Source organism: Mycobacterium sp. NGS64 (assembly GCF_059812245.1).
In genome coordinates this window covers 1-113,218 of record NZ_JCALCI010000001.1, presented here as the reverse complement: position 1 = coordinate 113,218, position 113,218 = coordinate 1, and the positions used below count along the sequence as shown (strand labels likewise).

General features: G+C 68.7%; 104 protein-coding genes, 3 tRNA genes and 1 pseudogene (1 of these 108 cut by a window edge). 34 read left to right on the top strand and 74 right to left on the bottom strand.

The features are described 5' to 3' along the window. From rplP to AC5Y4S_RS00495, 10 genes are all read right to left on the bottom strand, one after another. Positions 1-42 carry the 5' portion of a 50S ribosomal protein L16 gene (gene rplP, locus AC5Y4S_RS00540; RefSeq protein ID WP_067012938.1) on the bottom strand. The gene continues 375 nt to the left of window position 1, outside the view, so the window shows 42 of its 417 coding nt (coding positions 1-42); the start codon lies at positions 40-42; the stop codon falls past the left edge of the window. A gap of 3 nt (positions 43-45) precedes the next feature. Further along, the gene (gene rpsC, locus AC5Y4S_RS00535) at positions 46-882 is read right to left on the bottom strand and encodes a 30S ribosomal protein S3 (RefSeq protein ID WP_068129310.1); all 837 of its coding nucleotides are present in this window, start codon (positions 880-882) and stop codon (positions 46-48) included. After that, a complete protein-coding gene (gene rplV / locus AC5Y4S_RS00530; RefSeq protein WP_068104443.1) occupies positions 882-1,439 on the bottom strand; it encodes a 50S ribosomal protein L22 in 558 nt (185 codons plus the stop codon). The genes rpsC and rplV overlap by 1 nt, the downstream gene beginning before the upstream one ends. Next, positions 1,436-1,717, bottom strand: coding sequence for a 30S ribosomal protein S19 (gene rpsS, locus AC5Y4S_RS00525; protein ID WP_025738376.1), 282 nt, complete (start codon positions 1,715-1,717; stop codon positions 1,436-1,438). The genes rplV and rpsS overlap by 4 nt, the downstream gene beginning before the upstream one ends. Before the next feature lie 15 nt (positions 1,718-1,732). After that, entirely contained in the window at positions 1,733-2,575 is an 843-nt protein-coding gene (gene rplB / locus AC5Y4S_RS00520; RefSeq protein ID WP_085190746.1) for a 50S ribosomal protein L2, read from the bottom strand. Between the two features lie 16 nt (positions 2,576-2,591). Next, on the bottom strand, positions 2,592-2,894 hold the full coding sequence (gene rplW, locus AC5Y4S_RS00515) for a 50S ribosomal protein L23 (protein ID WP_067159533.1): 303 nt from the start codon (positions 2,892-2,894) through the stop codon (positions 2,592-2,594). After that, complete coding sequence (gene rplD / locus AC5Y4S_RS00510) at positions 2,894-3,547, bottom strand: 50S ribosomal protein L4 (protein WP_500029173.1); 654 nt, start codon at positions 3,545-3,547, stop codon at positions 2,894-2,896. The genes rplW and rplD overlap by 1 nt, the downstream gene beginning before the upstream one ends. Next, positions 3,547-4,221 carry a 50S ribosomal protein L3 gene (rplC, locus tag AC5Y4S_RS00505; RefSeq protein WP_068185933.1) on the bottom strand — a complete coding sequence of 225 codons (675 nt, stop codon included), beginning with the start codon at positions 4,219-4,221 and terminating at the stop codon, positions 3,547-3,549. The genes rplD and rplC overlap by 1 nt, the downstream gene beginning before the upstream one ends. A 14-nt stretch (positions 4,222-4,235) precedes the next feature. Next, a complete protein-coding gene (gene rpsJ, locus AC5Y4S_RS00500) occupies positions 4,236-4,541 on the bottom strand; it encodes a 30S ribosomal protein S10 (RefSeq protein WP_003873519.1) in 306 nt (101 codons plus the stop codon). 333 nt (positions 4,542-4,874) lie between these two features. Then, positions 4,875-5,486: a TetR/AcrR family transcriptional regulator gene (locus AC5Y4S_RS00495; protein ID WP_500029172.1), complete on the bottom strand. Its 612-nt coding sequence runs from the start codon at positions 5,484-5,486 to the stop codon at positions 4,875-4,877. A 146-nt stretch (positions 5,487-5,632) separates the two neighbouring features. On the opposite strand from AC5Y4S_RS00495, the gene AC5Y4S_RS00490 reads away from it, so the two are divergent. From AC5Y4S_RS00490 to AC5Y4S_RS00480, 3 genes are all read left to right on the top strand, one after another. Further along, positions 5,633-7,246 (top strand): MFS transporter, encoded by a 1,614-nt coding sequence (locus tag AC5Y4S_RS00490; protein WP_500029171.1) that lies wholly within the window; start codon positions 5,633-5,635, stop codon positions 7,244-7,246. Between the two features lie 549 nt (positions 7,247-7,795). Continuing rightward, positions 7,796-8,662: a PE family protein gene (locus AC5Y4S_RS00485; protein ID WP_500029170.1), complete on the top strand. Its 867-nt coding sequence runs from the start codon at positions 7,796-7,798 to the stop codon at positions 8,660-8,662. Positions 8,663-8,799: 137 nt separating this feature from the next. Then, positions 8,800-10,185 carry a PE family protein gene (locus tag AC5Y4S_RS00480; protein ID WP_500029169.1) on the top strand — a complete coding sequence of 462 codons (1,386 nt, stop codon included), beginning with the start codon at positions 8,800-8,802 and terminating at the stop codon, positions 10,183-10,185. Between the two features lie 11 nt (positions 10,186-10,196). Here the strand turns inward: AC5Y4S_RS00480 and mftG are convergent, their stop codons facing one another. The 7 genes from mftG to mftA form a co-directional block, all read right to left on the bottom strand. Further along, the gene (gene mftG / locus AC5Y4S_RS00475; RefSeq protein WP_500029168.1) at positions 10,197-11,618 is read right to left on the bottom strand and encodes a mycofactocin dehydrogenase MftG; all 1,422 of its coding nucleotides are present in this window, start codon (positions 11,616-11,618) and stop codon (positions 10,197-10,199) included. A gap of 15 nt (positions 11,619-11,633) precedes the next feature. Then, entirely contained in the window at positions 11,634-13,046 is a 1,413-nt protein-coding gene (gene mftF, locus AC5Y4S_RS00470) for a mycofactocin biosynthesis glycosyltransferase MftF (RefSeq protein WP_500029167.1), read from the bottom strand. Further along, positions 13,043-13,774, bottom strand: coding sequence for a mycofactocin biosynthesis peptidyl-dipeptidase MftE (gene mftE, locus AC5Y4S_RS00465; protein WP_500029166.1), 732 nt, complete (start codon positions 13,772-13,774; stop codon positions 13,043-13,045). Before mftE ends, mftF begins: the two co-directional genes overlap by 4 nt. 217 nt (positions 13,775-13,991) lie before the next feature. Beyond that, the gene (gene mftD / locus AC5Y4S_RS00460) at positions 13,992-15,173 is read right to left on the bottom strand and encodes a pre-mycofactocin synthase MftD (protein WP_500029165.1); all 1,182 of its coding nucleotides are present in this window, start codon (positions 15,171-15,173) and stop codon (positions 13,992-13,994) included. 2 nt (positions 15,174-15,175) lie between these two features. Further along, positions 15,176-16,342: a mycofactocin radical SAM maturase gene (mftC, locus tag AC5Y4S_RS00455; RefSeq protein WP_500029164.1), complete on the bottom strand. Its 1,167-nt coding sequence runs from the start codon at positions 16,340-16,342 to the stop codon at positions 15,176-15,178. Beyond that, positions 16,339-16,611 carry a mycofactocin biosynthesis chaperone MftB gene (mftB, locus tag AC5Y4S_RS00450; protein WP_500029163.1) on the bottom strand — a complete coding sequence of 91 codons (273 nt, stop codon included), beginning with the start codon at positions 16,609-16,611 and terminating at the stop codon, positions 16,339-16,341. The genes mftC and mftB overlap by 4 nt, the downstream gene beginning before the upstream one ends. 5 nt (positions 16,612-16,616) lie before the next feature. Further along, positions 16,617-16,706, bottom strand: coding sequence for a mycofactocin precursor MftA (gene mftA, locus AC5Y4S_RS00445; protein WP_500029162.1), 90 nt, complete (start codon positions 16,704-16,706; stop codon positions 16,617-16,619). 90 nt (positions 16,707-16,796) lie between these two features. On the opposite strand from mftA, the gene mftR reads away from it, so the two are divergent. Together mftR and AC5Y4S_RS00435 are read left to right on the top strand one after the other, a co-directional pair. Continuing rightward, positions 16,797-17,390 carry a mycofactocin system transcriptional regulator MftR gene (mftR, locus tag AC5Y4S_RS00440; protein WP_085190764.1) on the top strand — a complete coding sequence of 198 codons (594 nt, stop codon included), beginning with the start codon at positions 16,797-16,799 and terminating at the stop codon, positions 17,388-17,390. After that, complete coding sequence (locus tag AC5Y4S_RS00435; RefSeq protein WP_500029161.1) at positions 17,387-18,451, top strand: DUF2332 domain-containing protein; 1,065 nt, start codon at positions 17,387-17,389, stop codon at positions 18,449-18,451. Before mftR ends, AC5Y4S_RS00435 begins: the two co-directional genes overlap by 4 nt. Before the next feature lie 91 nt (positions 18,452-18,542). On the opposite strand, the gene AC5Y4S_RS00430 is transcribed toward AC5Y4S_RS00435, so the two are convergent. The 10 genes from AC5Y4S_RS00430 to AC5Y4S_RS00385 form a co-directional block, all read right to left on the bottom strand. Then, the gene (locus tag AC5Y4S_RS00430; protein ID WP_500031993.1) at positions 18,543-19,541 is read right to left on the bottom strand and encodes a D-2-hydroxyacid dehydrogenase family protein; all 999 of its coding nucleotides are present in this window, start codon (positions 19,539-19,541) and stop codon (positions 18,543-18,545) included. Beyond that, positions 19,538-20,710, bottom strand: coding sequence for an NAD(P)/FAD-dependent oxidoreductase (locus AC5Y4S_RS00425; protein ID WP_500029160.1), 1,173 nt, complete (start codon positions 20,708-20,710; stop codon positions 19,538-19,540). Before AC5Y4S_RS00425 ends, AC5Y4S_RS00430 begins: the two co-directional genes overlap by 4 nt. A 25-nt stretch (positions 20,711-20,735) precedes the next feature. Then, positions 20,736-21,563, bottom strand: a complete 828-nt coding sequence (locus tag AC5Y4S_RS00420; protein WP_068187607.1) for a mycofactocin-coupled SDR family oxidoreductase — start codon at positions 21,561-21,563, stop codon at positions 20,736-20,738. A 49-nt stretch (positions 21,564-21,612) separates the two neighbouring features. Further along, a complete protein-coding gene (locus AC5Y4S_RS00415; protein ID WP_500029159.1) occupies positions 21,613-22,443 on the bottom strand; it encodes an SHOCT domain-containing protein in 831 nt (276 codons plus the stop codon). Between the two features lie 79 nt (positions 22,444-22,522). Beyond that, positions 22,523-23,323: a PE family protein gene (locus AC5Y4S_RS00410; RefSeq protein ID WP_500029158.1), complete on the bottom strand. Its 801-nt coding sequence runs from the start codon at positions 23,321-23,323 to the stop codon at positions 22,523-22,525. 179 nt (positions 23,324-23,502) lie between these two features. Beyond that, positions 23,503-24,693 carry an elongation factor Tu gene (gene tuf / locus AC5Y4S_RS00405; protein ID WP_066934798.1) on the bottom strand — a complete coding sequence of 397 codons (1,191 nt, stop codon included), beginning with the start codon at positions 24,691-24,693 and terminating at the stop codon, positions 23,503-23,505. Positions 24,694-24,848: 155 nt separating this feature from the next. After that, positions 24,849-26,954, bottom strand: coding sequence for an elongation factor G (gene fusA / locus AC5Y4S_RS00400; RefSeq protein WP_500029157.1), 2,106 nt, complete (start codon positions 26,952-26,954; stop codon positions 24,849-24,851). Positions 26,955-27,053: 99 nt separating this feature from the next. Further along, positions 27,054-27,524: a 30S ribosomal protein S7 gene (rpsG, locus tag AC5Y4S_RS00395; RefSeq protein WP_067012878.1), complete on the bottom strand. Its 471-nt coding sequence runs from the start codon at positions 27,522-27,524 to the stop codon at positions 27,054-27,056. Further along, positions 27,524-27,898, bottom strand: coding sequence for a 30S ribosomal protein S12 (gene rpsL, locus AC5Y4S_RS00390; RefSeq protein WP_003879423.1), 375 nt, complete (start codon positions 27,896-27,898; stop codon positions 27,524-27,526). Before rpsL ends, rpsG begins: the two co-directional genes overlap by 1 nt. Before the next feature lie 418 nt (positions 27,899-28,316). After that, complete coding sequence (locus AC5Y4S_RS00385) at positions 28,317-28,970, bottom strand: TetR/AcrR family transcriptional regulator (protein WP_500029156.1); 654 nt, start codon at positions 28,968-28,970, stop codon at positions 28,317-28,319. A gap of 114 nt (positions 28,971-29,084) precedes the next feature. Between AC5Y4S_RS00385 and AC5Y4S_RS00380 the strand changes: the two genes are divergently transcribed. Both AC5Y4S_RS00380 and AC5Y4S_RS00375 read left to right on the top strand, forming a co-directional pair. Next, positions 29,085-29,450: a DUF3060 domain-containing protein gene (locus AC5Y4S_RS00380; protein WP_085190785.1), complete on the top strand. Its 366-nt coding sequence runs from the start codon at positions 29,085-29,087 to the stop codon at positions 29,448-29,450. A 34-nt stretch (positions 29,451-29,484) separates the two neighbouring features. Next, the gene (locus AC5Y4S_RS00375; RefSeq protein ID WP_500029155.1) at positions 29,485-29,967 is read left to right on the top strand and encodes a DUF3060 domain-containing protein; all 483 of its coding nucleotides are present in this window, start codon (positions 29,485-29,487) and stop codon (positions 29,965-29,967) included. Positions 29,968-29,977: 10 nt separating this feature from the next. Here AC5Y4S_RS00375 and AC5Y4S_RS00370 read toward each other — a convergent pair whose 3' ends face one another. The 10 genes from AC5Y4S_RS00370 to AC5Y4S_RS00325 form a co-directional block, all read right to left on the bottom strand. After that, on the bottom strand, positions 29,978-30,745 hold the full coding sequence (locus AC5Y4S_RS00370) for a crotonase/enoyl-CoA hydratase family protein (protein ID WP_500029154.1): 768 nt from the start codon (positions 30,743-30,745) through the stop codon (positions 29,978-29,980). Beyond that, entirely contained in the window at positions 30,742-31,464 is a 723-nt protein-coding gene (locus AC5Y4S_RS00365) for a PaaX family transcriptional regulator C-terminal domain-containing protein (RefSeq protein WP_500029153.1), read from the bottom strand. The genes AC5Y4S_RS00370 and AC5Y4S_RS00365 overlap by 4 nt, the downstream gene beginning before the upstream one ends. Before the next feature lie 4 nt (positions 31,465-31,468). Further along, positions 31,469-32,407, bottom strand: coding sequence for a crotonase/enoyl-CoA hydratase family protein (locus tag AC5Y4S_RS00360; protein ID WP_500029152.1), 939 nt, complete (start codon positions 32,405-32,407; stop codon positions 31,469-31,471). A gap of 8 nt (positions 32,408-32,415) precedes the next feature. Further along, positions 32,416-34,044, bottom strand: a complete 1,629-nt coding sequence (locus AC5Y4S_RS00355; RefSeq protein WP_500029151.1) for an acyl-CoA dehydrogenase family protein — start codon at positions 34,042-34,044, stop codon at positions 32,416-32,418. Positions 34,045-34,090: 46 nt separating this feature from the next. Continuing rightward, on the bottom strand, positions 34,091-34,927 hold the full coding sequence (locus AC5Y4S_RS00350; protein WP_500029150.1) for an extracellular catalytic domain type 1 short-chain-length polyhydroxyalkanoate depolymerase: 837 nt from the start codon (positions 34,925-34,927) through the stop codon (positions 34,091-34,093). Positions 34,928-34,938: 11 nt separating this feature from the next. Next, positions 34,939-35,694 (bottom strand): deoxyribonuclease IV, encoded by a 756-nt coding sequence (locus AC5Y4S_RS00345; RefSeq protein WP_068104604.1) that lies wholly within the window; start codon positions 35,692-35,694, stop codon positions 34,939-34,941. Between the two features lie 133 nt (positions 35,695-35,827). Then, positions 35,828-39,775, bottom strand: a complete 3,948-nt coding sequence (locus AC5Y4S_RS00340) for a DNA-directed RNA polymerase subunit beta' (protein WP_068177345.1) — start codon at positions 39,773-39,775, stop codon at positions 35,828-35,830. Positions 39,776-39,832: 57 nt separating this feature from the next. Continuing rightward, positions 39,833-43,357 (bottom strand): DNA-directed RNA polymerase subunit beta, encoded by a 3,525-nt coding sequence (rpoB, locus tag AC5Y4S_RS00335; protein WP_500029149.1) that lies wholly within the window; start codon positions 43,355-43,357, stop codon positions 39,833-39,835. 383 nt (positions 43,358-43,740) lie between these two features. Further along, the gene (locus AC5Y4S_RS00330) at positions 43,741-44,754 is read right to left on the bottom strand and encodes an ABC transporter ATP-binding protein (protein WP_500029148.1); all 1,014 of its coding nucleotides are present in this window, start codon (positions 44,752-44,754) and stop codon (positions 43,741-43,743) included. 160 nt (positions 44,755-44,914) lie between these two features. Continuing rightward, positions 44,915-46,396, bottom strand: coding sequence for a carotenoid oxygenase family protein (locus tag AC5Y4S_RS00325; RefSeq protein ID WP_500029147.1), 1,482 nt, complete (start codon positions 46,394-46,396; stop codon positions 44,915-44,917). 71 nt (positions 46,397-46,467) lie between these two features. Between AC5Y4S_RS00325 and AC5Y4S_RS00320 the strand changes: the two genes are divergently transcribed. Further along, positions 46,468-47,160, top strand: a complete 693-nt coding sequence (locus tag AC5Y4S_RS00320; RefSeq protein ID WP_500029146.1) for a TetR/AcrR family transcriptional regulator — start codon at positions 46,468-46,470, stop codon at positions 47,158-47,160. Between the two features lie 50 nt (positions 47,161-47,210). Here the strand turns inward: AC5Y4S_RS00320 and rplL are convergent, their stop codons facing one another. From rplL to AC5Y4S_RS00290, 6 genes are all read right to left on the bottom strand, one after another. Further along, positions 47,211-47,606, bottom strand: a complete 396-nt coding sequence (gene rplL, locus AC5Y4S_RS00315; RefSeq protein ID WP_068133400.1) for a 50S ribosomal protein L7/L12 — start codon at positions 47,604-47,606, stop codon at positions 47,211-47,213. Between the two features lie 42 nt (positions 47,607-47,648). Beyond that, positions 47,649-48,290: a 50S ribosomal protein L10 gene (gene rplJ / locus AC5Y4S_RS00310; RefSeq protein ID WP_500029145.1), complete on the bottom strand. Its 642-nt coding sequence runs from the start codon at positions 48,288-48,290 to the stop codon at positions 47,649-47,651. Positions 48,291-48,534: 244 nt separating this feature from the next. Beyond that, positions 48,535-49,449: an ROK family protein gene (locus AC5Y4S_RS00305; RefSeq protein WP_500029144.1), complete on the bottom strand. Its 915-nt coding sequence runs from the start codon at positions 49,447-49,449 to the stop codon at positions 48,535-48,537. Further along, positions 49,449-50,066 carry a DUF7158 domain-containing protein gene (locus AC5Y4S_RS00300; protein ID WP_500029143.1) on the bottom strand — a complete coding sequence of 206 codons (618 nt, stop codon included), beginning with the start codon at positions 50,064-50,066 and terminating at the stop codon, positions 49,449-49,451. The genes AC5Y4S_RS00305 and AC5Y4S_RS00300 overlap by 1 nt, the downstream gene beginning before the upstream one ends. Then, positions 50,063-54,223: a glycoside hydrolase family 38 N-terminal domain-containing protein gene (locus AC5Y4S_RS00295; protein WP_500029142.1), complete on the bottom strand. Its 4,161-nt coding sequence runs from the start codon at positions 54,221-54,223 to the stop codon at positions 50,063-50,065. Before AC5Y4S_RS00295 ends, AC5Y4S_RS00300 begins: the two co-directional genes overlap by 4 nt. A gap of 9 nt (positions 54,224-54,232) precedes the next feature. Beyond that, positions 54,233-55,192 (bottom strand): helix-turn-helix transcriptional regulator, encoded by a 960-nt coding sequence (locus AC5Y4S_RS00290; RefSeq protein WP_500029141.1) that lies wholly within the window; start codon positions 55,190-55,192, stop codon positions 54,233-54,235. Positions 55,193-55,254: 62 nt separating this feature from the next. On the opposite strand from AC5Y4S_RS00290, the gene AC5Y4S_RS00285 reads away from it, so the two are divergent. From AC5Y4S_RS00285 to AC5Y4S_RS00235, 11 genes are all read left to right on the top strand, one after another. Further along, the gene (locus AC5Y4S_RS00285; protein ID WP_500029140.1) at positions 55,255-55,785 is read left to right on the top strand and encodes a DinB family protein; all 531 of its coding nucleotides are present in this window, start codon (positions 55,255-55,257) and stop codon (positions 55,783-55,785) included. A gap of 1 nt (position 55,786) precedes the next feature. Continuing rightward, positions 55,787-56,377, top strand: a complete 591-nt coding sequence (locus tag AC5Y4S_RS00280; RefSeq protein ID WP_500029139.1) for a DinB family protein — start codon at positions 55,787-55,789, stop codon at positions 56,375-56,377. Further along, a complete protein-coding gene (locus AC5Y4S_RS00275; protein ID WP_500029138.1) occupies positions 56,353-57,300 on the top strand; it encodes an alpha/beta fold hydrolase in 948 nt (315 codons plus the stop codon). Before AC5Y4S_RS00280 ends, AC5Y4S_RS00275 begins: the two co-directional genes overlap by 25 nt. A gap of 52 nt (positions 57,301-57,352) precedes the next feature. Further along, positions 57,353-58,699, top strand: coding sequence for an ABC1 kinase family protein (locus tag AC5Y4S_RS00270; RefSeq protein WP_500029137.1), 1,347 nt, complete (start codon positions 57,353-57,355; stop codon positions 58,697-58,699). A gap of 11 nt (positions 58,700-58,710) precedes the next feature. After that, positions 58,711-59,628 (top strand): alpha/beta fold hydrolase, encoded by a 918-nt coding sequence (locus tag AC5Y4S_RS00265; protein WP_500029136.1) that lies wholly within the window; start codon positions 58,711-58,713, stop codon positions 59,626-59,628. A 92-nt stretch (positions 59,629-59,720) separates the two neighbouring features. Beyond that, complete coding sequence (locus AC5Y4S_RS00260; protein ID WP_500029135.1) at positions 59,721-60,581, top strand: cyclopropane mycolic acid synthase family methyltransferase; 861 nt, start codon at positions 59,721-59,723, stop codon at positions 60,579-60,581. Between the two features lie 36 nt (positions 60,582-60,617). After that, positions 60,618-61,481 carry a cyclopropane mycolic acid synthase MmaA2 gene (gene mmaA2 / locus AC5Y4S_RS00255; RefSeq protein ID WP_068104630.1) on the top strand — a complete coding sequence of 288 codons (864 nt, stop codon included), beginning with the start codon at positions 60,618-60,620 and terminating at the stop codon, positions 61,479-61,481. 117 nt (positions 61,482-61,598) lie between these two features. Further along, the gene (gene mmaA3 / locus AC5Y4S_RS00250) at positions 61,599-62,480 is read left to right on the top strand and encodes a methoxy mycolic acid synthase MmaA3 (RefSeq protein ID WP_500031991.1); all 882 of its coding nucleotides are present in this window, start codon (positions 61,599-61,601) and stop codon (positions 62,478-62,480) included. Between the two features lie 87 nt (positions 62,481-62,567). Continuing rightward, positions 62,568-63,461: a hydroxymycolate synthase MmaA4 gene (mmaA4, locus tag AC5Y4S_RS00245; protein ID WP_500029134.1), complete on the top strand. Its 894-nt coding sequence runs from the start codon at positions 62,568-62,570 to the stop codon at positions 63,459-63,461. 97 nt (positions 63,462-63,558) lie between these two features. Further along, the gene (locus AC5Y4S_RS00240) at positions 63,559-64,257 is read left to right on the top strand and encodes a YciI family protein (RefSeq protein WP_500029133.1); all 699 of its coding nucleotides are present in this window, start codon (positions 63,559-63,561) and stop codon (positions 64,255-64,257) included. A gap of 8 nt (positions 64,258-64,265) precedes the next feature. Next, complete coding sequence (locus AC5Y4S_RS00235) at positions 64,266-65,483, top strand: RNA polymerase sigma factor (protein ID WP_500029132.1); 1,218 nt, start codon at positions 64,266-64,268, stop codon at positions 65,481-65,483. 90 nt (positions 65,484-65,573) lie between these two features. On the opposite strand, the gene AC5Y4S_RS00230 is transcribed toward AC5Y4S_RS00235, so the two are convergent. From AC5Y4S_RS00230 to AC5Y4S_RS00170, 13 genes are all read right to left on the bottom strand, one after another. Next, positions 65,574-66,044: an SRPBCC family protein gene (locus AC5Y4S_RS00230; protein WP_500029131.1), complete on the bottom strand. Its 471-nt coding sequence runs from the start codon at positions 66,042-66,044 to the stop codon at positions 65,574-65,576. A 53-nt stretch (positions 66,045-66,097) separates the two neighbouring features. Beyond that, complete coding sequence (rplA, locus tag AC5Y4S_RS00225) at positions 66,098-66,805, bottom strand: 50S ribosomal protein L1 (protein ID WP_068177375.1); 708 nt, start codon at positions 66,803-66,805, stop codon at positions 66,098-66,100. 122 nt (positions 66,806-66,927) lie between these two features. After that, complete coding sequence (gene rplK / locus AC5Y4S_RS00220) at positions 66,928-67,356, bottom strand: 50S ribosomal protein L11 (RefSeq protein WP_066907205.1); 429 nt, start codon at positions 67,354-67,356, stop codon at positions 66,928-66,930. Positions 67,357-67,400: 44 nt separating this feature from the next. Continuing rightward, positions 67,401-68,186 (bottom strand): transcription termination/antitermination protein NusG, encoded by a 786-nt coding sequence (gene nusG / locus AC5Y4S_RS00215; protein WP_500029129.1) that lies wholly within the window; start codon positions 68,184-68,186, stop codon positions 67,401-67,403. Between the two features lie 28 nt (positions 68,187-68,214). Further along, positions 68,215-68,670 (bottom strand): preprotein translocase subunit SecE, encoded by a 456-nt coding sequence (secE, locus tag AC5Y4S_RS00210; protein ID WP_500029128.1) that lies wholly within the window; start codon positions 68,668-68,670, stop codon positions 68,215-68,217. 98 nt (positions 68,671-68,768) lie between these two features. Further along, positions 68,769-68,841: transfer RNA gene (locus AC5Y4S_RS00205), tRNA-Trp, on the bottom strand. Between the two features lie 144 nt (positions 68,842-68,985). Next, entirely contained in the window at positions 68,986-69,486 is a 501-nt protein-coding gene (hadC, locus tag AC5Y4S_RS00200) for a (3R)-hydroxyacyl-ACP dehydratase subunit HadC (RefSeq protein ID WP_500029127.1), read from the bottom strand. A gap of 3 nt (positions 69,487-69,489) precedes the next feature. Beyond that, positions 69,490-69,918, bottom strand: coding sequence for a (3R)-hydroxyacyl-ACP dehydratase subunit HadB (gene hadB / locus AC5Y4S_RS00195; protein ID WP_500029125.1), 429 nt, complete (start codon positions 69,916-69,918; stop codon positions 69,490-69,492). After that, a complete protein-coding gene (hadA, locus tag AC5Y4S_RS00190; RefSeq protein WP_500029123.1) occupies positions 69,905-70,384 on the bottom strand; it encodes a (3R)-hydroxyacyl-ACP dehydratase subunit HadA in 480 nt (159 codons plus the stop codon). The genes hadB and hadA overlap by 14 nt, the downstream gene beginning before the upstream one ends. A 43-nt stretch (positions 70,385-70,427) precedes the next feature. Next, a complete protein-coding gene (gene rpmG / locus AC5Y4S_RS00185; RefSeq protein WP_007167776.1) occupies positions 70,428-70,595 on the bottom strand; it encodes a 50S ribosomal protein L33 in 168 nt (55 codons plus the stop codon). A 50-nt stretch (positions 70,596-70,645) separates the two neighbouring features. Beyond that, positions 70,646-70,719: transfer RNA gene (locus tag AC5Y4S_RS00180), tRNA-Met, on the bottom strand. Positions 70,720-70,772: 53 nt separating this feature from the next. After that, positions 70,773-70,845: transfer RNA gene (locus tag AC5Y4S_RS00175), tRNA-Thr, on the bottom strand. A 127-nt stretch (positions 70,846-70,972) separates the two neighbouring features. Then, positions 70,973-71,176, bottom strand: a complete 204-nt coding sequence (locus tag AC5Y4S_RS00170) for a type II toxin-antitoxin system VapB family antitoxin (RefSeq protein WP_068104650.1) — start codon at positions 71,174-71,176, stop codon at positions 70,973-70,975. Between the two features lie 71 nt (positions 71,177-71,247). Between AC5Y4S_RS00170 and AC5Y4S_RS00165 the strand changes: the two genes are divergently transcribed. The 3 genes from AC5Y4S_RS00165 (at position 71,248) to AC5Y4S_RS00155 (ending at position 73,609) form a co-directional block, all read left to right on the top strand. Next, positions 71,248-71,961 carry an MBL fold metallo-hydrolase gene (locus AC5Y4S_RS00165; protein WP_068133460.1) on the top strand — a complete coding sequence of 238 codons (714 nt, stop codon included), beginning with the start codon at positions 71,248-71,250 and terminating at the stop codon, positions 71,959-71,961. A gap of 97 nt (positions 71,962-72,058) precedes the next feature. Further along, the gene (locus tag AC5Y4S_RS00160; RefSeq protein ID WP_500029118.1) at positions 72,059-72,892 is read left to right on the top strand and encodes a DUF8453 domain-containing protein; all 834 of its coding nucleotides are present in this window, start codon (positions 72,059-72,061) and stop codon (positions 72,890-72,892) included. Positions 72,893-72,913: 21 nt separating this feature from the next. After that, the gene (locus AC5Y4S_RS00155; protein ID WP_500029116.1) at positions 72,914-73,609 is read left to right on the top strand and encodes a crotonase/enoyl-CoA hydratase family protein; all 696 of its coding nucleotides are present in this window, start codon (positions 72,914-72,916) and stop codon (positions 73,607-73,609) included. Positions 73,610-73,737: 128 nt separating this feature from the next. Here AC5Y4S_RS00155 and cynS read toward each other — a convergent pair whose 3' ends face one another. The 3 genes from cynS to AC5Y4S_RS00140 form a co-directional block, all read right to left on the bottom strand. Then, complete coding sequence (gene cynS, locus AC5Y4S_RS00150; protein WP_500029115.1) at positions 73,738-74,193, bottom strand: cyanase; 456 nt, start codon at positions 74,191-74,193, stop codon at positions 73,738-73,740. Between the two features lie 121 nt (positions 74,194-74,314). After that, positions 74,315-75,064: a class I SAM-dependent methyltransferase gene (locus AC5Y4S_RS00145; RefSeq protein ID WP_500029113.1), complete on the bottom strand. Its 750-nt coding sequence runs from the start codon at positions 75,062-75,064 to the stop codon at positions 74,315-74,317. 28 nt (positions 75,065-75,092) lie between these two features. Continuing rightward, the gene (locus AC5Y4S_RS00140) at positions 75,093-75,608 is read right to left on the bottom strand and encodes a nitroreductase family protein (protein ID WP_500031989.1); all 516 of its coding nucleotides are present in this window, start codon (positions 75,606-75,608) and stop codon (positions 75,093-75,095) included. Between the two features lie 72 nt (positions 75,609-75,680). Here AC5Y4S_RS00140 and recC point away from each other — a divergent pair, with 72 nt between their 5' ends. Genes recC through recD form a run of 3 tightly spaced genes read left to right on the top strand, consistent with a single transcriptional unit; the run spans position 75,681 to position 83,989 of the window. After that, positions 75,681-78,968 carry an exodeoxyribonuclease V subunit gamma gene (gene recC, locus AC5Y4S_RS00135; RefSeq protein WP_500029111.1) on the top strand — a complete coding sequence of 1,096 codons (3,288 nt, stop codon included), beginning with the start codon at positions 75,681-75,683 and terminating at the stop codon, positions 78,966-78,968. Then, positions 78,969-82,280, top strand: coding sequence for an exodeoxyribonuclease V subunit beta (gene recB / locus AC5Y4S_RS00130; protein ID WP_500029110.1), 3,312 nt, complete (start codon positions 78,969-78,971; stop codon positions 82,278-82,280). It begins immediately after the preceding gene. Next, positions 82,265-83,989 carry an exodeoxyribonuclease V subunit alpha gene (gene recD / locus AC5Y4S_RS00125; RefSeq protein WP_500029109.1) on the top strand — a complete coding sequence of 575 codons (1,725 nt, stop codon included), beginning with the start codon at positions 82,265-82,267 and terminating at the stop codon, positions 83,987-83,989. Before recB ends, recD begins: the two co-directional genes overlap by 16 nt. 18 nt (positions 83,990-84,007) lie before the next feature. Here recD and AC5Y4S_RS00120 read toward each other — a convergent pair whose 3' ends face one another. Genes AC5Y4S_RS00120 through AC5Y4S_RS00110 form a run of 3 tightly spaced genes read right to left on the bottom strand, consistent with a single transcriptional unit; the run spans position 84,008 to position 85,669 of the window. Continuing rightward, entirely contained in the window at positions 84,008-84,409 is a 402-nt protein-coding gene (locus AC5Y4S_RS00120; RefSeq protein ID WP_500029108.1) for a TA system VapC family ribonuclease toxin, read from the bottom strand. Next, positions 84,406-84,633, bottom strand: coding sequence for an antitoxin (locus AC5Y4S_RS00115; RefSeq protein ID WP_500029107.1), 228 nt, complete (start codon positions 84,631-84,633; stop codon positions 84,406-84,408). The genes AC5Y4S_RS00120 and AC5Y4S_RS00115 overlap by 4 nt, the downstream gene beginning before the upstream one ends. Before the next feature lie 46 nt (positions 84,634-84,679). Then, the gene (locus tag AC5Y4S_RS00110) at positions 84,680-85,669 is read right to left on the bottom strand and encodes a hypothetical protein (RefSeq protein ID WP_500029106.1); all 990 of its coding nucleotides are present in this window, start codon (positions 85,667-85,669) and stop codon (positions 84,680-84,682) included. 123 nt (positions 85,670-85,792) lie between these two features. On the opposite strand from AC5Y4S_RS00110, the gene AC5Y4S_RS00105 reads away from it, so the two are divergent. Then, positions 85,793-86,500, top strand: a complete 708-nt coding sequence (locus tag AC5Y4S_RS00105; protein ID WP_500029103.1) for a TVP38/TMEM64 family protein — start codon at positions 85,793-85,795, stop codon at positions 86,498-86,500. 69 nt (positions 86,501-86,569) lie between these two features. Here AC5Y4S_RS00105 and AC5Y4S_RS00100 read toward each other — a convergent pair whose 3' ends face one another. Together AC5Y4S_RS00100 and AC5Y4S_RS00095 are read right to left on the bottom strand one after the other, a co-directional pair. Continuing rightward, a complete protein-coding gene (locus tag AC5Y4S_RS00100) occupies positions 86,570-87,511 on the bottom strand; it encodes a class I SAM-dependent methyltransferase (RefSeq protein WP_500029101.1) in 942 nt (313 codons plus the stop codon). Between the two features lie 2 nt (positions 87,512-87,513). Further along, the gene (locus tag AC5Y4S_RS00095) at positions 87,514-88,464 is read right to left on the bottom strand and encodes a class I SAM-dependent methyltransferase (protein ID WP_500029099.1); all 951 of its coding nucleotides are present in this window, start codon (positions 88,462-88,464) and stop codon (positions 87,514-87,516) included. Positions 88,465-88,594: 130 nt separating this feature from the next. Here AC5Y4S_RS00095 and AC5Y4S_RS00090 point away from each other — a divergent pair, with 130 nt between their 5' ends. Further along, positions 88,595-90,982 (top strand): flippase-like domain-containing protein, encoded by a 2,388-nt coding sequence (locus AC5Y4S_RS00090; RefSeq protein ID WP_500029098.1) that lies wholly within the window; start codon positions 88,595-88,597, stop codon positions 90,980-90,982. Between the two features lie 6 nt (positions 90,983-90,988). Here the strand turns inward: AC5Y4S_RS00090 and AC5Y4S_RS00085 are convergent, their stop codons facing one another. Further along, positions 90,989-93,619, bottom strand: coding sequence for a GH92 family glycosyl hydrolase (locus AC5Y4S_RS00085; RefSeq protein WP_500029096.1), 2,631 nt, complete (start codon positions 93,617-93,619; stop codon positions 90,989-90,991). 155 nt (positions 93,620-93,774) lie between these two features. Here AC5Y4S_RS00085 and lpqN point away from each other — a divergent pair, with 155 nt between their 5' ends. Together lpqN and AC5Y4S_RS00075 are read left to right on the top strand one after the other, a co-directional pair. After that, on the top strand, positions 93,775-94,449 hold the full coding sequence (gene lpqN / locus AC5Y4S_RS00080; RefSeq protein WP_500029093.1) for an envelope biogenesis lipoprotein LpqN: 675 nt from the start codon (positions 93,775-93,777) through the stop codon (positions 94,447-94,449). Between the two features lie 77 nt (positions 94,450-94,526). Next, a complete protein-coding gene (locus AC5Y4S_RS00075) occupies positions 94,527-95,012 on the top strand; it encodes a hypothetical protein (protein ID WP_500029091.1) in 486 nt (161 codons plus the stop codon). On the opposite strand, the gene AC5Y4S_RS00070 is transcribed toward AC5Y4S_RS00075, so the two are convergent. The 4 genes from AC5Y4S_RS00070 to galT form a co-directional block, all read right to left on the bottom strand. Next, positions 94,996-95,676 (bottom strand): PAS and ANTAR domain-containing protein, encoded by a 681-nt coding sequence (locus tag AC5Y4S_RS00070; protein WP_500029090.1) that lies wholly within the window; start codon positions 95,674-95,676, stop codon positions 94,996-94,998. The two genes, AC5Y4S_RS00075 and AC5Y4S_RS00070, sit on opposite strands and share 17 nt — an antisense overlap. 351 nt (positions 95,677-96,027) lie before the next feature. Next, positions 96,028-96,789, bottom strand: coding sequence for an enoyl-CoA hydratase (locus tag AC5Y4S_RS00065; RefSeq protein ID WP_500029089.1), 762 nt, complete (start codon positions 96,787-96,789; stop codon positions 96,028-96,030). Then, positions 96,786-97,883, bottom strand: a complete 1,098-nt coding sequence (locus tag AC5Y4S_RS00060; protein WP_500029088.1) for a galactokinase — start codon at positions 97,881-97,883, stop codon at positions 96,786-96,788. Before AC5Y4S_RS00060 ends, AC5Y4S_RS00065 begins: the two co-directional genes overlap by 4 nt. Continuing rightward, complete coding sequence (galT, locus tag AC5Y4S_RS00055; RefSeq protein ID WP_500029087.1) at positions 97,880-99,040, bottom strand: galactose-1-phosphate uridylyltransferase; 1,161 nt, start codon at positions 99,038-99,040, stop codon at positions 97,880-97,882. Before galT ends, AC5Y4S_RS00060 begins: the two co-directional genes overlap by 4 nt. Before the next feature lie 67 nt (positions 99,041-99,107). Between galT and AC5Y4S_RS00050 the strand changes: the two genes are divergently transcribed. Continuing rightward, positions 99,108-101,249, top strand: coding sequence for an FUSC family protein (locus AC5Y4S_RS00050; RefSeq protein ID WP_500029085.1), 2,142 nt, complete (start codon positions 99,108-99,110; stop codon positions 101,247-101,249). On the opposite strand, the gene AC5Y4S_RS00045 is transcribed toward AC5Y4S_RS00050, so the two are convergent. Together AC5Y4S_RS00045 and AC5Y4S_RS00040 are read right to left on the bottom strand one after the other, a co-directional pair. Next, the gene (locus AC5Y4S_RS00045; RefSeq protein WP_500029083.1) at positions 101,195-101,575 is read right to left on the bottom strand and encodes a hypothetical protein; all 381 of its coding nucleotides are present in this window, start codon (positions 101,573-101,575) and stop codon (positions 101,195-101,197) included. The genes AC5Y4S_RS00050 and AC5Y4S_RS00045 overlap by 55 nt on opposite strands. A gap of 64 nt (positions 101,576-101,639) precedes the next feature. Next, positions 101,640-101,993, bottom strand: coding sequence for a hypothetical protein (locus AC5Y4S_RS00040; RefSeq protein WP_500029081.1), 354 nt, complete (start codon positions 101,991-101,993; stop codon positions 101,640-101,642). Between the two features lie 107 nt (positions 101,994-102,100). Between AC5Y4S_RS00040 and AC5Y4S_RS00035 the strand changes: the two genes are divergently transcribed. The 3 genes and pseudogenes from AC5Y4S_RS00035 (at position 102,101) to AC5Y4S_RS00025 (ending at position 105,587) form a co-directional block, all read left to right on the top strand. After that, positions 102,101-102,997, top strand: coding sequence for an NYN domain-containing protein (locus tag AC5Y4S_RS00035; RefSeq protein ID WP_500029080.1), 897 nt, complete (start codon positions 102,101-102,103; stop codon positions 102,995-102,997). A 23-nt stretch (positions 102,998-103,020) separates the two neighbouring features. Then, positions 103,021-104,223, top strand: a complete 1,203-nt coding sequence (locus AC5Y4S_RS00030; RefSeq protein ID WP_500029078.1) for an MFS transporter — start codon at positions 103,021-103,023, stop codon at positions 104,221-104,223. 133 nt (positions 104,224-104,356) lie between these two features. Beyond that, positions 104,357-105,587, top strand: a pseudogene (locus AC5Y4S_RS00025) (cytochrome P450). 75 nt (positions 105,588-105,662) lie between these two features. Here the strand turns inward: AC5Y4S_RS00025 and AC5Y4S_RS00020 are convergent. Further along, a complete protein-coding gene (locus tag AC5Y4S_RS00020) occupies positions 105,663-107,102 on the bottom strand; it encodes an amidase (protein ID WP_500029076.1) in 1,440 nt (479 codons plus the stop codon). Next, positions 107,099-110,419 (bottom strand): LuxR family transcriptional regulator, encoded by a 3,321-nt coding sequence (locus AC5Y4S_RS00015; protein ID WP_500031987.1) that lies wholly within the window; start codon positions 110,417-110,419, stop codon positions 107,099-107,101. The genes AC5Y4S_RS00020 and AC5Y4S_RS00015 overlap by 4 nt, the downstream gene beginning before the upstream one ends. A gap of 165 nt (positions 110,420-110,584) precedes the next feature. Here AC5Y4S_RS00015 and AC5Y4S_RS00010 point away from each other — a divergent pair, with 165 nt between their 5' ends. Then, positions 110,585-111,925 carry a hypothetical protein gene (locus AC5Y4S_RS00010; protein ID WP_500029075.1) on the top strand — a complete coding sequence of 447 codons (1,341 nt, stop codon included), beginning with the start codon at positions 110,585-110,587 and terminating at the stop codon, positions 111,923-111,925. Position 111,926: 1 nt separating this feature from the next. On the opposite strand, the gene AC5Y4S_RS00005 is transcribed toward AC5Y4S_RS00010, so the two are convergent. Next, positions 111,927-112,958 (bottom strand): fused (3R)-hydroxyacyl-ACP dehydratase subunits HadA/HadB, encoded by a 1,032-nt coding sequence (locus tag AC5Y4S_RS00005; RefSeq protein ID WP_500029074.1) that lies wholly within the window; start codon positions 112,956-112,958, stop codon positions 111,927-111,929. Positions 112,959-113,218: the final 260 nt, after the last annotated feature.

Below are 113,218 nucleotides of genomic sequence, written 5' to 3'. Positions count from 1 at the left end.
GTGGTGTTGCTTGCGGTGCTTAACCTTGCGGGGAATCAACATGATTCAGCTCTCCGTACTCTGCGGTTCGGGGGCCGGCGCGGCCTCGACCGGGGCCGCCGCGGCTTGATCCTCGGCACCCGCGGCCCGGCCGGCCTCGGTGCTGGTCGCCGTGGTGCCCGACGCCCCGCTGCGCCGCGGACGCGTGCCCGACGGCCGCTCACGACGGGGACGGTCGGCGCCCGCCGGTGCGGCGGCGGTCAATTCGCGCTTGCCGCCGACGATGTCGCCCTTGTAGATCCACACCTTCACGCCGATGCGGCCGAAGGTGGTCTTGGCCTCGTACAGGCCGTAGTCGATGTCGGCGCGCAGCGTGTGCAGCGGCACCCGACCCTCGCGGTAGAACTCCGAGCGGCTCATCTCCGCGCCGCCGAGGCGGCCGGAGCACTGCACGCGGATGCCCTTGACGTTCGGTTGCCGCATCGCCGACTGGATGGCCTTGCGCATCGCGCGGCGGAACGCCACCCGGTTGCTCAGCTGCTCCGCGACGCCCTGCGCCACCAATTGTGCTTGCGATTCGGGGTTTTTGACCTCGAGGATGTTCAGCTGGACCTGCTTGCCGGTCAGCTTCTCCAGGTCGGCCCGGATCCGGTCGGCCTCGGTGCCGCGGCGGCCGATGACGATCCCGGGGCGCGCGGTGTGGATGTCGACGCGGACCCGGTCGCGGGTCCGCTCGATCTCGACGTCGGCGATGCCGGCGCGCTCCAGGCCGGTGGACAGCAGCCGGCGGATCGCCACGTCTTCCTTGACGTAGTCGGCGTACTGCTTGTCGGCGTACCAGCGGGACTTCCAGTCCGTGGTGATGCCGAGCCGGAAGCCATGCGGATTGATCTTCTGGCCCACTAGTCTGAGCCTCCCTTCGTTTCCGAAGCCTCAGAAGTAGTAGGGGTTTGAGCCTTTTTGGCCGGAGCTTTCTTGGCGGCCGGCGCCTTCTTGGCGGGAGCCTTCTTGGCCGGGGCCTTCTTCGCCGGCGCCTTCGCGGCCGCCTTGCTGGCCTCGGCGCGACGGGCCCGGGTGGACTTCGCCGAACGCTCGCCGGAGGCCGGCCGGCTTTCCACCACGACCGTGATGTGGCTGGTGCGCCGGCGAATCCGGAAAGCGCGGCCCTGGGCGCGCGGACGGATGCGCTTGGCGGTCGGGCCCTCGTCGGCGTACACGGTGGCGACCACCAGCGTGGCGGGGTCCAGGCCGTTGTTGTTCTGCGCGTTGGCCGCGGCGCTGGCGATCACCTTGGCCACCGGCTCGCTGGCGGCCTGCGGCGCCCAGCGCAGGATGTCGAGCGCGTCTTCCACCGACTTGCCACGCACCAGGTCGATCACCCGGCGCGCCTTGGTCGGCGACACCCGCACGAACCGTGCCTTGGCGACGGCCGACGGATATTCAGTCGTCGTGGTGCTCATCGGCGCTTGGCCTTTCGGTCGTCCTTGATGTGGCCCTTGAAGGTGCGCGTCGGGGCGAACTCGCCCAGCTTGTGGCCCACCATCGCCTCGGTGACGAACACCGGGACGTGCTTGCGCCCGTCGTGCACGGCGAAGGTGTGGCCGATGAAGTCAGGGATGATCGTCGAACGACGCGACCAGGTCTTGATGACCTGCTTGCTGTTCTTCTCGTTCTGCACGTCCACCTTCTTGAGCAGGTGGTCGTCGACGAACGGTCCCTTTTTCAGGCTGCGAGGCATGTCTTGCTACTCCTGTTACCGCGAGTGCTTCTTGCCGGTACGCCGGCGTCGGACAATGAGCTTGTTGCTCTGCTTGTTCGGATGACGGGTACGGCCCTCGGGCTTGCCCCACGGGCTGACCGGGTGGCGCCCGCCGGAGGTCTTACCCTCACCGCCGCCGTGCGGGTGGTCGACCGGGTTCATCACGACACCACGGACGGACGGGCGCTTGCCCTTCCACCGCATCCGACCGGCCTTGCCCCAGTTGATGTTTGCCTGCTCGGCGTTGCCCACCTCGCCGACCGTGGCGCGGCAGCGCACGTCGACGCGGCGGATCTCGCCGCTGGGCATGCGCAGCGACGCGTAGCTGCCCTCCTTGCCGAGCAGCTGGATGCTCGACCCGGCCGAGCGCGCGAGCTTGGCGCCGCCGCCCGGGCGCAGCTCCACGGCGTGCACCAAGGTACCGGCCGGGATGTTGCGCAGCGGCAGGTTGTTGCCGGGCTTGATGTCGGCGTTGGGGCCCGACTCCACCACGTCGCCCTGCGAGAGCCCAAGCGGGGCAATGATGTAGCGCTTCTCGCCGTCCAGGAAGTGCAGCAGCGCGATGTTGGCCGTGCGGTTCGGGTCGTACTCGATGTGCGCGACCTTCGCGTTGACGCCGTCCTTGTCGTTACGACGGAAGTCGATCACCCGGTAGGCGCGCTTGTGGCCACCACCCTTGTGGCGGGTGGTGATCCGGCCGTGCGCGTTGCGGCCGCCGTGACCGTGCAGCGGGCGCACCAACGACTTCTCCGGCTCCGAACGCGTGATCTCGGCGAAGTCGGACACGCTGGCGCCGCGGCGACCCGGGGTCGTCGGCTTGTACTTACGAATTGCCATGTCTCATCAGTTCTTTCTAGCTCGGTGCGCCGAAGAGGTCGATCGGCTTGCTGCCCGGGGCCAGGGTGACGATGGCGCGCTTGGTGCCCTTGCGCTTGCCGTAACCGGTCCGGGTGCGCTTGCGCTTGCCCTGCCGGTTCGCGGTGTTCACCGACGCGACCTTGACGGAGAAGATCTTCTCGATGGCGATCTTGATCTGCGTCTTGTTCGAGTCGGGGTGCACCACGAACGTGTACACGTTCTCGTCCAGCAGCGAATAGGACTTCTCGGAGATGACCGGCGCCAGGATGATGTCGCGGGGGTCAGCGATGGTCGCCATCAGGCCGAAACCTCCTCGGCAGAGCTGGTGTTGGCGGAAATGTAGGCGTTGAGGGCCTCGACGCTGAACACCACGTCATCGGAGCGCAGCACGTCGTAGGTGTTGAGCTGGTCGGGCGCCAGCACATGCACGCCGGGCAGGTTGCGCACGCTCTTCGCACCGGTCTCGTCGGCGCGGCCGATGACCAGCAGCAGCCGCTTGCGATCGGACAACGTGTCCAGAAATGCCTTGGCGCTCTTGGTCGACGGGGTCTGGCCCGCGACCAACTCGGTGATCGCGTGGATTCGTCCGTTGCGCGCGCGGTCGGACAGCGCCCCGCGCAACGCCGCGGCGATCATCTTCTTGGGCGTCCGTTGGCTGTAGTCGCGCGGCTTCGGGCCGTGCACCGTGCCACCGCCGGTGAACTGCGGGGCCCGTGTCGAACCCTGCCGGGCGCGTCCGGTGCCCTTCTGCCGGTAGGGCTTACGGCCACCGCCGCTCACCTCGCCACGCGTCTTGGTCGAGTGCGTGCCCTGGCGGGCGGCGGCCCGTTGCGCGGTGACCACCTGGTGCATCAGCGCGATGTTGGCCGGGGCGTCGAACAATTCGGCGGGCAGCTCGACGGAGCCGTCGACCTTGCCGTCCGGCGTCTTGACGTCAATCTTGAGTGCCATCAGTTCTCACCTCGTTTGATCGCGCTGCGAACCATCACGAGTCCGCCGGTGCGGCCGGGGACCGCACCCTTGATCAACAGCACGCCGTTCTCGGCATCGACCTTGTGCACCAACAGGTTCTGCACGGTCACCCGGTCGTTGCCCATCCGGCCGGCCATCCGGGTGCCCTTGAAGACCCGGGCGGGCGTGGCGCAGCCGCCGATGGAACCCGGCCGGCGGTGCACCGCCTGGGCGCCGTGGCTGGCGCCCTGGCCGCGGAAGCCGTGCCGCTTCATGGTGCCGGCGAAGCCCTTGCCCTTGGAGGTGCCGGTCACGTCGACGTAGGCGCCGTCGGCGAAGATCTCCGCCGTCAGCTCCTGGCCGACCTCGTATTCGGCTGCGGCGTCGGGGTTGTCCAGCCGCAGCTCGGCCAGGAAGCGGCGCGGGTTGACGCCCGCCGCCGTGTACTGACCGGTGACCGGCTTGTTGACCTTGCGCGGGCTGATCTCGCCGTACGCCAGCTGCACGGCGCTGTAGCCGTCGCGCTCCGGCGTGCGGATGCGGGTCACCACGTTGGGACCGGCCTTGACCACCGTCACCGGCACGACCCGGTTGTTCTCGTCGAACACCTGCGTCATGCCCAGCTTGGTACCCAGAAGGCCCCGCCTCTGGGCGGGATTGCTCTGTCGTGCCATGAGTCGTCGATCTCCTACTGGATGTTGACGTCGACACTGGCCGGAAGGTCGATGCGCATCAGCGCGTCGACCGTCTTCGGCGTCGGATCGAGGATGTCAATCAACCGCTTGTGCGTGCGCATCTCGAAGTGCTCCCGCGAGTCCTTGTACTTGTGCGGAGAGCGGATGACGCAATACACGTTCTTCTCGGTCGGCAGCGGCACCGGCCCTACGACGCTGGCACCCGTGCGGACGACGGTCTCGACGATCTTGCGCGCCGATGCGTCGATGGCCTCATGGTCGTAGGCCTTAAGCCTGATGCGGATCTTCTGTCCCGCCACGCTTTCTCCTACCCTCACTCCTCTTAAAGCCCGTGTCCCGGGCTGGTGCCCCCGGCGCGCGGATCGGCGGCCCAACCTTGGGCCGGTCGAGCGTCGCGCCGGATACTGCGCCGCTGTTTACCTGTCGTGGTCCACCGGCCCCCGCGGTCGGGCGTGTCACCCTTACGCAGCCTCGTGCGCGGCCGAAATTGGTCGCATTCCGAGGTTGGGACCGGACGCGCCCGGTTGGGCGCTGGTCGTATGCCCGGCCAGGCAGAACCCGGCGCAAGGCAACCTGAACAGTATGCCTCAGATCATGGGTTTGGCCAAATCCCGGGCAAACCTCGCCGGGACTCAGGCACCCGCCGATTCGGTGGTCGCCGCGTCGGCCCTTTGCTGGGCCCGTTGCACGTGCAGGAAACCGTCGACGGCGGCTCGCGCACACTCGCGATAGTCGAAGTCGGGCAGGGTCGACAGGCGTCCCAGCATCAGCGGGCCGATCAGCAGCGCGATGGCGCGCGACCGGTCGACCTCGCCCAGTTCGGCGGCGGCCTCAGGGCTGTCGAAAACCGCGTCGAACGGGGCGGCGTACTGCTGCGCGATGCGCTCCCGCAGCGTGCAAATCGACGCGCTGTCCGCGGTGCCGGCCTGGTGGGGTTCCGGCAACTTGTCCAGGTCGCGGCCCAGCGAGAGCCACGACATGGCCGTCAGCAGGGCCGGCGCCTGCGCCACGGTTTCGGCATGGGCCAGCACCAACCCGATCAGGCGATCGCGCAGCGAGCCGTCGGCCGGCGGCATCGGCGGCGGCGGTATCAGGCTGTTGAATGCCGCTGCCAGCAAATCATTTCCGCTCGGGAAGTGGCGATACAGGGTCGCCCTCGCTACATTGGCGCTACGAGTGACCGCATCGACGGTCACCGCGCTGGGACCCCCCGAACGCAGCAGCGCAGCGGCGGCCTCGAGCAAACGGGCCCTGGACCGCGCTGGACGGGGGTCGGTACTTCCGCCGGTAATTGTGAGCTACCTCCCGGTTTGGGACCAAGACTCTCGGTCTACCTACAAGACCAAGAGTCTCGAAAATCTCGCTACGCCCCCGTTAGGAGGCGCTTCATATGGCCGAAACGCTGGTACGGCCTGATCAGCGTACTGATGTAACGCGCATCGGGGGTAGTCCCCGCGCCCGAACTTGGACGCTGGCCGTCGCCTGCATGGGCGTCGGGCTGGTCGTCGCGTCGATGACGGCGCTGAACACCGCGCTGGGCGACCTTGCGGTCGCCACCTCGGCGACACAGTCGCAGCTGACCTGGGTCGTCGACGGCTACACGGTGGCGCTGGCCTGCTTGCTGCTGCCCGCCGGGGCGATCGGTGACCGCTACGGCCGGCGGGGTGCGCTGCTCGTCGGTTTGGTCATCTTCGCCCTCGGGTCTGCGGCGCCGGCTCTGTTGCACAGCCCGCTGCAGATCATCGCGGGACGGGCGGTCGCCGGCGTCGGCGCCGCCTTCGTGATGCCCGCGACGCTGTCGCTGCTGACGGTGGCCTACCCGAAGGAGGACCGCATCAAGGCCGTCGGGATCTGGGCCGGGACGGCCGGTTCCGGCGGGGTGCTGGGCATGTTCGGATCCGGCCTGCTGCTGCGCTTTTGGGACTGGCACGCGATCTTCTGGTCGTTGGGCGTCGCGGGCCTGGCGATCTTCGCGCTGGCATGCACCGTCGCGTCATCGCGGGAAGCCAACGCGCCCCGGATCGATTCGATGGGCGCGGTGCTGATCGGCGCGGCCGTCGCGATCGCGGTGGCCGCGATCCTGGAGGCGCCCGACCGCGGCTGGAGCGATCCCCTGATCTGGGGCGGGCTGCTCGCCGGGGCGATCATCGCGGCCGTGTTCGGCGTCGTCGAATTCCGGACAAGCCATCCCCTGCTCGACGTGCGACTGTTCGGCGACCCGAGCTTCGCCACCGGCGTGGCGACGATCGTCGTCCTGTTCGGCGCCACGTTCGGTTTCTTCTACCTGGGCATGCAGTACGTGCAGCAGATCATGGGCTACTCCCCGCTGATGACGGCGGTGGCGTTCGGGCCGTTCATGGTGCCGCTGGGCATTTTCTCGGCGCTGTCGTTTTGGTATGTGCCGAAGTTCGGGCTGCGGCTGGTGCTATTCGTGGGCACGTTGACGATGGCGGTCGGCTTTCTGTGCATGCAGACGCTCGACCTGCATTCGAGTTTTCTCGGCATGGCGTGGCCGACGCTGATCCTGAGCACCGGCATCGGATTCTGCACCGCGCCTACGACTTCGGCGATCATGGGCGCGGTCCCGGACGAAAAGCAGGGGGTCGCGTCCGCGGTCAACGACACGTCGCGCGAGATGGGCGGCGCCCTGGGGATCGCCGTGGCCGGCTCGATACTGGCCGGCCGCTACTCCCACGAGCTGGCGCCCAGGTTGGCGGGGTTCCCGGCCCCGGTGCGCGGCCCTGCGACCGACTCGCTCGCCAAGGCGGTCGAGGTGGCCGAAAAGCTGGGGCCGCAAGGTGGCCAGCTGGCCGAGGTCAGCAAAGCGGCGTTCATGACGGCGATGCACGCCTCGACGACGGTCCTGGCCGTGATCGTCACCATCGCCGCGGTCCTGATCGGCCTGTGGGCTCCCGGGCGCGACGGGCGGCAGCTGAAGGTCGTGCGCCGGCTCTTCGCCGGGGCGCGCCCCGGCGTCGGGCGGCATCGAGAACCGTCCCGCTGACGCCCAATGTCGCTGCCGGAGAACCACACCGGCTGACCGGTGGTCGTTGATCGGAGCCACCCCGACCTGAATTTTTCTCCGCCGTCAAACCGGGCCGGCTCAGATACTTGCGAACGTCCGCTCGTCGTGGTATTTGAAAATATATATCGACAGGTGCAGGTCATCTCGCGGGTTGAGGTGAGTGTGGTGTTGATGGGTATCGACTCGTTCAGCAAACAGGCATCCAAACCGCGCGCGGATCGCGGATCGCTGAAGGGAGGTGATATTCGACATCGGGACGTCGTGCCGTCCACGAACATTGCGACGCAGAGTTCGCGCCTGACGGGAAGTCAGCCGCGCGCCCGCCACTTGTCGTGGCCATCTACGTGGGCAGCATGAATGTCACCGCATTTTCGGGGCGGGTCACGCTGCGGCGTGGCCCGCCCCAACTGAATGCATGGTGAAGATCCGCCGAAAACGCCTCGGGAGACCCCGGGTGGACGATAGTGTGCGCTGAAGCGGTGTCCGTGATGGGGAGGCGGACGACGTCGAGACAGGCGGGGGAGCCGAATGTCGTATGTGTTCGCAGCGCCCGAGTATGTGGCCAATGCCGCAATGGATTTGGCCAACATCGGTTCGGCGATCAGCGACGCGAACTCGGCCGCTTTGGGCCCGGTATCCAGCGTGATGCCCGCGGGCGCCGACGAGGTGTCGGCCGGCATCGCGAGCCTGTTCGACGCGCACGCCCAGGTCTATCAGGCACTCAGCGCCGCGGCGCAGGCCTTCCACACCCAGTTCGTCCAGCTGATGAGCGCCGGCGCCGAGCAGTACGCCCTCACCGAGGCGGCGAACGCGTCACCCCTGCAAACCGTCCAGAACATGGTGACGGGCAATGTCCCCGGCCAGGCGCTGTCGAGCGCGCAACCGCTGGCGAGCACCGCGACCTCGGCAGGTTCCGCGGCGGCGGGGGTGCCCGCGGCAGCGGCGGGCGTCTCCGGTGGCGCGGCGCCGGCGGCGCCGGCAGCCCCCGTGGCGACGGCGGTCACGCCGGCCGCCGCGGTCACGCCGACTCCCGCGGCGCCCGTTGCGCTGGCGCCGACCGGCACGCCACTCGCGGCGGCGCCGGTGGCCGCGCCGCTTGCACCGGCCGGCGCGCCGGCCGCCGCCGTGCCGGCGGACGTCGCCGCTCCGGCGCCCGTTAGCGCGCCGGTGGCGGCGGCGCCGGTGGAAGCAGCGCCGGTCGAAGCGCCCGCGTTCTCTCCGGCGACGGCGGCACCGGCGCTGCCGATCGGTACGCCGTTGACGGCGGCGCCCGCGACGACACCGAACTATTCCCCCGCGACACCCGCCTACTCCCCGGCTTCCGCGGCCGGCTCTCATGAGGAGCAACCCGCGGCGATGGGCGCGCCGGTCGAGATGCAGCCTTACTCGGCCTGATTCGCCGACCCCCGCCCGGAGCCGCCGGCTATCTGGCGAAAACGCCATGACGCCGTTGCGGCAGGGCTAACATCGGCCCCAACAAAGTCAAAACCAACCTCGAGGCGACCCGCCGGGCCGAGTTGGGAGCACACCAAATGACTTTTCTGATTGCGGCACCGGACGTGATGCAAGCGGCCACAAGGGATTTGGCCGGGATCGGCGCTGCGCTAAGCGAGGCCAACAAAGCGGCGGCGGGCGCCACCACCGAAGTCCTCGCGGCGGGAACGGACGAGGTGTCGGTCGCCATCGCGTCGGTGTTCGGGTCCCATGCCGTGCAATACCAGGGCTTGAGCGCCCAGGCGGCAGCGTTCCATCAACAATTCGTGCAATTGATGGGTGGCGGCGCGTCTCAGTACGCCCTCGCCGAGGCCGCCAGCGCCACCCCGCTGCAGATCATCGAGCAAGACATCCTCAATGTGATCAACGCACCCAGCCAATTGCTGACGGGTCGCCCACTGATCGGCAACGGCGCCAACGGGAAGCCGAACACTGGGGCCAACGGCGCAGATGGTGGCTGGCTCTATGGCAACGGCGGGAATGGCGGGTACGGCGCGATCGGCGGAAAAGGCGGCAACGGCGGTGCCGGCGGCTTCTTCGGCGGAGCCGGCGGGGCCGGCGGGGCCGGCGGCCAAGGGGCCACGGGAGGAAACGGCGGGGCCGGCGGATTCTTCGGTGGCGTCGGAGGAGCCGGCGGAGCCGGCGGCATCGGAGGCGCGGGTAGCGGCGGGGCGGGCGGCAACGGCGGCGCGAGCGGGCTGTTCGCCGTCGGCGGGGTCGGCGGGCAGGGCGGCGCAGCAGCAGTAGGTGGTGTCGGCGGTGCCGGCGGTCAGGGCGGGGCGGGCGGATTCCTGGCAGCCGGAGGGGCCGGCGGCGTCGGCGGCCTGGGCGCCTCTGGCGGCGGGAACGGCGGCAGCGGCGGGGTCGGCGGCTTGTTCGGCGCCGGTGGGGCCGGAGGCACGGGAGGCTTCGGCACCGCAAATATCGGCGGAACCGGCGGAACCGGCGGAGCAGGCGGGATTTGGGCGGCCGGCGGCGCGGGCGGCGGCGGTGGCGCCGGACTGCAGGGCGGCGCTGGTGGAGCCGGCGGCAATGGCGGCATCATCGGCGGGGACGGCGGCGCGGGCGGCGCGGGCGGATTGGTCAATGGTGCCTTTACCGGTGGTCAAGGTGGCGCCGGCGGGACTGCCGGTTTCCTGGTTGGCAACGGCGGAGCCGGCGGAGCCGGCGGAGATGGCCAGGTCGGCGGCCACGGCGGTGCCGGCGGCAAGGCGGCGCTGATCGGCGATGGCGGTTCAGGTGGCAACGGTGGCTTCGGCTTCACCGCCGATGGCGCCGGCGGCAACGGGGGCGACGCCCAGCTGGTCGGGTTTGGCGGCAACGGCGGCAACGGTTTCATCGTTGGTGGCACCAATCCGCCGGGCACCGGCGGCCAAGGCGGATTGTTGATCGGCGAACCCGGACCGGACGGTCTGGCCTTCTGACCACTCGCGATTTACACAACGAATTCCGCGGCCCGGCGGCCGATCATCACGGTGGTCGCGTACGGTCCGCGGCTGGGGATCGCGGGCAAGATGGAACCGTCTACCACCCAAAGGTTTTCGATGCCGTAGACCCGGCAATGCGGATCGACGACGGCGCCCATCGGCGCCGTCCCGCACAGGTGTTGCGACGTCGACCACACCGGTGACCCGACGGACGTTGCGGTACCGGCCAATTCGCGGGCCAGTTCGCTGCCCCCGCGCAGCGCGGCGACGTCGTCGGGCTCGCTGTCATAGCGGTGCTCGATGTGCGGCGGCACGTCGGGATCCGGTGAGACCAGCGTGATGCGTCCGCGGGCCCGCGGCCGCATCAGCGCCACGCCGATGTGCGGCCAGTCGGGGTGTCCGGCGGTGCCGTCGCCGGTCATCGCTACGAATCCGCCCGTGTACGGCCGGATCTCGATCCCGTCGTCGGTGCTCAGCACGACCTCCACCACGGGCCGCCCTGGCGCCACGGCCCAGTTCGTCGGCAACACCCATTCGGGGTGGTCGCTGCACGCCGTCGCGACCGGCAGCGGCGCCACCACCGGGACGCCCGCGGCGCGCAGCATTGCTTCGTCGCCGATGCCGGAAAGCATCAGCAGGTGCGCCGATTCAATCGCGCCGGCGCACAACACTATTCGATCGGCGGAAATCGTCGCCCGGCCTTGCGGGCCGATCACGTCGACGCCCACCACCGTGGCGCCCGCGAAACGCAGTCGCACCGCGCGGGTCCGCTCCAGCAACGTCAGGTTGGGCCGCCCGAGCGCCGGCAGCAGGTACGCGGCACCCGATCCGGTGCGCACGCCGTCGACGATATTGAGCGGGACCGCCCCCAGCCCCGAAACCAGTTCCGGCCCAGCATCGTTGAGATCGTCGATCCACCCAAACCCGGCGCGCTCCGCCTCCGCGATGAAAGCTTCCGTGGTACCGGTCATTTCGCGGGTTCGCCGCACCGGGATCGGCCCGGCCCGGCCGTGCGCGGGGCCGTCGAAATCGAGGTCGGTCTCGATGGCGCGGAAGTGCTCGAGCACATCCGACCATGCCCAGCCGGGCACCCCGGCGCGGTCGAAGTCGCGCGGCAGCGCACGACAGAAGTACCCGCCGTTGATCGCACCCGAACCGCCGACGGTGGCGCCGCGCACGATCGGCAGCTTCAGGGCGTGCCGATCGGTCAGCGTGGTCAGGTAGCGCCGGGCCAGCGGGCTGCCGACCCCGATCGGCAGTTGCAACCCGTTGGCGGCCAGCGCCAGCAACTCCGGGTCGGCCAGCGCGGGGCCGGCCTCTAGCACGGTGATGGTGCGGGCGGGATCGGCGGAAAGGCGTTCGGCGACAACCGAACCAGCGCTGCCGGCGCCGACGATCAGCACATCGCTGTGCGGGGCGGCTGCGGTCAACGGGCGTCGAAACCGCTATGTGCGAATCTGCGGCTTGAGCGCCCGCACGTTGCGTTCGCGGGCCACACCCCACCACAGCCCGAGGCCGTAGGCCAGGTCGTCGACGCGCTTGAGCAACAGGTAGGTCAGCAGCCCGATGGGTTCGGCCTCGTCGCCGGTGGCGTCCCGGCGGCGCAGCCAGTCCACCACGCCGTCCATGACGGCGGCCACCAGCACGACGCGTCTGCAGTGGCGCGACAGGATCGCCGCGACCAGGGCCAGCGGCCAGTAGTGCCGGCACAGGGCCGACGCCAGCTGCAGCGCCGCCGACCACAGGCCGCGGGTCGCGATCGTCAGGACGTCCACGAGCGAGGTCTCGGCGCCGCGCATCGCCTTGGCGATCCGCCGGCCGGTCACCAGGGCGACGACGATCGAGGCGAGCTGGCTGAGGCTCGTCCCCAGCGCCACCAGGATCCAGGCCATCAGCGCCCAGCCGGAGATCACCACCGGGGCCGTCTTGTCCGGGTGACGCACCGACAGCGGGGCCGCCGAGCCGCCGTAAAAGGCCTTGCGCGCGAGCCAATCCCGTAACTCGGTGCGGTGATCGTGGGCGACCTGGGCGATCGGCTCGTAGCGAAGCCGCGCGCCCGCCTCGATCAGCCGCCAGCACAGGTCGACGTCCTCGCCGGACTGCATCGTCTCGTCGAAGCCGCCGACGTCACGGATGGCCGAGCGGCGGCAGATGATCGCCGCGCTGGGAACGTAGGACACCGTGCTGTGGGGCAGCACCGGGGCCTCGCGTTCCCCGAGGTCCAGCGACGAGTGCACCGCCTCGTAGCGGGCGACCACGTTCTCGCTGTGCGACAGGCCGACGATGCGCGGCGCGACCAGGGCGACCGTCGGATCGCAGAAGTGACCGAGCAGGGCCTCGAGCCAGCCGCGGCGCGGCGTCACGTCGGAGTCGAGAAACGCCACGAAGTCAGTCGTGCAGGCGGCCAGCCCGGTGTTGCGCGCCGCGGCCGGACCCCTGCTGTGGGGGTGGCGCAGCACCTCGACGTCGCAGTGCGCGCCGATGAAGTCCTCCGGCTCGATCGGCGGGAACGAACCGTCGTCGACCACGATGACGCGCAATCCGCGCAGACAGCTGACCAGGTGACGCACCCCGGAAACGTTGTCCCGCACCGGAATTACCACGGTCACGTCGCGGTGCGACGGGCCGCCGGCGGGGCGCGGGTGCGCCACGGTGGCGTCGAGCAGGGTGCGGGCCAGTTGGGCGCTGACGTCGTCGCGGACCTTCAGCCGGCCGTCGGAAAGCATGTTCTGGGCGGCGGGGGCCAACTTCAGCAGGCGCGTCGGCGAGCCACCCAGCAGGGCGGAACCGTCGCCGAGCACCCGCACGCGGCGGTCGACCTGGACGGCGAACCCGTCCGGCAATCGCGTTGCCGTCATGTCAGCTTCCCGTCGCGCCCGGGCGACCACCGGGCGACCCGACGGACGCAGTCGTCGACCATCTCGCAGAAGATCCGCTTGCCCTCGGCGGCCGTCGCGGTGGTGGGGTCCCCCAGCACCCCGACCCGGCTGACCGCCGCGACGCCCCCGCGGCGCATCGACGGGAGCAAGTCCGCCAACGGCGCCCGGTTGCCGCTGAGCCACCGGTCGGTCAGCACGTCGGCCGGCGAGATGTGGAGCAACACCGATGTTTCGGTATGGCCGGCGTGGGCGTCGCCGCCGGCGGCGACGCAGGGGCACCAGGCGGCGTCTCGGCCCTCGGCCCGCAGCGCGCTCACCGCGCCGCGCAAAGCGCCGACATTGCCGCCGTGACCGTTGACAAACACGAGCCGCGGGGCCCAGCAAGCCGCTGACCTGCCGTACTCCACCAGCAGCGTCGTCAGGGCCTCGGTGCCGATCGAGATCGTTCCGGCGAAGTCTTGGTGCTCGCCGCTGGCGCCATAGGCGATGGCCGGCGCGACCAACCAACCCTGTTCCAGGCGGGCCCTGGCCGCCCGCGCGACCGCCGTCGCGATCTGGGTATCGGTGTCCAGCGGGAGGTGCGGACCGTGTTGTTCGGTCGATCCCACCGGGACCATTAATGACGGCGAGGTGCCGAATAGCTGGCTCGACGCCATCGTTGCTAATTCGCCGAGTACGGGCACTGGCTGATGGTAGGACGAATTCACCTGGCGTGCACCAATTGTTGACCCTACAAAATTATTTTTTTCTGGGCTGTTCACCAAGCGGTCGAATTTGATGGCTCGTTCGTCACGGTTGCCTCGCAAGTACCACAATTTTCGCCGCCGCCGATTCACGCTAGAGGGCCATTTCGCGCTGTTGGTGAAAACGGCCCATGCTCAATCCCGGGCAAGAGGCCCGACATACCCAAATTTAGGCCCAGATTTAGGCGGGCGGTACCCCGAGCGCCCGCGCAAAGCCGTCCGGCACCAAGAGGTCGTCCGGGGTGAGGTCGTGAACCGAGGAGCGCCCCAGGCCCATCAGCGCCGAGTCGATGCCGCCGCGCAAGATGTCGAGGACGTTCTCCACACCGGCCTGCCCGCCGGCCGCGAGGCCCCACAGGTACGCGCGGCCGATCATCACCGCCCGCGCCCCGAGCGCCACCGCCTTGACGACGTCGCTGCCGCGGCGGATGCCGCCGTCGAGCAGCACCTCGACCTGGTCCCCGACCGCCGCGACCACCGCGGGCAGGGCGCGGATCGACGCCGGGGTGCCGTCGATGTTGTTGCCGCCGTGATTCGACACCGAGATCGCCGAAACACCCACGTCCACAGCCCTTTTCGCGTCGTCGACGCGCATCACGCCCTTGAGCATGAACGGTCCGCCCCACAGCTCGCGCAGCCAGGCGATGTCGTCCCAGGTCGGCGGCGGGGTGCCCATCCATTCGCCGTACGCGGCGAAGAAGGGCGGGCCGGGCTCGCCGCGGCGCGCCTGGTTCGGCACCCGCAGGTTCGGGGGGCGCAGCGTCTTGCCGTACTTCCACAACCAGCGGGGCTTGAAGACCGCCTCCGGAGACTGGCGCAGGATGGTGCGCAGGTTCATCTCTTCGGGGATCTTCGGACTGCCCCAGTCGCGCCCGTGCGAGAACGACCAGTCGGTGGTGACGATCAGGCCGACTGCACCGGCCTGGCGCGCGCGTTCCACGCGCTCGGCGATGGCGTCGCGGCCGCCGAGCCAGTACACCTGGAAGAACAATTTGGGGTTGGCGGCGATGACCTCTTCGATCGGTTTACTGGCGAAGGAGGAAAGCCCCATCGCCGTTCCCCGCGCCGCCGCCGCCCGTGCGACGGCCACCTCGCCGTCCGGGTCGACCGCCTGGACGCCGGTCGGCGAAATGACCACCGGCAACGAAATATCCTGCCCCATAACGGTAGTCGATTGGTCGCGCTTTTCCGGGGCGCCGACGACGTGGGGCGCGAATCCGAGTTCGCTGAACGCTTCGACGTTGCCTGCGACGGTGATACCCTTTTCACTGCCCGCAAGCAGCGCCGAATAAACCGATTTCGGAAGCCGCCGCTTCGCGCGCTGCTGGGCGATGGCGACCGTTTCGAACCATTGGTCGGCCATGGCTAGACGGGGCTTTCGTTGCAGAGCCGCGCGGGGGGTCGCGAGAGTTTCAGGAGCACCGGCCCACTCGTCTTCCGGGAATGGTCGGCGCGGGGCCGCGGGGTGCTGCGGTCGCGGGCCAGGGCCTGCTCGCTATGGCCTTGCACGCATTCGGGATCGGGCCCGTCCATCGGCAGGCCGGTGAAGAACTTGGCCGCCATGCATCCGCCCCGGCAGCTGTCGTAGTGCCCGCAGCTGCCGCACGCCCCGGCCGACTGCGGTTCGCGCAGCTCACGAAACAGCGGTGCGTTCTTCCAGACGTTGTCAAATCCCCCGTCGGACAGGATGTTTCCGGCCAGGAAGCGGTCGTGGATGGCGAACGGGCAGGCGTAGACGTCGCCCACCGGGTCGATCAGGCACACGACCCGCCCGGCGCCGCACATGTTCAATCCGGCCAGGGCGCCGGAGGAGCCGAGCGGGGCGAGGTGGAAGAAGGAATCGCCGGTGAGCACCCGCTCCCCCTTGGCGACCAGCCAGTCGTAGAGCTGGACCTGCTGGGCGGCGGTGGGGTGCAGCTCTTCCCACACGTCCGCGCCCCGGCCCGACGGCCGCAGCCGGGTGATCCGCAGGGTGGCTCCGTAACGGCTTGCCAGCGCGGCGAATTCGTCGAGTTGGTCGACGTTGTGCCGGGTCACGACGACGGAGATCTTCGCGTCTTTGAAGCCTGCACTGGCCAGGTTCTCCAGCGCGCGCACCGCCATCGCGAACGAGCCCGCGCCGCGCACGGCGTCGTTGACCTCCGCGGTGGCGCCGTCGAGCGAGATCTGGACGTCGACGTAGTCGCTGGCCGCCAGGCGTGCCGCGACCTGCGGGGTGATCCGGACGCCGTTGGTCGAGAACTTCACGCCGACGTGGTGTGCGGTCGCATAGTCGACCAGCTCCCAGAAGTCCGGCCGCACGGTGGGTTCGCCGCCGCCGATGTTGACGTAGAACACCTGCATGCGTTCCAGCTCGTCGATGATGTCCATGCACTGGCGGGTGGACAACTCCCGCGGATCCCGTTTGCCCGACGAGGACAGGCAGTGCACGCACGCCAGGTTGCACGCGTACGTCAGCTCCCACGTCAGGCAGATCGGGGCGTCCAGGCCGCGCTCGAACTGTTCGATGAGCCGCGGAACAGCGACACTCATTCGGCCTCCTTGGCTACCAGCATGTTTGACTCCGCCAGCACACCCAGCGCGTGCAGGTACGGCCCCTGCCCCGGGTCGTCCACGCCGGCGGCACGGCAGGCCGACCGGACGTCGGGATGGTCGGCCAGCGACCTCACCACCGTGAGGATGGTGCGGTTCTTCAGGAAGGACAGCTTGCGGGTGCCGAAGTGGTACAGCAGCGCGCCGAACGGCTCCGGCCGAACCGCCACCTGCGGGTGCAACCGCCAGCCGCGGTCGGGATCGAACACGCGGATCAGTAGACCCCGCACATCCCGTCGATGGACACCTCTTCCACGAGGGTCTCGGTGATGAGCTCGGTCTCGGTCTCGTTTTCGTGCTCCATGGAACTTTTCCTCCCGTTGGGACTCGACAAGGATGGATCGTTCTGGACACAATATGGCATCGAGTGCCGCAATGGAAGGGCGGGTCTGACATGCCGCAGCCGCGGGTGGGCCGGCGCCGCTCGACGACACCGGGGCACATCACCGACGTCGCCCTCGAGTTGTTCGCGGCCCGGGGATTCGACGAGGTGAGCGTCGACGACGTCGCGCACGCGGCCGGCATCGCCCGCCGCACGCTGTTTCGCTATTACGCCTCCAAGAACGCGATCCTCTGGGGCGATTTCGACGCCCACCTCGCGCACCTGCGGGAGCTGCTCGACAACGTCGACCCGCGGGTGCCCCTCGACGAGGCGTTGCGCGGGGCGCTGTTGGCGTTCAACACCTTCGACGAGTGCGAGACGGTCCGGCACCGCCAGCGCATGCGGGTCATCCTGGAAACCGCTGAGCTGCAAGCGTATTCGATGACGATGTACGCCGGCTGGCGCGAGGTGATGGCGGGCTTCGTGGCCCACCGATTGGGCGTCAAGACCACCGACCCGCTGCCGCAGACCGTCGCCTGGACCATGCTCGGGGTCGCGCTGAGCGCCTACGAGCACTGGCTCTCCGACGAATCCGTCCCGCTGCCCACCGCGCTCGGCAACGCGTTCGACGTCGTCGGCGCGGGGCTGGAACGGCTGGACCGATGAGCGGGGGCGTCGAGCACCTGCTGCACATGCTGCGCTCGCAGGGCCGGTTCTGTGCGGGCTCCGGCTCCCCGATGTACGGGGAGCTCTTCGAGTTGGTGGCCGGCGACGTCGAGGCGGGCGGCGTCTTCGCGACCGTCCTGTCCGGCCACGAGGACGCGCCCTCGCGCCACGCGGTGCCGCTGCGGCTGCTCGGCGGGCTGCACCGGTTGGTGCTCGACGGGCGGGCGCCGCAATTGCGCCGCTGGTATCCCAGCACCGGCGGCGCCTGGGACGCGGCGAGCGCGTGGCCCGAAATCCTGCGCACCGCGGCGGAGAACACCGACGCGTTACGCACCGCGCTCCATCAGCCGCCGCAGACCAACGAGGTGGGCCGGTCCGCCGCGCTGATAGGCGGACTTCTGCGGCTCAATCGCGAATTCGATTTACCGATAAGGCTTTTCGAGATCGGATCGAGCGCGGGCCTGAACATGCGCGCCGACCACTACCAGTACCGCTACGGATCCGGTCTCAGGGGCGGCCGATGGGGGCCGGCCGACTCGCCGGTCACCATCGACGACGCCTGGCGCGGCGCCCTGCCGCCGGACGGCGCCCTGCGCATCGTCGAGCGAAACGGCTACGACATCGCGCCCATCGACGTCACCGGCGCCGAGGGGGAAGTGACCGCGTTGAGCTACGTCTGGCCCGACCAGGACGCCCGGTTGCGCCGGCTGCGCGGCGCCATCGCCGTCGCCCGGACCGTTCCGGCGGCCCTCGAGCGCCGGACGGCGGCCGAGGCGGTGGCCGGACTGACCCTCGCCGCCGGCGCGCTGACCGTGCTGTGGCATTCGATCACCTGGCAGTACCTGTCCGACGACGAGCGCGCCGCAGTCCGCGCCGGGATCGAGGCGCTCGGTGGGCGGGCCGACGCCCGGTCGCCGTTCGCGCACCTGACGCTGGAGCCGGCGCGCGACGGGCCGGGCACGCCGATCCGGTTTCTGGTGCGGGCCCGCAGCTGGCCCGGCGGCGAGCCGGCCGTCCTCGCCGAATGCCATCCGCACGGCCCGCCGGTGAATTGGCAATAGTTTTTTTCTCCTCCGCCCCGGTACTCGCCGAGCCGGCCCGCCAGCCGTACGGCGTGTCCGCCGAATGCGCCGACGATCAGGGGGCCCGGTTCTACCTCGGCGAGTTCTGAGCGTCGGGGTTGGCGATCCGGACGGGCGCCCCGTCCAGCCAGGCGACGACGGCCTCGATGGTGTCCGCGTAGAAGGCGCCGAGCATTTCGCGGGTGACGTACCCGAGGTGGGGGGACAGCGTCACGTTCGCCAGCGCCCGCAGCGGATGGTCGGGCGGCGGCGGTTCGGTGTCGTAGACGTCGAGCCCGGCCCCGGCGATGCGGCCGGTTCGCAGCGCGTCGATCAGCGCGGCCTCGTCCACGATCGGGCCGCGCGAGGTGTTGATCAGATAGGCATGCGGCTTCATCAGGGCCAGCTCGGGCCGGCCGACCAGCCCGCGGGTGCGTTCGGAGAGCACCAGGTGGATCGAGACCACGTCGGCCTCGGCGAACAGGGCCGCCTTCTCGACCCGGCGGGCACCGGCCGCCGCGGCGGCCTCCTCAGTGAGGTTCTGGCTCCACGCAATCACTTGCATGCCAAACACTTTCGCGTATTCAGCCATGCGCTTGCCGGTCCGGCCCAGGCCGAGCAGCCCAAGCGTCTTGCCGGACAACGTCATCCCGGTTGTCGACTGCCATCCCCCGTCGCGCATCCGCCGATGCTCCTCGGCCAGATTGCGCACCGTCGCGATCAGTAGCCCCCAGGCCAGTTCGGGGGTCGCGTCGCGAACCGCGGCGAACCGCGGGTTGGCGAAGTCCGAGTGGGCGACCAGCACGCCGCGTTCGGTGGCCGCGGCCATATCGAGGTTGGGCAGGCTCCTGCCCACGATGGTGATCAGCTTGAGGTTCGGCAGCCGCTCGATGAGTGTGCGCGGCAATGCCATCCGCTCGCGCATGGTGCAGATCACGTCAAAGGGCCGCAACGCGTCGGCAGCCTCGGCCTCGGACAGGTGACGGTCGAAAACCGTTACGTCCGAACGGGTCCGCACCGGCGACCAGTCGGCGAGGTCGAGCGCCACGCCCGCGTAGTCGTCGAGTATCGCGACCTTGGGAAGCGTCAGCCCAGCACCTCGCCGATGGGCGCGGCGGCGGCGATCTTGGCGCGGACCTTCATGACCTTGCCGGGCATCCCGCCACCGACCACCCCGACCAGCACCCCGTCCCGCTCGTAATACGCCAGGAACTTGCGCCCGTCGTCCTCGACGAGGTGCACGGTGTCGGTGGCCTCGGGCTCCCCCAGGCACTGGATCTTGACGTCGTACTGGTCGCTCCAGAAATACGGCACCACCACGGCCGACGGCACGTCCTGCCCGAGCATCGCGGGCACCACCACCCGGGCCTGGTCGGCGACGTTGCTCCAATGTTCCACGCGCGCTTGGTGTCCCGTCGTATCGCGCCAGGAGGCGACGTCGCCGAGCGCCCACACGTTCGGCGCGCTGGTGCGTCCGGCCTCGTCGCAGATGACCCCGTTATCGACGTCGACACCGCTGCCCTCGAGCCATTCGGTCGCCGGTCGCGAGCCGATGCCGACCACTACGAGGTCGGCGGCGAGCTCCGCCCCGTCGGTCAGCACCACGGTGTCCACGTGCCCGTCGCCGCGCACCTCCGCCACCCCGAGGCCGAGCCGGACGTCGACGCCCTCGTCGCGATGCAGCCGCGCCACCAGCTGCCCGATCTGCTCGCCGAGTATCGCGGCCAGTGGCGTCGGCTGGGGCTCGACCAGCACCACGTCCACGCCCAGGCTGCGCAGGCTGGCCGCCACCTCGCAGCCGATGAAACCGGCGCCGACGACGACGGCGCGCTGCGCCTCGGACGCGTGCTCGCGCAACGCCATGCTCTCGTCGAACGAGCGCAGCACCCGGATCCCGTCCAGGTCGGGAAACGCCGGGATGCGCCGCGGCACCAGTCCGGTTGCGATGACGAGTTCGTCGTAGCCGAGCGCCGTCCCGTCGGCCAGCGTCACCGTCTGCTTGACCGTGTCCAGCGCGGTGGCGGCCGACCCCAGCCGCAGCGTGATGTCCTTCTCGTCGTACCACTCGCGCGGTTTGAGGGCCACGTCGTCGACCTCTTTGCGCAGCACCTCCTTGGACAGGGGCGGGCGGTCGTAGGGCAGGTGCACCTCGTCGCTGACGATCGTGATCCGGCCGGCGTATTCGGACCGGCGCAGTTGCTCGGCCGTGCGGGCCGCGGCCAATCCGCCGCCGACGATCACGATGCCTTTTTCAGTCACGTGGTGTTCATACCACGATGCCCGGTCAGTACTTCAATGCGCCCTTGTCGACGGGGACCTGGGTGCCCGACAGCGTGCCCGACCCGTCGCCGGCCAACCAGACGACGACGTCGGACACCTCGTCGGGCGTCATGAATCCCTTGTACTGCATCGGCATTGGCGGGAAGCTGTGCACGTAACGGGGGTGCTTGGCAAAGATTTCCATCATCGCCTCGGGCTCGATCATCGGGGTTTCGACCGAATAGGGGTGGATGGAGTTGACCCGGATGCCGTATTCGCCGAGCTCGATCGCCAGGGTGTTGGTCAGGCCCGTGAGCCCGAATTTGCTGGCGGCGTAGTGGCCGTTGCCGGGCGTGGCCTTCAGGCCCGCCGCCGAGCTGACGACGACGATGGAACCGCCGTTGCCGGCCTCGATCATCGCCGGGATCGCCGCGCGCAGGGTGCGCCAGGTGCCGGTCAGGTTGATCCCGATCACGGTGTCCCACTGCTCGTCGGTGAGCTCCCAGACCCGGCCCCAGCCCAGCACCCCGGCGTTGGCGACCAGGACGTCGAGCCGGCCGAATTGTTCGACGCCGTCGGCGACGAGTTGCCGCAGCGCCGCGTCGTCCCGGATGTCGACCTCCCGGGCCAGCACTTTGCGGCCCTCGGCTTCGACCAGGCGGACGGTCTCGCTGAGATCCTCGGGCGTCGCCGGCGTGTAACTCAGGGTGTCCGAGGCCCGCGCGCAGATGTCGAGCGCGATGATGTCCGCGCCTTCGCGGGCAAGCCGCACCGCGTGCGACCGTCCCTGCGCCCGGGCGGCCCCGGTAACGAACGCCACCCGTCCTTGCAGTGATCCAACCTGTGCAGCCACGAGGACAGGCTAGCAGCGGAACTGAAACGTGTTCTAGTGCGGCTCCGGTTCAGATTTCCGAGATGATCTGGGCCCGCCGGCTGTTGTACTCCTGGTCGGTCAGCGCGCCGCTGGCGCGAAGCGTCTCCAGCTCTTGGAGCCGCTGGGCGATCGACGGTTGCGCGGGCGTCCCGGCCGGCACGGGACCGCCGGCCGCCGCGGGCTGGGGTGCCGGCGCCTGCTGTGCGGCCGCGCGGCGCACCACCGCCTGGATCTGCTGGCGCACCACCGGATTCGACCGGAGGTCGCCCGCCTGGTTCAGCGGGATGTTGTTGGCCTTGAGGATCTGCAGGATCTCCATCAGCGGGCCGGCCTGCCCGCTGAGGTCGTAGGTCCGGTTGTCCTCGGTCAGGGTGAACTGCGCGGGCACCAGCCCGTTGACCAAAGCGCTTCGCTCCCAGTCGATGCGGTATTCCTGGGTGGTGGGGTTGACCAGCACCACCACCTTGCGGGCGTTGAGGTTGCCGAGCCGGGTGAGGTGGGCGATGACCCGGTCCTCGCTGTCGAACGGCAGGAACCCGGGCCCGGAAATGTGCAGGTGCACCTTGACCACCTGCTGATTGTTGATCCACGTCCCGGTCTCGGTGAGCCCGGTGATCTGGGCGAGCGCCAGCACGCCGCTCTGCTCGAGCTCGGCGTTCTTGGCGGACGACTTCGCCCCGAAGTTGGCCAGCGCGATCGCTATCACCACGTCGGCGACGGTGATCAGCAGGCCGACGTAGAGCATCCAGGCCAGCAGGTCGCCGAACCCCATGGTGAAGTAGACGACCAAAAAGATCGGCCCGACCAGGCCGCCGCACAGCAAAACGATCAACTGTGCTTTCAGGTAGCGCGCCAACACGTGTCTCTCCTCGTCTCGCTGGGAAGTCCGTGTCAGATTAACGCCGTCGCCAGCGGGACGCTCGCAAAGCGAGGGCCGGTCACTCCTCGGCGGGTTCGGACGACCCGGCCGGCGCGGGAGAGTACGCCGGTGTGCCGGGTCGGGCGGCCGCGGCGGGGGCGGCGGATCCCGGCGTCGGCAGGCCCGCCAGGGGGGTGACCGCCGGGGCGGACGCCACGGGGGTTTCGCCGATGCCGAGGTCTTCGGCGGCGGCGGTCTCGACGGCACCGCCAGACTCGGCCAACGCGCCGCTGCCACCGGTCGCGGGAACGGCGCCGAGGTTCTGGCCGGCGACCAGGCTGCCCGTGAGGCCGGCCCCGCCGGGACTGAACGTTCCGCCGGTTCCGGCAGCCGCCGCGGCGGGATCGGCGCCGACGCTGCTGATCAGCTGCCCGGCCGCGCCGCTACCCCCGGCACCGAATGCGCCGGGTCCGACACCGGCGGCCGCCGCCGGGGACCCGCTGGCGCCGGTGGCGGCCTGGATGGCCACCCCCGCCGCCTGGGCGGGCGCACTGAGCGCGCTCGTCGCCCCTTGCTCGAGGGTCTGCAGCGGCGACGCGTTGGTGGCCTCGGCGAGCGCATATTGCACCCCGCCGCTGCTCATGAGTTCGACGAACTGCTGGTGGAACAGCGCCGCCTGGGCGCTGAGCGCCTGATAGACCTCCGCGTGGGCGCCGAACAGCGCGGCTATGCTCGCCGACACCTCGTCGGCGCCGGCGGCCAGGACCCCCGACGTGGGGCCCGACGCGGCCACGTTGGCGGAGCTGATGGTCGAACCGATGTTCGCCAGGTCGGATGCCGCCGCTGCCAGGTATTCGGGCGTCGCGAAGACGAACGACATCCGAACCTCCAGGGCAGGCCGCTCAACAAGGGCAATCGCCGGTCATTAGACACGGACGCAATAGGCTAAATCTATATTAACCCGCGCGGCCCGCCTCCAGTTTCGGCAATTGCGAGGGCCCGGAAAGCGCGAAACCCGGGCGTCCCGTGAGGGGAGCCCGGGCTTCGCGCGAACGAGATTTACTTGATGATCTTGACGACCCGGCCGGCGCCGACGGTGCGGCCACCCTCACGGATCGCGAACCGCAGGCCCTCGTCCATGGCGACGGGCTGGATCAGCTTCACCGAGATGTTGGTGTTGTCACCGGGCATCACCATCTCGGTGCCCTCCGGCAGCGTCACCACACCGGTCACGTCGGTGGTGCGGAAGTAGAACTGCGGACGGTAGTTGTTGAAGAACGGCGTGTGCCGGCCGCCCTCGTCCTTGCTCAAGATGTAGACCTGGCCCTCGAACTCGGTGTGCGGCGTGGTGGTGCCGGGCTTGGTCACGACCTGGCCGCGCTCGACGTCCTCACGCTTGATGCCACGCAGCAGCAGCCCGACGTTGTCGCCGGCCTGGCCCTGGTCGAGCAGCTTGCGGAACATCTCCACACCGGTGACGGTCGTCTTGGTGCTGGTCGGGCGAATGCCGACGATCTCGACTTCCTCGTTCACGTTGATGACGCCGCGCTCCACACGACCGGTGACCACGGTGCCGCGGCCGGTGATGGTGAAGACGTCCTCGACGGGCATCAGGAACGGCTTGTCGGTCTCGCGGACCGGGTCCGGAATCGACTCGTCGACCGCGTCCATGAGCTCCTCGACGGACGAAACCCACTTGGCGTCACCCTCGAGCGCCTTGAGCGCGGAAACCCGCACGACGGGGGCGTCCTCGTCGAACTCCTGGGCGGCCAGCAGTTCGCGGACCTCCAGCTCGACGAGCTCGAGCAGCTCCTCGTCGTCGACGGCGTCGGCCTTGTTCAGCGCGACCAGGATGTAGGGCACGCCGACCTGACGGGCGAGCAGCACGTGCTCACGCGTCTGCGGCATCGGGCCGTCGGTCGCGGCGACCACCAGGATCGCGCCGTCCATCTGGGCGGCGCCGGTGATCATGTTCTTGATGTAGTCGGCGTGGCCCGGGGCGTCGACGTGCGCGTAGTGACGCTTGTCGGTCTGGTACTCGACGTGCGCGATGTTGATGGTGATACCGCGCTGGCGCTCCTCGGGGGCGTTGTCGATCTGGTCGAACGCCTTCGACTCGTTCAGGTCCGGGTACTTGTCGTGCAGGACCTTGGTGATAGCCGCGGTCAGGGTCGTCTTGCCGTGGTCAACGTGACCAATGGTCCCGATGTTGACGTGGGGCTTGGTCCGCTGGAACTTCGCCTTCGCCACTGTTATGTCCTCCGACTTGTTGGTGCTTTGTTAAGCAGTGTTGATTTTTTGGGTTTCGGCCGCGGTGTTAACCGGGCCAGCTTACTTGTACGCGCTAAAGCTGATTGCTCGGCTCCTCACTCGTGAGCTTCGCTCACTCGCCGTCGCCTTCGACCTCACTGGCCCGTCGCCTTCGCGATGATCTCCTTCGACACGTTCGCCGGAACCTCGGCGTACGAGTCGAACACCATGGAGTAGTTCGCCCGGCCTTGAGTCTTGGACCGCAGGTCGCCGACGTAGCCGAACATCTCCGACAGCGGCACGTGCGCCTTCACGACGCGCGCACCCGCCCGCTCCTCCATGGCCTGGATCTGGCCACGGCGGGAGTTCAGGTCGCCGATCACGTCGCCCATGTAGTCCTCGGGCGTGGTGACCTCGACGGCCATGATCGGTTCCAGAATCACCGGCTGCGCTTGCGCGGCAGCCTTTTTCAGCACCTGCGAGCCGGCGATCTTGAACGCCATTTCCGACGAGTCGACCTCGTGGAAGGCGCCGTCAAGCAGGGTGACCTTGAGGTTCACCAGCGGATAGCCGGCCAGCACGCCGTACTGCATGGCGTCCTGCGCGCCGGCGTCCACCGACGGGATGTACTCGCGCGGGATGCGCCCACCGGTGACCTTGTTCTCGAACTCGTACGTGGCACCGTCTTCGCCGTGGAACGGTTCGAGGTTGATCAGCACCTTCGCGAACTGGCCCGAGCCGCCGGTCTGCTTCTTGTGGGTGTACTCGACCTTCTCCGCCACGCGGCGGATGGTCTCCTTGTACGCCACCTGCGGCTTTCCGACGTTGGCCTCGACCTTGAACTCGCGGCGCATGCGGTCCACGAGGATGTCCAGGTGCAGCTCGCCCATGCCGCCGATCACGGTCTGGCCGGTCTCGACGTCCTGGTGCACCTTGAAGGTCGGGTCCTCCTCGGCGAGCTTCTGGATCGACAGGGAGAGCTTCTCCTGGTCGCTCTTGGTCTTCGGCTCGATGGCCACCTCGATCACCGGGTCGGGGAAGGTCATCGACTCCAGCACGATCTGATGGTTCGGGTCGCTCAGGGTGTCGCCGGTGGTGGTGTCCTTCAGCCCGATCACGGCATAGATGTGGCCGGCCGAGGCGGTCTCCACCGGGTTCTCCTTGTTGGAGTGCATCTGGAACAGCTTGCCCAGCCGCTCCTTCTTGCCCTTGGTGGCGTTGATGACCTGGCTGCCGGAATCGACCTTGCCCGAGTACACCCGGACGTAGGTCAGCTTGCCGAAGAACGGGTGCGTGGCGACCTTGAACGCCAGCGCCGAGAAGGGCTCGTCGGTCGACGGGTTGCGCACGACCTCCTCGTCCTCGTTGCCCGGCGCGTGCCCGACGGCCGGCGGCACGTCCAGCGGCGAGGGCAGGTAGTCGATCACGGCGTCGAGCATGGGCTGCACGCCCTTGTTCTTGAACGCGCTGCCGCACAGCACCAGGTAGGCCTCGGAGCTGATCGTGAGCTTGCGCAGCGCGGCCTTGATCTCCGCGACCGACAGCTCCTCTCCGCCGAGGTACTTCTCCAGCAGCGCCTCGTCGGTCTCGGCGACCGCCTCGAGCAGCTTGGTGCGGTACTCGTCGGCCTTCTCCGCCAGGTCGGCCGGGATGTCGATGGTGTCGTAGGTCTCGCCGAGCTTGGTCTCGCCGCGCCACACCTTGGCCTTCATCTCGACCAGGTCGACGACGCCCTCGAAGTCACCCTCCGAGCCGACGGGCAGCTGGATCGGAATGACGTTGGCGCCCAGCCGCTCCTCCATGGTGCGCACGGAGAAGTAGAAGTCGGCGCCGATCTTGTCCATCTTGTTGACGAAGCAGATGCGGGGGACGTCGTACTTGTCGGCCTGCCGCCAGACCTGCTCGGACTGCGGCTCGACGCCCTCCTTGCCGTCGAAGACGGCGACGGCACCGTCGAGCACGCGCAGGCTGCGCTCGACCTCGACGGTGAAATCGACGTGGCCGGGCGTGTCGATGATGTTGATCTGGTTGCCGTTCCAGAAGCAGGTGGTTGCCGCGGAGGTAATGGTGATCCCCCGCTCCTGCTCCTGCTCCATCCAGTCCATGGTGGCGGCGCCGTCGTGCACCTCACCGATCTTGTAGCTGATGCCGGTGTAGTAGAGGATGCGCTCCGTCGTCGTCGTCTTGCCGGCGTCGATGTGCGCCATGATGCCGATGTTGCGGACCTTGGTGAGGTCGGTCAGCACGTCCTTCTGTGCCACAGAAGTCTTCCCACTCTTTCGATTGCTTGGTTGCTGTCTAGTTGCGCCCGGCGACTCTGCCGAATGTCGCCGCCTCCGCGGCTCCGCGCGCGGTGCCCTCTACCAGCGATAGTGCGCGAAGGCGCGGTTGGCCTCGGCCATCTTGTGCGTGTCCTCACGCCGCTTGACGGAGGCCCCGAGGCCGTTGCTGGCATCCAGGAGTTCGTTTGCCAGCCGCTCGATCATGGTCTTCTCCCGGCGTTGCCGCGAGAAGCTGACAAGCCAGCGCAGCGCCAGCGTGGTCGACCGGTCGGGACGCACCTCGACGGGCACCTGATAGGTCGCACCACCGACGCGGCGGCTGCGCACCTCCAGGGCGGGCTTGACGTTGTCGAGAGCACGCTTGAGCGTGATCACGGGGTCGGTGCCTGTCTTTTCCCGCGCTTGCTCGAGCGCTCCATAAACAATGCGCTCGGCGAGCGATTTCTTCCCCTTGAGCAGAACTTTGTTGACCAGCTGGGTGACCAGCTGCGACCCGTAGACCGGGTCGTTGACCAACGGACGCTTGGGCGCGGGCCCCTTGCGCGGCATCAGCTCTTCTCCTTCTTGGCGCCGTAGCGGCTACGAGCCTGCTTGCGGTTCTTGACGCCCTGGGTGTCGAGCGAACCGCGGATTATCTTGTACCGAACACCGGGCAGGTCCTTAACCCGGCCACCACGCACCAGCACCATGGAGTGCTCCTGCAGGTTGTGCCCCTCGCCGGGGATGTACGCCGTGACCTCGACCTGACTCGTCAGCTTGACGCGCGCGACCTTCCGAAGCGCCGAGTTCGGCTTCTTCGGGGTGGTGGTGTACACGCGGGTGCATACGCCACGGCGCTGCGGGCTGCCCTTCAGAGCCGCGGTCTTGACCTTTCCGATCTTGTCCCGACGACCCTTGCGGACCAGCTGCTGAATGGTTGGCATCTAGGAGGCTTTCTGTGTTGAAGTGTGCGTTCTGGCTCAGCTTTTAAGTCTGTGTACTGCAGTTTTGTCCGGCCTCGGACTAACTCGTGTACCCCGCGGCCGGGTGTGTCGCAAGCGCTCAGCACGGAGTTCGATCCGATGCGTCGTGGACATGCGAATTAGCCCGGCATCCGCTTCCTTACGTCAGGCGCCGTAAGCCGCCAGGCACGAGCTACCACAATACCCGCCGCCGGTCTCGCAGGTCAAAGCGGCCGTGGCGATCGCAAGCGCGGCGTAGCCGGGCGCCGCGGGTCGCCACCATCGGGGCCCGTGGCGATCGCAAGCGCGGCGTAGCCGGGCGCCGCGGGTCGCCACCATCGGGGCCCGTGGCGATCGCAAGCGCGGCGTAGCCGGGCGCCGCGGGTCGCCACCATCGGGCTCAGTCCGGTGCGGCCCGCTGGTGCGCGGAGCGCCTTTCCAGCGCCTCCAAACCCCGAGCCAGCCGCAACACCATATCGGAGAACAGGGCGTCGGTGTCGATGTCGTCCATGACACCGGTCATTTCCAGCAACACGAAGCCATGCATCGCGGACCAGAACTCCAGCGCGGCGTGGAACGCCTCGACGCCGTCCAGACCGTAGGACGCCAGCACGGCGATCACCGGCGCGGCGGCGCCCCTGGTGGCGGCCGCGTACTCGGGGTCGTCACCGCCCAGCGGCATCCGGGTGAAGGCCGAGTACCGACCGGGGTGGTGATGCGCGTAGCTGCGGTAGGCGGCCGCCATGACGAGCACCGCGTCGTCGCGGGCGCGCCCCTCCCCGACCCGGTTCAGCATCGTGATGATGTCGTCGATGACCCGGATCCGCACCGCCCGGCGCAGGTCCTCCAGGCTGTCCACGTGGTTGTACAGCGACGGCCCCTTGGTGCCCAGCTGCGTGGCCAGCGCGTTGATGGTCAGCGAGTCCCAGCCCTCCCGGTCCAGGAAGGTCAGCGCGCCGTCGACGATGCCGTCGCGGCTCAGTTTCGCCGGGCGGGACCCCGACTTCCCGGCGCGCTGGCGCCCAGCCGCCGCCGGCGGTTCCGGAGCTGCCATGCGATCGCCCTTCGATTGATCCCGGGTGGGTTAACTAATGACTCTAGTTGACGGCGGCCGGGAAACTCGTAGGCTCATTCGAGCGGATTCACCCGTGTTAAAAGGGGGCGTGCAGTGAACTGGACAACCGTCGCCGGGCCGCTGGTCACCTGCGCCGTCATCGTCGCCGTCCCCGCGCCGGCCGCGGACGCCAAGAACGGCGACACGCACGTCACCGGGCAGGGCGTCGACCAGACGCTGGACTGCAACGACGCCACTCTGATCGTCAACGGCACCGGGAACACCGTCAACGCCAAGGGAAACTGCTGGGCCGTCACGGTGATGGGGTCGGGCAACACCGTCATCGCGGACTCGGTCACCCACGACATCACCGTGTACGGATACGACGAGACCGTCTTCTACCACGGCGGCACGCCCATCCTGTGGGATCGCGGACGCGAACTGGGCATGACCAACCGGCTCCAGCAGGTGCCGGGCTGAGGCACGGCACATTCAACTCCGGAATCGAGGATCAATGCGTGACCACATCACCGACCGCTCGTCCAGGCTGGCCGCGTTGGCCCTCGCGCCGGCCGCCGCGGCCTTAGTGCTGGCGGCCTGCAGCTCGACGGCCAATCCGCCCGGCGGCACCACGGCGACCACGACGAAGAGCTCCGCCACCACGACGAGCGGAGCCGCGGCGCCGACGAGCTCGGGCGGGGCGAGCACGACCGCCTCCGTCGAGATCGGGAACTCGTTGAACTACGGGTCGATGGGGACCACGGCGACGCTTGACTGCGCGAACGGCAAGTCGCTCAACGTCGGTGGCTCCAACAACACGCTGACCGTCACCGGCACCTGTGTGACGGTGACCATCGGCGGTGCCAACAACAAGATCACGATCGACAAGGTCGACACGCGCATCAGCGTGGTGGGGTTGAACAACACCGTCACCTACAAGGACGGCGAGCCCAAGGTCGACAACCTCGGCTCGGGCAACACGATCAGCAAGGGCTAGGGCTGCCACGCTAATTCGCCGCCGCGCCGTGGCGCCCGGCCCCCGCGGCGAACCTCCCGGCCCCTTCCGCCGCCTCCGCGGCGACGCGCGCGATGCTGGCGAATTCGAAATCGATCGCCTCCGATTCCGGCCTGCCCCACTGCGCCAGCGCCGAGAGCCGATCCGACCGCAGGCACTGTTGCGGCAGGGCCGCGAGCTGAGCCGCCAGTTCCTCGGCCGCTTGTCGCGCTTGGCCTTTGGGCACGACGCGGTTGGCCAGCCCAATGGCCAGCGCCTCGTCGGCCTGGACGCCGCGACCGGTGAGGATCATGTCCATGGCGCGGCTCTGCCCGATGAGCCGGGGCAGCCGCACGGTGCCGCCGTCGATCAGCGGGACTCCCCAGCGCCGGCAGAACACGCCGAACACGGCGTCCTCCTCGGCGACCCGCAGGTCGCACCACAGGGCCAGCTCCAGGCCGCCGGCGACGGCGTAGCCGCTCACCGCGGCGATCACCGGCTTGGACAGCACCATCCGCGTCGGCCCCATCGGCCCGGGGCCGGTGCGGTGCACGGCGTTGGCGTCGGGCGTGCCGAAGGACTTCAAATCGGCTCCGGCGCAAAAGGTTCCGCCGTCGCCCCACAGCACAGCCACCGATGCGGCGTCATCGCGGTCGAACTCCTCGAACGCGGCGAAGAGCGCCGCCGCGGTGGGGCCGTTGACGGCGTTGCGCGCCGCCGGCCGATCGAGGATGACCGTGGTCACCGGACCGTTTCGCTCGATACGCACCAGGTCGCTCATTTCGCCTCCACTAGTCGGGGTAGGTTGCGTCGCTGCGCCAGCTCGGTGGCGAAGTCGTGGTAAGCGTCGCGCAGCCGGTCGCCGGGCCAATCGGCGGGCAGCAGTTCGGCCGGCAACATCGGATCGGTGAGCAGGTGACGCACGATTGCCGCGGCCGCCAGGAACCGGCCTGGAATGTCCGACGCGGTCGCCATCTCACCGAGCAGCCGATGGCCGGTTTCGGCCCACCCGGGCAGGTCCCACAGCTCGCCGGCCAGCTCGGCGGGCGCGTCGTCGCGGGCCCGCAGCGTCCGCACCCGGGCCGCGGCATCCGGGTCCAGCTCCGAGCGCAGGTTGTCGGGCCGCATCCAGACGCCTTCGCGGAGCTCGCCAAAGCGGTTGTCGTGCATGGCGGTTCGCAACGCCGCCCGGGTGCGGGCGTCGCCGCCCACGCTGGTCACGATCAGCACCAGCCAGTCCCCGCGCCACGGCCGGGTTTGGGGGCGCATGGCATCGTCCTGCCGGCGTTGGCGCGCCAGCAATCGATCCGAGAGCCGGTAGCCGTCGGCGGACCGGATCAGGTCGCCCGCGCCGACCATGCGGGTCAGCGCCACCCGAAGCGCGGTCTCCTTGATGCCGAAATCGGCAGTGAGACCGATCAATTCGCCGGCCGTGGCGCACGCGGGGTGGGCGCCGAGCAGCACGCTGAGCACCACCGACCGGGCCGTCATGTCCGGCATGGCCCTACACCTGTGACGCGCGGCGGCCGTGGTCGCCGAAGGGCTCGTCGCGATGCCGAACCGCCTCGCGGAAGCCGTGCTCGACCGCATCGGCCACGAAGGCGTGCCCCTCGGGGGTGTGCCGCGCTACCCCGTCGAACACCGTGCTGACCATCCTGCTGGTGGCCACCCCCTGCTGCAGCAGAACCGAATTGAGCGCGAGCTTGACCATGATCAACTGGTTGACGGGCACGGCGGCGATCCGTTCGACCAGCCGCTCGGTCCGCTCGTCGAGGTCCTCGGGGTCCGGGGCCTCCACCGCCAGGCCCCACTCGGCGGCCTGCGCGCCGGTGATGCAATCGCCGGTGAGCAGCAGGCGTTTCGCGCGCTGGTCGCCGAGCCGGTGGGCCCACAGACCGGCCGCCGGGACGCCCCACACCCGGGTCGGCGGGTAACCGATCTTGGCGTCGGCAGCGGCGATCACCTGGTCGGCGTGCAGCGCGATGTCGGTGCCGCCGGCCACGCAGTACCCGTGAATCTTGACCACCGTCGGCTTGTCGGCGTGCATCAGGCTGGAGAACCCGCGCACGAAGCGGCTCATCATCTGGTAGTCGATCATCGGGTCCCACGGCTGATTCGGCAGGTGGTTGATGCCCTGGGTTTTCCCGTCCAGCACGGTGCCCTGATAGGCGCCGGTCCCCCCGGCCGACCCGGTGCGATCGGCGTAGGCGGACAGGTCGAAGCCCGCGCAGAAGCCCTCGCCGCGCCCCGACACGAGGATGACGTGGACGCCCGGGTCGAGGTCGGCGCGCTCCACCAACGCCGAAAGCTCCAGCGGGGTGTCCGCGACGATCGCGTTGCCCTTTTCCGGCCGGTTGAAGGTGATGCGCGCGACCCGATCGGTGACCTCGTAGGTCATCGTCTTGAGGTTGTCGAAGTCCACGGGCCTGATCGCGTGAGTCATCTTGTGGCTCAGCCCTTTACCAGGGAGCGCTCCAAGATGGGGGCCAGGTCTAGCCCGGCCGGCATCGTGCCGAATGCGCCGCCCCACCGGCCGTCGAGCCGGGTGGCCAGGAACGCCTCGGCGACGGCCGGGTGCCCGTGCCGCACCAGCAGCGAACCCTGCAGCGCCAGGCAGATGTCCTCGGCGACCTTGCGGGCGCGGTAGGCGATGTTGTCCAGGTCGGCTAGGTGCTGCCGCAGCTTTTCGACGTGGCCGTCCAGCCGGCGATCCTGACCCGCGGTTTTGCCCAGCTCGCCGAACAGGACCTCGACGCACTCGGGGCGAGTTGCCATGGCGCGCAACGTATCCAGCGCACTGACGTTGCCCGAGCCCTCCCAGATGCCCATCAGCGGCGCCTCGCGGAACAGTCGCGGCATGCCGGAGTCCTCGACGTAGCCGTTTCCGCCCAGGCATTCCAGCGCCTCGGCGGCGTGCGGGGTGGCGCGCTTGCACACCCAGTACTTGCTGGCGGCCAGGCCGATCCGGCGCAGCAGCGCCTCCGTCGCGTCGCCCCGGATCGCGTTGTCGGTGGCGCCGGCCATCCGCATCGCGACGATCGTGGCGGCCTCGGCCTCGACGGCCAGGTCGGCCAGCACGTTGCGCATCAACGGCTGGTCGATCAGGTAGGCGCCGAACGCCTTTCGGTGCTGGGCGTGATGGATGGCGCGAGTCAGGCCGGTGCGCATGCTGGTGGCAGAGCCGAGCGTGCAGTCCAGCCGGGTCAGGTTGACCATCTCGATGATGGTGGGGACGCCGCGGCCCTCTTCACCCACCAGCCACGCGACCGCGCCGTCGTACTCCACCTCGCTGGAGGCGTTGGCATGGTTGCCGAGCTTGTCCTTGAGCCGCTGCAGGAACATTCGGTTGCGCGTGCCGTCGGGGAGGATCCGCGGCAGCAGGAAGCAGGACAGCCCGCCCGGGGCCTGCGCCAGCACCAGGAAGATGTCGCACATGGGCGCCGAGGTGAACCACTTGTGGCCGGTCAGGCTGTAGCTGCCGTCTCCGTTCGGGGTCGCCTGGGTGGTGCCCGCGCGCACGTCGGAGCCGCCCTGCTTCTCGGTCATCGACATGCCCGCGGTGATGCCGGCCTTCGTGGTGGCCAGCTTCAGCTCGGGGTCGTACTCGCGACTGGTCAGCAACGGCTCGTAAACGGCCGCCAGCTCGGGGTTGTAGCGCAGGGCCGGGACGACGGCGTACGTCATAGAGACGGGGCAGGTGTGTCCGGGCTCGACGTTCCAGACCGACATCTTGGCGGCGCGCACCACGTGCGCGCCCGGGCGCGCGTCCGCCCAGGGCGCCGCGTGGATGCCGTGGCCGATCGCCGCGCGCATCAGCTCGTGATAGGCCGGGTCGTACTCGATCTCGTCGATGCGGTGCCCGTACTGGTCGTGGGTGTGCAGCACCGGCCGGTTGCGGTCGGCGAGCTCGCCCCACCGCTGCGCCTCGCGGCTGCCGGCGAGCGCCCCGAGCTCGTTCACCTCTTCGGCGCCCCACTGCCCGCCCTCGCGGATCAACGCCTCGACAAGAACGGCGGAGGTGGCCGGGTTGTAGTTCTCCAGGGGCGGAACCTGGTTGGTCACGACATGGGTATCAGGCATGCACTCATGTTACATTTTTCCGACAGTCGCACAAGAGCTGTAATGATCAGCGCGGGTGCGCCGCGAAGAATTGCCACAGCGTCTGGGTCGCGAACGGCGGCCACTCGTGGCCGCCGCCGTCGACGGTGACGAGGACGACGCCACGGTTTTCCGCGCACGACGCCGCCGAGGTGGTGACGGGGCCGCTGGTGGTCGCGGTCGCGGCGCCGCATTGGTCGAGGTTGCGCCAGAACGCATTGACGTCGGGCACCGACGGGCCGTTGATGACGCTGAAGCCCTGCCCGCCGGCGTACGGGACGAGCCGATCGGCCGTGCCGTGAATGTGGACGACCGATGTCGGACGCGGGCTGCGGCACGCGTTCAACTGGGTGCCGGCGACCGGGCCGATCGCCGCGAAGATGTCGGTGGTGCACGCCAGCGTGAAGGACATGATGGCGCCGTTGCTCATGCCGGTGGCGTACACCTTGGCGTGGTCGATGCCGACGTTGCGGGCGATGTCGGCGACGGCCGCGCTGATGAAGGCGACGTCGTCGACGCCTTCCCGTCCCGGCCGGCCGCAGCAACCCTCCCCGTCGACGTTCCAGGCCCGGTCGAACCCATCCGGATAAGCGACGACGAATTTGGCCGAATCGGCTAAACGGTCCCAGTCGTAACCCCTTTCGGCCTGCGCGGCGCTGCCGGAATAGCCGTGCATGACGACCACCAGTGCGGCCGACGCGGGCGCCCCCGCGGGCTTGTAGAGCCGATAGTCGCGATCGTGGCCGCCCACGTTGAGGTGGTGCAGGCTGGTGCCGGTGACGAAGCCCGACGGGAGCTCGCGCCACGGCGCGCAACCGGCGACCAGCAGGACCACGCCGAGAAGCGCCGTGAGCCGACCGCGCATGGGCCCGCGGATCAGCCGCCGGTGTTTTCCCGCAGGAACGCGATGTCGTCCTTGCGGCCCTCGTCGGCGGTCTCGCAGATCACCGGCGCGTCGGCGGCCTTGACCACCGCGACCAGCAGGTCGGGGTCGATCTGACCGGTGCCGAAGTTGGCGTGCCGGTCGGCGCCCGAGCCCGCGGCGTCGCGCGAGTCGTTGCAGTGCACCAGGTCGATGCGGCCCGTCAGCGCCTTGATCCGGTCGACCGCGTCGATTAGCTCCTCACCCGCGGCCCACGCGTGGCAGGTGTCCAGGCAGAAGCCGATCCCCTTGTCCCCGATGTGATCCCACAACCTGCCGATGGTGTCGAAATAGCGGGCCATCGCGTGGTCGCCGCCGGCGGTGTTCTCCAGGTACACCTGCACATCGGATTCGAGATAGTCCAGCGCCTTGACCCAGCGCTCGAACCCGGCCTCCATGTCGTCGTCGTCGGCGTGGCCGCCGTGCACGATCACCGCCGTCGCGCCGATCTCCGCGGCCGCGTCGCAGGTGTCCTGCAGGATCTTGCGCGACGGGATACGGATGCGGTTGTTGGCCGAGGCCACGTTGATGAGATACGGCGCGTGGACGTACAGCGGGATGGTCGACGCCTTCAGCGCCTCGGCGTCGTCGCGCGGCTTGGGCTTCTTCCAGCTCTGCGGGTTGCCGAGGAAGAACTGCACCGCATCGGCGCCGTCGGCCTGCGCGGCAGCCAGGGGATCGTCGGAGTGGACGTGCGAACCGATGAGCACGAGGGCCAGTGTAGTGAGGGGCGCCGACGCGAGCGTCACGCCAGTGCAACGTTGGGTCGCGATCGCCACGCTGGCGCGACGCTCGGCAACGAAAAAGCCCCGGGCATACAGCCCGGGGCTTTTCGTTCGTCGACTAGCGGTAGTCGGAATACCCGTAGTCGTCCAGCGGAACCGCGGCTCCGGTGGCCTGGCCGAAGTCCGGGCTGTAGTAGTGATCCTCGTACGACGGGATCGTGTACGCCGCGGCCCGGGCCTCCTCGGTCGGCTGCACCTGGATGTTGCGGTAGCGGTTGATGCCGGTACCGGCCGGGATCAGCTTTCCGATGATCACGTTCTCCTTCAGACCGTTGAGCTTGTCGCTGCGGCAGTTGATCGCCGCATCGGTCAGCACTCGGGTGGTCTCCTGGAACGACGCCGCGGACAGCCACGAGTCCGTGGCGAGGCTCGCCTTCGTGATGCCCATCAGCACCGGACGGCCGGCGGCGGGCTCGCCGCCCTCGGCCACCACCCGGCGGTTCTCCGCCTCGAACTCCGCGCGGTCGATCAGCGAGCCGGGCAGGAACTCCGTCGAGCCCGAGTCGATGATGGTGACGCGGCGCAGCATCTGGCGAACGATCACCTCGATGTGCTTGTCGTGGATCGACACACCCTGGGCGCGGTAGACCTCCTGGACCTCGCGGACCAGGTGGATCTGCACCTCGCGCGGGCCCTGCACGCGCAACACCTCGTGCGGGTCGGCCGAGCCCTCCATCAGCTGCTGGCCCACCTCGACGTGGTCGCCGTCGGACAGCACTCCCTCGGACCCGTCCTCGTGCTTGTACACACGCAGCCGCTGCCGCTTGGAGAGCTTGTCGTAGACGACCTCCTCGCCGCCGTCGTCGGGAACGATGGTGATCTTGTAGAACCGCTCACCGTCCTCGAGGCGCACCCGGCCGGTGACGTCGGCGATCGGCGCCTTGCCGCGCGGCACGCGGGCCTCGAACAGCTCCTGAACCCGGGGCAGACCGCCGGTGATGTCCTCACCGACACCACCCTGGTGGAAGGTCCGCATCGTCAGCTGGGTGCCGGGCTCACCGATGGACTGCGCCGCGACGATGCCGACGGCCTCGCCGATGTCGACCAGCTTGCCGGTGGCCATCGAGCGCCCGTAGCACGTCGCGCAGACGCCGGTGCCGGTGGTGCAGGTGAGCACCGAGCGCACCTTGACCTGCGTGATGCCGGCCGCCAGCAGCGCGTCGATCTCCGGGTCACCCAGGTCCTCGCCACGCGCGACGACGACGTTGCCCTTCTCGTCGACCGCGTCGGTGCCCAAAGTCCGCGCGTACGCCGAGGTTTCGATGTACGGATCGCGGATCAGCGTGCCGTCGGGCTGACGCTCGGCCAGCTCGACGACGATGCCGCGCTCGGTCTCGCAGTCGTGCTCGCGGACGATGACGTCCTGGCTCACGTCCACCAGACGACGGGTCAGGTACCCGGAGTCGGCGGTACGCAACGCGGTGTCCGCCAAGCCCTTTCGAGCGCCGTGCGTGTTGATGAAGTACTCCAGCACCGTCAGGCCCTCACGGAACGAGGACTTGACCGGACGCGGGATGAACTCACCCTTCGGGTTGGTCACCAGGCCCTTCATGCCGGCCAGCGTTCGGGTCTGGGTGAAGTTACCCGTGGCGCCCGAGTCGACGATCGTGATGATCGGGTTGTCGGCCGGGTAGTGCTCGCGCAGCGCCTGACCGACCTCGTCGGTGGCTTCCTTCCAGATCTCCACCAGCGCCTCGTTGCGCTCGTCGTGGTTCAAAGCACCACGCTGGAACTGCTTTTCGACCTTGTCGGCGCGCTCCTCGTACTGGTCGAGGATCTCCTTCTTGCGCGGCGGGACCAGCACGTCGGCCATCGAGACCGTGACACCGCTGCGGGTCGCCCAGTAGAACCCGGCGTCCTTGAGCTTGTCCACGGTCTGCGCGACCACGATCATCGGGTAGCGCTCGGCCAGGTCGTTGATGATCGCGGCCTGCACCTTCTTGTGCATCTGCTTGTTCACGAACGGGTAGGCCACCGGCAGCAGCTCGTTGAACAGCACCCGGCCCAGCGTGGTCTCGGCCATCCAGGAGTCGCCCGGCTGCCAGCCGTTGGGGAACAGCTCCGCTTCGATCTCGGCGGGCGGGCGCAGCTGGGTCAGCCGCACCTTGATCTTGGCCCGCACCGAGAGCACACCGCGGTCCGACGCCATGATCGCCTCCGCGGGCGAGGAGTACACCCCGACCTCCGGCTGGTCCTTGGCGGCCGGTGAGTATTCGCCGGTGTCGCCGTCGACCTCGGTGGTCAGGTAGTACAGCCCGGTCACCATGTCCAGTCGGGGCATGGCCAACGGGCGACCGGAAGCCGGCGACAGGATGTTGTTCGAGGACAGCATCAGGATGCGGGCCTCGGCCTGCGCCTCCGCGGAAAGCGGCAGGTGCACCGCCATCTGGTCACCGTCGAAGTCGGCGTTGAACGCCTCACACACCAGCGGGTGCAGCTGAATCGCCTTGCCCTCCACCAGCATCGGCTCGAAGGCCTGGATGCCCAACCGGTGCAGGGTGGGCGCGCGGTTCAGCAGCACCGGGTGCTCGGCGATGACCTCTTCGAGCACGTCCCACACCTGGGGACGCTGCCGCTCGACCATCCGCTTGGCGCTCTTGATGTTCTGCGCGTGGTTGAGGTCGACGAGCCGCTTCATCACGAACGGCTTGAACAGCTCCAGCGCCATCAGCTTGGGCAGGCCGCACTGGTGCAGCTTGAGCTGCGGGCCGACCACGATGACCGAACGGCCGGAGTAGTCGACACGCTTACCGAGCAGGTTCTGGCGGAACCGGCCCTGCTTGCCCTTCAGCAGATCCGACAGCGACTTCAGCGGACGGTTGCCCGGCCCGGTGACCGGGCGGCCGCGGCGGCCGTTGTCGAACAGCGCGTCCACGGACTCCTGCAGCATCCGCTTCTCGTTGTTGACGATGATCTCGGGCGCGCCGAGGTCGATCAGCCTCTTGAGGCGGTTGTTGCGGTTGATCACCCGGCGGTACAGGTCGTTGAGGTCGCTGGTGGCGAACCGGCCACCGTCGAGTTGGACCATGGGGCGCAGCTCCGGCGGGATCACCGGCACCGCGTCGAGCACCATGCCCATCGGCGAGTTGCCCGACTGCTGGAAGGCGGCGACCACCTTGAGGCGCTTGAGGGCGCGAAGCTTCTTCTGCCCCTTGCCGTTTCGGATGACGTCACGCAGCGAGTCGGCCTCGGCGTCGATGTCGAAGTTCTCGATCAGCTTCTGGATCGACTCCGCGCCCATCGCACCGGTGAAGTACTCGCCGTAGCGGTCGACGAGCTCGCGGTAGAGGTTCTCGTCGACGATCAGCTGCTTGGGGGCCAGCTTGGTGAAGGTGTTCCAGATGTCCTCCAGCCGGTCCAGCTCACGCTGGGCGCGGTCGCGGATCTGGCGCATCTCGCGCTCGCCGCCGTCGCGAACCTTGCGTCGCGCGTCGGCCTTGGCGCCCTCGGCCTCCAGCTCGGCCAGGTCCGCCTCGAGCTTTTGCGCACGCGCCTCGAGTTCGGCGTCGCGCTGGTCCTCAACTCCCTTGCGCTCCACCATCATTTCGGCCTCGAGCGTGGACAGCTCGTTGTGGCGCATCTCGTCGTCGACGGACGTGATCACGTACGCGGCGAAGTAGATGATCTTCTCGAGGTCCTTCGGCGCCAGGTCGAGCAGGTAGCCCAGGCGCGACGGCACACCCTTGAAGTACCAGATGTGCGTGACGGGCGCCGCCAGCTCGATGTGGCCCATCCGCTCGCGGCGCACCTTGGCGCGCGTCACCTCGACGCCGCAGCGCTCACAGATGATGCCCTTGAAGCGGACGCGCTTGTACTTGCCGCAGTAGCACTCCCAGTCCCGAGTCGGTCCGAAGATCTTCTCGCAGAACAGGCCGTCCTTCTCCGGCTTCAGCGTGCGGTAGTTGATCGTCTCCGGCTTTTTGACCTCGCCGTAAGACCATTGCCTGATGTCCTCCGCGGTGGCCAGGCCGATACGGAGTTCATCGAAGAAGTTGACGTCGAGCACGTAACTCCCTTTCCCCTTGCGGGTTTAGATACCTAAAAGTAATAACTGCCAGGTCCGCTAAGCCAGATCTTCGACGGACGCGGATTCGTTGCGGGACAAGTTGATTCCCAGGTTGGCGGCGGCCCGCTCAAGGTCCTCGTCCTCGCCCTCGCGCAGCTCGATGGCCGCGCCGTCGGACGAGAGCACCTCGACGTTGAGGCACAGCGACTGCAGCTCCTTGAGCAGCACCTTGAACGACTCGGGGATGCCCGGCTCGGGAATGTTCTCGCCCTTGACGATCGCCTCGTACACCTTGACCCGGCCGACGGTGTCGTCGGACTTGATGGTCAACAGCTCCTGCAGCGTGTACGCGGCGCCGTAGGCCTGCATGGCCCAGCACTCCATCTCACCGAACCGCTGGCCACCGAACTGCGCCTTACCGCCCAGCGGCTGCTGGGTGATCATCGAGTACGGACCGGTGGAGCGGGCGTGGATCTTGTCGTCCACCAGGTGGTGCAGCTTCATGATGTACATGAAGCCGACGGTCACCGGGTACGGGAACGGCTCGCCGCTGCGGCCGTCGAACAGCACTGCCTTGCCGTCGCCGTTGACGAGCACCTCACCGTCGCGGTTGGGCAGCGTGGCCGACAGCAGCCCCTGCAGCTCGGCCTCCTGCGCGCCGTCGAACACCGGCGTGGACACGATGGCGTTCGGCTCGGCGTGCAACAGGTCCTCGGGCAGGTTGGCGGCCCAGTCGGGAACGCCCTTGCCGGTGTCCACCTTCCAGCCGCTGTGCGCGCACCAGCCGAGGTGCGTTTCCAGGATCTGGCCGATGTTCATCCGTCGCGGCACACCGTGCGTGTTCAGGATGATGTCCACCGGGGTGCCGTCCGGGAGGAACGGCATGTCCTCGACCGGCAGGATCTTGCCGATCACGCCCTTGTTGCCGTGCCGGCCGGCGAGCTTGTCGCCGTCGGAGATCTTGCGCTTCTGGGCCACGTACACGCGGACCAGCTCGTTGACCCCGGCCGGCAGCTCGTCGTCGTCCTCGCGGGAGAACACCCGGATGCCGATGACCTTGCCGGACTCGCCGTGCGGCACCTTCAGCGAGGTGTCGCGGACCTCGCGGGCCTTCTCACCGAAGATCGCCCGCAGCAGCCGCTCCTCCGGGGTCAGCTCGGTCTCACCCTTCGGGGTGACCTTGCCGACCAGGATGTCGCCGTCGCGAACTTCGGCCCCGATCCGCACGATGCCGCGCTCGTCCAGGTCGGCGAGGACCTCGTCGGAGACATTGGGGATGTCCCGGGTGATCTCCTCGGCGCCCAGCTTGGTGTCGCGGGCATCGATCTCGTGCTCCTCGATGTGGATCGAGGTCAGCACGTCCTCTTCGACCAGGCGGTTGGAGAGGATGATCGCGTCCTCGTAGTTGTGGCCCTCCCACGGCATGATCGCCACCAGCAGGTTCTTGCCCAGCGCCATCTCACCGTTTTCGGTGCAGGGGCCGTCGGCGATCACCTGGCCGGCCTCGACGCGGTCCCCCGCGTCGACGATCGGCGACTGGTTGGCGCAGGTGCCGTGGTTGGAACGGGCGAACTTGCGCATCCGGTAGGTGTGCCGGGTGCCGTCGTCGGCCATCACGGTGATGTAGTCCGCGGAGACCTCCTCGATCACCCCGGCCTTCTCCGCGACGACGACGTCGCCGGCGTCGATCGCGGCACGCAACTCCATGCCGGTGCCCACCAGCGGCGCCTCGCTGCGCACCAGCGGAACCGCCTGGCGCTGCATGTTGGCACCCATCAGGGCGCGGTTGGCGTCATCGTGCTCGAGGAACGGGATCATGGCGGTGGCCACCGACACCATCTGGCGCGGCGACACATCCATGTAGTCGACCTCGGACGACGGCACGTACTCGACCTCGCCCGCCTTGCGGCGGACCAGCACGCGCGGCTCGACGAACCGGCCGCTCGCGTCGATCGGCGAGTTGGCCTGCGCCACCACGTGGCGGTCCTCCTCGTCGGCGGTCAGGTAGACGATCTCGTCGGTAACGACCCCGTCCACGACCTTCCGATAAGGCGTCTCGATGAACCCGAACGGGTTGACCCGCGCATACACCGAGAGCGAGCCGATCAGACCGATGTTCGGACCCTCCGGGGTCTCGATCGGGCACATGCGGCCGTAGTGCGACGGGTGCACGTCACGGACCTCCAGGCCGGCGCGCTCACGGGACAGACCGCCGGGGCCCAGCGCCGACAGGCGGCGCTTGTGGGTGAGACCGGACAGCGGGTTGTTCTGGTCCATGAACTGCGACAGCTGGCTGGTGCCGAAGAACTCCTTGATCGCGGCGACCACCGGCCGGATGTTGATCAGCGTCTGCGGCGTGATGGCCTCGACGTCCTGGGTCGTCATCCGCTCGCGGACGACGCGCTCCATTCGGGACATGCCGACCCGGATCTGGTTCTGGATCAGCTCGCCGACCGTGCGCAGCCGCCGGTTGCCGAAGTGGTCGATGTCGTCGGTCTCCACCGGCACCTCGACGCCGCCGGGGACGGTCATCACCGACTGCCCCTCGTGCAGGCGAACCAGGTACTCGATGGTTGCGACGACGTCCTCTTCGGTCAGCGTGGTCGTCGTGATCGGGTTCTCGGTGTTCAGGCCGAGCTTCTTGTTGACCTTGTAGCGGCCCACCCGGGCCAGGTCGTAGCGCTTCTCCTTGAAGAACAGGTTCTCCAGCAGGGTCTGCGCGGACTCCTTGGTCGGCGGCTCGCCCGGGCGCAGCTTGCGGTAGATGTCCAGCAGCGCCTCGTCGGTGCCGGCGGTGTTGTCCTTCTCCAGCGTCGACATCATGATCTCGGAGAAGCCGAACCGCTCGGTGATCCGCTCGGTGGTCCAGCCCAGCGCCTTGAGCAGCACGGTGACCGGCTGGCGGCGCTTGCGGTCGATGCGCACGCCGACGGTGTCGCGCTTGTCGACGTCGAACTCGAGCCAGGCCCCGCGGCTGGGGATCACCTTGACGCTGTGCAGCGTCTTCTCGGTGGACTTGTCGATCGTCTCGTCGAAGTAGACGCCGGGCGAGCGCACCAGCTGGCTGACGACGACGCGCTCGGTCCCGTTGATGATGAAGGTGCCCTTCTCGGTCATCATCGGGAAGTCGCCCATGAACACCGTCTGGCTCTTGATCTCGCCGGTGTTGTTGTTGATGAACTCGGCCGTGACGAACAGCGGGGCCGCGTAGGTCATGTCCTTGTCTTTGCACTCGTCGACCGGCGCCTTGACCTCGTCAAAGCGGGGATCGGAGAAAGACAGCGACATCGAGCCCGAGAAGTCCTCGATCGGCGAGAGCTCGTAGAGGACCTCTTCGAGGCCGCCCACCGGGTTGGCCCCTGCCGTGCTTCCCGCGCGGGCCACAGCGCTCTCGCGCCAGCGCGGCGACCCGATCAGCCACTCAAAGGAGTCGGTCTGCACGTCAAGGAGCCCCGGAACCTCAAGCGGTTCGCGGAGCTTGGCGAAGGAAACTCGGTTGGGTGCTCCGGGCACGGAGCCGTTGGTGGAATTTGAGTTTTTGGAACTCTGGTGGCGACTCTTGCTCTGGCGGGAATCTGCCAAGATGCGTCCTTCCAGCACCTCGTGCGACTCACGACCCCGGGGAAACCGGCTGCGTTCGCCGCATCAATTTGTCGGTACGGCTGGCGAACGATCTGCCCAGATCTCACGCGCGCAACTAAATAGCTAAGCCGCGGGAGGGGGCTCAGGCTAAGACCACAGTGTCAGGTGGCGGGTGAGGTGGGCAGGAGGTAGCCAGCGCAACGTCCAACAATAGCGCAGGACCGCGCATTCCTCAACTACCCACAACAATCAGCCCAGGGACATCGGCGCTGGCTCGCGATCTCGACTTCCCGTGGGTACATGCTGCCCAACAGACTGACCCGTTTACGCCCGGTCGTCAAGAGGGCGGGTCGGCAAGTTGCACCGAGTTAGCACAAATTTCTCTACTCCCCACCAAACTCGTGCGCCTTGAACCGGTGGGTGCCTTCGAGGTCGTCGAGGATGGCGGCCTGGGCGTTCTTGGGCAGGGTGTGCAGGATCTCGCGCACCCGGGCCTGGCGCCGCGCGACGGCCTTGCGCTCCGGCATGCCCGGGGTCGCGGTGATCTGCGGCGGCACTCCCTCGATCTCCTCGACGCCGCCGGCGTGGTGGCCGGCGTCCAGCAGGGCCTGCTCCTCGGCCATGGTGGCCTCGTCCTTCTCCTCGGACATGCCGATCGGCCCGATGCGCCGGCCGTTGAGGAACTGGCGCACGACGGGCTCGTCGCTGGTCAGCAGCACCTCCCGCGGGCCGAACATGACCAGCTTGCGGCGGAACAGCATGCCCATGTTGTCCGGCACGGTCCGGGCGATGTTGATGTTGTGCGTCACGATCAGGACGGTGGCGTCGATCTGGGCGTTGATGTCGAGGATCAGCTGGCTCAAATACGCGGTACGAACCGGGTCCAGACCGGAGTCGGGCTCGTCGCACAGGATGATCTGCGGGTCCATCACCAGCGCCCGGGCCAGGCTTGCGCGCTTGCGCATACCGCCGGAGATCTCACCGGGGAACTTCTTCTCATCCCCGCCGAGGCCCACCAGGGTCAGCTTCTCCATGACGATGTCACGGATCTCGCTTTCCTTCTTCTTAGTGTGCTCGCGCAGCGGGAACGCCGCGTTGTCGAACAGGTTCATCGAACCGAACAGCGCGCCGTCCTGGAACATGACACCGAACAGCGTGCGGATCTCGTAGAGCTCCTTGGCCGAGCACTCGAGGATGTCGGTGCCGTCGATCATGATCGAGCCGCGCTCCGGACGCAGCAGACCGATGAGGGACTTCAGGAACACCGATTTGCCGGTACCCGACGGCCCGAGCAGGACGCTGACCTCCCCGGCGGGGATATCCAGCGTCACGTCTTCCCAAATTCTCGAGGGACCGAACGACTTCGTGAGTCCCCTCACCTCGATTGCGACGCCCATGGGGAATCCTTCCGTCAACGCTCGTGCCCGCCACCTGCCCTTTTGTGTGGCATCAGTCACTGTAGCGCACGTCAGGCACCCCGCATCAGGCTTGGATCGGACCGCTGACAAAAATTGCCCGACCTGAGACTCGGCGCCTCGCCCCTATTCGACGCGAGTGTTAGCCGGAGGGCGCCCAGTTGCCGTGGAAGCCCATCGGGACCCGCTGCGGCAGGTGCACGGTAGCCACCGAGTCGAGGGTCTGCGCATCCAGCAGCACCAGCTGCCCTTCGTCGCGGCCGCGGTGGTAGCCGTATCCCATCAGGATGCCGTCGTCCTCGGTGGCCGCCGCGGGGTTCGGCACGAATGACATCTCGCCGAGGAAAAGCTCGGGGTCGAGTGGGGCCACCGTGGCCGACCCCGTGGCGTAGTCGTGCTTGTACAGCGGTGCCTCGGCGCCCTGGAAGGACGCGCCGACGGTGTAGCCGTAGCGGTGCCGCCCGCCGAGGCGGGTCTCGTTGATCCTGGGGAATTCCTGGGGCCGCTCGTCGCGGCATTCGGTGGTCACCGCGCCGGTCGCCAGGTTGACGGTCCAGCGGTCCAGCCTGGGCGCGGTGTCGCCGGGGCCGCGCCGGTCGCGGTCGAACATCCGCGCGTAGCGCACCACGTCGAGCACCAAAACCTCTGCGCCGTCGCGCATTTCGGAGTAGGCGTTGAGCGGGTGGTAGATGTAGCAGGGTTCGATGTCGAACCAGCGGACGTCCTTGTTACCGCCCTCGCGGGGCATGACGCCGATGCGCGCCGGGTAGTTGGGGTTCCAGGCGTACGGCATCCGGTCGTCATGCTTCGGGTTGCGGTTCATCATCGCGGTGATCGGGCCCGGCACCCGGACCCGCCCGATCAGCGACTGCAGCGCCAGCCGGGCCGGCACGCCCAGCCAGCGCGGGACGTTCGCGGGCAGCACCTGCACCGGGTCGAACGTCACCGGCAGGTCGTAGAACACGACGTATTTGTCGGTCAGCGAGAAGTCGTGCATCATCGGCGACCCGGACACCTCGATGTCGACCGTGCGGCGGGCCCGCCCGCGGTTGTCGATCACCGAGTACTGCACGGTGCGCCCGCGCGCGAAAGAGTAAGACACGGCGTGCAATTCGCCGGTGTGCGGATCGCGGTGCGGATGGGCGGTGTACCCACCCTCCAGGGTGCCGTCGAAGTCGCAGGTTCCGACGGTGTCGAGCTCGTCGGTCAGCTCGTAGTTGGCGGCCCCGCCCTCGACCAGCGCCAGGGTGCGGCCGGCGTGTGTCAGCACGTTGGTGTTGGCGCCGAAGGACAGCATGCCCGCCCGCGGGTTGAGGCGGTCCGGCGCCGGCTCGCCGAGGGTGGCGCACACCGAGAGGCTGCGCACCCAGCGATTGCGATACCACCGGGCCTTGCCGTCGCGCAGCGCGACCCCGTGCACCATGCCGTCGCCGCTGAACCAGTGATAGGTGGCCGGGTCGACCTCTTCGGCCGGGTTCGGCCCGTTGCGCAGATAGCGCCCGTCGAGGTGCTCCGGGATGTGCCCGGTGACCTCCAGGTCGGTCGCGGTCACCTCGGCGCCCACCGGCGCCAAGAAGCCCTCGAGATAGGGATTCCCGGACGTGACGGTTTCCATAGTCGTCATTGCTGAGCTCCTATAACATTGTTATTTCAGCGTTATTGTGACCGTACGCGCCCGATGAGAAGATGGCAAGGATGACTTCAGAGCTTGAGCCCGCCGTACGCGGCGTTCGCGACGAGTTGCTCGACGCCGCCGTCAAGCTGCTCGACGAAAACGGGCCCGACGCGCTGCAGACCCGCAGGGTGGCCGGTGCGGCGGGGACCTCGACGATGGCGGTCTACACCCATTTCGGTGGGATGCGCGGGCTGATTGCCGCGGTCGCCGAGGAGAGCCTGCGCCAGTTCGACGCCGCGCTGGCGGTGCCCGAGACCGACGACCCGGTGGCGGACTTGGTGGCCATTGGCGTGGCCTATCGCGGCTACGCGATCGACCGCCCCCACATGTACCGGCTGATGTTCGGCAGCACCAGCGCCCATGGCATCAACGCTCCGGCGGGCAACGTCCTGAAACTGACGGTTGCCGAGATCGAGCGGGACATCCCGAGCTTCGCGCATTTGGTGCGTGCGGTCCACCGGTCGAGGCTGACGGGTCGGATCAACGTTGGCGGCGGCGACGACGACGACGACGAGTCGGTGGTCGCCATAGCGGCCCAGTTCTGGGCACTCATGCACGGTTTCGTATTGCTCGAACTCGCCGGGTTCTACGGCGACGACGGCACGGCGGTGCGGCCGGTGCTCGGCGCGCTGTTCACCAATCTTCTTGTCGCCCTGGGAGATTCGCCCGAACGGATTCGGCAGTCGTTCCGCGCGGCGTTCGGCGCGGGCTGAGCGCACGAAACCCCCGGGACCGCAGTCCCGGGGGTTGTCGCGAAGCAGAACTACTTGACGGTGACGGTGGCGCCGGCCGCCTCGAGCTTGGCCTTGGCCTCGTCGGCGGCCTCCTTGGCCACCTTCTCGAGCAGCGGCTTGGGCGCGCCGTCGACGAGGTCCTTGGCCTCCTTGAGGCCCAGGCCGGAGACGATCTCGCGGACCACCTTGATGACGCCGATCTTCTTGTCACCGGCGGCCTCGAGGATGACGTCGAACTCCGACTGCTCCTCGGCGGCCTCGGCGGGCGCGCCACCCGCGGCCGGACCACCGGCGGCGGCGACGGCGACCGGGGCGGCCGCGGTGACCTCGAAGGTCTCCTCGAACTTCTTCACGAAGTCCGAGAGCTCCAGCAGGGTCATTTCCTTGAACGCGTCGAGCAGGTCGTCGCTAGAGATTTTGGCCATGGTGTGGGTCCTTCCTTGTTTTCCTAAGTTGCGGGTTGGTTGTTATTCGGCTTCGGCCGGTGCTTCGGGGGTTTCCTCGGCGGGCGCCGCGGCTGCCTCGGGTGCCGCAGGTTCCGCAGGTTCCGCGGGTGCCTCCGTGGCCGCTGCGGCAGGCTCCGGCGCAGCGGCTTCGGCGGGCTTCGTCTCCTGCAGGGCGGCCAGCAGCCGGGCCATCTGGGAGGCCGGCGCGGCGAACAGGCCGGCCGCCTTGGCCAGGTTGCCCTTCATCGCGCCGGCCAGCTTGGCCAGCAGCACCTCGCGGGACTCCAGGTCCGCGATGCGCTCGACTTCGGAGACGCTCAGCGGGTGGCCATCCATGTAGCCGCCCTTGATGACCAGCGCCTTGTTCTCCTTGGCGAAGGTCTTGATCGCCTTGGCGGCGTCGACCGGCTCGCCGCTGACGAACGCGATGGCCGTCGGGCCGGCGAACAGCTCGTCGAGGCCCTCGATCCCGGCGTCGGCCGCAGCCCGCTTGATCAGCGTGTTCTTGGCCACCGTGTAGGTGGCCGATCCCGCCAGCGAGCGGCGCAGCTCGGCCAGGTTGGCCACCGTCAAACCGCGGTACTCGGTGATCAGGGTGGCCGTCGAGTCCTTGAACTGCTCCGCGATGTCTGCAACGGCGGTGGCCTTGTCAGCCCGGGCCATGCATGCCTCCTGAGGTCAAAGTTGTCGGTGATTCACCGAGGAACGCCTCAAAACGAAGTACGCCCCGGCGCAGGAAGCGGCCGGGGCGTGAATATGCACCGGCGTGCGCCGGTGTACTGCCTCGTCCTCCTGCGTGGGCCGCCGGGAAGTTCATCCCGGACCTTCGACCGATTGCTCGGTGACCGACGGTCTTCGGTGGATCGGCACCCAGGATAGCCTGACGCCCCGCGGTCAGCCAAAACGGCTACGCGAGCCCGGCCAGCCTGGCCGCGCCGATCAGGCCGGCCTCGCCGCCCAGCGCCGCGGGCACTACCCGCAGGCCGGCCAGGAACTGCAGCCCGGCGTACTCGGCCAGCGCCGCCCGCAGCGGGTCGAAGAGCAGGTCCCCGGACTTGGCCACACCGCCGCCGATGACGACGAGGTCGAGGTCGCAGACCGCCCCGACCGACGCGATCATCGCCGCCAGCGCGGTGGCGCCCCGGCGAAACGCCCGCTGCGCCACCGGATCCCCGGCGGCCGCCGCGGTGGCCAGGTCCCGGGCGCCGGCGCCGGGCGGCGCGGCCCACCCGTTTTCCCGCGCCCAGCGCACCATCCACGGCCCGGACGCGACGGTCTCGACGCAGCCGCGCCCGCCGCACGCGCACGGTTGGCCGTCATCCTCGACCACCACGTGACCGACGTGGCCCGCGTTGCCGGTGCGCCCGGTGTATGGAACGCCGTCAAGCACCAGTCCCCCGCCCACGCCGGTGGACACCACCATCCCGAGCATGAAGCGCGCGCCGCGGCCCGCCCCACGCCAGTGCTCGCCCAGCGCCATGCACACGCCGTCCCCGCCGAGGCGCACGGGCACGCCGGGGACCTCGGCCGCGACGCGGTCCCGCAGCGGGAAGCCGCGCCAGGCCCGGATGTTCACCGGGCTGACGGTTCCGGCGGGCAGGTCGATGGGGCCCGCCGAGGCGATGCCCACCGCGATGACGGCGCCGCCGGCGACGCGCAGCGCGTCGGCGACGCTCGCGGCGACCTCGGCCCACACTTCCTCCGCGGAGCCGCCGGGCGGGGTGGGCCGGATGGCGGTGTGCACCAGCGCGCCGCCCGGATCGATCAGGCCGGCGGCGATCTTGGTGCCGCCGATGTCGAGGCAGAGCGTGAGGGCGGCCATCAGTGCCGGTGGGTGTTGTCGGGTTGCCGTGGGTCGCCCGGGTGCTCGTAGCCGGGGGCGAGGCGGACCAGCTCGGCCCGCCGCGCGTCCAGCCACACCCGGAAGGCGCGCCGGCGCGCGGCACCGCGCAGGTTCTCGGCGATCGCCGAGCGCACCTCCGCCAGCGGCGGCGCGGCCTGCGCGGGGGCCCGCCAGCCGTGAGGTCCGGGGCGCGGCGCGGCGAAGCGCAGCGGGTTGCGGGCGTGGTAGCCGGCCACCTCGTCGTCGCCGACCTCGGTCGGGGCGGTGACGTCGGCGAACAGCGCGCGCGCCAACGGGTCCGCCAGCGCGGCGGCGGCCACGCTGCCGATCTCCAGCCGCGCGGTCGCGTCGGGCAGCAGCTCGGCCTCGGCGGGCGCGTCGGCGGCGGTGAGGCCGCGGGCGGCGGCCTCGGCGGCGACCACCCGCTCGGTCACGATCAGTTGGGTGAGCCAGCGCCGCAGCTGCCTGCCCTCCGCGGTGCCCCTCGCGGGCAGCGCGTCCGCCCCGCGCCCGCGGCGCAGCCGTGCCTCGGCCGCGTCGACCTCGTCGACGGGCACCGGGTCGCCGGCCACGATCGCAACCGGACCGGCGCTCATGTCACCGTCACCCGAACCGCCGGCGAGTACACCAGCCGGCCCGCGCAGCCCACCCGGACCAGCGCCCACCACTGGCCGGGATCCAGCCACGGCGGCGGGCTCAGCTCGAAGCCGAGCTCGACCGCGCCGCGGGCGGGCAGCACCGCGCCGAGCGCGGCGGGCCCCATCCATTCCCAGGTGCCCCAGGGGCTGATCAGGTGCGCCTCCAGCGCCAGCGCGGCGCGGGCGTGCGTGCCGACGGTCACGGTCAGCCGGGCGGTCGTGCCCGCCGCCAGCTCGACGTCGCGCGGCCCGTCGACGAGGTACACCAGCTCGCGCCCATGGGCGTCGGCATGCGCGCCGACCTGCACCACGCACACGTCCTCGACCGCCTGTCGCCACGCCGCCGGGACGTCCCCGGTCAGGCACAGCCGGGCGCGCAGCGGGTAGAGCCCGGGCTGCGCGCGCGCCGGGATCCGCACCGCCACGTCGGCCTCGCGGTGGTCACCCGCGTGCAGCGTGAACGGCAGCTCCGCCGGGGTGGCCGACCAGCCGTCCGGGCACAGCACCGTCACCTCGCCGTCCAACGTGGCGTCGGTGCAGTCGCCGGCCACCGTGAGCCGCAACGTCACCTCACCGCCCGGTTCGGCGGTCACCCGCTGCGGGTGCAGGTGCGCGACGGCCGGCAGCCCACCAAGCGGCGCCGGTCCGCGATTGTGCAGCCAGTAGCGCGCGTAAAGCGGCTGGGCGGCCTCGGCTTCCGGCGCGAGCCGCGCGAAACCAGTTGCTGCGCTTTGCGTTTCGAGGTGAGCCAGCACGGTGGCCACCTGATAGCCGTGCAGGTCGACCGGTTCCGCGTGTCGGTGCCGCTCCTCCAGCAGGTCGGCGTAGGCGAGCCCGCGCACCGCGGCCACCTCGGAGGTCAGGTCGACGCGGGTGCGCTGCCCGGTCGTCTGCACCAACCTCAGGGCCACCGCGCTCGGGTCGACGGGCCGGCCACTGCCTGCGGCCAGCGGGTTGCCGGCCGCCTTGAGGGCGGCCAGCTGGACCGAGCCGGCGGGCTCGACGCTGAGCAGCGACCCGGTCGACGGCAGCACGCCCTCCCCTTCGCCGGGCACCACGGCGAGCAGCGGATGGCCGAATTCCGCACTGCGGGCGGGGATCTCGGCCTCGCGCCAGTCGCCGTCGCCGCAGGCCAGCGCGTAGTCGAAGACGTGGGTCCAGTGCTGGAGCTGGAAGTTCGAGCCGTCGGGCGCGGTGCGGCGCGGATCGTCGATCCAGGTGCCCGACGGCCAGCCGGTGCAGGACCGCATCAGCGCGGTGTGCAGCGTGCCGTCGGTCTCGACGGCGAAGCTGGGCACCCCGCGGTTGAGCAGCGCGACGGTGCGGGATTCGAAGGGTTCCAGGCCCGACGGCGGGCGCTGGTTGACCGCGATCTCGGCATCCTCGAGGTCGTCGACCAGCGAGGCGATCGCGGCGGCCAAGCCGTCCTCGGGGACTTCGGGGTGGCCGTCGACCACCAGGACCGGCAGCGCGCGGGGCGCCCGCAGGTCCGCACCGGGCACCCAGGCCGCGGCCAACGGCGTGGCGGCCGGCACCCAGACCCTGGCCCGCCCCGTCGCCGCCAGCTGGCGCTCGAGTTCGGCCGAGTATTCCGGATCAGCTTGCGCAAGAACGGCTTTGGCAAACGCGTTGCGGTCCGGCCCGCCTAGCGCGATCCGGACGTCGGGCAGGTTCGAGTCGACGTCGAGGCAGCCGTAGCGCGGCTTGTCGGCGCCGCTGCAGGTGGCCGTGACGCCGGCGCGCACCAGCGCCACCATCAGCTCGCGCGCCAGCGGCCCCGACACCGCCTCGGCCGGCGACACCACCTCGGCCACCGACACCGCCCGCATCTCGGCGCCGACCCGAATCCGAACCGCCGAGGACAGGCCGAACCAGCCGTAGGTGGGGTTGTCCAGCGTCCACAGGTGCCGCGCGGTGTCCACCGAGCGCGCCCCGTCATGCAGCAGCGCGAAGCCCCGCCCGACGACGGCGTCGCCCACCTCGCTGACCGGCATGGCGCCCGGCACCGGGCACGGCCAGCGCAGCCGCAACAAGCGGTCCTCGCCGGTGAATTCGTCGATGGCCGTGCGGCAGTCGAGCCGCGCCAGCCCGTTCCACAGCGTCAGGGTTTGCGTGTAGCGAAGCTGCTCGCCGATGCGGCCGCGCACCACCAGGCGCTGACCGAGCGGGCCCCGGTAGGCGCGCACCCGCGCCGGCGACTCCGACGAGCACACCACCGGCCCCTTGGGCAGCAAGTGCCAAGGACCCTCCCCCTGCCTGGGATGCGACGGGTATTCCTCGTAGAGGGCCAGCTCGTTGCCCTGGCGGCCCGCGGCGATCAGCTGCCGGTCGCCGGAAACCAGGGACACGATCCCCCCGCCGCGCGCCGGGTCGGCCCGAAGCCGGGAGTGCTCGTTGCCGATCTCATAGCCGGGCATCGGTTCCCAGCCGGCGGTTTCGGCCGCCGGCACTAGTCGATACGCCCGCCAGCCCAGCGACGGCACGTCGCGCGCCAACCATGTGACGGAACGCCCGTCGTCCTCTACCTGCGCCGGCAGCTCGGTGCCGTCGGGATCGAGCACGCGCACCCCGGGGCCGAGCGGCGCGCCGAGCCGGGCGGTGACGATGTCGGTCCGCTTGTGCGCCAACGGATTCCACACGACCACATCACCGCCCATCAAGGCCGACAGCCGCGCCAGCGAGTTGTCCCGGGCGGCGCGGCCCAGCTCCCACGCGTCGCGCCAGCCGGTCAGCAGGTCGAGGTAGACCTGGTCGGACTCCGAACCGGTGATGGCGTCGTGGTGCGCGCCGTAGGCCAGCTGCACCCACGCCTTGGCCAGCGCGGCCTGCGGGTACTCGGCGCCCGTCAGCAGCGCGGCGAACACGGCGAAACGCTCGGCGGCAAGCACGGCGTTCTCGGCGGCCCGATTGGCCTGTTTGGTGTCGATGTAGGACACGTCCTTGCCGGCGTAGATCGGGTTCATGTCCCGGGATTGCGGCGACGGCTCGCAACCACGCTGCGCGAGTTCGGCGCGCACCGCCGCGAAAAAGTCCCGCGGGATCGCGCACACGAACCGCGGCCAGGTGTAGCGGGCCGCCCAGTCGCGGTGGATCGCGGTGACCCACTTGTTGGGCGGCGTGTAGTCGGTCCCGACGGGAAGCAGCACGTTGCGCGTCAGGGCGACCTTCTTGAGCCGGTGGAACAGCGCGAGCGTGGCGCCTTCCGCCTCGGCGAGCGAGGCCGACTCGTCCATCCCCCAACCCGCCCCGTAGTGCGCGGGCATGTAGTGCGTGAGCAGGCCCCGGCCCGACGGCGCGATCCACTCGAACTCGCTGCAGAACTGCATGGCTTCGACGTCGCCGCCCGGGCCCCATTGGTGGTGCGGTCCGCGCGCCCACGAACTGGACGTCAGGCCGGCGTCGGCGGCCAGCCCGGGGAATTGCGGGTCGTGGCCGAACACGTCGAGCTGCCACGCGGTGGCCGGGTCGGCGCCGAGGACACCGCGCTGAAAACCCATGCCGTGCACCAGGTTTCGAATCGTCGTCTCAGGGCTGGTGAGGTTGGTGTTGGGTTCGTTGTAGGTGCCGCCCATCACCTCGACGCGGCCCTGCGCGATGAACCGGCGCAGGTCGGCGCGGTCCTCGGGGTGGGTGTCCCAGTACGGCTTGAGGTAGTCCACCTCGGCCAGCACGAACTTGTACTCGGGCTCGCGGCGGGCCATCTCGAGGTGCGCTCGGACCAGCGCGAAGCCGTTGGCCTGCCGCCCCGGCGGGTCCTCGGCCCATTCGCTGGTGTAGGCGCCCTGGGTGTTCCACCAGACCGGGTCGTAGTGAAAGTGACTGACCATGAACATGGTCCAGCCGGGCTCGGCGATGGTGAACTCGAACGGCACCTCGACGTCACCGGCGTGGGCCCGCGCCGCGCGCCGCTGACCTACGACGGGACCGTCGACCGCGACCGGGACCTCGACGACGTCGCTCCCGGGCCGGGCGATGGCCTCCCCGCTCAGGCCGTCCCCGTCGACGCGGATCGGCGTCGGCTCGGCGCAGCCCCCGACGCCGACCCGCGCGAGCTGCAGCGGCGCGTCCGGCGGCCCGACGAACAACTCGGTCGAGCCCGCCGAAAGCAGTTGCATTCCCGCACTTTACGGCGGCGTACCGGCCAGGCGTAGCCGACTGCCGATGGCAACCGCGGCTTCGCGTACCTCCGGCGGATCCAGCACCTGGAATTCCGCGCCCGCCATCGCGAAATACAGCACCATCGTCTCGGGGTCGTCGCCGCCGGCGGTGAGCACGCACGCGTCGGCCCCCTCGGGCTCGATGCGCACCGACGACGACGAAAAGCGCCGGCTCACCAACGACGCGGGAAGGGGGTATCGCACCCTGGCCACGTAGCGGTAGGGCGCGGCGCTGATCGAGTGACGGACATAGTCCCGGGCGTCGGGTGCGGGACGCGGGACGAAGGTGCTGCCCGTCGCGCGCACCTCGCTCATCCGGTCCAGCCGGAGGCTGCGCCAGTCGTCGCGATCACGATCGCGAGCGACCAGATACCAGCGCCGGCCGGTGGTGACGACCTGGTAGGGCTCCAATCGCCGCGCGGTCGGGTTGCCGTCGCGGTCCGTGTAGTCGGCCGTCACATGCTCGTGGTCCCTGCAGGCGCGCGCCAGCGTCATCAGCGTGTCGGGATCCACCGGGGAATCCACCACGTTCGGCGTCAGCATGACCGTCGCCTCGTGCAGCGCAGCCACCTGCGATCGCAGCCGCGGCGGCAGCACCTGGTCCAGCTTGCCGAGTGCCCGCAACGCAGACTCGCCCACCCCGGCCACGCTGCCGCCGGCGGCGAGCCGCAAACAGACCGCAATGGCTACCGCCTCGTCGGGGTCGAGCAGCAGCGGCGGCAGCGCGGCCCCGGCGCCCAGCCGGTATCCGCCGCCCTGGCCCTTACTCGCCTGGACCGGGTAACCGAGCTCACGCAAGCGCTCGACATCGCGGCGAACGCTGCGGGTCGTCACCGATAGTCGCCGAGCCAGCTCTTGGCCCGTCCACACCCGGCGCGACTGCAGCAAGCCCAGCAGCTGCAGTACCCGACCCGTTGTCTCCGACACCCATACAGCATGCCCGAGTTTTAGGACCGATCCTGTCCGCTATTGCTGCAATGCTCGGTGCCATGACCAACCTGGCGACGCAACTGGCGGACCAGCTCGACTGGCACTGGCGCGCACAACTGCGCCCCCGCTTGGACGGCCTGTCCGACGACGAGTACTTCTGGCAGCCGGTGCCCAACTGCTGGAACGTGCGCCCGGATGGGGCGGTGGACTTCGCGTTCCCTGCGCCCAGTCCCCCACCGTTCACCACGATCGCCTGGCGCATGGCACACGTCATCGTCGGAGTTTTCGCGATGCGTGCCCACCACCATTTCGGTGGACCGCCCGCCGACTACCACAATTGGGACTACGCCACCGACGCCGTCACCGCCCTGCAGCAACTCGATGAGACGTACGCAGCGTGGATCACCGGCGTGCGGTCGCTGTCCGCCACCGACCTGGCCCGCCGCTGCGGCCCGGCCGAAGGACCCTACTCGGACCACCCGCTGAGCGAGCTGGTCCTGCACATCAATCGCGAAGCTATCCACCATGGTGCCGAAATCGCCTGCCTCCGGGACCTTTACCTGCACACCCATCTCATTCGGAAGGATTGAAATGCCCGCACTCGCCCCGCCCGTCACCGACGAACGCAACGCCCTGCGCGAATACCTGGCGTTCCACCAAAGCGCTTATTTCGCGGTCGCTTACGGCCTCACCGACGAACAGGCCCGCTCGACACCGTCGGTCAGCGCGCTGTCGGTCGGCGGGCTGGTCAAGCACGTGACGGCCATGCAACGCAACTGGATGGCCCGCGTCGCCGCCGCGCCGGACCTGCCGCCGAAGGATCCCCGGCCGTTCGAGCAGATCGCCAAGGAGTTCGGCGACCAGCACGTGATGCGGCCCGACGAGACGCTGGCCGGGCTGCTGCGGGCGTTCGAAGCTCAGAACGCGGAATCGCTGCGCCTGGTCGAAACCGCCGACCTCGAAGCCACGGTGCCCGTGCCGCAGGACATCCCCTGGTTCCCCAAGGACCAGAAGGCATGGTCGGTGCGCTGGGTGATCCTGCACGTGATCAACGAGCTGGCCCGCCACGCCGGGCACGCCGACATCGTCCGGGAATCCATTGACGGCGCCACCATGTACGAGCTGATCGCCGGGCTGGAGAATTGGCAGATCGAAGGATGGGTCCAACCCTGGCGGAAATAGTGCAAATCCGAAGCGGCATCGCGTGCCGCGAGACGCCGCACGGCCCGGTCGAGCTCTACTACGAGGATCTCGGCGACCCGGCGGCGCCGCCCGCGCTGCTCATCATGGGCCTGGGCGCCCAGCTGCCCATGTGGCCCGACGGGTTCTGCGCGCAACTCCTCGACGCGGGTTACCGCGTCATCCGCTTCGACCACCGCGACACCGGGCTGTCGGCCAAGATGCACGGGCTGCGGGCCGCCGGCTCGATGTACCGGCGCGTCGGGCGCTACCTGCTGGGCCGGCCCAGCCCGGTGCCCTACACGCTGATCGACATGGCCGGCGACGTGGTGGCCTTGCTGGACCATCTGGACGTCGGCCGGGCGCACGTGGTGGGCGCCTCGCTGGGCGGCATGATCGCGCAGATCGTGGCCGCCACCGAACCGCACCGGGTGGCGTCGCTGGGCATCATCATGTCGAGCACCGGCAAGCCGTTCGCCGCGTTGCCGGCCTGGCGCGTCATCAGGCTGGCCTTCGATCCGCCGCCCAAGGACGCCTCACCCGACGAGAAATTGGCCTTCGAGGTGCGCAACGTCGCGGTGTTCAACGGCCCCAACTTCCTGCCGCCCGAGGCCGAGCTGCGCGACCGGGTGCGCCAACTCGCCGACCGCTGCAGCTACCCGCCGGGCATGCTGCGCCAATTCGACGCCGTGCTGGGCACCGGCAGCCTGCTGGCTTACAGCAAGGCGATCACCGCCCCGACCGTCGTGCTGCACGGTTCGGCGGACCCGATGGTGCGGCCGCGCAACGGGCGCGCCGTCGCCGCGGCCATCCCCGGGGCGCGGTTCGTGGTGATCGACGGGATGGGACACGACCTCCCCAAACAGGTCTGGCGGCCGATCGTCGAAACGCTCACCGAGAACTTCGCGCTCGGCGAGAACCGGTGAGCGCGCTCACAGGAATTGGGACTTGACAGTCTCGATTTGGCAGACTGCACAGATGACTACTACCAAACACCGTGAGGTGGCCAAGCTCGACCGGGTGCCGTTGCCGGTCGAAGCGGCCCGGGTAGCAGCCACCGGCTGGCAGGTCACCCGCGCCGCCGCGAACATCCTCACCAAGCTGCCCAGCAAGGGGCCGTGGCAGCAAAAAGTGATCAAGCAGCTTCCCAACACGTTCGCCGACCTGGGCCCCACCTACGTGAAGTTCGGGCAGATCATCGCGTCCAGCCCCGGCGCGTTCGGCGAGTCGCTGTCGCGCGAATTCCGCGGCCTGCTCGACCGGGTGCCGCCCGCCGACGCCAAAGAGGTGCACAAGCTCTTCGTCGAGGAGCTGGGCGCCGACCCCGCCGAGCTGTTCGCTAAGTGGGACGAAACGCCCTTCGCGTCGGCGTCCATCGCGCAGGTGCACTACGCCACCCTGCACACCGGCGAGGAGGTCGTCGTCAAAATCCAGCGGCCGGGCATCCGCCGCCGGGTCGCCGCCGACCTGCAGATCCTCAAGCGCTTCGCCCAGGCGGTCGAGCTGGCCAAGCTCGGCCGCCGGCTCTCGGCCCAGGACGTGGTCGCCGACTTCTCCGACAACCTGGCCGAGGAGCTGAACTTCCGCCTCGAGGCGCAGTCGATGGAGGCTTGGGTGTCGCACCTGCACGCCTCCCCGCTGGGCAAGAACATCCGGGTGCCGCAGGTGCACTGGGACTTCACCAGCGACCGGGTGCTGACCATGGAGCGGGTGCACGGCATCCGCATCGACGACGTCGCCGCCATCCGCAAAGCCGGGTTCGACGGCACCGAACTGGTGAAGGCGCTGTTGTTCTCCCTCTTCGAGGGCGGCCTGCGGCACGGGCTGTTCCACGGCGACCTGCACGCCGGCAACCTCTACGTCGACGATCAGGGCCGCATCGTGTTCTTCGACTTCGGCATCATGGGCCGCATCGACCCCCGCACCCGCTGGCTGCTGCGCGAGCTGGTCTACGCGCTGCTGGTGAAGAAGGACCACGCCTCGGCCGGCAAGATCGTGGTGCTGATGGGCGCCGTCGGAACCGTGAAGCCCGAGGCCCAGGCCGCCAAGGACCTGGAGCGCTTCGCCACCCCGCTGACCATGCAGACGCTGGGTGACATGTCCTACGCCGACATCGGCAGGCAGCTGTCGACGCTGGCCGACGCCTACGACGTCAAGCTGCCCCGGGAGCTGGTGCTCATCGGCAAGCAGTTCCTCTACGTCGAGCGGTACATGAAGCTGCTGGCCCCGAAGTGGCAGATGATGTCCGACCCGCAGCTGACGGGTTACTTCGCCAACTTCATGGTCGAGGTCAGCCGCGAGCACCAGACCGACGTGGAGGTCTAGGGGCTATCCCGATGGAAATCCGCACCGGCGCCGCGACCGTGGCTCATCCGGACGGCGACCTCAAGCTGTACTACGAGGACATGGGTGACGTCGACGACCCACCCGTGCTGCTGATCATGGGCCTGGGCGCGCAGCTGCTGCTGTGGCGGACCGCGTTCTGCGAGAAGCTCGTCGCCCGCGGCCTGCGGGTCATCCGATACGACAATCGCGACGTCGGCCTGTCCAGCAAGACGCCGAAGGCGGGCGCCGGCCAGCCCATGGTCCCGCGGCTGCTGCGGTTCTGGTTCGGGCTGCGCGCCGAGGCGGCCTACACGCTGGAAGACCTGGCCGACGACGCGGCCGCCGTGCTGGATCACCTGGGCATCGAGCGCGCCCACATCGTCGGGGCGTCGATGGGCGGCATGATCGCGCAGGTCTTCGCGGCGCGATTCGCCGAGCGGACCAAGAGCCTGGCGGTCATCTTCTCGAGCAACAATCGCCCGTTCCTGCCGCCGCCCGCCCCGCGCGCCCTGCTTGCGGTGCTCAAGGGGCCGCCGCCCGGCTCGCCGCTCGACGTGATCGTCGACAACGTCGTGCGCGTCACCAAGATCACCGGCAGCCCGCGCTACCGCGCGCCCGAGGAGCAGGTCCGCGCCGAGGCCATCGAGGGTTACGAACGCAGCTACTACCCCTGGGGCGTCGCCCGGCATTTCAGCGCGATCATGGCCAGCGGCAGCCTGCTGCGCTACAACCGGCGCACGGTCGCGCCGACCGTGGTGATACACGGCCGCGCCGACAAGCTGATGCCACCCTCCGGCGGCCGCGCCGTCGCGCGCGCAATTGATGGCGCTCGACTAGTCTTGTTTGACGGCATGGGCCATGACCTGCCTCAGCAGTTGTGGGATCGGCTGATCGGCGTGCTGACTAGCAACTTCGCCGACGCCGGCTAGAGGCCAGGCTCGGCCGGTTTCCGGAGCGCTTTTGTGATTTCACGGACGCTCTTACCCCGTTGTACGGTATGGCGTTGGGAGGATGTCGAATAATGGCGGAGCTGGAACCGTATTACGCAGACTCGCAAGCGGCGTACGACATTTCGGACGACTTCTTCGGTCTGTTCCTTGACCCCACCTGGGTCTACACCTGCGCATACTTCGAGCGCGACGACATGACGCTCGAAGAGGCGCAACTCGCCAAATTGGATCTGGCGCTGGACAAGCTGCAGCTGCAGCCCGGCATGACGCTGCTCGACGTCGGGTGCGGCTGGGGCGGGGCGCTGGTCCGCGCCGTGGAGAAGTATGACGTCAACGTCATCGGACTTACCTTGTCCCGCAACCACTACGAGCGCAGCAAAGCCAGGCTGGCCGCCATCCCAACGACACGACACGCCGAGGCGCGGTTGCAGGGCTGGGAGGAGTTCGACGAGAGGGTCGACCGGATCATCAGCATCGAGGCCTTCGACGCCTTCCACAAGGAGCGCTACGGCACGTTCTTCGAGCGCTCGTACGACATCCTCCCCGACGACGGTCGCATGCTGTTGCACAGCATCTTCACCCATCCGCAGACGTACTGGCGCGAGCACGGCATCAAGGTGACGATGAGCGACCTGCGATTCTTTCGCTTTCTCGGGACGGAGATCTTTCCGGGCGGCGGGATGTGCAGCGAGGCCGACATCGTCGACAATGCACGAGCAGCCGGGTTCGCGGTCGAAGAGATCCAATACCTGCATCCGCACTACGCGCGGACGCTCGACATGTGGGCGGCCAATCTGCGGGGCAATCGCGAACGCGCGATCGCGATCCAGTCCGAGGAGGTCTACGACCGCTACATGCGCTATCTCACCGGCTGCGCGAACCTCTTCCGCAAAGGCATCTCCAACGTGGGCCAGTACACCCTGACGAAGTGAGGTGGCAGGCCGGCACCCAGGGAGGAACATAACGCCATGGCCAAAGATCTGACGCCGCACTTCGACGACGTGCAGGCGCACTACGACCTATCCGACGACTTCTTTCGCCTGTTCCTCGACCCGACCCAGACGTACAGCTGCGCCTACTTCGAGCGTGACGACATGACGCTGGAAGAGGCGCAGCTCGCCAAGATCGACCTGGCCCTGGGCAAGTTGGGCCTGCGGGCGGGCATGACGCTGCTTGACGTCGGCTGCGGCTGGGGCGCCACCATGCGCCGGGCGATCGAGAAATACGACGTCAACGTCGTGGGCCTGACGTTGTCGAAAAACCAAGCGGCCCATGTTCAGAAGTCGTTCGACGCCATGGACAGCCCGCGCAGCAAACGGGTGTTGCTGGCCGGCTGGGAGCAGTTCGACGAGCCCGTCGACCGCATCGTGTCGATCGGCGCGTTCGAGCACTTCGGCCACGACCGCTACGACGATTTCTTCAAGCTCGCACACAGAGTCCTCCCCACCGACGGTGTGATGCTGCTGCACACGATCACCGGGCTGACGGGCCCGCAGTGCGCCGAGCGCGGCATTCCGCTGACGTTCGAGACGGCGCGGTTCATCAAGTTCATCGTCACCGAGATCTTCCCGGGCGGGCGGTTGCCGTCGATCGAGATGGTCCAAGAGCGTTCGGCGCAGGCGGGGTTCACGCTGACCCGCCGGCAGTCGCTGCAGCCGCATTACGCCCGGACCCTCGACCTGTGGGCCGCGGGCCTCGAGGCGCACCGGGACGAGGCCATCGCGATCCAGTCCGAAGAGGTCTACGAGCGGTACATGAAGTACCTGACCGGCTGCGCCGACGCGTTCCGGATCGGCTACATCGATGTCAACCAGTTCACTCTGGAGAAATAGCGGTATCGCCAGAAACGCGGGGCATGCGGTCTTAAATACAAATTATGCGGCCCCGCCCGGTGTAGGGTCTCCCGGGGATGGCCACCTGGTCAAGGTGTGCGTCCACCGGGAGGGCACATGTCTGACAAATCACCGGTCCCCACAGGCACGCGATCCAATCTGGACGATGTCCAGGCACATTACGACCTTTCGGACGAATTCTTTGCACTGTTTGTCGACCCAACCCGCACCTACAGCTGCGCTTACTTCGCACGCGAGGACATGACGCTGCAGGAAGCGCAGGTCGCCAAGCTCGACCTGACGCTGGACAAGCTGGGGCTCGAGCCCGGCATGACGCTGCTCGACATCGGCTGCGGCTGGGGCTCGACGATGAAACGCGCCATTGAGCGCTACGACGTCAACGTCGTCGGGCTTACCCTGTCCAAGAACCAGCATGCGTACTGCCAACAACTGCTCGATAAGGTCGACAGCCCGCGTTCGCGACGGGTGCTGCTGCGGGATTGGGCAGAGTTCGGCGAGTCGGTCGACCGCATCGTCGTCATCGAAGCGTTGGAGCACTTCGGCTTTGACCGCTACGACGATTTCTTCAAGTACGCCTACGCGGCTCTGCCGGCCGACGGCGTGATGCTGCTGCACACGATCACGGGGTTGCACGGACGGCAGCTCATTGAGCGCGGCATACCAGTGACGATGGAATTGGCCAAGTTCATCAGGTTCATCGTGACCGACATCTTCCCGGGCGGCCGACTGCCGACGATCGAGAAAGTCGAGGAACACTCGGAGCGGGCCGGATTCAAAATAATCCGCATGCAGTCACTGCGGCCGGACTTCGCCCGGACCCTGGATTTCTGGGCCGAGGCGCTCGAGGCGCATAAGGACGAGGCCATCGCGATCCAGTCCGAAGAGGTGTACGAACGGTACATGAAATATCTGACCGGCTGCGCCAAGGGATTCAGGACCGGCTACGTCGACTGCGACCAATTCACGCTCGCGAAGTGAGCTTCGGTATCGTTGCAGGCCAGGCACCGCCACGCGGCATACCTGCACTTCAGGCGGCTAACGTGATTTCAGGAGAGCAAGACGAGAATGGCTGAGCAACCGAGCCCGACGAAGACGCGGACGCGCTTCGAAGACATTCAGGCGCACTACGACGTCTCCGACGATTTCTTCGCCTTGTTCCAGGACCCGACCCGGACCTACAGCTGCGCCTACTTCGAGCCGCCGGATTTGACGCTCGAGGAAGCGCAGCTGGCCAAGATCGATCTCAACCTGGACAAGCTCGACCTCAAGCCGGGCATGACGCTGCTTGACATCGGCTGCGGCTGGGGGACCACCATGAAGCGCGCGGTCGAGAAGTACGACGTCAACGTAGTCGGCCTGACGCTGTCCAAGAACCAGCACGCCCGCAGCGAGCAGGTGCTTGGGGCGCTCGACACCGGCCGCTCGCGCGAGGTTCGCCTGCACGGCTGGGAGGACTTCACTGACCCGGTCGACCGGATCGTGTCGATCGAGGCCTTCGAGCACTTTGGGCATGAGAACTACCCCGACTTCTTCAAGCGGTGTTTCGACATCATGCCCGACGACGGCCGGATGACCATTCAAAGCAGCGTGAGCTACCACCCCTACGAGATGGCCGCCCGCGGCAAAAAGATCACTTTCGAGACGGTGCGCTTCATCAAGTTCATTGTCACCGAGATATTCCCGGGGGGCCGATTGCCGTCCACCGAGATGATGGTCGAGCATGGCGAGAACGCCGGTTTCGTTGTTCCCGAACCGCTTTCGCTGCGGCCGCACTACATCAGAACGCTGCACATGTGGGGCGATGCGCTCGAGGCCAACCGGGACAAGGCCATCGAAATCACCTCCGAAGAGGTCTACGAGCGGTACATGAAGTACCTGCGCGGCTGCGAGCACTACTTCGACTACGAGTTGCTCGACTGCAGCCTGGTGACCTACCTCAAGCCGGGTGCCGTCTCCTAGGTTTTTCCGCGGCGACTGTCGGATCGGGGCTGCGCCGTTCGTCGAGTAGGTAGAGAGTGGAACACGGGGTTTCGCTCACTACCGGAGGTGACGACAAATGCAGTACGTAGCACTGTTGATCAGCCAGGAGCAAGACCGCGCACCCGAGGATGCGGCCGCCGCGATGGCCGAATGGGAGAGCTTCCACGCCAAAGCCGGGCCCGCGATCAAATCCGGGGACGCGCTGGCGCCCGCCGCCGCGGCGGTGGTCATCACCGGCGGCCCGGACGCGCCGGTTGTTACCGACGGCCCGTTCGCCGAGGCCGCGGAGGTGGCCTGCGGCTTCTACGTGTTCGAAGCGGAAAACCTCGACGAGGCGCTGGCGCTGGCGCGCGATGTCCCGCTCGCCAAGTTCGGGGCCGTGGAAGTGTGGCCCGCGGTCCACTCGGTTGACCTGTCCCGCAAGCTCACCGGCAATGACTGGCTCGCGCTGCTGCTGGAGCCGGCCGAATCCGCACACACGCCGGGCACGCCGGAGTGGGAGGCCGTGGCCGCGAAGCACGCCGATCTGCACGCGGCCGCCGGCGACCACATCATCGGCGGTGCCGCGTTGCACGACCGGTCCACGGCGACGACCGTGCGGGTGCGCAACGGCGAGGTCCTGATCACCGACGGGCCGTATGTCGAGGGAGCCGAAATCGCCACGGGCATCTACCTGCTCGGCGCCGCGGATCGCGACGAGGCCGTCAAGGTCGCGTCGATGATCCCCGCCTCGACCGTGCAGTTGCGGCAGCTGGCCGGGATCTCCGCGCTCTAGCTCAGCCGATGACAGGCCTGGACGGCGTCTTCCGCCGGGAGTGGGGTCCGGCCGTCGCCGCGCTCGCGCGGTGGTCCGGCGACCTCACGGTTGCGGAGGACGCCGTCCAGGAGGCCTGCGCCGAGGCGCTGCACACCTGGTCTCGCGACGGCGTGCCGGACAGCCCCGGCGGCTGGTTGGTGACCGTCGCCCGCAACCGCGCGCGGGACCGGCTGCGCCGCGAATCGGTGCGCCCCGGAAAGGAATTGGCGGCTGTGGTGGACGAGATTCGGGCGCGCACCGATCACACCGACCCGCACCCCGTCGTCGACGACGAGCTGCGGATGATGTTCACCTGCGCGCACCCGGCGCTGGACCGGCCGTCGCAGCTGGCGCTCACCCTGCGGTTGGTGTCCGGGCTGACCGTCGGCGAGATCGCCCGCGCGCTGCTGCAGAGCGAGGCGGCCGTCGGGCAGCGAATCACGCGCGCCAAGAACAAGGTTCGGCACGCCAACATCCCGCTGCGGGTACCACCCGCCGAGCTGCTGCCCGAGCGCACACCGCACGTGCTCGGCTGCATCTACTCGGTGTTCACCGAGGGCTACTGGTCGACCGCCGGCCCGTCGGCGATCCGCGACGAACTGTGCGACGAAGGGGTCCGGCTGGCACAGGAGCTGTGCGGGCTGATGCCGCACGAGCCGGAGGCGCACGCGCTGGCCGCCCTTGTGCTGCTGCACGATTCGCGGCGCGCGACCCGGGTGGACGCCGACGGGCTGCTGGTGCCGCTCGAGGAGCAGGACCGCCGCCGCTGGGACCGCGGCCGCATCGCCCGCGGGCTGGACCGGTTACGGCGGGCCGAGGGATCGACCGGCCCCTACCTGCCGCAGGCGGTGATCGCCGCGCTGCACGCGACGGCGCCGTCCTGGGAGCAAACGGATTGGGTCACCATCTGCGCGGCCTACGACCGGCTGCTGTCGATGACGGACTCCCCGGTGGCCCGCGCCAACCGCGCGATCGCGGTCGGCTTCCGCGACGGCCCCGACGCGGGCCTGGCGGCGCTGGACAGGGCGGCGGACGACCCCCGCCTGGGCCGCTCGAATCTCGTGGCGACGCTGCGCGCCGATCTGCTTCGGCGCGCGGGACGGCCCGCCGAAGCCGTGCGGTGGTATCGAACGGCGTTGCAGTCCAACGGCTCCGAGCCGGGCCGCGAGTTCCTGCGGCGCCGCATCGCCGAGTGCGGCGGTTAGCCTGGCCCATGAGTCAGATGAGCATCGTGCGCCGACCACTCGACGATTCGCAGATGCGATAGCGCATGTGCTATCGCTTTTCAAAGTAGTCTAATCGTCCGTCGAGGAACGCGACGTCGCCTGGCGTTCTGCCTCTTCTGCGAGCGCGGCTGCTAGTCGCGTATATGTTGCACGAAGTATGGACCGGACAAATCTCCGTGTGCCCGGAATGCGCGATGCGCATGTGGTCGTCCAAACGATAAGGCTCCCGCTCGGTCGGTCTTCTATCCGGACATCGCCTTGGTACTCTTTCAACGGCGAAAACCACGGCAGCCCTACGACATACGCGTGATGATGTGGCCTCGTGCCCTCCACGATGCGGTCGTGTGTCACGCCGAGCCCGGCGCGCACCCGCCTTATGCCGCCCACCCCCGTTTCGGGCGCTCCCCGGAGTTCCCACGACGCGGCAGACACCGTTGGCATCCAGTCGGACCAGCGGTCGAAGTCCATGAGGACGTCGTACACACCCGCTGGTGCCGCGCTCGACGGCTGTTCAACCTGGCAAGACACCCGCGACGTCATGACTTTCAAAAGTGCTACCGGTCGCTCCGAACTCCCCGCAACCCGGGGAGCTGTCAGGCCTCCGCGAAGTTGCGGGTGACGGCCGGGTCCACCGGGATGCCCGGGCCCGTGGTCGTCGACACCGTGATCTTCTTCAGGTAGCGACCCTTCGACGACGACGGCTTGAGCCGCAGCACCTCGTCGATCGCGGCGCCGTAGTTCTCCGCCAGGCTCTTCTCGTCGAACGACGCCTTGCCGATGACGAAGTGCAGGTTGGCCTGCTTGTCCACGCGGAAGTTGATCTTGCCGCCCTTGATGTCGGCCACGGCCTTGGCGACGTCGGGCGTGACGGTGCCGGTCTTCGGGTTCGGCATCAGGCCGCGCGGACCGAGGATCCGCGCGATGCGGCCGACCTTGGCCATCTGGTCGGGCGTGGCGATCGCGGCGTCGAAGTCGAGGAACCCGCCCTGGATCTTCTCGATCAGGTCGTCGCTGCCGACGATGTCCGCGCCGGCGGCCTGCGCCTGCTCGGCCTTGTCGCCGACGGCGAAGACCGCGACCCGGGCCGTCTTACCGGTGCCGTGCGGCAGGTTGACGGTGCCGCGGACCATCTGGTCGGCCTTGCGCGGGTCGACGCCGAGCCGGATCGCCACCTCGACAGTCGCGTCCTGCTTGGCCGACGACGTCTCCTTGGCGAGCTTGGCCGCCTGAAGCGGGGTGTACAGGTTGTCGCGGTCCACCTTCTCGGCGGCGGCGCGGTATGCCTTGCTGTTCTTGCTCATTGATTCATCCAATCTGGTGTTGGGTCGTGGTTAACGGGCCGAAGCTGGCCCTCCCACGAGGTCTGATTTGTCGGATTCCTCCTCGGGCCGTACCGGCCCGCATCGTCACCCGACCGGTGGTGCTATTCGACGGTAATGCCCATCGACCGGGCGGTACCGGCGATGATCTTGGCGGCGGCGTCGATGTCGTTGGCGTTGAGGTCCGCCTTTTTGGTCTCGGCGATCTCTTTGACCTGATCCCAGCTGACCTTGGCGACCTTGGTCTTGTGCGGCTCGGCCGAGCCCTTGCCCACGCCGGCGGCCTTGAGCAGCAGCTTCGCGGCCGGCGGCGTCTTGAGCGCGAAGGTGAAGCTGCGGTCCTCGTAGACCGTGATCTCCACCGGGATGACGTTGCCGCGCTGGTTTTCTGTCGCGGCGTTGTACGCCTTGCAGAACTCCATGATGTTGACGCCGTGCTGGCCGAGCGCGGGCCCGACCGGCGGGGCAGGGTTGGCCTGCCCGGCCTGGATCTGCAGCTTGATCAGCCCAACGACTTTCTTCTTCGGGGCCATGAGATGTTGTGGTTCCTTCCTGCTACTGTGCTGAATTCGCCAGGCTAAATCTTCGAGACTTGGCTGAACGTCAATTCGACGGGGGTTTCGCGGCCGAAGATCGACACCAGCACCTTGAGCTTCTGCTGTTCGCCGTTGACCTCGCTGATGGTGGCCGGCAATGTCGCGAACGGTCCGTCCATGACCGTCACCGATTCGCCGACCTCGTAGTCGACCTCGACGGCCGGACGCTCCAGGCCACCGGCCTCGGCGACCGTGGCGGTGCTGGCCGCGCCCTTGGCGGCCTTCTTCGCCGCCCCCCGCGGCAGCAGGAACTTCACCACGTCGTCGAGCGCCAGGGCCGACGGGCGCGATGTCGCCCCGACGAAACCGGTGACGCCCGGGGTGTTGCGCACCGCGGACCACGAGTCGTCGGTCAGATCCATCCGCACCAGGATGTAGCCCGGCAGCACCTTGCGGTTGACCTGCTTGCGCTGGCCGTTCTTGATCTCAGTGACCTCTTCGGTGGGCACCTCGACCTGGAAGATGTAGTCGCCGACGTCCAGGTTCTGCACGCGGGTTTCCAGGTTGGCCTTCACCTTGTTCTCGTATCCCGCGTACGAGTGGATGACGTACCAGTCGCCGGGCTTGCTGCGCAGATCCGCCTTGAGCGCGGCGGCGGGGTCGTCCTCGACCTCCTCGCTCGGCGCGGCCTGCGCCTCCTCGCCGGGGGCGTCGGTCGTCTCGAGGGTCTCGGGGGCCTCGCTGGTCTCGGCGGCCTCGGTGGTCTCGGCGACGTCTTGCACGTCGATCGCTTCACCCGCGGACGTGTCACCGTCGAAGGTAGTCACGGTTTTCAGTCCTTCCTCTAACTCAAGCTCAGCCGAACACCAGCAGCACCAGCTTGGCCAGGCCGAAATCAGCCAGGCCGACCAGCGCCACCATGAACGCCAGGAACGCCAGCACCACGGAGGTGTAGGTGAGCATCTGCCGGCGGTTGGGCCAGATCACCTTCCGCATCTCCGCAACGACCTGCTTGAGGTAGTTGTAGACGAACGCGAACGGGTTGACCGAACGAGCGCCGGGCTTCTTCGCGGTCTTGGCCTTGGCCGTCCGGCCCTTCTTTGCCTTGCCCTCCTTGGCGACCTCGACCTCGTCCGGCGACTCCGCGTCGACGGACGAACCCGAGTCGTCGGCCACGCGTTGCCGCGTCCGCTTGCCGGTCGGCCGTTGCGGCCGGGTCACCACGGCCGTCCGACCACCGCTGTCGCGGCTCTCGTCAGTGTCGCCGCCGTCGCGTGCGGCGTCGTTGGCAGCGTCGCCCTCGTCGCTCACCGCATGCTCCTTTGTTTGCTAGTTTCCTGCGAGCCGTCCCGCATGATGGGGCACTTCTTCCAGTGTCCACCATGGCACGGTCCGCATGTGTCCGTCAGCAGGGGCGACAGGACTTGAACCTGCAACCTGCGGTTTTGGAGACCGCTGCTCTGCCAGTTGAGCTACGCCCCTTCGCGGTTGGCAGGCCAACCTGCGCTTACCTGCCGGGGCTTACATGACAGGCGCGCTCCCCGATTACTCGAATCCCGGAAAGCGCGCTGATGCTGGGAAAACCCCGAGGTCCGAGTGTACATCGGCGTGGGAGTCAGATACTAATTACGCGGTTCTGACGACCTGGCCGGTTTCCTTGTCCCATCTGAGTTGGATGGAATTATCGCCCTCGTGGCCCATCAGGGTGGTGTAGGCGAGCAGCAGCACGTCGCCGTTCTCGTTTGTGCAGGTGTTCTTGGTGACGACGATGTCGGCGCCGAAACGCTCGTCCACCGATTCGATGTCCATACGACCGAAGAGCTTGTCGCCGACCAGCAAGGGCCTGTGGTATTGAAAGCGCTGGTCGACCTGGACGATCTGCATGGTCTCCATGCCCACATCGACGTTCCGAAAGAAATCGTCCTGGATGATCTTCGCGAAGATCGACACAAAGGTGAGCGGCACGACCAAGGCGCCGTACCCCAACTCGGCGGCCGCTTTCTCGTCGAAACAGGCCCGGTCGGTGCACTTGATCGCCCGCGCAAAGGCGCGATTCTGCTCCCGGCCGATCTCGAAGTAGTCCGGGTATATCCACGTCATCCCTCGGACGTCGGTTTTGAGAGCCATGGATTACGCCAGCTTGGCCGACGCGATCGCCCGACCGAAGATCTTCTTGCCGCCGGTGGTGGCCGTGAGGGCGATGGTGACCGACTTGCTGTCCGGATCCACCGATTTCACCCTGCCGCTGAAGATCAGCTCGGCACCCTTGCCGTCGTTGGGAACCGGGACCACAGCCGTGAACCGCACGTTGTACTCCGTGACGGCGCCGGGGTCGCCGACCCACGACGTCACGTAACCGCCGCCGATGCCCATCGTCAGCATGCCGTGCGCGATCACGGTGTCCAGCCCGACGACCTTGGCGATCTCGTCGTCCCAGTGGATCGGGTTCAAGTCGCCGGAGACCCCCGCGTAGTTCACCAGGTCCTGACGGGTCAGTGGGTAGGTCTTCTCCGGCAGCCGGTCCCCGACCTTCACCGAACTGAACTCACGCAGCGCCATCAGAAAATCCCGCCTCCCCATTTTCGCCGGCACGGCCCGCCAGGGTCGTGTAGGTCTCCTGCACGATGTCACCTGCCTCATCGGTGATGATGTTCTTGGTCACGATGATCTGGGTGCCGTGCGCCTCGCGCATCGAGTCCAACCACACATCGCAGTAGAGCTTGTCACCCGCCACGATCGGCTTCGCGAACTTCAGCACCTGGTCGACCTGGACGATCTGCGCTTCCTCGACCGAAATGTTGGCGTATTTGAAGAACGCCGACTGGGCCTTGTAGCCGAAAACGCAGATGAAGGTCAGCGGGGCCACCAAGCCCTTGTAGCCGAGCTCGGCGGCCGCGTCCTCCTCGTAGAACGACGTGTCGTCGTTTTGCACCGCCACCGCGTACTCGCGGATCTTCTCCCGCTCCACCACGTAGTGGTCGGGATAGCGGTAGTGCATCCCGACGATGTCTGCGCTCAATGACACAGGTCTAGAACCTACCTAGCCAATCTCGATGAATGCCTCGGGGCTACCGCGTCTCCCGGTGCGCCTGGTGCTTGCCGCAGTTCGGGCAGAACTTCTTCAGCTCCATGCGGTCGGGGTCGTTGCGGCGGTTCTTCTTGGTGATGTAGTTGCGGTGCTTGCACACCTCGCAAGCCAAGGTGATCTTGGGCCGCACGTCGGTACTGGAAGCCATGTCCGTTCTCTCTCAAATCTCTCGCGTCGCGCTGTTGTGCTGTTGCCTTGTAGCGATGGCCGGACTCGAACCGGCGACCTAACGATTATGAGTCGTTCGCTCTAACCGACTGAGCTACATCGCCTCTGGTCCACCCCGCTTCGGGGTGTTGGCCGCCTGCCTGCTCGGCGTCCGCCGAGCCCCCTAACGGAATCGAACCGTTGACCTTTTCCTTACCATGGAAACGCTCTACCGACTGAGCTAAGGGGGCCGTTCACCCAAGCGACAGTCCTGTCGGCGGGCCTAAAAGAGGGTACAGCCTGGGACGCAACGTCACCAAACCACCGACGTGGCCCTGGTCGGCTCCCAAAACGAGTTAGCGGCCGGTGGGCAATAGATCACCCACCTTCGCCGTGACGAGGTTGCCACGCGCTGAGATCGCTGAACTCGTCGTACTCCTCGCCGTCCTTCTCTTCCGGGTCCGACTCACCGAGCAAGGTCCGCAACGCGAGATGAACGGCCTCGCGCGTGTCGGCCAGATGGAACCGACGTATCGCCTCTTGGACCAGCTCGTCGTCGATTTCGATCTCGACCTTCCTCATGGGCCAACAATACCCATTACGGGTGACCAGAGCCGAGCGGCGAGTCGCGGACGAGCAACTAGTCTGGTCGGGTGTCAGAGGACCGGTTGTACTTCCGCCAACTGCTCTCGGGTCGCGATTTCGCCGCCGGTGACATGTTCGCGACGCAGATGCGCAACTTTGCCTACCTGATCGGGGACCGCCAGACCGGCGACTGCGTGGTGGTCGACCCCGCGTATGCCGCCGGTGACCTGCTCGACGCCCTCGAGGCCGACGGAATGCACCTGTCCGGCGTGCTGGTGACGCACCATCACCCCGACCACGTGGGTGGCTCGATGATGGGCTTCCAGATGGAGGGCCTGGCCGAGCTGCTGGAGCGGGCGGCCGTCCCGGTGCATGTGAATACCCATGAAGCCGTGTGGGTTTCGCGCGTCACCGGGATCGGCCTCGGCGACCTGACCACCCACGAGAGCCACGACAAGGTCAGCATCGGCGATATCGAGATCGAGCTGCTGCACACGCCGGGGCACACCCCCGGCAGCCAATGCTTCCTGCTCGGCGACCGCCTGGTCGCCGGTGACACGCTGTTCCTCGACGGCTGCGGGCGCACCGACTTCCCCGGCGGAGACTCCGACGAGATGTACCGCAGCCTGCAGCGGCTCGCCGCGCTGCCGGGCGACCCGACAGTCTTTCCGGGACACTGGTATTCGGCCGAGCCGAGCGCTTCGCTGTCTGAGGTCAAGCGCACAAACTATGTGTATCGCGCCGCCGACCTCGATCAATGGCGAATGTTGATGGGCGGGTAATTGACGTGGGGCAATTTTTCGGTCCGAATACCTCTACGATCGGTCCAGCGAAATTTCCCGCCGAAGATCACTGTGATATAAGCGGAGGGTGGATTCAATGGGGTGGATCCAGGGCGGCTGGCACGGGGTGACAAATGTGGGGTCCAGCACCTGGTTGGCGTGGGCGGCGTGGGCCGCGATCTTGCTGGGTGTCGTCGCCCTGATCTTCACAAACCGCCAGCTCAGACTCAACCGGCGGGTGGCCGCGGAGCGGATCCGACCACACGTCGCAATGTTCATGGAACCGCATCCCGCCGACTGGCACGTTATCGAACTCGTGGTCAGGAATTTCGGCCAGACGGCGGCCTACAACATCAGTTTTTCATTTCCGAATCCGCCGACGGTGGCCGAATACGAAAACGCCGCCGACGGCTATGCCGACGTCGCAGAACTGCAGCTTCCGAGCGAGTTGCCGGTGCTCGCGCCGGGGCAGGAATGGCGCATGGTGTGGGACTCGGCGCTCGACCGCGCCGAAATCGGAACCGGCATCGAATCCCGCTTCGCCGGGACCCTGATCTATTACGACCGCCCCGACAAGCCGCGCGGTTGGCGGTTCTGGCAGGGCCAGCGACCCGCCCTGCAGACGAGCGTGGTGTTGGACTGGGATGCCCTGCCGCCGGTCCAGCGCATCGAGTTGATGACGACCCACGACCTGGCGAAACGGGAAAAGCAGAAGCTGGAGCTGTTGCGCGGGCTGCTGACCTACTTCCACTACGCGAGCAAGGAGACGCGCCCCGAGGTGTTCCGCAGCGAGATCGAGCGGATCAACGGCGCCGTGCAGGAGACGCAGGAGCGCTGGCGCACCCGCCTGCTCGACCAGCCCACCGACGTCAGCGTGCGCTGGGGCAACGCCGAAGCGGACCTGGCCAAACACCGCAGCCAGCACGTCTGACGCGGATAAAAGGAGCAACTTATGAGCGGCCCGGTCCACTACAGCAAGCAGGACTCCATCGCGGTCATCAGGATGGACGACGGCAAAGTCAACGCGCTGGGCCCGACCATGCAGCAGGCGCTCAACGAGGCGATCGACCGGGCCGACAGTGACAACGCCGGGGCGCTGGTGATCACCGGGAACGACCGGGTGTTCAGCGGCGGCTTCGACCTGAAGATCCTGACCTCGGGCCAGGCGCAGCCCGCGATCGACATGCTCCGGGGCGGCTTCGAGCTGGCCTACCGGCTGCTGTCCTACCCGAAGCCGGTGGTGATGGCCTGCACCGGCCATGCCATCGCGATGGGCGCGTTCCTGCTGTCGTCCGGCGACCACCGGGTTGCCGCCCACGCCTACAACATCCAGGCCAACGAAGTCGCGATCGGGATGGTCATCCCATACGCGGCCTTGGAGATCATGAAACTGCGGCTGACGCAGTCCGCCTACCAGCAGGCCGCCGGGCTGGCCAAGACGTTCTTCGGCGAAACCGCCCTGGCGGCGGGCTTTGTCGACGAAATCGTCCTGCCCGAGATCGTGGTCAGCCGCGCCGAGGAGGCCGCGCGTGAATTCGCCAGCCTGCACCAACACGCCCACGCCGCAACCAAATTGCGCGCCCGCGCCGAGGCGCTCAAGGCCATCCGCGCCGGAATCGACGGGATAGAGGCCGAGTTCGGGCTCTGAGCCGCGGGCGCTGATGAGCTGAGGAGGCGAACACGGCGGCAGGTGAAAGACCTAGCCACCGCGTTGCTCGCCTCCTCGTCGCCAGTGTGACACGTACGCCGCGCGCCGTCACTTCACCCGTGCGCGGGTCAATCGTCGGCTGACGTCCATTGGTAGGGAAGGAATTTCCCGTCGAATGTCACGACCACCCGATCACCGGAGGCGTGCGGCCGCTTTTGCAGGTCGACGCTGAAGTTGATCGCGCTCATGATGCCGTCGCCGAACTGCTCGTGGATGAGTTCCTTGATGGCGCCGCCGTACACCTGGAGGGCTTCGTAGAAGCGGTAGATGGTCGGATCGGTCGGCACGGCGGTGGGCAGGCCGCCGCGCATGGGCGGGGCCGCCAGCACGGGCACCGCCGACTCGTCGAGGCCGAGCATTTCGACGAGGACCTTGCCTAGCTCGGCGGGGATCGGGTGCTGGCCCAGCAACGCCGAAGTGGTCCATAGCACCGGCCTGTCGATCGCGTCGGCCAGCTCCTGCCAGGTCAGCCCCTTGGCCAACCGCGCGACGACGATCTGTTCGGTGAGTTCGTTTCTCGTCATGCGTATCAGCATTGCACCGGTTTGGCACAGGCTCATGTCGGCGGACAAACACGCTCTGCGAATCTGATATCACCCGCGTTATCGAATTCTGCGGCGACCCATATCCCCTACCTGCCGCGCCTCAACCCGGTTTGGTGGCCGTGACGAGGCGAGTCGAGAACCAGGGCCCGCCGTACCACATGCGCCATCCCAGGTTGCGCCGCTTGACGTTTCGCCAGCCCAGCTCGCGCAGCCGGTCCGCGTGGTTGCGGGTCTCCCACAAATCGGCGATGGCGAGTCGACCGCCTGGGCGCAGCACGCGAACCGCTTCGTCGAGGGCCTTGCGCCGGCCGGCGCGAGTCGGGATGTTGTGGATCGCCAGGTTGCTCACGATGACGTCCACGCTTTCGTCGGCCAGCGGCAGGGCGGTCATGTCGCCGGTGCGCACCTCGACGCGGTCGGCGACCCCTTCCAGCGCCGCGTTGGTCAGCGTGGCCTGCAGCGAGTTGTCGGTCTGGTCCGCCCGCCAGAGGTCCACCCCGATCGCCCGGCCCCGCGGCAGCCGCTTGGCCGCGGCCATCAACACCGCGCCGCGCCCGCAGCCCAAGTCGAGCACCGTCTCGTCGCCGCGCAGCCGCAGCTCGTCGAGCACTCGGTCCCAGACGACAAACTTGCCCGAGCGCGTCGCGTAGACGTACGAGAACGTCGCCGCGAGCATGGCCGCCGCCGATCCTCCCGTCAGCGCCGCCCTCGCCCGCCTGCCGCGCGCCCAGCTGATCCCGGCCCACGCGGCCAGGGCGGCGGCCTGTGCCACGACGCCTATGCCCTGGGTGCGCGCCGAGATGGTGTGAAACGATCCATCGATTCCGTAGTCGCCGCGGTGATCATGCACGAGCACAAGCGTATTCGGTCGCCTGCGCTCACCACCGCCCGTGGTGAACGACCTCCGCGAACGGGCGCCGATTCGGCTTGCGGATCGGGGTGAGCGGACGGTCGGCGGGATACCCGACGCCGAGGAGGAAGGCCACCTGGTGGTCGTCGGGCACGCCCAGGATGGCGCGCGCCTTGTCCTGATCGCCCACCGACGAATGGCCCGTCCCGACGCCCAGGTCGGTGGCCGCGATCATCATCGCCATCGTGGCCTGGCCGATGTCGTAGGTGTCGGTGACCAGCCTGCGCTGGTCCGGCGGCTCGGGCACAACGATGGCGATGGCGGCCGGGGCCGCCGCGATGTGACCGGCGCCCTGCCACACCGTGGACAGCTGCTGCAGCTGATCACGGTCGGTGACGATGACGAAGTCCCACGGCTGCCGGTTTTTCGCCGAGGGCGCCCGCCAGCCCGCCTCGGCAATGCGGTTCAGGTCTTCTTCCGACACCGGCTCCGGTTTGTACTGCCGCACATTGCGCCGCGCGCTGATCGCGTCCCAAGCTTCCATAACCGTTTCGAACGGCATGTCGGCGCAGAATCATCCCCGCCCGTCGGTGCGGCGTTCTATGGTGGCAGCGCAATGGCCCTCCATCTCCACCGCGCCGAACGCACCGACCTGCTCGCCGACGCTCTCGGCGCCCTGCTGGCCAACCCCCAGGCCGACCCATTCGCCGAGGAGCTGGTGCTGGTGCCCGCGCGCGGCGTGGAGCGCTGGCTCAGTCAGCGGTTGTCGCACGCGCTGGGGTCCGGGCCCGCCGGCGGCGACGGGGTGTGCGCGGGCGTGGCGTTCCGCAGTCCGGCATCGTTGATAGCGGAAATCACCGGCACCGTCGACGACGACCCGTGGGCGCCGGAGGCGATGACGTGGCCGCTGCTGGAGGTCATCGACTGCAGCCTCGACGAGCCGTGGTGCGTAACGCTGGCAACACATTTGGGCCACTTCCACAGCGGCGAGGAGTCGGAGCTGCGCCGGGCCCGACGGTATGCGACGGCGCGCCGGCTGGCGGGGCTATTCGCGTCGTACGCCCGGCAGCGGCCGCAATTGCTGGCCGACTGGCTGGCGGGCGACACGGAAAACCTGGACGAGGACCTGCGCTGGCAGCCGGAGCTGTGGCGGGCGCTGGTCGGGCGCGTGCAAGCGGACCCCCCGCACGTGCGCCACGAAAAGACCGTAGGGCGGCTGCGGGAAGGGCCGAGTGACCTGCCGGCGCGGCTGTCGCTGTTCGGGCACACCCGCCTGGCGTGCACCGACGTGCAGTTGCTCGACGCGCTGGCGACCCACCACGACCTGCACCTGTGGCTGCCGCATCCCAGCGACGAACTCTGGCGGGCGCTGGCCGGCGCCCACGGCGCGATCCCCCGCCGCGCCGACGTCAGCCACCGCGACGTGCGACACCCGCTGCTGGCGACGCTCGGGCGGGACCTGCGCGAGCTTCAACGCAGCCTGCCGACGGATCCGCGGACCGACGAATATCTTCCCGGCCCGGGGCGCCCCGACACGCTGCTCGGCTGGCTGCAGTCCGACATCGCGGCCAATGCCGTTCGGCCCCATGGGCGCAAGCTCGCCGCGGACGACCGCTCCGTCCAGATACACAGCTGCCACGGCCCGGCCCGGCAGGTCGACGTGCTGCGCGAGGTGCTGCTCGGCCTCCTGCAGGACGACCCGACGCTTCAGCCGCGCGACATCCTGGTGATGTGCCCGGACATCGAGACCTACGCGGCGCTGATCGTCGCCGACTTCGGCCTCGGCGACGTGGTGCACGGCGCGCATCCCGCCCACCGCTTGCGGGTGCGGCTTGCCGACCGCTCGCCGAGCCAGACCAATCCGCTGCTCGGCGTGGCCGCGCAGCTGCTGGCGCTGGCGGGCAGCCGGGTGACCGCCAGCGAGGTGCTCGACTTCGCCGAGGCCGCACCGGTGCGCGCCTGCTTCGCCTTCACCGACGACGACCTGGAGGCCATCGCCCGCTGGGTCCGGCAGGCGAACATCCGCTGGGGCTTCGACCAGGAGCACCGGCGGCCGTATCACGTCGACTTCGTGCACAACACTTGGCGTTTCGGCATCGACCGGGTGCTGACCGGAGTCGCGATGTCGGACGACTCGCACGCCTGGATTGACGCCACCCTCCCCCTCGACGACGTCAGCAGCAACCGCGTCCAGTTGGCCGGGCAGTTGGCCGAATTCGTCTGCCGGCTGCAACACGTCGTCGACTCGCTCACCGGGGCGCGGCCGCTGCGCGAGTGGCTGGCCGCCCTCACCGAGGGGATCACCCTGCTGGCCCGCGTCGACGATACGGACCTCTGGCAGACCAGCCAGATGCAGCGTGAGTTCGCCCAGGTGCTGGCCGACGCCGGCCCGCGCGCGGACACCGTGTTGCGGCTGCCCGACATCCGCGCCCTGCTCGACCGACATCTCTCCGGGCGCCCGACTCGGGCCAACTTCCGCACCGGCACGCTGACGGTGTGCACGATGGTGCCGATGCGCTCGGTGCCGCACCGGGTGGTGTGCCTCGTCGGCCTCGACGACGGGGTGTTCCCGCGCCTGGGCGTCGTCGACGGCGACGACGTGCTGGCGCGCAACCCGATGACCGGTGAACGCGACATCCGTTCGGAGGACCGGCAATTGCTGCTCGACGCCATCGGCGCGGCCACCGAGAAGCTGGTGATCACCTACACCGGCGCCAACGAATACTCCGGCCAGACGCGCCCGCCGGCGGTGCCGCTGGCCGAATTGCTGGACACCCTCGACATGACCGTGCCGGACGGCGTCCGCGAGCGCGTCCTCGTCGAGCATCCGTTGCAGCCGTTCGACATTGACAACGTCAAGCCCGGAGCCCTGGTGCCAAACGTCCCGTTCAGCTTCGACAAGACCGTGCTACGCGCGGCGCGAGTGGCCGGCGGCCAACGGGGCGAGCGGCCCCCGTTCATCTCCGGGCCGTTGCCGCCACCGCCGCCCGACGACGTGATCCTCGCCGACCTCGTCGACTTCTTCAAGGATCCGGTGAAGGGCTTCTTCCGCGCCCTGGAATTCACGCTGCCCCGCGACGTCGACGGGGTGCAGGACGCCATGCCCGTGGACCTCAACGCCCTCGAGGAGTGGACGGTCGGCGACCGGATGCTCGGCGACATCCTGCGCGGCATGACGCCCGACGACGCGCGCCAGGCCGAGTGGCGCCGGGGCACGCTGCCGCCGGGCCAGCTGGGCTGGCGCAAGGCGGCCGAGATTCGCGATCAAGCCGCCCTGCTCGCGACCGCAGCGCGGCGGCATCGGCGGGCGGACGCACGGGCCTACGACGTCGACGTCGAGCTCGGCCCCGGGCGCCGCCTCACCGGCACGGTGTCGCCGGTGTACGGCGATCGCCTGGTGTCGGTCACCTATTCCAGGTTGGACGGCAAGCACCTGCTCGAATCGTGGATCCCGTTGCTGGCGTTGATCGCTCACGACCCGGGCCGCGACTGGACGGCGGTGTGCCTCGGCCGCGCCCGGCGGGGCACCACCCCGCGGGAGGAGGGGCTGGGGCGGCCGGCAGGCGATCCCGTCGATGTGTTACGCGACCTGGTGGCGATCTACGACGCCGGGCGTCGGGAGCCGATTCCATTGCCCGTCAAGACATCCTATGCCTGGGCGGCCGCCCGGCATTGCGGCGACGACCCCGTCCGCGAGGCCGAATATCGCTGGAAATCCGCTAACTATCCGGGCGAGAACGAGGCCCCTGCGCACGTGCGGGCCTGGGGCCGGAACGCGCGGCTGGAGGACCTGATGCAGGCCCCGCGCCCCGGTGAGGAGTACGACGGCGAAGACACCCGGCTCGGGGCCTACGCCGCCCGGCTCTGGCTGCCGATGCTGCGCGCCGAGCGGAGGCCGACCTAGATGGAGCGCTTCGACCTGCTCGGCCCGCTGCCCGCCGACCGCTCGACCACGGTGCTGGAGGCCAGCGCGGGAACCGGCAAGACCTTCGCGCTGGCCGGGCTGGTGACCCGCTACCTCGCCGACGGCGCGGCGACGCTCGACCAGATGCTGCTCATCACCTTCGGCCGGGCCGCCAGCCAGGAACTGCGCGAGCGGGTGCGGTGTCAGATCGTCGCCGCCGTAACGGCATTCGAGGACCCGCGCTTGATCGGCGACAACGAGTTGGTCGCCCACCTGCTGGACGGCACCGACGAGGAGCGCGCGGCGCGCAGGCAGCGGCTCCGAGACGCGCTGGCCGGATTCGATGCGGCGACCATCGCGACCACCCACCAGTTCTGCCAGCTGGTGTTGCGCTCGCTCGGCGTGGCCGGCGACACCACCGCGAACGTGACCCTGATCGAGAGCCTCGACGAGCTCGTCACCGAAATCGTCGACGATCTGTATCTGTCCCACTTCGGCCAGCAGCGCGACGATCCGCCGCTGGCCTACCGCGACGCCCTGCGCCTGGCCCGCGAGGTGGCCAACAACCCGTCGGCGCAGCTGCGGCCGCTGGACCCCGAACCCGGCTCGCGGGCGGCGGTGTGCGTCGCATTCGCGAAAGATGTTCTCGCCGAGCTGGATACCCGCAAGCGGCAGTTGGGCGTCCTGAGCTACGACGACCTGTTGAGCCGGCTGGCGGACGCGCTGGCCACCGGCGATTCGCCCGCCCGCGTGCGGATGCATCAACGCTGGCCGATCGTGATGGTCGACGAGTTCCAGGACACCGACCCGGTGCAGTGGCAGGTCATCGATCGTGCGTTCAGCGGGCGCTCCACCGTCGTGCTGATCGGCGACCCGAAGCAGGCCATCTACGCGTTCCGCGGCGGCGACATCGACACCTACCTGCGGGCGGCCGAGACCGCGGGCGAGAGAAAGACGCTGGGCACCAACTGGCGCAGCGACGCGGCGCTGGTCGAACGCCTGCAGGTGGTGCTCCGCGGCGCCCAGCTCGGCGACCCCGCGATCGTGGTCGGCGAAGTCGAGGCGCACCATCAGGGTCACCGCCTTGCCGGTGCCCCCCACAACGATCCGTTCCGATTGCGGGTGGTGCCGCGAACGGCGTTGGGCCGCAGGGGCTTGGCGAACATGCCGATCGAGGATTTGCGGCGGCACATCGGCGCCGACCTGGCCGCCGACATCCGCGCCCTGCTCGCGGCCGGGCCGACCTTCGACGGCGAGCCGCTGCAGGCCCGCGACATCGCCGTGATCGTGGAAAGGCACAAGGATGCCGCCGCCTGCTTTCGGGCGCTGTGCGATGCGGGCATTCCGGCGGTATACACCGGCGACTCCGACGTCTTCACGTCGGACGCCGCCGAGGATTGGCTGTGCCTGCTGGAGGCGTTCGATCAACCGCACCGCCCCGGCATGGTCCGCGCCGCGGCGGCCACGATGTTCTTCGGCGAGACCGCGGAATCGCTAGCGGCCGGCGGTGACGCGCTGACCGACCGCGTCGCGGAAACGTTGCGGGAGTGGGCCGGGCACGCCCGCGAACGCGGTGTCGCGGCGATCTTCGAGGCCGCGCAGCTGCTGGGCATGGGTGATCGCGTGTTGTCCTGGCAGGACGGCGAGCGCCACCTGACCGACCTGGCACATATCACGCAGTTACTGGGAGACGTCGCGCACCGCGAGCACTACAGCCTGCCCGCGCTGCGCGACTGGCTGCGCCGCCAGCGCGACGAACGCAGCGGGTCGACCGAACGCAACCGGCGGCTCGACAGTGACGCGGCCGCCGTGCAGATCATGACGGTCTACGTGAGCAAGGGGCTGCAGTACCCGATCGTGTACCTGCCGTTCGCATTCAACCGCAGTGTGCCGAAACGCGACATTGTGCTGTTCCACGACGACAGGGTGCGCTGCCTGCACGTCGGCGGCAGCGACAGCCCCGACTTCCCGAGGGTCGAGACGCTCGGGCGTCAGGAGGACGCCGGCGACGCGAGCCGGCTCACCTACGTCGCGATGACCCGGGCGCAGTCGCAGGTGGTCGCGTGGTGGTCGCCGGCCTACGACGAGCCCAACGGCGGCCTGTCACGACTGCTGCGCGGCCGCCGGCCGGGCGAGTCGTACGTCCCCGACCGCTGTGAGCCCGCCAAGATCTCCGACGACGACGCGATGGCGCGGCTGCGGGAATGGGAGGCGGCGGGCGGCCCGGTGATCGAGGAGTCGGTGGTGGCCCGGGCCCTGCCGTCGATGCCGCCCGAGCCGGTGTCGTCGGACCTGGACTACCGCCACTTCCACCGCACCATCGACACCGATTGGCGGCGCACGTCCTACTCGGGTCTCATCCGGGTGACGGAAACCTCGGTCTCGGCCGGGGTGAGCAGCGAGCCCGAGATCACCGAGCTCGACGACGAATCCGGCGCGGTTCCATTGTCGGAGAACGCCTCCGGGCCGCAGCTGCCCTCGCCGATGGCAAACCTGCCGACGGGCGCGAAGTTCGGCACCCTGGTGCACGCGGTGCTGGAGACCGCCGACCCGCTGGCCGGCGATCTGGCGGCCGAGCTCGAGGCCCAGATCCGGAAGCACTCGGTGTGGTGGCCGGTCGACGTGGCGCCCGAGGTGCTGGCCGGTGCGCTGGTGCCGATGCACGACACCCCGTTGGGCCCGCTGGCCGGCGGTTTGACGCTGCGGCAGATCGGCCTGCGGGATCGGTTGCGGGAGTTGGATTTTGAGTTCCCGCTGGCCGGCGGCGATCTGCGCGCGGCGGCACCGGAGATTCTGTTGGCGGATGTGGGAGCGTTGTTGCGCGAGCAGTTGCCTGCCGGCGATGCGCTGGCCTCCTACGCCGATCGGTTGACGGGCCCGGTGCTGGGCAGCCAGTCGTTGCGCGGCTACCTCACCGGCTCGGTCGATGCCGTGTTGCGCATTCCCGACGGCGCGCGGCATCGCTATGTGGTGGTGGACTACAAGACCAACTGGCTCGGCGATCCGGAGCGGCCGCTGACGTCCGCGGATTACGACCGGCCGCGGCTAGCCGAGGCGATGCTGCACTCCGACTACCCGCTGCAGGCGCTGTTGTACAGCGTTGTGCTGCACCGGTTTCTGCGGTGGCGGGTGGCCGACTACGATCCCGCCCGCGATCTCGGGGGTGTCCTCTACCTCTTTGTACGCGGGATGTGCGGGGCGGACACGCCTCTCATCGACGGGCATCCGTCCGGGGTGTTCAGCTGGCGCCCGCCCTCGTCGCTGGTTGCGGGGTTGTCGGATCTGCTCGACGCGGGGTGGGCGGCCGCGTGACGGTGCAGGCGATCGATGGATTGCTGCGGCCATTTGGCGATGCCGGCGTCTTCGAGGCGGCGGATGTCCATGTGGCGCAGCGCCTTACCGCGCTCGCCGGCGAGCCCGACGAGCGGGTGGCGTTGGCGATCGCGCTCGTGGTGCGCGCGCTGCGGGGCGGTTCGGTGTGTGTGGACCTTCGGGCGGTGGCGGCGCAGCTCGGCATGGCCGAGCTCCCATGGCCCGGCGCCGACGATTGGCTGACCGCGGTGCGGGCCAGCCCATTGCTCGGATCGCCGCCCGCGCTGCGGCTGTTCGGTGACCTGCTCTACCTGGATCGATATTGGCTCGAGGAGGAGCAGGTGTGCGCCGACCTGTTGGCGCTCTCGGTATCCGGGTCGGTGGGCGGCGTGCCCGCCCTGGAGCGGCTCTTCCCGTCGCCACGGTACGACGAGCAACGAACGGCCGCCGAAATCGCGCTGTCGCAGGCGGTTACGGTGCTGACCGGGGGCCCCGGCACCGGCAAGACCACCACGGTGGCACGGCTGCTGGCGCTGCTGGTCGGCCAGGCCGAGCTCGCCGGCGTTCCGCGGCCCCGGATCGCGCTGGCCGCGCCGACCGGCAAGGCCGCGGCGCGGCTGGCCGAGGCGGTGGCCGCCGAGGTCGAGAATCTCGACGACGCGGCGGACCGGGCGCGCCTGGCCGGCCTGCGGGCCACCACGCTGCACCGGCTGCTGGGCGCACGGCCGGATACGTCGGTGCGGTTCAAGCACAATCGCGGCAACCGGCTGCCGCACGACGTCATCGTCGTCGACGAGACGTCGATGGTGTCGTTGACCATCATGGCCCGGCTGCTAGAGGCCGTGCGCCCGGACACCCGACTGATCCTGGTGGGCGATCCCGACCAGCTCGCCTCGGTGGAGGCCGGCGCCGTGCTCGCGGACCTGGTGGAGGGGCTGGCCGCCCGTCGCGACATCCGGGTGGCCGCCCTGCGCACGCCCCACCGATTCGGCGAGTCGATCGGCGCGCTGGCGGAAGCGATCCGGACCGGCGACCAAGACCGGGTGGTGGCGCTGCTGCGTGCCGGCGGGGAGCACGTCGAGTGGATCGACTCCGACCACCCGGCCGATCGGTTGCGCGAAATGCTGGTCTCCCACGCGCTGCGGGTGCGGGAGGCCGCGGTGCTCGGCGCCGCCGACGTGGCGTTGGCGACGCTCGACGAGCACCGGCTGTTGTGCGCGCACCGGCGCGGTCCGTACGGGGTGTCGCACTGGAACCGACAGGTGGAGCGCTGGCTCACCGAGGAGACGGGTCAGCCCGCTTTCTCGGCGTGGTACGCCGGCCGGCCATTGTTGGTGACCGCCAACGACTATGGGCTCAAGGTCTACAACGGCGACGCCGGGGTAGTGGTGGCCGGCCCCGACGGGCTGCGGGCCGTCATCGCCGGCGCCACCGGACCGCTGGACTTCGCCCCCAGCCGGCTGTCGGACATCGAGACCATGCACGCGATGACGATCCACAAGAGCCAGGGCAGCCAAGCCGCCGAGGTGACGGTCCTTATGCCGCCCGAGGATTCGCGGCTGCTGACCCGGGAGCTGTTCTACACCGCGGTGACCCGCGCCAAGGTCAAGGTCCGGGTGGTCGGTTCGGAGCCGTCGGTGCGCGCCGCGATCGGGCGGCGGGCGGTGCGGGCGAGCGGGCTGGCGCGCAGGCTGCAGACCGCTCGCTGACCTGCCCGCCGCAGGAGGTCAGTTTGCCGTTGGAATGAGCATCGCGACGTCGCTATGCAGGTGCGCCAGGCCGCTGTCGAGGGTCGCCAACTGACCATTGTGACTGCGCGCCAGTTGGGCGAGGTAAGCGTCGGTCACCTGTCGGTGGCCGACCACACCACCGACCGCCACATCAGCGAAAGAGACACTGTCGGGCCAGAATTCGTGGTTTTTTGCGTTCGCGACGGCGTGGATGACGTCGCGTGCTGTCGCCGCGGGTTGGCCCATCCGCACCAGGAACCGGACGAGACTCCCCTGTGTGATCGGGCACGTAGCGAAGCTAGCGTCGGACGACGCCAGCCAATCCGTTGCGGCGTCATGATGCACGTGTTCGGTGACGACCAGCGCGATCAGGACGTTCGCATCGAGCAGCGCCGTCACTCCTCATCCTCCAACGAGCGCACGTCCTCAGAGGTGACAACCGTGCCGACGCTCACCAACGGCAGTCCGGTCCTCGAATCCATGGCGATCGTGGTGGCGCTGCCCGCTCCCAGGCCGCGCCTGATGAGGTCGGCGACGGTCTGGCTCAGCGTGCGGTGCGTGTCTCGCGCGATCGCCAGTGCCTGACGATGCAGGTCATCCGGCAAATCGACGGTCGTGCGCACAATTAATCCTAGCATCAGTGCATCATGATGCGTCAATGCAGTCAGTTCACGCCGATTCATAGTGGCCCCTCCCGTACAGGTCACATGCCTCGACGAAGCGCGCCCACTCGCGGTCGCGCGGAAGGACTCCGGACTTGGCGAGCGCATCGTCGCTCACCACCAGACCGGGCCCGATGGGTGCGAGCAGCTTGGACAATTCGAGCACCTGCCCTGCCGGACTGTCCGTGAATCTCTGATACACCCGACTGCGGATCCGCGCCCGAGCTCTGTCGATCCCGTGGGCAAGATCCAGTTCCGGAAGCCGCAAGGCGCTTCCGCATCGAGCCGCCTGTTCCTCGAAACCGTCCTCCCAGCACTCAGTCCGCCATCCACTCCATAGCTCCGGCAGAGCCTGAAAAATGCCCATGGTGTCGGCGGTATGCCACGCTCCCAGCGTCTTTCGCGCAACGTCAATATGTACGCCGCCCTCCGGGATCTCGCCGAGCGCCAAGCTCTGAGCGCCGCGGCCCGGTAGCCTGCCCAGCAATGCGGGTCCGTGCCACGCCATGCTGAGGCCCCACCGCAGCGGCCACATGCGGACCTGTCCCGTGCCGTCGAGCACAGAAACAAGATGACACAGCGCGTTTCCATCGTCGGCAATCCGGAGGTTTGGTTGGCTGTCCCAGCTGTGCGGCGGCAATTTGGCGCCCACATATTCCGCGAGTTCGGCTGTTCCGTCGTATGCCCAACCGATGGAGTATCCCGGCCATACCGCGGCCAGCACGCCCATCAGTGCCCGGCGTTCGTTCATTTCCACCATCAGCTCGTCGCCGAAGAACAACACCCGGCCATGGTCGAGATCCACAACCGCGCCGCCATCAGCCCACAGCGGATCGACCCACTCGTCCTTGCGGCAACGCCGCAGTGATTGCGCATACCGTAGCGCCAGCTCGGGCCCGCCGATCAGCGCATCGAGTATGCGACAGCCCGCCCAATGTGAGTAATAGAGCCGCCAATCCCGATCCTGCACGACGACAAAGTTCGCCCTGTTTCCCATAGCAACCCGTCCCCTCTGACGCGATCCCTGGCATCGCGTCGCCCGCACCGAGTGTCCCGCCAGGGACCGACAAGCAAGGAACGCGCCTTCGTCACTGCCGGGTGCGGAAGAATTGCCAACAGCATGGTCGACAACGAGGAATCCCCACCTGTATCCCGGCGCCGCCACATCATCCGGCTCGCGGTGTTCGCCGCGTTCCTGGCCGTGATGTTCTACCTGGTGGCCATCGCGCGAGTCATCGACATCGAGGCGATACGACGCGCGGTCTCGGCGACGGGGCCGGCGGCGCCGCTGGCCTATGTCGTGGTGTCGGGGGTCCTCGGCGCGCTGTTCGTGCCGGGCTCGATCCTGGCGGCGGGCAGCGGGATGCTGTTCGGTCCGCTGCTCGGGGTCTTCGTGACGCTGGGCGCGGCGGTGGGCACCGCGGTGGTCGCGAGCCGCATCGGCCGCCGGGCCGGCCGGGACAGCGCGCGGGCCCTGCTGGGGCCGCAACGCGCCGAGCGCATCGACGCGATGATCGAACGGGGCGGGCTGTGGGCGGTCGTGGGGCAGCGATTCGTGCCGGGCATCTCCGACGCGCTCGCCTCCTACACGTTCGGGGCTTTCGGAGTTCCGTTGTGGCAGATGGCGGTGGGCTCGCTGATCGGTTCGGCGCCAAGGGCTTTCGCTTACACCGCGCTGGGCGCCTCCATCAGGCACCTGTCGTCGCCGCTGGCGTATGCGGCGATCGCGGTGTGGTGCGTGAGCGCCATCATCGGCGCGTTCGCCGCGCGGCACGGATTTCGGAAATGGCGGGCGCATGCCCGGGGCGGCGCCGACGAGAAGGCGTAGGGGCTTCAGCCCGCCGGTCGGCTGAGCGTGGGATCACCGAAGGTGCAACTTTCCCTCGGCGCAAAGCGGCTACGCGCGCTGCGCCGCCACGAACAAGTTCCCCGGCACCTGGTCGGCGACCTCGGCGGGGGCCTTGCGGCCGTAGGAGGCCATCAGCTCGTCGGCCGACTTCACCGTCACCGCCCAGCCGTGGCGAGCGAACCAGTCGCCGACCTCTTCGCGCTCCTCGAAGTAGAACAGTTCCTCGTTGTTGGGGATCTGGCGCTGCGGATCTAGCTTGGTCACCAGTGCGCGGATGCGCTCCATCCGCGCGCGGCGGTTCGCGCGGAACTCGGGGTCGAGGAACTTCGGCCCCAGCGCTTCCACGGCGACCCGGCTGCCGTCGGCGGCGAGCGCGTCGACGCGTTCGAAGAGGAGGTCCTGGGCCGCGGCGGGCAGATAGGGCATCAGGCCCTCGGCCGACCAGGCGCTGGGCGCCGAGGCGTCAAAACCGGCCTGCCGCAACGCCGTCGGCCAATCCTGACGCAGGTCCACCGGGACGGCGATGCGATTGCAGGCGGGCTGCGCCCCGTGCTCGTCCAACGTTGACGATTTGAACTCCAGCACCCGCGGCTGGTCGAGCTCGTACACCGTGACGCCGTCCGGCCAGGGCAGCCGCCACGCGCGCGAGTCCAAACCCGCCGCCAGGATAACCGCCTGGCGGATGCCCGCCTCGCTGGCGGCGACGAAGAACTGGTCGAAAAACGCCGTGCGGCAAGCCATATAGCCGACCATCGCCTTCATCTGCAACTGCAGACTCGGTTCGGCCGCAAGGACCTCGGCGGGCAGCTGGGACGCGGAATACCAGTTCCACAGCCCGTCGCCGGCGGCGTCGAGGAAAACCCGCGCGAACGGATCGCTGATCAACGGGTTCTCGCTCTCGGTTTCCACCGCGCGCGCCGAGGCCACGCCCAACGCCGTCGCCCCCACGCTTTCGGTGATCTCCCAGCTGTCGTTGTCGGTCCTTGCCACGCTCACTCCCTCTCGCTACGCTCGGCGGCCACGAAAAGCGTCTTCGGGGCGGCGTCTTCGACGTCCTGCGGGGGCCGACGGTCGTAGCGGGCCATCAGCTCCTCAGCGGGCGTGACCGTGACGTCCCAGCCGTGCCGGCGCAGCCAGTCCCCCACGTCCTCGCGCTCCTCGAAGTACCACAGGTCCTGGACGTCGGGGATTTCGCGGTCGGGCTCCAGCCGGGCCATCAGGTCGCGGATCCGCTGCATCGTCTCGCGTTGCTTCGCGTGCGCGGCCTCGTCGAGGAAGTCCGGACCATGCGCTTCCACAGCGATCCGGCTGCCGGCGGCGCCCAGCGCGTGGACGCGCTCGAAGAGCAGCTCCTCGGCGGCCGCCGGCAAGAACGGCAGCAGCCCCTCGGCCGACCATGCGCTCGGCACCGACGGGTCAAACCCCGCCTGCCGCAACGCGGCCGGCCAGTCGTGGCGCAGGTCGATCGGGACGTGCACCAGGTTGCACGTGGGCTCGGCGCCGTGCTCGCGCAGCGTCGAGGACTTGAACTCCAGCACACCGGGCTGATCGAGCTCGTACACCGTGACGCCGTCGGGCCAGGGCAACCGCCACGCCCGCGAGTCCAGGCCCGCGGCCAGGATCACCACATGGCGCACGCCCGCGCGGGTCGCGTCGAGGAAGAACTGATCGAAAAACGCCGTCCGGGCGGCCATGTAGTCGACCATTCGCTTCATCCGGGGCACCAGGTCCGGTTCGGCCTCGGCGATCTCGGCGGGCAGGTCCGGCGCCGCGAACCAGTTCCACATTCCCTCGCCGGCGGCGTCCAGGAAGACCCGCGCGAACGGGTCGCTGATCAGCGGGTTGCCGCTCTCGGTTTCCGCCGCGCGGGCCGCCGCGACGCCCAGCGCCGTGGCGCCGACGCTCTCGGTGATCTCCCAGGTGTCGTTGTCGGTTCTGGTCACCCTCGTGTCCCCCAATTCGACTAGCTCAACTACCTATATACCTTCGCCGACCCTACGCGCGTCTCATGTGAGCAAGCTGTCCGCGAGGTTCATCCACGCTGGCGCCCAGGTATCCGGTTAAGGTCTCGACATGCGGGTTGACGGGCGCGAAATCAGCGTTTCGGGCAACCTGCTGCAACCGATCACCCGGCGAACCAACGACATCCTTCGGCTCGCCGCGACCGTGGTGTTCTTCGCGATCGTGATCGCCGGCTCGCTGATCACCCGGCCGCAATGGGTGGCGCTGGAGAAGTCCATCTCCGAGATCGTCGGGGTGCTGACGCCAACCCAATCCGATCTCGTGTACCTGGTATACGGCATCGCGATCCTGGCTCTGCCGTTCGCGATCCTGTTCGGTTTGATCGCCGCGCGGCAATGGAAAATGCTCGGCGCCTACGCGGCCGCGGCTCTCCTCGCGGTACTCCCGCTCTCGATAAGCGGCACCGGCATCTCGGCGCCCCGCTGGCATTTCGACCTCACGGACCGGCCCCAAACCGCGCTGGCCCAGATCCTCGACGACCCGCGGTGGATCGCGATGCTCGCGGCCGTCCTGACCGTCTCGGGTCCCTGGCTGCCCGCGCGCTGGCGGCACTGGTGGTGGACGCTGCTGCTGGCCTTCGTGCCGATCCACCTGTTCATCAGCGCCATCGTCCCGGCGCGCTCGTTGCTCGGGCTCGCGGTCGGGTGGTTCGTCGGCGCGCTGGTGGTGCTGGTCGTCGGCACCCCCGCCCTCGAGGTGCCCCTGGAGGCCACGGTGCGCGCGCTGGCCAAACGCGGACGCGTGGTCTCCGAGCTTCGGGTGGTCCGGCCCGCCGGGCCGGGGCCGCTCGTGCTGTCGGCGGCCTGCTGGGATTCCGATTCGGCCGCCGACGAGGCGTTGATCGAGTTGTACGGCCCGCACCAGCGCAGCGGCGGCGCGTTGGTTCAGCTGTGGCGCAAGCTGCGGCTCCGGGCCAGGGAGACCGCGCCCCTGGTGGCGTCGATGCGCCGCGCCGTCGAGCATCGCGCGCTGATGGCCATCGCCATCGGTGATTTGGGCCTGGCGAACACGTCGACAATCGCCGTGGCCCCCCTCGACCGGGGCTGGATGTTGTACTCCCACAAGCCCATTCGGGGGACGACACTCGACCACTGCGCCATGACGACCCCGGTCGAGCGCTCGTGGGAATCGCTACGCGCCCTCAACGACCACCAGATCTCCCATGGCGACCTGCGAGCGACCACGATCACCGTCGACGACGGAACGGTCCTCTTCGGCGGGTTCGGCAACGCCGAGTACGGGGCCACCGAGACCCAGCTCCAGTCCGACATCGCACAACTGTTGGTGACGACGTCGGCGCTGTACGACGCGGAGTCCGCGGTGGGCGCGGCGATCGACGCGTTCGGCAAGGACACCGTGCTCGCCGCTTCGCGCCGGCTCACCAAAACGGCGATGCCCAAACAGATCCGGCGATCGATCGTCGATGCCGGCGCCGTCATATCCGGCACCCGCGCCGAGGTGAAGCGTCAAACCGGCGCGGACCAGATCAAGACCGAAACGATCACCCGGTTCACCCGCAGGCAGGTCATTCAGCTGGTGCTGCTGGTCGCACTGGTCTACGTCGCGTACCCGTTCATCAGCACCGTGCCGACGTTCGTTTCCCAGGTGAGTAGGGCGAACTGGTGGTGGGCACTGCTGGGCCTGGTGATATCGGCGCTGACATACGTGGGCGCGGCGGCTGCCTTATGGGCGAGCGCCGACGAATCGGTGGTCTTCTGGAAGCTGTCAATAGCCCAGGTGGCCAACACTTTTGCCGCGACCACGACACCGGCCGGGGTCGGCGGCCTCGCCCTCAGCACGCGGTATCTGCAGAAGGGCGGCGGGCTGTCCGCGGTGCGGGCCACCACCGCGGTGGCGATGCAGCAAGCGGTGCAGGTGATCATGCACCTGGTGTTGCTGATCCTGTTCAGCACCGTCGCGGGCGCGTCGATGGACCTTGGGCACTACGTCCCGAGCGCCACGGTGCTGTACCTGATCGCGGGTGTCGCGCTCGGCATCGTCGGCACCTTTCTGTTGGTGCCGAGGCTGCGGCGATGGCTGGCGACCGACTTGCGTCCGAGGGTGAAGGAGGTGGCCGGCGACCTCGCGGAGGTTGCCCGGGAACCGAAGCGGCTGGGGTTGATCGTGCTCGGGTGCGCCGGGACGACTCTCGGTGCGGCGCTGGCGCTTTGGACCAGCGTCCAAGCGTTCGGCGGCGGCGCCTCGTTCGTCACCTGCACGGTGGTGACGATGGTCGGCGGAACGCTGGCCTCGGCCGCCCCGACACCCGGCGGTGTCGGCGCCGTCGAGGCCGCCCTGATCGGTGGCCTGGCCGCGTTCGGCATCCCCGCCGCCGTCGGCGTGCCGTCGGTCCTGCTCTACCGCGTGCTGACCTGCTGGCTGCCCGTGTTCGCCGGGTGGCCGGTGATGCGGTGGCTGACCGAGAACGAAATGATCTGACCGGAGTCAGGGCTCGTCGGTACCGCTGCGAACGAGCACGGAAACTACTGACCCCCTGACGGTTTCGCCGGCCGCGGTGCTGAGGAACACCGCGTAGTACTGGTCGGGCACCGGCTGCGCCACCGCGATCTGAACGTCCGCGGTGGCCGATCCGTCGGCGCCAAATTGACCGGACGAGGGCGCCACCGTGACCCCCGCGTCGGAGGACGTGCCGGTGATGCGGTAGCGGTCGACGCCGTCGACCATCCGTTGCAGGTCGACCTTGACGGTGCCGGTATGCCCGGGCGCGATCGCGACGGTGGGTCGCGAGACATTGACGGTCACGGCCGAGCTTCCCGCGCCGAACGACGGCGGCGCGGAGGACTCGGCGGTGCCCCACGCCTTGTCCGGGTAGGCGGCCAGTGAAAACTTCAGCTCTCCCCCGTCGCGGACGACGCGCTCCGGGATCCAGGTGCGGTCGGTGGCCTCCCCGTCGACGGACAGGCCGCCGATGTATTTCAGGCGGTGCGGGCCGGACGCTCCCGGGGCGGAGATCCGGATGAAACCGCCTTGCGGAAGGGCGATTACGGCGCGGTCGAACAACGGCGTGGCAACGGTGAGGATCGGCGTCCCCGGGGTGCTCGGGTACAGGCCGAGCGCGGCCCAGACGTACCAGCTGGACAGCGCGCCGAGGTCGTCGTTGCCGGGTGCGCCGTCGGGCGTCGGGCCGAACAGTCCGCGGACCCGGTCGACCGTGAGCTGAGTCTTCCAGGGCTGGCCGACGTAGTTGTACAGCCAGGGCACCCCGAAGCCCGGTTCGTTGCCGGCCCACAGATACGGCTCCTTAGGACCCACGTTCAGCTCTTCGGTGAGCCGGTCGAGCCGGCCGGCGACGGTGCTTCGGCCGCCGAGAGCGGTCACCAAGCCGGCGACGTTGTGCGGTACCCACCAGACGTACTGCTCGGCGTTGCCCTCGTCGAACCCCTCCTGGCCGAAACCCGAACCGGACTCTACGAATCCCGGGCCGGGGGGAAAGAATCCCATCGCGTTGCGGGGCGAGATGTACCGGGTGCTGGGGTTGAACAAGTTCTGCCAGTACTGCGCCCGGTACTGAAATTCGGTGGCTGTCGCCGCGTCGCCGAGCGATTCGGCGAAGCGGGAAATGGCGAAGTCGTCGACGGACCATTCGAGCGTGATCGAAGCGCCCGCGCCGAACCCCGCCGTGTCCGGTAGGTAACCCAACCGCAGATAGGTGGCGATGCCCGGTCGCTCCACGTAGCCGTCCAACCCGATGCCGCCCTCGGTCGCCGCGCGCACCATGTAGCGCAATGCCTTGTGGGCGTCAAAATCCTTGGCGCCGAAGGCGTATAGGTTCGCGATGAGCGGTACCACGCTGTCTCCGGTCATCTCGCCGGTTGCCGAATTCGCCAGCGCCCAACGGGGAAACGAACCGCTCTGCTCGGCGTCGTTGACCAGCGACTGGGCCATGTCACTGGCCTGTTTCGGGAAGAGCAGCCCCTGCAGGGCGGCCAGGCCCCGGTAGGTGTCCCAGTCGGAGAAGTTGGCGTACTGGGTGCGCCCCTTTTCCACGGTGTGGATGAGGCCGTCGAAGCCGATGTAGCGCCCGTCGGCGTCGTTGAAGGTGTTGGGGTGCAGCAGCGAGTGGTACAGGGAGGTGTAGAAGGTGTCCAGGTTGCCAATGTTGCGCCCGGCCACCGCGATACACGACAGCGTGGCATTCCATTCGGAAACCGCGGCCGCGCGCACCTGGTCGAAGCCGGCCCCGCCCTCGGCCGCGAGGTTCGCGCGCGCGCCGTCGATGCCGACGTAGGAGATCGCGGTCCGCACCTCGATCGCCGAGCCGGACGGGAACTCCACGTAGCCCCCGCTGTAGGGCGACGCCGCGGTGCGGGCGCCGGCGACCACCGAATAGCCGTCCCAGGCGCCGTAGGAGACGAACGGCCGGCTGAACTTCATCGCGAAGTACACCGTGTAGGTGTTTCTCTTGCCGCAGAACCCGCCGCTGGTCGTCCACCCGGTGATCGTGGTGTTGTCCTCGCCGATCTGGATGGTGGCGCGCGAGTTGCCCGCCAGCGACGCACCGGAACGCACGTGGAACAAGGCGGGCCGGCCGTTGCGCGGGTAGCGGAACCGGCCGACGCCGGTGCGGGTGGTGGCGGTGAGTTCGGCGGTCACGCCGGTGCCGGGGAACCGAACCGTGTAGTACCCGGGCTGGCCCTGCTCGGTGTCGTCGTGGGCGATCCGTTCCCACGCGTTCCACGGCTGCGCGCCGATCGGTGTGGTGGTCGGCAGCATCGAGATGTCGCCGAACGCGGCGCAACCCACCGAGGCGTGCGTCATGCTGAACCCGCTGGAGCGCGGGTTGTCGTAGTTGTAGCCGGCGTAGTTGCCGACGGTGTCCGGCGAATACTGCACCATTCCGAACGGCGCGGAGGCGCCGGGAAAGTTGTTGATCTCCCCCACGGTCTCACCGCCCGTCCCGGTGCCGATGAGGGTGTCGACGTGGTCGACGGGATCGGTCACGAGCGGGGGTTCGCCATCGTAGGCGATCGGCGGGGCCGCCGCGACGAACGTCAGGAACACGGCGCCCGCCGCGACCAACGCGATGAGGGCCCGATAACGGGCGCGTGACCGCATAGCTGTTCTCTTACTGCATGAGCGCCGCATCGCGGGTTATTTCGGCGATGCCGGAAGTTCGGAGAAATTCACTAGCAACGTTTGCCACCTTCGTCGGCTAGTCTCATTCCGCGTGGCTGGCGCTGGTACCGGCCCAATCTTCGGGAGGTTTGCTTATGAAACACTTGACCGCAGCAACCATTACCGTGGCGCTTAGTCTGGCGCTCGTGGCGTGCGGCTCTAGCAACAAATCATCGCCGTCGACGTCGACATCCACTTCGACGTCAACGTCGACTTCAACGACCACCTCGAAAACCTCGGCGACGCCGAGCGCGCAGGGCGGTCCGACGATCGCCGACTACATTCGCGACGCCCACATCACCGAGACTCCGGTGCACCACGGGGATCCCGGGCCCAACGTCGACCTGCCGGTGCCCGCAGGCTGGCAGATCAACCAGAACGCCGGCACGTCGTACGGCGGCATCGTTCTGGCGCAGCCGTCCAATCCGTCCGATCCGCCCACCATCTCGGCGCTCTACTCGAAACTGACCGGTGACGTCGACCCGGCGAAGATCATCCAGTACGCGCCCAACGAGGTACTCGGACTGCCCGGCTACCAGGGCACCGGCAACGGCGCGGCCTCCACGCTCGGGGGTTTCCAGGCCTGGCAGCTCAAGGGCTCCTACCAGAGGGACGGCAAGACGCGGACCGTCGCGCAGAAGACGGTGGTCATCCCCAGCCAGGGCGCGGTTTACGTGCTGCAGCTCAACGCCGACGCGCTGCAGGCCGACGAGGCGCCGTTGATGGACGCCGCCAACATCATCGACGACCAGACGACCATCACCCCCTGATCGTCGGCCGCCTTTCGGGGCGCCGCGGCGGTGAAACTCCCTACGCCGCGGCGCCCGATTGGCCTTACGGTGTTGGCATGCCAGAACAGTCGCACGCCATAGACGCCGCACACCCCCCGTCGGCGCTACTGCGTCTCGTCAACCCCGTGCTCGGGTTCCTGCTCCGCACCCCGCTTGCCGGACCGGCACGCAAGCAGCTGATGGTGTTGAGCTTCACTGGGCGAAAGACGGGGCGGGAGTTCACAATTCCCGTGAGCGCCCACGTAATCGACCATGAGCTGTATGCGTTGACCGGCGCCCCGTGGAAGCAGAACTTCCGCGGCGGCGCGACCGCCGACGTCGTCTACGACGGCAAGACGACGTCCATGCGCGGCGAGCTCATCCGCGACCGCACCATCGTCTCGGACCTTTTCCACCGCTGCGCCGAGTCCTACGGTGTGCAGCGCGCGCAGCGAATGATCGGGCTGAAGTTCCGCGATGGGCGCATCCCGACCCGCGAAGAGTTCGCCGAAGCCGTCGACCGGATGCACCTGGGGGCGGTCCGCTTCACTCCGGCCGGCTAGCCGCCCGCAGGTGGGCGGTGAGCAGCTGCTGGTCGAATCGCGAGTGCGAGGTGATGGCCTCCTTGCCCAGCGCGGCGAAGTCCTCGGCGATCTGCCGCGCCAGCGGCCATAGCTTCATATTGCGCGCCTGGGAAAGCGATTTGAGCAGATTGAAAGCCGCATCGTCGTCGACGCCATAGACCAACATCAGCATGCCCTTGGCTTGGTCGATCACGCCGCGACGCTCGGCGATCGCGGCGACTTTCGCCGTGATGGCGTCCTCGGATTTTCTGGTGGGCGCCGGCGTGACGTCGATGTAGAAGCCGTGGGTGCCGATCACCTCGCCGGCGTCGTCGCAGAATTGATCGCCCACCACGACCACGTGGTGCACCGCGCCGCGGGTGTCGACGATGCGGTGCCGCGCGCTGAACGGCTGACGATTCTTGACCATGTCGTCGATGGTCGCGGCCACTTGGCGACGATCCTCGGGGTGCTTGTGCGACAACACCAACTCGGTGGTCGGAGTCACCGTTCCGGGTTCATAGCCGTGCATGCGCTGCACCTGTTCGGACCATTCCCAGCGTCGGTCTTCGAAATAGAAGCGGAACCAGCCGGCGCACTGCGGTGTACCGCCCGCCAGCGCCTGTTCGACGGCCGCCGCTTGGCCGTCTAGTTGCCAAGCCATGGCGCCCGTCCCTGCAAGAGTGCGTCACGTTGCCGCAGCCGGCGCTCTGAGAGGCGACACAGTTCGCGGGATCGATCCACCTGCTGCCGCGCGCGTTGCAAGGAATTTGCGACGGAAATCTGCAGCGACCGGCTGGCCTCGGCGCTGTCCCGTGTCCCCACGAAGCTTCGCCCGACGGTTTGGCGCAGCGCGGCGGTCCGGCGGGCCGTTCGCGCCCGGTGAGCCTTCTGCCGGCACGCCGACGAGCAGTAGATCGCGTCCGACCGGCCCGAGAAACCGGCGCCGCACATCGAGCACGCACCCCTGGTCATAGCCGTTACGTTACAGCTATGGCCGTCGTAACGGCTAGCGTCACCGTTGCCGGCGGTTGCGCTCGGCGACTCTGCGGTAGGCCTGGTCGAGATCTGCCGCGGGGGCCTGCGAGCCGGCGATGCTCTGTTCGGCGGCGAGCGCGGGTTCGACGACCGCCGCCGATCCCCGCCGATAGATCTCCTTGAGCCCCCGCATAGTGACCGTCGGCACGGCCGCAATCTGGGCGGCCAGCTCCAGCGCGCGGGGCAACAGGTCGGCGTGGGCGACGACCTCGGTGACCAGCCCGATTTGTTCGGCCCGCCGGGCGTCGACGATCTCCCCCGTCATCGACATGCGCCGCGCCATCGCCGCGCCGACGAGTTGCGGCAGCCGAGCGGTCATGCCGCCGCCCGGCAGGATGCCCACGTGCGCGTGGGTGTCGCCGAAGATGGCGCGCTCGGAAGCAATCAAAAAGTCGCAGCCGAGCGCTATTTCGAGGCCGCCGGTGAACGCCGGGCCGTTGACAGCGCCGATGACGGGCGTGCGCATCTCGCCGACGCGGGTGACGCAGTTGTGTGATTCGTACACCGCGAAGTAGTCCCCGCCCCGGGCCGCCGCCTCCTTGAGATCGACTCCCGCGCAGAAGGCGGGGTCGGCACCCGTCAGCACGACGACGGCCACGCCTTCGTCGTCGTCGGCGGCGCACAGCGCGTCGAACAGCGCCTCGACGAGGTTGCGGCTCAACGCGTTACGCGCATCGGGCCGGTTGAGGGTCAGCACTCGAATGCCGTCGTGGTCGGCCGATGCCAGCGGCTGCGTCACGACTCCCCCTCCGGCCCCGCGCCCGCGCCTGCGCGGGTCCGGGTGATGATCGGCCGTGGGTGACCCGCGGCGAGCGCCGTCCGCCGCACCGAATCGGCGACCGCGTCCGCCCGGCGCTCCGGCACCAGCGCGATCACGCAGCCGCCGAATCCGCCGCCGGTCATCCGGGCACCGAGCGCGCCGGCGCCCACCGCGGTATCGGCGATCAGATCGATGTGTTCGGTCGTGATCTGGAAGTCGTCCCGCATGGAGACGTGCGACGAGGTCAAGATGTGGCCGGCTTCGACATAATCCGAATCACCCAATGCCGCAACGAAATCCAACACCCTGCCGTTCTCGGTGAGGACGTGGCGCGCGCGGCGGGCATCGATCGGGTTGCCGACTGCGCTCAACTCCGCGCGTCCGCGATCCCAGACTTCGCGCAGCGACGACGCCCGCAAGTCGGCGGCCGCGCGCTCGCAGGACTTGCGGCGGGCGGCGTATTCGCCGCCGGCGTGGCTGTGCCGGGCCCTGGAGTCGATCAGCAGCAGCGCGACCCCGGACGCGTCGGGGTCGAAGGCCACCGGCGTGAGGCTGAGGTCGTGAAAGTCGATCAGCAGCGCCGTCGACGGCTGCCCGAACAGCGAGGCCAGCTGGTCGAGCAAACCGGTTGGGGCGCCGACATAGTCGTTCTCCGCGCGCTGGGCCAGCCGCGCCTGCTCTTTTTCGTCGATGCGCATGCCGGCGGCCGCCGCGATCGCCCCCAGGACCGCGCATTCCAGCGCCGCCGAGGAGGACAGGCCCGATCCCATCTCCACGTCGCTGGTGATCCACATCGTGCCGCCGGGTATCGGCTGCCCGGTCTGACGCAGTGCCCACACCACCCCGGCGACGTAGGCGGCCCAGTCGGTCACCTGGCCGGGGAAGGTGTCGAGCGGAAATCGCACCGCGCCCTGCGCGCGCTGGCTGTGCACGGTGATTCCATCGGTGCGGTCGGGCGTGAAGGTCACCACGGTGCGCTGCGGCAGCGCGATCGGCAGCGCGAAGCCGAGGTTGTAGTCGGTGTGCTCGCCGATCAGGTTGACCCGCCCGGGGGCGGCGTAGCGGACCGTCATCCGAGCTCCCGCAGCCGCGCGGCGACGGCCTCGGGCGTGACGTCGCTGATGAACGCGTCCATCGCCGATTCGGAGGCCGCCAGGTACTTGAGCTTGGTGGCGCTGCGCCGGATCGACATCAGCTCGACGTGGAAGTAGCCGTCGTCCTGGGCGGCGGTGGCGGCGAACTGGTGCAGGGCCGAGATGTACGGCAGCGGAGTCGTATACATCCGGTCGAACCGCCCGAGCACGTCGAGGTAGATGTGCGCGAACGCATCGAGTTCGTCCTCGCGGAGGTCGAGGAGGTTGTGCACGAACCTGTTCGGGTACAGGTGCACCTCGACCGGCCAGCGCGCCGCGAACGGCACGAACGCCGTGAACAGCTCGGTGCGCGCGACGATGCGAGAGCCGTCGGCCAACTCGCCCGCCAGCAGGTCGGCAAAGAGGTTGGAGCCGTGGCGCATTCGATGCTCGCGCGCCTGCGCCAGCATGGCGGCGGTGCGCGGCGTCGCGAAGGGGTAGCCGTAGATCTGGCCGTGCGGGTGGGTCAGCGTCACCCCGATTTCCTCACCGCGGTTTTCGAAACAGAACACCTGCTCGATGCCCGGTGTGGCCATCAGGTCCGCCGTGCGGTGCCGCCACGCCTCGATCACCAGCCGGGCGTGCGCCGGTTCCAACTCCGCGAACGACCCGGCGTGGTCGCTGGAAAAGCAGATCACCTCGCAGCGGCCGTGGCCCGGGGCGCAGACGAAGCCGTCACCGGCGGGCGCACCGACGGGCTGCCCGCCGCCGGACAGGCTCGGGAACCGGTTTTCGAAAACCACGACGTCGTAGTCGGGGGCGGGCACCTCGCTGGTCAGGCCGCTCGGTCCCGGACACAGCGGGCACTGGTCGGCGGGCGGCTTGTAGGTGCGGTCCTGGCGCAGCGCCGCGACGATCACCCACTGCCCGGTCGAGCGGTCGTATCGCAGCTGCGACTGGTCCGGGGCCCGCGGCGGCAACGGCCTGCGGTCTTCGACCGGCGCCGGACGGTGCCCGGGCAGCGCGAAGAACAGGAGGTCCCGGCCGTCGGCCAGCGTTGCCCGCGTAGGCGCCCTCACGACGTCGAACACTAGCCTGGGCCGCCCGGCGCCTTTCGGGTAACCATGGGGTGTCCGGCCGACGAGGGGGTATCGCATCACTGTTCTCTACCAACGGGCCCGAGACTGGTGGATCGGGTCGGATCCCGGCCTGCTGCGGCTCCGGATGGCGACGCGCACCACCGCCGCGCTCGGTTGTTCGCTGCTGATCATGTACCTGGTGACCAAGGCGGCGGGCCAGCCGTTGACGGTCGCCCTGCTCGGTGTCGTCATCACCATGGTCGCGGCGCGATCGGTCAACGAGCCCGACCCCCGTCGGCAGCGGGTCACCATGGCGCTGCTGCCGCTGCCCGCCGCGGCGTCCATCACCGCCGCCGCGGCGCTCGCGCCGCACCCGGTCGCCAGCGACGCCGCGTTCGTGGCGGTGGTGTTCGCCGCCGTCTACGTCCGCCGCTTCGGGCCTCGCGGCAGGGCGTTGGGCATGGTCGCGTTCATGTCCTATTTCTTCACTTTGTATCTGCGGGCCCGCATTTCGGAGTTGCCCTGGTTGATCGGCGCGGTGCTGGTCGGGACGCTGTGCACGTTCGTCATGAGCGCGTACGTCCTGCCCGACCGGCCCGAACGCGTGCTGAGCGCCACCGTTCGGGCGTTGCGGGCGCGGATGGCGATCGTCGTCGACACCACCGCCGACGCGGTGCGCACCGGCCGGTTCGACGAACGCCGCCGCCGCCGCATGCGTGCCCGCACCATTCGGCTCAACGAGACGGCGCTGATGGTGCAGGGCCAGATCGAGGACAAGGCAGATCCCGCCGTGCTCTGGCCCGGTGTCACCAGCGAACAACTGGCCCCGTGGCTGTTCGACGCCGAGCTGGCCATCGAATGGGTTGCCACGGCGGGTCGACGGGCGGCCGCGCTCTCCGCGGACATCCCCATCAGCACCCGCGTCGAGCTGGTCGGGGCGCTGACCCAGCTGGCGCGGGCGATCCGCACGCCGCAGGGCGACGGCCTGCGGCGGGCCGCGAGCCAGGCGCAGCGGATCCTCGACGAGTACGCGGACGCGGCCGAGGTCCGCCGGCTGGCGCTGGCGATCATCAACGCGGCCAGGGCGACGGCCGAGGTCCGGGCCGTCGTCGAGGGCGCCGCCGCCGCGAGGGCGGATGCGCTGCAGCGCGCCGAGGACGTGCCGCCCCCGGCGCCGAGCGGTGCCGACCTGGGCGCCGCCGAGCGGGGCCTGCGCCCGACCACCCGGCAAGCCATCCAGGTATCGGTCGCCGCGTCGCTGGCCATCGTCACCGGGGAGCTGGTGTCACCGGCCCGCTGGTACTGGGCGGTGATCGCGGCGTTCGTGATCTTCGCCGGCACGAACTCCTGGGGCGAAACCCTGACCAAGGGTTGGCAGCGACTGCTCGGCACCCTGCTGGGCGTGCCCTGCGGCGTGCTGGTGGCCACGCTGTTCACCGGGAACACCACCGCCTCGCTGGTGGCGATCTTCGTCTGCCTGTTCTGCGCCTTCTATTTCATGACCGTCACGTACAGCCTGATGACCTTCTGGATCACCACGACGCTGGCGCTGCTGTACGGCCTGCTGGGCCAATTCTCCTTCGGCGTGCTGATGCTGCGGATCGAAGAGACCGCGATCGGGGCCGTCATCGGCGTGGCGGTGGCCATCCTGGTGCTGCCCACCCACACCCGGACGACGATCCGCACGGACAGCCGCGCGTTCTTGACGGCCTTGTCCGCGCTGATCGAGATTTCCACGGCGACGATGTTCGGCGGCGACGAGACGGTCAGCCCGACCGAGCAGGCGCGCCAACTCGACCGGGCGCTGCAGCAATTCCGGGTCAGCGCCAAGCCGCTGCTGGCCGGGGTGGCCGGGCTCGCCGGCCGGCGAAGCATCCGGCGGGCCTTGCGGATATTCGCCGCGTGCGATCGTCACGGGCGCAGCCTGGCGCGCAGCGCCGAGCAATACCAGGATCCGATCGGATCGGAAAGCCTGGCAACGGATTTCATGGCGGCGGCGGCGCAAACCCGAAGCAATATCGACGCACTGTGCGCCGTGATCGACGGCGCCGAGGGCGTCACCGTCAACTCCGCGACCGACGACCTGGACGCCGCCGAGACCGCGGCCCGGCACCGGGACGGCGACGGCGAGTTCGGCGCCGATGCCCGGCGGTTCCTCAGCGCCGTGCACGCGCTTCGCCAAATCGATCGGGCGATCATCACCGGGGCCACCAACCTCGGCGCGCGCGAGGGCTACAGTCCGGGCAGGCAGGCGGGGAAGATGCACGGCGAGGTGGGCGGGGTCTGAACTTTCCTGAGCAGATCCGCCAGGTGGACGAGCGACGGCAACAGGATCGCGTCCACCCCCGCCTTTTGATCCTGGGGCAGGTTGCGGCTGTCCAGGTCCACCTTGGTGACCTGCTGCTGCAGGCCCGCGATCCGCTGGTTTCGCTCGGCCGGGGTGAGGTTTTCCCAGCTGGCGTCGAGGTCCGCGATCTGGCGCCGCAGCTCGTCGGCCTCCGCGAACGGATCCCCCTGAGCGGGCGGCGGGCGCAGCGGGTAGGCATGGCCGGGCGTGGGCTGAACCGGCTCGTCGGCCCGCGCGGGACTCGACGCCGCCAGCGTGCCAGCCACCAGCCCTGCCACAACAATTGTCGTGATTCTCCTTGAGACGAAACGCATTTGGCGCCCCTCCGCACTACGGCGCGAACGCGCAGATCAATCCGAGCACCCGCTCGCACTCCTCGCGGGTGCGGAAGACGGGCGGGGGCGGTGGCGGGGGAGGTCCCTCGACGATGTTGTCGGGGCAGCCACCGTAGTACCCGGGTGGGCACTGCTCGTGATAGACGTGGCAGACGTTCAGGTCCCACCCGGTGGCCCGCAAACCGGGCCACACGTAGTCGCCCGGGCACCAGCGCATCCCGGGACCGTGGTAGCACCCCGTCCTCGACGAGCAGTGGTCGTCGTCGGCGTGGGCGGTGCCCGCGGGGACCCCCGCTGCGGCCACCGCCAAGCCGGCCGGAACGAGGACTCCGGCGAGGACTCGCTTCATGCAGTTAGGTTGCGGCACACCGCTTGCCAAATTTTCGCCGATTTCTTGCGGAATTCTTGCGTTGGCCGATGACGGCGCGACTGCCGGCGCCTGACAAGATTGCGGGCATGACCGAACCGGCAATGGCCCGCGTGGCGGTCTACCTCGACTTCGACAACATCGTCATCTCGCGGTACGACCAGGTGAACGGGCGCAACTCGTTCCAGCGGGACAAGGCCGCCGGGCTCGAGCAGCATGCCGATCGGCTGGGCCGGGCGACGGTCGACGTCGGCGCGATCATTGACTTCGCGTCGTCGTTCGGGACGCTGGTGCTCACCCGCGCCTATGCGGACTGGTCGGCCGACGTCAACGCCGGCTACCGCGGACAGCTGGTGGCCCGCGCGGTCGACCTGGTCCAACTGTTCCCGGCGGCGGCCTACGGCAAGAACGGCGCCGACATCCGGCTGGCCGTGGACGCGGTCGAGGACATGTTCCGGCTGCCCGACCTGACCCACGTGGTGATCGTGGCCGGCGACTCCGACTACATCCCACTGGCGCAACGCTGCAAGAGGCTCGGCCGGTATGTGGTGGGCATCGGGGTGGCCGGCGCGTCGAGCCGGGCGCTGGCGGCCGCCTGCGACGAATTCGTCATCTACGACGCGCTGCCGGGGGTTCCGGTGTTCGAGCCCGAGCCGGCCGGCGCCGGCACCCAGGCCGCCAAACCGAAGAAAGCAAGCGGCCGCGGCAAGGCGGACAAGCGCGAGGAACCCGAGGAGCCACCCGACCCGCAGGCCGCCGCCACCGCGCTGCTGACGCGCGCGCTGCAAATCGGGCTGGAGAAAGACGACGCCGACTGGCTGCACAACTCGGCCGTCAAAGCGCAAATGAAGCGGATGGACCCGTCGTTCAGCGAGAAGTCTTTGGGATTCCGGTCATTCAGTGATTTCCTGCGGTCGCGGTCCGACGTCGTGGAGTTGGACGAGAGCTCGACGACGCGGATGGTGCGGTTGCGCGGTAAGGACTGAGCGCCTCCCCTACGCTGACGACCGTGACACGGGAAGCGATTCGACCGCGACGCTCATGGCCCGCCTGGCTCACCCGCAACGTTGGGGTGCTCTCCGGCGTTTCCTTCCTCCAGGACGCCGCCAGCGAACTGCTGTATCCGCTGCTGCCGATCTACCTCACGGCCGTGCTCGGTGCGCCGCCGTCGGTGGTGGGAGCCGTCGAGGGGATGGCCGAGGGCGCCTCGTCGCTCACGAAACTGGCGGCGGGCCCGCTGGGCGACCGGTTTGCGCGGCGCCCGCTGATCGCCACCGGTTACGGGATGGCGGCGCTGGGCAAAATCATCATCGCGGTGGCCGGGGCGTGGCCGGGTGTGCTGGCGGGCCGCGTCGTCGACCGGCTCGGCAAGGGCATTCGCGGCGCCCCGCGGGACGCGTTGCTGGTCGACGGCGTGGACGAGGCGCAGCGCGGCCGGGTCTTTGGCTTCCACCGCGCGATGGACACCTTGGGCGCCGTCGTCGGTCCGCTGCTGGGGTTGGCGGGCTACGAGCTGCTCGACCACCGGATTCCGCCGTTGCTGTATGTCGCAATCGTGCCGGCCGTCCTGAGCGTGGCACTCGTCTTCCTCGTGCGAGAGCGCAGCCGTCCCGTCCCCGGACCGCAGCGGCAGTCCATGTGGGCCGGCGTGCGCACGTTGCCGCGGCCCTATTGGCGGGTCACCGCGCTGCTCATCGGCTTCAGCTTGGTGAATTTTCCGGACGCCCTGTTGTTGTTGCGGCTCAACGAGATTGGCTTCTCGGTGATCGAGGTGATCCTGGCCTACGTCGGCTACAACGCGGTGTACGCCCTGGCCAGCTACCCGGCCGGGTCGCTCGCCGACCGCATCGGCAAGCCGGCGTTGTTCGGGCTCGGTCTGGCGTTCTTCGCGATCGGCTACACCGGGCTGGGACTGACCACCGATCTCGTGACGGCCTGGCTGCTGATCGGCGCCTACGGCGTGTTCACCGGGTGCACCGACGGCGTCGGGAAGGCCTGGATTTCGGGTCTCGTCGGCAAGGAGCATCAGGCCAGCGCCCAGGGCGTGTTCCAGGGCGCCACCGGCCTGGCCGTGCTGGTGGCTGGGTTGTGGGCGGGCTTCCTGTGGGGTTCGAACGGGCAACTGCCGCTGCTCATTTCGGGAGTCACGGGCGGAGTGTTCGCGGTCGTGCTGCTCGGCGGCCGGCTGGCCCGCGCCACGACGCAGGCGTGACCTTCAGGCGGCAATACACGCAGCGCGATTGTGTATGGCGAGTTACTGGCAAGGTTCTATTCGGCACCCCCTATCGTTGACAGCGGCGCGGCGTGGCCATACATTCTGAGAAACTCGTCGCGAGGAGACCGTCATGACCGTCGGTGCCGCTCCCCCAAGCGTTTTCGACGCCGGCCTGCCGACGCTGGAGTACGACGCCGAGGAATCTCCCGGCGACGTCTATCCCCGCCTGCAGGCCGCGCAGCGGCAGGCCCCGGTCGCGCTGGGACCGCACGGGCCCGAGGTGCTCTCCTATCACCTCGTGCGGTCCATCCTTCGGGGACCCGCGGTTCCTGATCCCGCCCGGCATAAACCTGCTCGCCCAGGGCGTCACGTCGGGGCCGTTGTGGGACAAGGTGGTCAACAGCCTGCTGTGCCTGGAGGGCGACGAGCACCACCGGCTGCGCAGCCTGACGTCCAAGGCCTTCACGCCCCGCGCGACGCTGCGCCTGCACGACACCATGGTCGCGGTGATGAACGAGCTGGTCGACCAGGTGATCGATGCGGGTCGCTGCGACGTGGTCAGCGACCTCGCCCGCCCTTACCCCGTCCCGATCATCTGCGCGTTGCTCGGCGCGCCGCGCGAGGACTGGCAACAGTTTTCGTTATGGGCCGACGACGTCTTCAAGGCCTTCAGCTTCACCGTCGATATTCGCGAAGTCGAACCGGTTGTGATGCGGGCGTGGCGGGAGCTCGACGACTACGTCGACGACATGGTCGCCCGGCGCCGCAGCAGCCTCACCGACGACCTGCTGTCCGACCTCATTCGCGCCGAGGATGACGGCGATCGGCTCAACGCGGCCGAACTGCGCATGCTGGCCGGCGGCCTGCTGCTCGCGGGCACGGACACCACCCGCAACCAGGTGGCCGCCTCGGTGCACGTTCTGTGCGAACACCCGGAGCAATGGGCGCTGCTCAAGAGGAACCCGGAACTAGCGATGCCCGCGGTGGAGGAGACGATGCGCCACTCGCCGATCGCCGGCGGCACCCTGCGGCTGGTGGTCCAGGACGCCGAGCTGGACGGCTACCTCTTCCCCGCCGGCACCATGGTCCTGGTGAATACCGCTGCGGCCAACCGCGATCCGGCGGTCTACGACGAGCCGGACCGCGTCGACATCACCCGCCAGGGAGCGCCGCCGATCCTGACGTTCGGTGGCGGTGCGCACTACTGCCTGGGCGCCAACCTGGCCAGGCGCGAGATCGCCGAGGCACTCAACGTGATCGCGGCCCGGCTGCTGAACCCGCGCGTCGCCGGGCCGGTGCCGTGGAAACCGATGGTGAGCCTCAGCGGCCCGCTGAGCCTGCCCATCGAGTTCGACACGTAGGGACGGCCTCTGCGCGAGCATACGCAGAATCGCACCATCTCGCCCGCAGGGGTGCGATTCTGCGTCTGCTCGCGGTCATTTAATCGGCGGACGAATCGACGCCCAAGGGTGGGCCGATTCCAGTTGCGCCGCAACACGAATGAGCACATCCTCGCGGCCGTAGGCGGCGGCGAGCTGGACACCGATCGGGAGGCCTTCGGCATTGCGGTGCAGGGGCAGGCTGATTGCGGGCTGGCCACTCATGTTGAACGGCGGCGTGAACACCGCGAACTGACCGGCACGGCGCATGGGCGCCGTCGGGTGCGCCGGGTCGTTCTCGAATTCCGCTAGGGGCACCGGCGGTTCGGCCACCGTCGGCGTGAGCAGGAGGTCCCAGCCGTCGGCCCACCACTGCTGCAGCGCCCTGCGGAAACCCCACACCGCCTCCTGGGCGACGGCGTAGTCGATCGCGGTCAACCGCTGCGCGCGCTCGACGTGCACCCAGTTGACCGGCTCGATGTCATCGGCCGTCACCTCGCGTCCGAGCGTCTGGCCGAACCCGCGCGCCGCCATCGCCAACTGGGTGGCCCACAACGCCATGAACTTTGGCACCAAGGAGGTGTCGGCGAGGCAGGCCGGCCAGGCGTGCTCGACGGTGTGGCCGAGGCCCTCCAGCATCGACGCCGCGGCGCGCACCGCCGAGACACAGTCGTCGTGCAGGAAGTCACCGCGCGGGTGCACGTCGAGCAGCCCGATGCGCAACCGGCCGGGGTCGGCGCCGACCTCGTCGGCGTAGGGGCGCTGCGGCGGCGGGGCGATGACGGAGTCGCCGACACCGGGGCCGCGCACCGCGTCGAGCAACCGCGCCGTGTCGCGCACCGTGCGGCTGACGCAGAGCTCGACGCCCAGGCCGGCCTCGGCGCGGACGGGGCCCGTCGTGATTCGTCCCTGGCTCGGCTTGAGGCCCACCAGCCCGCAGCACGACGCCGGGATTCTGATGCTGCCGCCGCCGTCGGAGGCGTTGGCGAACGGCACCATCCCGACGGCCACCGCCGCCGCGGCGCCGCCGCTGGAGCCGCCCGGCGTGCGGTCGAGCGCCCACGGGTTGCGGGTCGCTCCCCAAGCCAGCGGCTGTGTGGTGGGCAGGCTGCCCATCTCGGGGCTGTTCGTCCGCCCGGCAATCACCAGGCCGGCCGCCTTGAACCGGGCGACCAGCGTCGTGTCGGCCGCGTCGATCTTCGCCGCCTCTTTCAGCGCGACGTTGCCGTTCGACATGGTTTGGCCGGCGAAGCTCGTGTACAGGTCCTTGAGCAGGAACGGGACGCCGTGAAACGGGCCGTTGGGCAGGTCGGGGTCGGCGGCCACGGCCCGGGCGTGGTCGAACCATTCGATGACGACCGCGTTCAGCGCGGGGTTCGACCGCTCGATGCGTTCGATCGCCGCCTCGAGCAGCTCACCCGGCGTGACCTCGCCCTTTGCCACCAGCGCCGCCTGGTCCGCGGCGTCCATCCAGCGGGTCTCGTCGGCAAGGCTCATGCCTCTGGGTCTACGTGACGAGCGGCCTCTTGGGCAAGTTGGACGCGGGACGATAATCCGAGCTTGGCGTAGACGTGGGTCAGGTGGCTTTCCACCGTCCGCAGCGAGATGAAAAGCCTTGCGGCGATGGTCTTGTTGGCCAAGCCTTCGCTCACCAAACCGACTACGTGACGCTCGCTCGGTGTAAGTGATTCCCAACCGCTAGTCGGACGTTGGCGTTCGCCGCGGCCCCGTTGGGCGTAGGCGATCGCCTCGTCGGTCGACAGCGCCGCACCGTCGGCCCAGGCGGTGTCAAAGTCGCTGTAATCCATAGCCTCGCGCAGACGGTTTACGGCGGTGTCGTGGTCAGCATCGTGGATTTTGAACCGGACCGTGCCCATGCGTTGCCGGAGGGCGTCGGCCGCGCCGAAGAGTCGGGCGGCTTCGACGTGGCGCCCAGCCTCGATGGCCAGGATCGCCAAGAGCTCCATGATGTCGGGTATACCGAGCAGCGCGTTGAGACCGGCCGCCGACGCGAGTGCTTCATGAGCGTCGCGCTCAGACCTGGCGTGCTCCCCTTGCGCGATCAGCACCCGGGCACGGGCGGTCAGCGCCAAGACCCGATGCCAGCCGATGCCCACAGCGACAGCTTCGTCGGCGCAGCGACGCGCCGCCTCCAGATCGGCTCGGGCCAACGCCGCGTCAGCTCGCAGATACGCGTGCATCTGTTGGTGTATTGGGTTGGGACTTAACTGCTTCCAACACAGTTCGCTCGCGCGGTGAGCCTCGGCAACCTCGCCGGCGGCCAACGCCGCGACGGCGCGAGCACCGTGAGCATTTCCCGTCCAAAGGTCGCCGAACTCGGCGAGCACTCCCGCGGGCGCGTCGAAAATGGCACGCGCGGCGGCAGCGTCGCCCCGGTGCGAAACGAACATTCCCCGGAAGTGCATGCTCACCACCCACCACATGGCGTCGCGTTCCGCTTCCGCGTCGATCTCGACTTCTTGCAGCGAGGTAATGGCTCGCGCGACATCCCCTGTGACCCCCTGCGCCCAAGCCAGCCAATGACGGCACTGGCGAACGATGAAGCGGTCGCCGACGGCCGCCGCCAGGCGGTGACCCTCTGCACCGCACTCGGTAGCAGCACCGGGATCACCGTTCATATAGGCCAGATTGGTCTGCCAGCCGAGCACCTGCGCGACTGTCCACTTGTCCCCCAGTGGGCGTGCCAGCTGGATTGCTTCGTCCAAGTACTGCTGGCCGGGCTGGCCGATGTACGCATTGATAACGCCGCACGCGAGGAGCGCACGAGCTAGCAGAGCTGGATCGCCGATCTCCCGTGCCATTGTCAAGGCTTCTTCGGCCCAGGTCGCGCTGTCGGCGCCAACCATCCATGTGTGCAGCAAGGCTCGGTCAGCGAGAGCGCGAACCTCAGCCGGTGTCAAATCTCCGCGACGGCTTTCAATTTCGCCGAGTGCTGGGTGGAACCAGCCCATCAACGCTTCATGGACTCGGCCTCGCACCAACCAGAACGGCACCAACGCCGACGCCAGACGCAACGCGGTCTCGGCATCGCCCCGGTCCAGACTCCAGCTGAACGCGGCTCGGAGATTGTCGATCTCGGCTTCCACTCGCCCAATCTGGAGCTCATCGCTGCACTTGGCCGGGTCGTCGAGGGAACGGGCGATCGCCATGTAGTGATCCCGATGGCGGGTCCGCACGTCGTCGCCGTCGCCCGACTCGCCGAGCTTTTCCAACGCGTACTGGCGCACGGTTTCCAACAGCCTGTATCGCGTTGCGGCGTTGATGTTTTCGGCTATCACCAATGACTTGTCGACGAGCAGCGTCAGCTGATCGAGCAGCTGGTAACGCTCGAAGTCGCTGCCGCCCGCAACCGCTCGGGCCGCTGCGATGTCAAAGCCACCCACAAACACCGCCAACCGCCGAAGCAACGCGCGCTCCGGCTCGGTCAACAACGCAAACGACCAATCCACCGATGCCCGTAGCGTCTGCTGCCTGCGCACCGCCGTGCGAGCGCTGCCGATCAGCAGGCGGAAGCGATCCTGCAAGCTGTCGCGGATCTCATCGACGGACAGCGCTCGCACGCGCGCCGCCGCCAGCTCGATCGCCAGCGGCATCCCGTCCAGCCGCCGACAGATCTCCGCGATGGCAGTCGCGTCAGCGACGCTGAAGTCGGGCCGCGCGAGGCGAGCTCGGTCAACGAACAGCTCGATCGCCTCGTCCGCGAGAGATAGCGACGGCACTCGCCACGTCACTTCCCCGCCGACTCCGATGGGCTCGCGGCTGGTCACCAGAAACCTGAGACCGCCGCAGGCGCCCAGCAGCGTCTTGACGAGAGTGGCCGTCGCGTCCAGGACATGCTCGCAGTTGTCGAGCACCAGCAGTATCGGACGGTCTCCGACGAATCCCGCCAGTGTCTCCATCGTCGAGCGGCCCGGCTGGTCGGGCAGGCCTAGCGCCCGGGCCGCGGCGATCGCGACGATGTCCGGATCCGCGATGGGAGCAAGGTCGACGAACCACACTCCACCGTCCAGCTCGATCGCTAACGCACCCGCGACCTCTATCGCGAGGCGCGTCTTACCCACCCCACCGGCGCCCGTCAGCGACACCAGCCGATTGGTGGCCAGAACCCGCCGCACCTCCACCAGCTGTTCGGCGCGGCCGATGAAGCTCGTCAACTGCGCTGGAACATGATGGACAGCGATGGACTTCGGTAGGCGCAGCGGCGGGAAGTCGTTGATCAGCTGGGAGTGACAAAGCTGCAGCACCCGCTCGGGGCGCGGCAGGCCACGAAGCTGATACGTCCCCAGCTCCACCAGCCACGCACCGGGAGGCAAGCTGTCGATGACCATCGCCTCAGTAGCTCCGGACAGCACCGTTTGGCCGCCGTGGGCCAGGTCGCGCAGGCGGCCCGCCCGGTTGATCGCCGGCCCGATGTAGTTGCCCTCGTCACGAAGCTGCACGTCGCCGGTATGGATTCCCAGGCGCAGTCGGATCGGGGCCAGTGGAGCGAGCTGTAAAGCGAGGGCACACGCGACCGCGTCCGCCGCACGGCCGAACGCGATCACAAAGCTGTCGCCCTCGCCCTGTTCGATCGGGCGTACCCCGTGATGGGCGGCGACCAGGTCGCACAAGGCACGATCCAGGCGTGCGACCGCGGCGGCCATCTCGTCGGACTGGCTCTCCCAGAGCTGCGTCGAGCCTTCTATGTCGGCGAGCAGGAGCGTCACCGTCCCGGTCGGCAGCTCATTCACGCCCAGGTCACTCCAGGTCAGCGCGTCCACGCAGGGTTCTGTAGCGCTCATGCTAGCCAGCATGCGGTGGCGAGCGAGCCCGAACATCGGTGGAAACTCGTAGAAGACGGCCGCCACCGAGGCATCGTGGAGCCACCCCATGTGACGAAGACCCACGTACACAATTCGCGGTCGGTCCGGGCCGGCTTTACGCTCGGTGGTTACAGGAAGTTAACGGGGGTTTTGTTGATGCGTGGGATCCGGGGGCGGACTCTGCCCGCACACAGGCTTGCCCTGGTGGTGACGGGCTGCGCCGTCGTCGCATCCTGTTCGGCAACGGTGGACCCGCCTGCTGCCACGCCGACCACCTCCAGCTCGACCTCGTCGACCACGGCCAATGCGGCGCCCGCGCCGCCCCCGGTGACGGGCCCGTTGGAACGGGACTGGAAGAGCTACGGCGGGACGGCCTACGTGGGGTGCCCGGAGAAATTCGTTGAGCGCAAGTCGGCCCTCGAGGACATTCGCCCCAAGGTGTTCGACACCAAGACGGGTCAATACGTCGTGCCGGGCGTGCCCACGGTCCCGGCCGGCGAGACCCTGTCGGGCGGCATCTGCGCGCTGACGGGGACGGCCGACAACATGAGGGTCGTTTACGTGGTGACGACGAGCAAGCAGGGGTCACAACCCGAAGCCACCAAGGCCACGGCCTACGCTTTCGACCTCAAGACGAGCCAGCCCTTGGTGACCAAGGAGCTGGCGCCGCCGACGCCCGATCTGAAACTGACGGCGGCGAACGAGTGGGGTCTCGCGGCGACCGCGACCGGCGTGGCGTGGGTGAACGCGTTCACCGACGGGCACAGCGCCGCGTCACCACCGCGGACCGTCATCCTTTCCGGGACCGATCTCTCGATGATGTGGAACGACCCGCAGCCCGGCCGGGTGTGGCAGGACGTGCTCTCGTTCCAGCGCAACACCGACGCGGCCAAGGCGTCGGGAGCGGAGCTGCGCCGGCCGAGCGGGGAAGCGATCTATCAGGACAACGACATCTGGACCGTCGACGGCGAGTTGTCCGACGGCCCGGACGCACTGGTGAAGATCACCCACTGGGATTCCTACAACCCCCCGCTGGTGTCGACGATGTTCTACGACCTGAACGCGAAATCCCTTATCAAGATTGGCGATTCGGATCGGGTTTCCGGCGGTGGATTGTCCGCCACGTTGTCGGACGGGAAATTATTCGTCGACGCCCTCAAATCGGACAATTCACAGTTCGGGTTCGGGGTGTGGAACCTGCACACCCAGCACTGGGATCTGTTGAAGACGCGCGATGACGCCAAGAAGATGTCGATCGCGAAACTGGCGTACTTCCAAGACCACCTCTACATCACGAACGTGGGCAACACCTACGCCGTCCTGGCCCTGCCCGCCCCCGATCCGGTCGCGACGACGTGGTCGGTCCGGCCGTTCGCGCGGATCTCGGGCTGGACGCTGGTGTGCCGCGGCGAGAACGCCGCCGCCCTGAACGGGGATTGCAAGGACATCGTGATGGTGCAGGACCAGGACGGGCACTTCCCCGGTCCCTGGTTCTGACTCAGCGAAAGCGGACGTTCAGCGTCGCCATCCCGAAGATCTTCTGGCCACCGGATTTCGCCGCGATGACGACCACACCGCTGCGGGTCTCCGGGTCCAGGGACTTGACCCGCCCGGTGAACTCGATGTCGGCGCCCTCGGCGGCCGACACGATCGCGGGCTGGGACAGCCGCACCGCGTACCGGGTGACCGCGCCGGGATCGCCCGTCCACGCCGAGGCGAATCCCGCACCCAGGCCCATTGTGAGCATTCCGTGCGCGATGACGTCGGGCAGGCCGGCCAGCTTGGCGATGCCCTCGTCCCAGTGGATCGGGTTGGCGTCGCCGGCCACGCCGGCGTAGTTCACCAGGTCGCCGCGGGACAGTCGGGTGTGGTGGGTCGGTAGCTCGTCGCCGATCTTCACGTCGTCGAAGGACGGGGTGCCCGGCGTGCGGGTGGCGCCACCTTGCGCGACCCGAACCTCACCCTCTGGGCGCACCGTCTTCTGATATCCGGCAGCGCCTTCGCCGATCGCGACGATGTCCACGTCGTGCATCATCATTTTCGGCACGGCCAGCTTGATCGCCGGATCGACGTCTTCGGCGGTGATGCCGATGACGGTGGTGTGCAGGGTGTGCACCCGCTCGCCGTCGGCGTCGGTGAAGGTGTTGGTGACTGTGATGAAATCTCTGCCGGCGGTCCTGCGCACCGACGTCAGCTCGACGTCGACGAGCAATTCGTCGCCGGCCACGATCGGGCGGTGCTGCTCGAACACTTCTTCGGTCTGCAGGTAGGTGTCGTAACCGACGACCACCGACTCGAACATCCGGCGATTGCAGGTCATGCCGGGGACCGACGTGAACGTCAGCGGCGCCACCAGCCCGGAATAGCCCAGCTCAGCGGCGGCGGCGACATCCCAGTGCACCGGGTGATAGTCCTGCACCGCGCGGGCGTACTCGCGGACCTTCTCGCGGCCGACCAGGTAGGTGCCGTCCATCTGGTAGTAGTGGCCGACCCGCGATTCCAGCGCCGGCGCATCCGCTGCTGCGGTCATGGATTGCTCAACTTTCCTGCCGGCCTGTTTGCTGACGCCGGCCGAAACACCCTAGCGCGCCGACACCTGGGCGACACCTGCAGGTCATGTTCTCGTGGCGCTTGACCGCATATACCCTACGGGGGTACCGTTAGGGCCATGAACGAAACTGGAAGCTGTGCCTGCAAATCAACCGGCTGTGCGTGCGGTACCTCCGGGTGCACTCAATCGGCTGGCTGCCAGTGCGGCCATCCGGACTGCACCTGCAACGACTGATCACT

Excerpts from the sequence above, each read along its gene's own strand:
- hadC (WP_500029127.1), bottom strand. The coding sequence starts at position 69,486 with ATGGCTCTCAAAACCGACGTCCGAGGGATGACGTGGATATACCCGGAC.
- AC5Y4S_RS00305 (WP_500029144.1), bottom strand. The coding sequence starts at position 49,449 with ATGGCCGCCCTCACGCTCTGCCTCGACATCGGCGGCACCAAGATCGCC.
- AC5Y4S_RS00385 (WP_500029156.1), bottom strand. The coding sequence starts at position 28,970 with ATGGCAGCTCCGGAACCGCCGGCGGCGGCTGGGCGCCAGCGCGCCGGG.
- AC5Y4S_RS00325 (WP_500029147.1), bottom strand. The coding sequence starts at position 46,396 with ATGACGACTATGGAAACCGTCACGTCCGGGAATCCCTATCTCGAGGGC.
- AC5Y4S_RS00140 (WP_500031989.1), bottom strand. The coding sequence starts at position 75,608 with ATGGAAGCTTGGGACGCGATCAGCGCGCGGCGCAATGTGCGGCAGTAC.
- AC5Y4S_RS00240 (WP_500029133.1), top strand. The coding sequence starts at position 63,559 with ATGCAGTACGTAGCACTGTTGATCAGCCAGGAGCAAGACCGCGCACCC.
- AC5Y4S_RS00170 (WP_068104650.1), bottom strand. The coding sequence starts at position 71,176 with ATGAGGAAGGTCGAGATCGAAATCGACGACGAGCTGGTCCAAGAGGCG.
- mftR (WP_085190764.1), top strand. The coding sequence starts at position 16,797 with ATGCCGCAGCCGCGGGTGGGCCGGCGCCGCTCGACGACACCGGGGCAC.
- recC (WP_500029111.1), top strand. The coding sequence starts at position 75,681 with ATGGCCCTCCATCTCCACCGCGCCGAACGCACCGACCTGCTCGCCGAC.
- AC5Y4S_RS00320 (WP_500029146.1), top strand. The coding sequence starts at position 46,468 with ATGACTTCAGAGCTTGAGCCCGCCGTACGCGGCGTTCGCGACGAGTTG.
- AC5Y4S_RS00070 (WP_500029090.1), bottom strand. The coding sequence starts at position 95,676 with ATGGCTTGGCAACTAGACGGCCAAGCGGCGGCCGTCGAACAGGCGCTG.
- rpsG (WP_067012878.1), bottom strand. The coding sequence starts at position 27,524 with ATGCCGCGCAAGGGGCCCGCGCCCAAGCGTCCGTTGGTCAACGACCCG.
- AC5Y4S_RS00265 (WP_500029136.1), top strand. The coding sequence starts at position 58,711 with ATGGAAATCCGCACCGGCGCCGCGACCGTGGCTCATCCGGACGGCGAC.
- AC5Y4S_RS00435 (WP_500029161.1), top strand. The coding sequence starts at position 17,387 with ATGAGCGGGGGCGTCGAGCACCTGCTGCACATGCTGCGCTCGCAGGGC.
- AC5Y4S_RS00370 (WP_500029154.1), bottom strand. The coding sequence starts at position 30,745 with ATGAGCGACCTGGTGCGTATCGAGCGAAACGGTCCGGTGACCACGGTC.
- mmaA2 (WP_068104630.1), top strand. The coding sequence starts at position 60,618 with ATGGCCAAAGATCTGACGCCGCACTTCGACGACGTGCAGGCGCACTAC.
- AC5Y4S_RS00350 (WP_500029150.1), bottom strand. The coding sequence starts at position 34,927 with ATGCGCGGTCGGCTCACGGCGCTTCTCGGCGTGGTCCTGCTGGTCGCC.
- mftC (WP_500029164.1), bottom strand. The coding sequence starts at position 16,342 with ATGAGTGTCGCTGTTCCGCGGCTCATCGAACAGTTCGAGCGCGGCCTG.
- AC5Y4S_RS00270 (WP_500029137.1), top strand. The coding sequence starts at position 57,353 with ATGACTACTACCAAACACCGTGAGGTGGCCAAGCTCGACCGGGTGCCG.
- AC5Y4S_RS00160 (WP_500029118.1), top strand. The coding sequence starts at position 72,059 with ATGGGGTGGATCCAGGGCGGCTGGCACGGGGTGACAAATGTGGGGTCC.
- mmaA4 (WP_500029134.1), top strand. The coding sequence starts at position 62,568 with ATGGCTGAGCAACCGAGCCCGACGAAGACGCGGACGCGCTTCGAAGAC.
- AC5Y4S_RS00355 (WP_500029151.1), bottom strand. The coding sequence starts at position 34,044 with ATGCCTGATACCCATGTCGTGACCAACCAGGTTCCGCCCCTGGAGAAC.
- AC5Y4S_RS00330 (WP_500029148.1), bottom strand. The coding sequence starts at position 44,754 with ATGGGCGTCGCAATCGAGGTGAGGGGACTCACGAAGTCGTTCGGTCCC.
- galT (WP_500029087.1), bottom strand. The coding sequence starts at position 99,040 with ATGCGATACCCCCTCGTCGGCCGGACACCCCATGGTTACCCGAAAGGC.
- AC5Y4S_RS00155 (WP_500029116.1), top strand. The coding sequence starts at position 72,914 with ATGAGCGGCCCGGTCCACTACAGCAAGCAGGACTCCATCGCGGTCATC.
- AC5Y4S_RS00005 (WP_500029074.1), bottom strand. The coding sequence starts at position 112,958 with ATGACCGCAGCAGCGGATGCGCCGGCGCTGGAATCGCGGGTCGGCCAC.
- AC5Y4S_RS00485 (WP_500029170.1), top strand. The coding sequence starts at position 7,796 with ATGTCGTATGTGTTCGCAGCGCCCGAGTATGTGGCCAATGCCGCAATG.
- rpsS (WP_025738376.1), bottom strand. The coding sequence starts at position 1,717 with ATGCCTCGCAGCCTGAAAAAGGGACCGTTCGTCGACGACCACCTGCTC.
- rplC (WP_068185933.1), bottom strand. The coding sequence starts at position 4,221 with ATGGCACGACAGAGCAATCCCGCCCAGAGGCGGGGCCTTCTGGGTACC.
- AC5Y4S_RS00285 (WP_500029140.1), top strand. The coding sequence starts at position 55,255 with ATGACCAACCTGGCGACGCAACTGGCGGACCAGCTCGACTGGCACTGG.
- AC5Y4S_RS00300 (WP_500029143.1), bottom strand. The coding sequence starts at position 50,066 with ATGAGCGCCGGTCCGGTTGCGATCGTGGCCGGCGACCCGGTGCCCGTC.
- cynS (WP_500029115.1), bottom strand. The coding sequence starts at position 74,193 with ATGACGAGAAACGAACTCACCGAACAGATCGTCGTCGCGCGGTTGGCC.
- AC5Y4S_RS00360 (WP_500029152.1), bottom strand. The coding sequence starts at position 32,407 with ATGACTCACGCGATCAGGCCCGTGGACTTCGACAACCTCAAGACGATG.
- rpmG (WP_007167776.1), bottom strand. The coding sequence starts at position 70,595 with ATGGCTTCCAGTACCGACGTGCGGCCCAAGATCACCTTGGCTTGCGAG.
- mftA (WP_500029162.1), bottom strand. The coding sequence starts at position 16,706 with ATGGAGCACGAAAACGAGACCGAGACCGAGCTCATCACCGAGACCCTC.
- hadB (WP_500029125.1), bottom strand. The coding sequence starts at position 69,918 with ATGGCGCTGCGTGAGTTCAGTTCGGTGAAGGTCGGGGACCGGCTGCCG.
- AC5Y4S_RS00060 (WP_500029088.1), bottom strand. The coding sequence starts at position 97,883 with ATGACGGTCCGCTACGCCGCCCCCGGGCGGGTCAACCTGATCGGCGAG.
- AC5Y4S_RS00090 (WP_500029098.1), top strand. The coding sequence starts at position 88,595 with ATGCGGGTTGACGGGCGCGAAATCAGCGTTTCGGGCAACCTGCTGCAA.
- rplA (WP_068177375.1), bottom strand. The coding sequence starts at position 66,805 with ATGAGCAAGAACAGCAAGGCATACCGCGCCGCCGCCGAGAAGGTGGAC.
- rpsL (WP_003879423.1), bottom strand. The coding sequence starts at position 27,898 with ATGCCAACCATTCAGCAGCTGGTCCGCAAGGGTCGTCGGGACAAGATC.
- AC5Y4S_RS00075 (WP_500029091.1), top strand. The coding sequence starts at position 94,527 with ATGCCAGAACAGTCGCACGCCATAGACGCCGCACACCCCCCGTCGGCG.
- AC5Y4S_RS00410 (WP_500029158.1), bottom strand. The coding sequence starts at position 23,323 with ATGTCGTTCGTCTTCGCGACGCCCGAATACCTGGCAGCGGCGGCATCC.
- rplB (WP_085190746.1), bottom strand. The coding sequence starts at position 2,575 with ATGGCAATTCGTAAGTACAAGCCGACGACCCCGGGTCGCCGCGGCGCC.
- AC5Y4S_RS00015 (WP_500031987.1), bottom strand. The coding sequence starts at position 110,419 with ATGCTGGCTAGCATGAGCGCTACAGAACCCTGCGTGGACGCGCTGACC.
- rplW (WP_067159533.1), bottom strand. The coding sequence starts at position 2,894 with ATGGCGACCATCGCTGACCCCCGCGACATCATCCTGGCGCCGGTCATC.
- AC5Y4S_RS00295 (WP_500029142.1), bottom strand. The coding sequence starts at position 54,223 with ATGCAACTGCTTTCGGCGGGCTCGACCGAGTTGTTCGTCGGGCCGCCG.
- recB (WP_500029110.1), top strand. The coding sequence starts at position 78,969 with ATGGAGCGCTTCGACCTGCTCGGCCCGCTGCCCGCCGACCGCTCGACC.
- AC5Y4S_RS00235 (WP_500029132.1), top strand. The coding sequence starts at position 64,266 with ATGACAGGCCTGGACGGCGTCTTCCGCCGGGAGTGGGGTCCGGCCGTC.
- AC5Y4S_RS00050 (WP_500029085.1), top strand. The coding sequence starts at position 99,108 with ATGGCGACGCGCACCACCGCCGCGCTCGGTTGTTCGCTGCTGATCATG.
- mftD (WP_500029165.1), bottom strand. The coding sequence starts at position 15,173 with ATGGCCGACCAATGGTTCGAAACGGTCGCCATCGCCCAGCAGCGCGCG.
- rplJ (WP_500029145.1), bottom strand. The coding sequence starts at position 48,290 with ATGGCCCGGGCTGACAAGGCCACCGCCGTTGCAGACATCGCGGAGCAG.
- AC5Y4S_RS00085 (WP_500029096.1), bottom strand. The coding sequence starts at position 93,619 with ATGCGGTCACGCGCCCGTTATCGGGCCCTCATCGCGTTGGTCGCGGCG.
- AC5Y4S_RS00280 (WP_500029139.1), top strand. The coding sequence starts at position 55,787 with ATGCCCGCACTCGCCCCGCCCGTCACCGACGAACGCAACGCCCTGCGC.
- lpqN (WP_500029093.1), top strand. The coding sequence starts at position 93,775 with ATGAAACACTTGACCGCAGCAACCATTACCGTGGCGCTTAGTCTGGCG.
- AC5Y4S_RS00230 (WP_500029131.1), bottom strand. The coding sequence starts at position 66,044 with ATGACGTCGCGGGTGTCTTGCCAGGTTGAACAGCCGTCGAGCGCGGCA.
- AC5Y4S_RS00010 (WP_500029075.1), top strand. The coding sequence starts at position 110,585 with ATGCGTGGGATCCGGGGGCGGACTCTGCCCGCACACAGGCTTGCCCTG.
- AC5Y4S_RS00035 (WP_500029080.1), top strand. The coding sequence starts at position 102,101 with ATGACCGAACCGGCAATGGCCCGCGTGGCGGTCTACCTCGACTTCGAC.
- AC5Y4S_RS00275 (WP_500029138.1), top strand. The coding sequence starts at position 56,353 with ATGGGTCCAACCCTGGCGGAAATAGTGCAAATCCGAAGCGGCATCGCG.
- rplD (WP_500029173.1), bottom strand. The coding sequence starts at position 3,547 with ATGGCACTCAAGATTGACGTCAAGACGCCGGACGGCAAGGTCGACGGC.
- AC5Y4S_RS00375 (WP_500029155.1), top strand. The coding sequence starts at position 29,485 with ATGCGTGACCACATCACCGACCGCTCGTCCAGGCTGGCCGCGTTGGCC.
- AC5Y4S_RS00020 (WP_500029076.1), bottom strand. The coding sequence starts at position 107,102 with ATGAGCCTTGCCGACGAGACCCGCTGGATGGACGCCGCGGACCAGGCG.
- AC5Y4S_RS00490 (WP_500029171.1), top strand. The coding sequence starts at position 5,633 with ATGGCCGAAACGCTGGTACGGCCTGATCAGCGTACTGATGTAACGCGC.
- rplV (WP_068104443.1), bottom strand. The coding sequence starts at position 1,439 with ATGAGCACCACGACGACTGAATATCCGTCGGCCGTCGCCAAGGCACGG.
- AC5Y4S_RS00260 (WP_500029135.1), top strand. The coding sequence starts at position 59,721 with ATGGCGGAGCTGGAACCGTATTACGCAGACTCGCAAGCGGCGTACGAC.
- mmaA3 (WP_500031991.1), top strand. The coding sequence starts at position 61,599 with ATGTCTGACAAATCACCGGTCCCCACAGGCACGCGATCCAATCTGGAC.
- AC5Y4S_RS00365 (WP_500029153.1), bottom strand. The coding sequence starts at position 31,464 with ATGCCGGACATGACGGCCCGGTCGGTGGTGCTCAGCGTGCTGCTCGGC.
- AC5Y4S_RS00480 (WP_500029169.1), top strand. The coding sequence starts at position 8,800 with ATGACTTTTCTGATTGCGGCACCGGACGTGATGCAAGCGGCCACAAGG.
- AC5Y4S_RS00040 (WP_500029081.1), bottom strand. The coding sequence starts at position 101,993 with ATGAAGCGAGTCCTCGCCGGAGTCCTCGTTCCGGCCGGCTTGGCGGTG.
- AC5Y4S_RS00110 (WP_500029106.1), bottom strand. The coding sequence starts at position 85,669 with ATGGGAAACAGGGCGAACTTTGTCGTCGTGCAGGATCGGGATTGGCGG.
- rplK (WP_066907205.1), bottom strand. The coding sequence starts at position 67,356 with ATGGCCCCGAAGAAGAAAGTCGTTGGGCTGATCAAGCTGCAGATCCAG.
- mftF (WP_500029167.1), bottom strand. The coding sequence starts at position 13,046 with ATGACGGCAACGCGATTGCCGGACGGGTTCGCCGTCCAGGTCGACCGC.
- AC5Y4S_RS00105 (WP_500029103.1), top strand. The coding sequence starts at position 85,793 with ATGGTCGACAACGAGGAATCCCCACCTGTATCCCGGCGCCGCCACATC.
- rplL (WP_068133400.1), bottom strand. The coding sequence starts at position 47,606 with ATGGCCAAAATCTCTAGCGACGACCTGCTCGACGCGTTCAAGGAAATG.